At 56.0% G+C, this 104,870-nt stretch carries 92 protein-coding genes, 2 tRNA genes and 2 pseudogenes; 51 read left to right on the top strand and 45 right to left on the bottom strand.

The genetic code is table 11. The annotated features are described in order from the left end of the window. Both AC2FJZ_RS15275 and uvrA read left to right on the top strand, forming a co-directional pair. Positions 1-77 (top strand) — tRNA-Asp (locus AC2FJZ_RS15275). A 177-nt stretch (positions 78-254) separates the two neighbouring features. Beyond that, entirely contained in the window at positions 255-3,113 is a 2,859-nt protein-coding gene (gene uvrA, locus AC2FJZ_RS15280; RefSeq protein ID WP_496778689.1) for an excinuclease ABC subunit UvrA, read from the top strand. A gap of 16 nt (positions 3,114-3,129) precedes the next feature. On the opposite strand, the gene AC2FJZ_RS15285 is transcribed toward uvrA, so the two are convergent. The 5 genes from AC2FJZ_RS15285 to AC2FJZ_RS15305 form a co-directional block, all read right to left on the bottom strand. Beyond that, positions 3,130-3,453, bottom strand: coding sequence for a hypothetical protein (locus AC2FJZ_RS15285; RefSeq protein ID WP_083445230.1), 324 nt, complete (start codon positions 3,451-3,453; stop codon positions 3,130-3,132). Between the two features lie 105 nt (positions 3,454-3,558). Further along, complete coding sequence (mmsB, locus tag AC2FJZ_RS15290) at positions 3,559-4,431, bottom strand: 3-hydroxyisobutyrate dehydrogenase (RefSeq protein ID WP_496671407.1); 873 nt, start codon at positions 4,429-4,431, stop codon at positions 3,559-3,561. A gap of 3 nt (positions 4,432-4,434) precedes the next feature. Beyond that, on the bottom strand, positions 4,435-5,475 hold the full coding sequence (locus AC2FJZ_RS15295; protein ID WP_496778691.1) for an enoyl-CoA hydratase/isomerase family protein: 1,041 nt from the start codon (positions 5,473-5,475) through the stop codon (positions 4,435-4,437). A gap of 7 nt (positions 5,476-5,482) precedes the next feature. Further along, on the bottom strand, positions 5,483-6,625 hold the full coding sequence (locus AC2FJZ_RS15300) for an acyl-CoA dehydrogenase family protein (protein ID WP_496671401.1): 1,143 nt from the start codon (positions 6,623-6,625) through the stop codon (positions 5,483-5,485). Positions 6,626-6,727: 102 nt separating this feature from the next. After that, positions 6,728-7,843 carry a carboxylate-amine ligase gene (locus tag AC2FJZ_RS15305; protein WP_496778693.1) on the bottom strand — a complete coding sequence of 372 codons (1,116 nt, stop codon included), beginning with the start codon at positions 7,841-7,843 and terminating at the stop codon, positions 6,728-6,730. A gap of 137 nt (positions 7,844-7,980) precedes the next feature. On the opposite strand from AC2FJZ_RS15305, the gene AC2FJZ_RS15310 reads away from it, so the two are divergent. Beyond that, positions 7,981-8,832 carry a class I SAM-dependent methyltransferase gene (locus tag AC2FJZ_RS15310; RefSeq protein WP_496778695.1) on the top strand — a complete coding sequence of 284 codons (852 nt, stop codon included), beginning with the start codon at positions 7,981-7,983 and terminating at the stop codon, positions 8,830-8,832. A gap of 71 nt (positions 8,833-8,903) precedes the next feature. Continuing rightward, positions 8,904-9,380, top strand: coding sequence for a fasciclin domain-containing protein (locus AC2FJZ_RS15315; protein WP_496671395.1), 477 nt, complete (start codon positions 8,904-8,906; stop codon positions 9,378-9,380). A 68-nt stretch (positions 9,381-9,448) separates the two neighbouring features. Here AC2FJZ_RS15315 and AC2FJZ_RS15320 read toward each other — a convergent pair whose 3' ends face one another. Both AC2FJZ_RS15320 and AC2FJZ_RS15325 read right to left on the bottom strand, forming a co-directional pair. Beyond that, entirely contained in the window at positions 9,449-10,033 is a 585-nt protein-coding gene (locus AC2FJZ_RS15320) for a L,D-transpeptidase (protein WP_172677875.1), read from the bottom strand. Positions 10,034-10,234: 201 nt separating this feature from the next. After that, positions 10,235-11,734, bottom strand: a complete 1,500-nt coding sequence (locus AC2FJZ_RS15325) for a CoA-acylating methylmalonate-semialdehyde dehydrogenase (protein ID WP_496778697.1) — start codon at positions 11,732-11,734, stop codon at positions 10,235-10,237. Positions 11,735-11,837: 103 nt separating this feature from the next. Here AC2FJZ_RS15325 and AC2FJZ_RS15330 point away from each other — a divergent pair, with 103 nt between their 5' ends. The 3 genes from AC2FJZ_RS15330 (at position 11,838) to coaD (ending at position 13,816) form a co-directional block, all read left to right on the top strand. Continuing rightward, a complete protein-coding gene (locus AC2FJZ_RS15330) occupies positions 11,838-12,740 on the top strand; it encodes a LysR family transcriptional regulator (protein ID WP_496778699.1) in 903 nt (300 codons plus the stop codon). A 61-nt stretch (positions 12,741-12,801) separates the two neighbouring features. Continuing rightward, positions 12,802-13,239, top strand: a complete 438-nt coding sequence (locus AC2FJZ_RS15335; protein WP_050603482.1) for a CBS domain-containing protein — start codon at positions 12,802-12,804, stop codon at positions 13,237-13,239. A gap of 85 nt (positions 13,240-13,324) precedes the next feature. Further along, complete coding sequence (gene coaD / locus AC2FJZ_RS15340; protein WP_496778701.1) at positions 13,325-13,816, top strand: pantetheine-phosphate adenylyltransferase; 492 nt, start codon at positions 13,325-13,327, stop codon at positions 13,814-13,816. Here the strand turns inward: coaD and gap (AC2FJZ_RS15345) are convergent. From gap (AC2FJZ_RS15345) to gap (AC2FJZ_RS15355), 3 genes are all read right to left on the bottom strand, one after another. Beyond that, positions 13,808-14,812 (bottom strand): type I glyceraldehyde-3-phosphate dehydrogenase, encoded by a 1,005-nt coding sequence (gene gap, locus AC2FJZ_RS15345; RefSeq protein ID WP_496778703.1) that lies wholly within the window; start codon positions 14,810-14,812, stop codon positions 13,808-13,810. The genes coaD and gap (AC2FJZ_RS15345) overlap by 9 nt on opposite strands. An 82-nt stretch (positions 14,813-14,894) precedes the next feature. Then, positions 14,895-15,038: a hypothetical protein gene (locus AC2FJZ_RS15350; RefSeq protein ID WP_496778705.1), complete on the bottom strand. Its 144-nt coding sequence runs from the start codon at positions 15,036-15,038 to the stop codon at positions 14,895-14,897. 71 nt (positions 15,039-15,109) lie between these two features. Then, positions 15,110-16,111 carry a type I glyceraldehyde-3-phosphate dehydrogenase gene (gap, locus tag AC2FJZ_RS15355; RefSeq protein WP_496671383.1) on the bottom strand — a complete coding sequence of 334 codons (1,002 nt, stop codon included), beginning with the start codon at positions 16,109-16,111 and terminating at the stop codon, positions 15,110-15,112. Positions 16,112-16,292: 181 nt separating this feature from the next. Between gap (AC2FJZ_RS15355) and AC2FJZ_RS15360 the strand changes: the two genes are divergently transcribed. Further along, positions 16,293-17,255 (top strand): DUF808 domain-containing protein, encoded by a 963-nt coding sequence (locus AC2FJZ_RS15360; RefSeq protein WP_496778707.1) that lies wholly within the window; start codon positions 16,293-16,295, stop codon positions 17,253-17,255. A 56-nt stretch (positions 17,256-17,311) separates the two neighbouring features. Here AC2FJZ_RS15360 and tkt read toward each other — a convergent pair whose 3' ends face one another. Next, complete coding sequence (gene tkt, locus AC2FJZ_RS15365; RefSeq protein ID WP_496778709.1) at positions 17,312-19,336, bottom strand: transketolase; 2,025 nt, start codon at positions 19,334-19,336, stop codon at positions 17,312-17,314. A 236-nt stretch (positions 19,337-19,572) separates the two neighbouring features. Between tkt and AC2FJZ_RS15370 the strand changes: the two genes are divergently transcribed. From AC2FJZ_RS15370 to AC2FJZ_RS15380, 3 genes are read left to right on the top strand one after another with little or no spacing between them, the layout of a single operon-like run. After that, positions 19,573-20,427, top strand: a complete 855-nt coding sequence (locus tag AC2FJZ_RS15370) for a hypothetical protein (RefSeq protein WP_496778711.1) — start codon at positions 19,573-19,575, stop codon at positions 20,425-20,427. Next, positions 20,427-20,819 carry a cell division protein ZapA gene (locus tag AC2FJZ_RS15375; RefSeq protein ID WP_496778713.1) on the top strand — a complete coding sequence of 131 codons (393 nt, stop codon included), beginning with the start codon at positions 20,427-20,429 and terminating at the stop codon, positions 20,817-20,819. Before AC2FJZ_RS15370 ends, AC2FJZ_RS15375 begins: the two co-directional genes overlap by 1 nt. Positions 20,820-20,824: 5 nt before the next feature. Beyond that, positions 20,825-21,166: an MliC family protein gene (locus AC2FJZ_RS15380; protein ID WP_496778715.1), complete on the top strand. Its 342-nt coding sequence runs from the start codon at positions 20,825-20,827 to the stop codon at positions 21,164-21,166. Positions 21,167-21,172: 6 nt separating this feature from the next. On the opposite strand, the gene grxD is transcribed toward AC2FJZ_RS15380, so the two are convergent. The 6 genes from grxD to AC2FJZ_RS15410 form a co-directional block, all read right to left on the bottom strand. Continuing rightward, positions 21,173-21,535, bottom strand: coding sequence for a Grx4 family monothiol glutaredoxin (gene grxD, locus AC2FJZ_RS15385; protein WP_050603474.1), 363 nt, complete (start codon positions 21,533-21,535; stop codon positions 21,173-21,175). After that, entirely contained in the window at positions 21,522-21,815 is a 294-nt protein-coding gene (locus AC2FJZ_RS15390; RefSeq protein ID WP_050603473.1) for a hypothetical protein, read from the bottom strand. Before AC2FJZ_RS15390 ends, grxD begins: the two co-directional genes overlap by 14 nt. 235 nt (positions 21,816-22,050) lie before the next feature. Next, entirely contained in the window at positions 22,051-22,287 is a 237-nt protein-coding gene (locus AC2FJZ_RS15395) for a BolA/IbaG family iron-sulfur metabolism protein (protein WP_050603471.1), read from the bottom strand. Positions 22,288-22,422: 135 nt separating this feature from the next. Further along, complete coding sequence (gene purL / locus AC2FJZ_RS15400) at positions 22,423-24,582, bottom strand: phosphoribosylformylglycinamidine synthase subunit PurL (protein WP_496778717.1); 2,160 nt, start codon at positions 24,580-24,582, stop codon at positions 22,423-22,425. A 180-nt stretch (positions 24,583-24,762) separates the two neighbouring features. Further along, positions 24,763-27,009: a mechanosensitive ion channel domain-containing protein gene (locus tag AC2FJZ_RS15405; protein ID WP_496778719.1), complete on the bottom strand. Its 2,247-nt coding sequence runs from the start codon at positions 27,007-27,009 to the stop codon at positions 24,763-24,765. A 270-nt stretch (positions 27,010-27,279) separates the two neighbouring features. Further along, the gene (locus tag AC2FJZ_RS15410; protein WP_496778721.1) at positions 27,280-28,188 is read right to left on the bottom strand and encodes a LysR family transcriptional regulator; all 909 of its coding nucleotides are present in this window, start codon (positions 28,186-28,188) and stop codon (positions 27,280-27,282) included. 169 nt (positions 28,189-28,357) lie between these two features. Here AC2FJZ_RS15410 and AC2FJZ_RS15415 point away from each other — a divergent pair, with 169 nt between their 5' ends. From AC2FJZ_RS15415 to AC2FJZ_RS15460, 10 genes are all read left to right on the top strand, one after another. Next, entirely contained in the window at positions 28,358-31,777 is a 3,420-nt protein-coding gene (locus AC2FJZ_RS15415) for an indolepyruvate ferredoxin oxidoreductase family protein (protein ID WP_496778723.1), read from the top strand. A 78-nt stretch (positions 31,778-31,855) separates the two neighbouring features. Beyond that, a complete protein-coding gene (locus AC2FJZ_RS15420; protein WP_496671358.1) occupies positions 31,856-32,734 on the top strand; it encodes a lysophospholipid acyltransferase family protein in 879 nt (292 codons plus the stop codon). Between the two features lie 8 nt (positions 32,735-32,742). After that, the gene (locus AC2FJZ_RS15425) at positions 32,743-33,552 is read left to right on the top strand and encodes a glutamate racemase (RefSeq protein WP_496671355.1); all 810 of its coding nucleotides are present in this window, start codon (positions 32,743-32,745) and stop codon (positions 33,550-33,552) included. A gap of 94 nt (positions 33,553-33,646) precedes the next feature. Then, positions 33,647-34,675 (top strand): N-acetyl-gamma-glutamyl-phosphate reductase, encoded by a 1,029-nt coding sequence (gene argC / locus AC2FJZ_RS15430; protein ID WP_050603465.1) that lies wholly within the window; start codon positions 33,647-33,649, stop codon positions 34,673-34,675. 7 nt (positions 34,676-34,682) lie between these two features. Then, a complete protein-coding gene (gene ccmE / locus AC2FJZ_RS15435) occupies positions 34,683-35,129 on the top strand; it encodes a cytochrome c maturation protein CcmE (protein WP_050603464.1) in 447 nt (148 codons plus the stop codon). A gap of 150 nt (positions 35,130-35,279) precedes the next feature. After that, entirely contained in the window at positions 35,280-35,891 is a 612-nt protein-coding gene (locus tag AC2FJZ_RS15440; protein ID WP_496778726.1) for a holin-associated N-acetylmuramidase, read from the top strand. After that, complete coding sequence (locus AC2FJZ_RS15445; protein ID WP_496778728.1) at positions 35,882-36,460, top strand: holin family protein; 579 nt, start codon at positions 35,882-35,884, stop codon at positions 36,458-36,460. Before AC2FJZ_RS15440 ends, AC2FJZ_RS15445 begins: the two co-directional genes overlap by 10 nt. Before the next feature lie 75 nt (positions 36,461-36,535). After that, entirely contained in the window at positions 36,536-38,500 is a 1,965-nt protein-coding gene (locus AC2FJZ_RS15450; protein WP_496778730.1) for a heme lyase CcmF/NrfE family subunit, read from the top strand. Continuing rightward, the gene (locus AC2FJZ_RS15455) at positions 38,497-38,952 is read left to right on the top strand and encodes a cytochrome c-type biogenesis protein (RefSeq protein WP_496778732.1); all 456 of its coding nucleotides are present in this window, start codon (positions 38,497-38,499) and stop codon (positions 38,950-38,952) included. Before AC2FJZ_RS15450 ends, AC2FJZ_RS15455 begins: the two co-directional genes overlap by 4 nt. Before the next feature lie 75 nt (positions 38,953-39,027). Then, positions 39,028-39,804, top strand: a complete 777-nt coding sequence (locus tag AC2FJZ_RS15460; protein ID WP_496778734.1) for an enoyl-CoA hydratase-related protein — start codon at positions 39,028-39,030, stop codon at positions 39,802-39,804. Positions 39,805-39,815: 11 nt separating this feature from the next. Here AC2FJZ_RS15460 and bmt read toward each other — a convergent pair whose 3' ends face one another. Both bmt and AC2FJZ_RS15470 read right to left on the bottom strand, forming a co-directional pair. Further along, complete coding sequence (bmt, locus tag AC2FJZ_RS15465; RefSeq protein WP_496778736.1) at positions 39,816-40,829, bottom strand: betaine--homocysteine S-methyltransferase; 1,014 nt, start codon at positions 40,827-40,829, stop codon at positions 39,816-39,818. A gap of 121 nt (positions 40,830-40,950) precedes the next feature. Next, positions 40,951-41,268, bottom strand: a complete 318-nt coding sequence (locus AC2FJZ_RS15470; RefSeq protein WP_050603457.1) for a DUF1476 domain-containing protein — start codon at positions 41,266-41,268, stop codon at positions 40,951-40,953. 188 nt (positions 41,269-41,456) lie between these two features. On the opposite strand from AC2FJZ_RS15470, the gene purC reads away from it, so the two are divergent. The 8 genes from purC (at position 41,457) to AC2FJZ_RS15510 (ending at position 51,686) form a co-directional block, all read left to right on the top strand. After that, on the top strand, positions 41,457-42,212 hold the full coding sequence (gene purC, locus AC2FJZ_RS15475) for a phosphoribosylaminoimidazolesuccinocarboxamide synthase (RefSeq protein ID WP_496671334.1): 756 nt from the start codon (positions 41,457-41,459) through the stop codon (positions 42,210-42,212). 142 nt (positions 42,213-42,354) lie between these two features. Then, positions 42,355-43,020 carry a MarC family protein gene (locus AC2FJZ_RS15480; RefSeq protein WP_496671331.1) on the top strand — a complete coding sequence of 222 codons (666 nt, stop codon included), beginning with the start codon at positions 42,355-42,357 and terminating at the stop codon, positions 43,018-43,020. A 113-nt stretch (positions 43,021-43,133) separates the two neighbouring features. Beyond that, entirely contained in the window at positions 43,134-43,364 is a 231-nt protein-coding gene (purS, locus tag AC2FJZ_RS15485; RefSeq protein ID WP_050603662.1) for a phosphoribosylformylglycinamidine synthase subunit PurS, read from the top strand. 3 nt (positions 43,365-43,367) lie between these two features. Beyond that, entirely contained in the window at positions 43,368-44,411 is a 1,044-nt protein-coding gene (locus tag AC2FJZ_RS15490; RefSeq protein WP_496778738.1) for a zinc-dependent alcohol dehydrogenase family protein, read from the top strand. Between the two features lie 11 nt (positions 44,412-44,422). Continuing rightward, complete coding sequence (purQ, locus tag AC2FJZ_RS15495) at positions 44,423-45,091, top strand: phosphoribosylformylglycinamidine synthase subunit PurQ (protein WP_496778740.1); 669 nt, start codon at positions 44,423-44,425, stop codon at positions 45,089-45,091. Positions 45,092-45,160: 69 nt separating this feature from the next. Further along, positions 45,161-46,906, top strand: coding sequence for a sensor histidine kinase (locus AC2FJZ_RS15500; RefSeq protein WP_050603661.1), 1,746 nt, complete (start codon positions 45,161-45,163; stop codon positions 46,904-46,906). Positions 46,907-46,918: 12 nt separating this feature from the next. Beyond that, positions 46,919-48,253, top strand: coding sequence for a sigma-54-dependent transcriptional regulator (locus AC2FJZ_RS15505; protein WP_050603452.1), 1,335 nt, complete (start codon positions 46,919-46,921; stop codon positions 48,251-48,253). A gap of 505 nt (positions 48,254-48,758) precedes the next feature. Further along, a complete protein-coding gene (locus AC2FJZ_RS15510; RefSeq protein WP_496778742.1) occupies positions 48,759-51,686 on the top strand; it encodes an Rne/Rng family ribonuclease in 2,928 nt (975 codons plus the stop codon). A gap of 48 nt (positions 51,687-51,734) precedes the next feature. On the opposite strand, the gene AC2FJZ_RS15515 is transcribed toward AC2FJZ_RS15510, so the two are convergent. Continuing rightward, positions 51,735-51,968: a sulfurtransferase TusA family protein gene (locus AC2FJZ_RS15515; protein ID WP_496778744.1), complete on the bottom strand. Its 234-nt coding sequence runs from the start codon at positions 51,966-51,968 to the stop codon at positions 51,735-51,737. Between the two features lie 106 nt (positions 51,969-52,074). Here AC2FJZ_RS15515 and AC2FJZ_RS15520 point away from each other — a divergent pair, with 106 nt between their 5' ends. From AC2FJZ_RS15520 to AC2FJZ_RS15535, 4 genes are all read left to right on the top strand, one after another. Next, complete coding sequence (locus tag AC2FJZ_RS15520; RefSeq protein WP_496778746.1) at positions 52,075-52,827, top strand: cytochrome c biogenesis CcdA family protein; 753 nt, start codon at positions 52,075-52,077, stop codon at positions 52,825-52,827. A 62-nt stretch (positions 52,828-52,889) separates the two neighbouring features. Next, positions 52,890-54,104: a hypothetical protein gene (locus AC2FJZ_RS15525; RefSeq protein ID WP_496778748.1), complete on the top strand. Its 1,215-nt coding sequence runs from the start codon at positions 52,890-52,892 to the stop codon at positions 54,102-54,104. After that, complete coding sequence (locus AC2FJZ_RS15530; RefSeq protein ID WP_496778750.1) at positions 54,101-55,450, top strand: cytochrome P450; 1,350 nt, start codon at positions 54,101-54,103, stop codon at positions 55,448-55,450. The genes AC2FJZ_RS15525 and AC2FJZ_RS15530 overlap by 4 nt, the downstream gene beginning before the upstream one ends. A 73-nt stretch (positions 55,451-55,523) precedes the next feature. Further along, a complete protein-coding gene (locus AC2FJZ_RS15535) occupies positions 55,524-56,405 on the top strand; it encodes a fructose bisphosphate aldolase (protein ID WP_496778752.1) in 882 nt (293 codons plus the stop codon). Between the two features lie 176 nt (positions 56,406-56,581). Here AC2FJZ_RS15535 and AC2FJZ_RS15540 read toward each other — a convergent pair whose 3' ends face one another. Next, on the bottom strand, positions 56,582-56,929 hold the full coding sequence (locus AC2FJZ_RS15540) for a hypothetical protein (protein ID WP_496778754.1): 348 nt from the start codon (positions 56,927-56,929) through the stop codon (positions 56,582-56,584). 394 nt (positions 56,930-57,323) lie between these two features. On the opposite strand from AC2FJZ_RS15540, the gene AC2FJZ_RS15545 reads away from it, so the two are divergent. From AC2FJZ_RS15545 to AC2FJZ_RS15555, 3 genes are all read left to right on the top strand, one after another. Beyond that, positions 57,324-58,292 (top strand): TAXI family TRAP transporter solute-binding subunit, encoded by a 969-nt coding sequence (locus AC2FJZ_RS15545; RefSeq protein WP_050603444.1) that lies wholly within the window; start codon positions 57,324-57,326, stop codon positions 58,290-58,292. 98 nt (positions 58,293-58,390) lie between these two features. Then, entirely contained in the window at positions 58,391-61,000 is a 2,610-nt protein-coding gene (locus tag AC2FJZ_RS15550; protein ID WP_496778756.1) for a TRAP transporter permease, read from the top strand. Further along, positions 60,997-61,428, top strand: coding sequence for a universal stress protein (locus AC2FJZ_RS15555; protein ID WP_050603442.1), 432 nt, complete (start codon positions 60,997-60,999; stop codon positions 61,426-61,428). Before AC2FJZ_RS15550 ends, AC2FJZ_RS15555 begins: the two co-directional genes overlap by 4 nt. On the opposite strand, the gene AC2FJZ_RS15560 is transcribed toward AC2FJZ_RS15555, so the two are convergent. Genes AC2FJZ_RS15560 through AC2FJZ_RS15575 form a run of 4 tightly spaced genes read right to left on the bottom strand, consistent with a single transcriptional unit; the run spans position 61,429 to position 65,961 of the window. After that, on the bottom strand, positions 61,429-61,869 hold the full coding sequence (locus AC2FJZ_RS15560) for a sugar phosphate isomerase/epimerase family protein (protein WP_496778758.1): 441 nt from the start codon (positions 61,867-61,869) through the stop codon (positions 61,429-61,431). 3 nt (positions 61,870-61,872) lie between these two features. Further along, positions 61,873-62,913, bottom strand: coding sequence for a lipocalin-like domain-containing protein (locus AC2FJZ_RS15565; protein WP_496778760.1), 1,041 nt, complete (start codon positions 62,911-62,913; stop codon positions 61,873-61,875). After that, the gene (locus AC2FJZ_RS15570; protein ID WP_496778762.1) at positions 62,903-65,317 is read right to left on the bottom strand and encodes an FtsX-like permease family protein; all 2,415 of its coding nucleotides are present in this window, start codon (positions 65,315-65,317) and stop codon (positions 62,903-62,905) included. The genes AC2FJZ_RS15565 and AC2FJZ_RS15570 overlap by 11 nt, the downstream gene beginning before the upstream one ends. Then, entirely contained in the window at positions 65,314-65,961 is a 648-nt protein-coding gene (locus AC2FJZ_RS15575) for an ABC transporter ATP-binding protein (RefSeq protein ID WP_496778764.1), read from the bottom strand. Before AC2FJZ_RS15575 ends, AC2FJZ_RS15570 begins: the two co-directional genes overlap by 4 nt. A gap of 172 nt (positions 65,962-66,133) precedes the next feature. Between AC2FJZ_RS15575 and AC2FJZ_RS15580 the strand changes: the two genes are divergently transcribed. Beyond that, positions 66,134-66,568 (top strand): ion channel, encoded by a 435-nt coding sequence (locus tag AC2FJZ_RS15580; protein WP_050603436.1) that lies wholly within the window; start codon positions 66,134-66,136, stop codon positions 66,566-66,568. Here AC2FJZ_RS15580 and cls read toward each other — a convergent pair. From cls to AC2FJZ_RS15595, 3 genes are all read right to left on the bottom strand, one after another. After that, the gene (gene cls, locus AC2FJZ_RS15585; protein WP_496778766.1) at positions 66,565-67,977 is read right to left on the bottom strand and encodes a cardiolipin synthase; all 1,413 of its coding nucleotides are present in this window, start codon (positions 67,975-67,977) and stop codon (positions 66,565-66,567) included. The genes AC2FJZ_RS15580 and cls overlap by 4 nt on opposite strands. 24 nt (positions 67,978-68,001) lie before the next feature. Further along, entirely contained in the window at positions 68,002-68,991 is a 990-nt protein-coding gene (locus AC2FJZ_RS15590; protein WP_496778768.1) for an HAD family hydrolase, read from the bottom strand. A 99-nt stretch (positions 68,992-69,090) separates the two neighbouring features. Next, the gene (locus tag AC2FJZ_RS15595) at positions 69,091-70,692 is read right to left on the bottom strand and encodes an arylsulfatase (protein WP_496778769.1); all 1,602 of its coding nucleotides are present in this window, start codon (positions 70,690-70,692) and stop codon (positions 69,091-69,093) included. Positions 70,693-70,900: 208 nt separating this feature from the next. Between AC2FJZ_RS15595 and AC2FJZ_RS15600 the strand changes: the two genes are divergently transcribed. Next, positions 70,901-71,569, top strand: coding sequence for a Crp/Fnr family transcriptional regulator (locus AC2FJZ_RS15600; RefSeq protein ID WP_496671281.1), 669 nt, complete (start codon positions 70,901-70,903; stop codon positions 71,567-71,569). A gap of 13 nt (positions 71,570-71,582) precedes the next feature. On the opposite strand, the gene AC2FJZ_RS15605 is transcribed toward AC2FJZ_RS15600, so the two are convergent. Further along, positions 71,583-72,692 (bottom strand): acetoin utilization protein AcuC, encoded by a 1,110-nt coding sequence (locus AC2FJZ_RS15605; RefSeq protein ID WP_496778771.1) that lies wholly within the window; start codon positions 72,690-72,692, stop codon positions 71,583-71,585. Between the two features lie 3 nt (positions 72,693-72,695). Beyond that, complete coding sequence (locus tag AC2FJZ_RS15610; RefSeq protein WP_496778773.1) at positions 72,696-73,781, bottom strand: AI-2E family transporter; 1,086 nt, start codon at positions 73,779-73,781, stop codon at positions 72,696-72,698. Positions 73,782-73,950: 169 nt separating this feature from the next. Between AC2FJZ_RS15610 and AC2FJZ_RS15615 the strand changes: the two genes are divergently transcribed. The 3 genes from AC2FJZ_RS15615 to AC2FJZ_RS15625 all read left to right on the top strand — a co-directional run bounded on the left by AC2FJZ_RS15615 (position 73,951) and on the right by AC2FJZ_RS15625 (position 76,987). Then, positions 73,951-74,817 carry a YihY/virulence factor BrkB family protein gene (locus tag AC2FJZ_RS15615; RefSeq protein WP_496778775.1) on the top strand — a complete coding sequence of 289 codons (867 nt, stop codon included), beginning with the start codon at positions 73,951-73,953 and terminating at the stop codon, positions 74,815-74,817. After that, positions 74,814-76,709, top strand: coding sequence for a cytochrome c3 family protein (locus AC2FJZ_RS15620; protein ID WP_496778777.1), 1,896 nt, complete (start codon positions 74,814-74,816; stop codon positions 76,707-76,709). Before AC2FJZ_RS15615 ends, AC2FJZ_RS15620 begins: the two co-directional genes overlap by 4 nt. Positions 76,710-76,795: 86 nt before the next feature. After that, complete coding sequence (locus AC2FJZ_RS15625) at positions 76,796-76,987, top strand: hypothetical protein (protein WP_496778779.1); 192 nt, start codon at positions 76,796-76,798, stop codon at positions 76,985-76,987. Here AC2FJZ_RS15625 and AC2FJZ_RS15630 read toward each other — a convergent pair. Together AC2FJZ_RS15630 and AC2FJZ_RS15635 are read right to left on the bottom strand one after the other, a co-directional pair. Continuing rightward, the gene (locus tag AC2FJZ_RS15630) at positions 76,984-77,706 is read right to left on the bottom strand and encodes an RlmE family RNA methyltransferase (RefSeq protein ID WP_050603426.1); all 723 of its coding nucleotides are present in this window, start codon (positions 77,704-77,706) and stop codon (positions 76,984-76,986) included. The two genes, AC2FJZ_RS15625 and AC2FJZ_RS15630, sit on opposite strands and share 4 nt — an antisense overlap. Continuing rightward, entirely contained in the window at positions 77,706-78,818 is a 1,113-nt protein-coding gene (locus tag AC2FJZ_RS15635; protein ID WP_496778781.1) for a Ppx/GppA phosphatase family protein, read from the bottom strand. Before AC2FJZ_RS15635 ends, AC2FJZ_RS15630 begins: the two co-directional genes overlap by 1 nt. A 180-nt stretch (positions 78,819-78,998) precedes the next feature. On the opposite strand from AC2FJZ_RS15635, the gene AC2FJZ_RS15640 reads away from it, so the two are divergent. The 6 genes from AC2FJZ_RS15640 to AC2FJZ_RS15665 all read left to right on the top strand — a co-directional run bounded on the left by AC2FJZ_RS15640 (position 78,999) and on the right by AC2FJZ_RS15665 (position 84,544). Next, entirely contained in the window at positions 78,999-80,885 is a 1,887-nt protein-coding gene (locus AC2FJZ_RS15640; protein WP_496778783.1) for a PhoX family protein, read from the top strand. 247 nt (positions 80,886-81,132) lie between these two features. Beyond that, a complete protein-coding gene (locus AC2FJZ_RS15645; RefSeq protein ID WP_050603423.1) occupies positions 81,133-81,429 on the top strand; it encodes a virulence factor in 297 nt (98 codons plus the stop codon). A 25-nt stretch (positions 81,430-81,454) separates the two neighbouring features. Then, positions 81,455-82,381, top strand: coding sequence for a methylenetetrahydrofolate reductase (locus AC2FJZ_RS15650; protein WP_496671261.1), 927 nt, complete (start codon positions 81,455-81,457; stop codon positions 82,379-82,381). Between the two features lie 9 nt (positions 82,382-82,390). Continuing rightward, positions 82,391-83,443 (top strand): methyltetrahydrofolate cobalamin methyltransferase, encoded by a 1,053-nt coding sequence (locus AC2FJZ_RS15655; protein WP_496778785.1) that lies wholly within the window; start codon positions 82,391-82,393, stop codon positions 83,441-83,443. A 93-nt stretch (positions 83,444-83,536) separates the two neighbouring features. Beyond that, entirely contained in the window at positions 83,537-84,400 is an 864-nt protein-coding gene (locus AC2FJZ_RS15660; RefSeq protein WP_496778786.1) for a polyphosphate kinase 2 family protein, read from the top strand. Between the two features lie 70 nt (positions 84,401-84,470). Further along, positions 84,471-84,544: transfer RNA gene (locus AC2FJZ_RS15665), tRNA-Gly, on the top strand. 228 nt (positions 84,545-84,772) lie between these two features. Here AC2FJZ_RS15665 and AC2FJZ_RS15670 read toward each other — a convergent pair. Continuing rightward, on the bottom strand, positions 84,773-85,084 hold the full coding sequence (locus AC2FJZ_RS15670) for a helix-turn-helix domain-containing protein (protein ID WP_496671258.1): 312 nt from the start codon (positions 85,082-85,084) through the stop codon (positions 84,773-84,775). A 579-nt stretch (positions 85,085-85,663) separates the two neighbouring features. Here AC2FJZ_RS15670 and AC2FJZ_RS15675 point away from each other — a divergent pair. Continuing rightward, positions 85,664-86,518, top strand: a pseudogene (locus AC2FJZ_RS15675) (terminase small subunit). Between the two features lie 392 nt (positions 86,519-86,910). On the opposite strand, the gene AC2FJZ_RS15680 reads toward AC2FJZ_RS15675, so the two are convergent. Then, a complete protein-coding gene (locus AC2FJZ_RS15680) occupies positions 86,911-88,536 on the bottom strand; it encodes a hypothetical protein (RefSeq protein ID WP_496778788.1) in 1,626 nt (541 codons plus the stop codon). A gap of 321 nt (positions 88,537-88,857) precedes the next feature. Between AC2FJZ_RS15680 and AC2FJZ_RS15685 the strand changes: the two are divergent. After that, positions 88,858-88,947: pseudogene (locus AC2FJZ_RS15685) on the top strand (helix-turn-helix domain-containing protein); the annotation flags it as partial. A 198-nt stretch (positions 88,948-89,145) separates the two neighbouring features. Here the strand turns inward: AC2FJZ_RS15685 and AC2FJZ_RS15690 are convergent. From AC2FJZ_RS15690 to AC2FJZ_RS15720, 7 genes are all read right to left on the bottom strand, one after another. After that, the gene (locus tag AC2FJZ_RS15690; protein WP_496778790.1) at positions 89,146-89,700 is read right to left on the bottom strand and encodes a hypothetical protein; all 555 of its coding nucleotides are present in this window, start codon (positions 89,698-89,700) and stop codon (positions 89,146-89,148) included. Between the two features lie 68 nt (positions 89,701-89,768). Next, the gene (locus AC2FJZ_RS15695; protein WP_496778792.1) at positions 89,769-90,479 is read right to left on the bottom strand and encodes a helix-turn-helix domain-containing protein; all 711 of its coding nucleotides are present in this window, start codon (positions 90,477-90,479) and stop codon (positions 89,769-89,771) included. A 1,075-nt stretch (positions 90,480-91,554) separates the two neighbouring features. Beyond that, entirely contained in the window at positions 91,555-92,712 is a 1,158-nt protein-coding gene (locus AC2FJZ_RS15700; protein ID WP_496778794.1) for a HupE/UreJ family protein, read from the bottom strand. 19 nt (positions 92,713-92,731) lie between these two features. Further along, positions 92,732-93,895: a membrane dipeptidase gene (locus AC2FJZ_RS15705; protein ID WP_050605735.1), complete on the bottom strand. Its 1,164-nt coding sequence runs from the start codon at positions 93,893-93,895 to the stop codon at positions 92,732-92,734. A 94-nt stretch (positions 93,896-93,989) separates the two neighbouring features. Then, complete coding sequence (locus AC2FJZ_RS15710) at positions 93,990-94,388, bottom strand: hypothetical protein (protein WP_496778796.1); 399 nt, start codon at positions 94,386-94,388, stop codon at positions 93,990-93,992. Between the two features lie 68 nt (positions 94,389-94,456). Continuing rightward, complete coding sequence (locus AC2FJZ_RS15715; protein ID WP_496778798.1) at positions 94,457-95,809, bottom strand: metal-dependent hydrolase family protein; 1,353 nt, start codon at positions 95,807-95,809, stop codon at positions 94,457-94,459. Between the two features lie 62 nt (positions 95,810-95,871). Then, positions 95,872-97,245, bottom strand: a complete 1,374-nt coding sequence (locus tag AC2FJZ_RS15720) for a metal-dependent hydrolase family protein (RefSeq protein ID WP_496778800.1) — start codon at positions 97,243-97,245, stop codon at positions 95,872-95,874. Between the two features lie 119 nt (positions 97,246-97,364). Here AC2FJZ_RS15720 and AC2FJZ_RS15725 point away from each other — a divergent pair, with 119 nt between their 5' ends. Next, positions 97,365-98,360: a helix-turn-helix domain-containing protein gene (locus tag AC2FJZ_RS15725; RefSeq protein ID WP_496778802.1), complete on the top strand. Its 996-nt coding sequence runs from the start codon at positions 97,365-97,367 to the stop codon at positions 98,358-98,360. A gap of 383 nt (positions 98,361-98,743) precedes the next feature. On the opposite strand, the gene AC2FJZ_RS15730 is transcribed toward AC2FJZ_RS15725, so the two are convergent. The 4 genes from AC2FJZ_RS15730 to AC2FJZ_RS15745 all read right to left on the bottom strand — a co-directional run bounded on the left by AC2FJZ_RS15730 (position 98,744) and on the right by AC2FJZ_RS15745 (position 103,653). Next, on the bottom strand, positions 98,744-99,577 hold the full coding sequence (locus tag AC2FJZ_RS15730; protein ID WP_496778804.1) for a cytochrome C: 834 nt from the start codon (positions 99,575-99,577) through the stop codon (positions 98,744-98,746). A 258-nt stretch (positions 99,578-99,835) separates the two neighbouring features. Next, positions 99,836-100,666 carry a glutathione S-transferase family protein gene (locus AC2FJZ_RS15735; RefSeq protein ID WP_496778806.1) on the bottom strand — a complete coding sequence of 277 codons (831 nt, stop codon included), beginning with the start codon at positions 100,664-100,666 and terminating at the stop codon, positions 99,836-99,838. Positions 100,667-100,833: 167 nt separating this feature from the next. Continuing rightward, entirely contained in the window at positions 100,834-102,597 is a 1,764-nt protein-coding gene (locus AC2FJZ_RS15740) for an adenylate/guanylate cyclase domain-containing protein (RefSeq protein WP_496778808.1), read from the bottom strand. Between the two features lie 276 nt (positions 102,598-102,873). Continuing rightward, positions 102,874-103,653 (bottom strand): HalD/BesD family halogenase, encoded by a 780-nt coding sequence (locus AC2FJZ_RS15745; RefSeq protein WP_496671230.1) that lies wholly within the window; start codon positions 103,651-103,653, stop codon positions 102,874-102,876. A gap of 107 nt (positions 103,654-103,760) precedes the next feature. Here AC2FJZ_RS15745 and AC2FJZ_RS15750 point away from each other — a divergent pair, with 107 nt between their 5' ends. Next, the gene (locus AC2FJZ_RS15750) at positions 103,761-104,675 is read left to right on the top strand and encodes a LysR family transcriptional regulator (protein WP_496671227.1); all 915 of its coding nucleotides are present in this window, start codon (positions 103,761-103,763) and stop codon (positions 104,673-104,675) included. The last annotated feature ends 195 nt before the right edge of the window (positions 104,676-104,870 follow it).

Below are 104,870 nucleotides of genomic sequence, written 5' to 3' on the forward strand. Positions count from 1 at the left end.
GCGGTTGTAGCTCAGATGGTTAGAGTACCGGCCTGTCACGCCGGGGGTCGCGGGTTCGAGCCCCGTCAACCGCGCCATTTTTCTTTTAATTTCCCGATTTGGCCAAAAACGATCTCAACGGAATTGCCTATTGAGCAACCATGGTTTGATTTGGTCGGCGAAAACCTGTACGTTCACTAATTGTTCTAACTTTTCTGTTGGAGACTCAGGCAAGCTCGCCTATCTCTAAACCACTTGTTTGTTGGGGGCCGGAAATGGCTGAGCTGAAGAATATCGAGGTGCGTGGCGCGCGCGAGCATAACCTCAAAGGCATTGATGTCGATATCCCGCGGGATCAGCTGGTGGTGATCACCGGACTGTCCGGTTCGGGCAAGTCCTCGCTGGCGTTTGACACCATTTATGCCGAAGGTCAGCGCCGCTATGTTGAAAGCCTGTCAGCTTATGCGCGGCAGTTCCTCGACATGATGGAAAAACCCGATGTGGATCACATCAGCGGTCTGAGCCCGGCGATTTCCATCGAACAGAAAACGACGTCCAAAAACCCGCGTTCGACAGTTGGTACGGTTACAGAGATTTACGACTATTTGCGCCTGCTGTTCGCGCGCGCCGGAACCCCCTACAGCCCCGCCACCGGACAACCGATCGAAGCCCAACAGGTGCAGGATATGGTTGACCGGATCATGACGATGGAAGACGGCACGCGGGGTTATCTGTTGGCCCCCATCGTGCGCGACCGCAAAGGTGAATACAAAAAAGATTTCCTGGAGCTGCGCAAGCAGGGGTTCCAGCGGGTCAAGGTGGACGGCGCATTCTATGAGTTGGATGAACCACCGACACTGGACAAGAAATTCCGCCACGATATCGATGTGGTGGTTGATCGCCTGGTTGTCCGAGAGGGCTTGGAGACCCGCCTGGCCGACAGTCTGCGCACCGCATTGGATCTGGCGGACGGCATTGCAATTCTGGAAACTGCACCGCGTGAGGGCGATCCGGAGCGTATCACCTTCAGCGAGAATTTTGCCTGCCCGGTCAGCGGGTTTACCATCCCCGAGATTGAACCGCGCCTGTTTTCCTTCAATGCGCCATTTGGGGCTTGCCCGGATTGTGATGGGTTGGGGGTCGAGTTGTTCTTTGATGAGCGTCTCGTTGTGCCGGATCAGACGCTGAAGCTTTATGACGGGGCCTTGGCGCCTTGGCGCAAGGGCAAGTCGCCGTATTTCCTTCAGACCATCGAAGCCATCGCAAGGCACTTTGAGTTCGATAAGAACACGCCTTGGAAAGACTTGCCCAAGAACGTGCAGCAGGTGTTCCTGCGTGGCTCAGGCGATGAAGAAATTCAGTTCCGCTATGATGAAGGCGGGCGGGTGTATCAAGTGACTCGCAGTTTCGAAGGCGTGATCCCGAATATGGAACGTCGTTACCGCGAAACTGACAGCGCGTGGATTCGAGAAGAGTTCGAACGGTATCAGAACAATCGCTCATGCGGCACATGCGAGGGGTATCGTCTGCGGCCCGAGGCGCTTGCGGTCAAGATTGCCGGTCTGCATGTCGGGCAAGTGGTGCGGATGTCGATCCGTGAAGCTTTGGCCTGGATCGAAGATGCACCGAACCACCTGAGTGCGCAGAAAAATGAAATCGCGCGCGCCATTCTGAAAGAGATTCGCGAACGCCTTGGTTTCCTGAATAATGTTGGATTGGAGTACCTTACGCTGTCCCGTTCAAGTGGAACGCTGTCCGGCGGTGAAAGTCAGCGCATTCGTCTGGCCAGCCAGATCGGATCGGGTCTGACGGGGGTTCTTTATGTGTTGGACGAGCCCTCAATCGGCTTGCATCAGCGCGATAATGACCGGTTGCTTGACACGCTTAAGAACCTGCGGGATCAGGGCAACACCGTGATTGTTGTCGAACATGACGAGGAAGCGATCCGCGAAGCCGATTATGTGTTCGACATTGGCCCCGGTGCCGGCGTGCATGGGGGACAGGTTGTCAGTCATGGTACGCCTGCCGACATCACGGCGGATGCGGCCTCGATCACCGGGCAATATTTGGCGGGAACGCGTGAAATCGCGGTTCCGGCAGAGCGGCGCAAGGGCAAGAAACAGAAAGTGACCGTGGTGAAGGCCACCGGGAACAATCTGAAAAATGTCACAGCCGAATTTCCCTTAGGCAAATTCGTTTGTGTGACAGGGGTGTCTGGTGGCGGCAAATCCACACTGACCATTGAGACGCTGTTCAAAACCGCTTCGATGCGTTTGAACGGTGCCCGTCAAACTCCGGCGCCTTGTGAGACGATCAAGGGATTGGAGCATTTGGATAAGGTCATCGACATCGATCAACGCCCGATCGGGCGGACTCCGCGTTCGAATCCAGCAACTTACACCGGGGCTTTCACTCCGATTCGGGACTGGTTTGCCGGACTACCTGAGGCGAAGGCACGAGGGTACAAACCAGGGCGGTTCAGCTTTAACGTCAAGGGCGGCCGGTGCGAAGCATGTCAGGGTGACGGTGTCATCAAGATTGAAATGCACTTTCTGCCCGATGTCTATGTTACCTGCGAGACCTGCAAAGGCGCGCGCTACAACCGCGAGACGCTTGAGATCAAGTTCAAGGGCAAATCCATCGCCGATGTGCTTGATATGACTGTGGAAGATGCCCAAGAGTTCTTCAAGGCCGTGCCGTCGATCCGGGACAAGATGGATGCTTTGGCCCGCGTTGGGCTGGGTTACATCAAGGTTGGTCAGCAGGCTACCACGCTTTCTGGCGGCGAAGCACAACGTGTGAAGCTGTCCAAGGAATTGTCGAAACGTTCAACGGGACGGACGCTCTACATCCTGGACGAGCCAACCACGGGTCTGCATTTTGAAGACGTGCGCAAACTGTTGGAAGTGCTGCATGAACTGGTCGATCAGGGGAACACGGTTGTTGTGATCGAGCACAATCTGGACGTGGTGAAAACTGCGGATCATATTATCGACATTGGTCCCGAGGGCGGCGATGGCGGCGGTGAGATTGTGGCCACGGGGACGCCCGAAGATGTTGCCACCGCCGAGCGCAGCCATACCGGTCGTTATCTGAAATCGATGTTGGAAAACGCGCGCGTCGCGGCAGAATAACTGCTGCGACGCCAGTTCAGTTCAGAATATCGGCAACCGCACCAATCAGATTCAGGACTTTGCGTGTGTCAGGGTCAACCCGGTATACGTAGTCACCCGCGCGGATGTAGGAATAGTTCCGGTTCAGCCCATAGTGATACGGGTTGTCGACCCAGCGATAATCGTTGCGGATGAAATCACCATTCCGATAGATCTTTTTCGCTTGTCCCGGTGGCACGCAAGGAATGGACTTTTTGGCCAAACCCGGTGGGCAATGCCCGTTTTTGTTCTTGGCTACGGCTGAAACAGGTGCAATCGCCATGGCCGCAAGCATTGCAGTGGTCACCAGGTATTTTGTCATGCCGCTTTCCTTTGCGAAAAGGCTAAAGACGCCTCGGAACATGACGGTTAGATGGCCCCTTACCGATCGTCTGTCAAACGACTGGGCAAAAGGCTGCCGAATTGCCTATTCACGCCCGCGTTTTTCGAAGCGTGGCAGCATCGCGCTAAAGTCACGGCCCAATCCGTCTTCTTTTTCAACAAATTGCTCATACAGAGAAGTCGCGACCTGACCCATCGGTGTATCCGCATCAGCGCTGTCTGCAGCTTGCTGGCTGAGACGCAGGTCCTTTAGCATAAGCTCAGCAGCAAACCCGGGCGTGTAGTCATTGTCGGCAGGGCTTTGCGGGCCAACGCCGGGGGCAGGGCAATAGGCGTTCATCGTCCAGCTATAGCCTGACGATGTGCTGACGACGTCGAACATCTTTTGACGGTCCAGTCCCAGCTTGTCCGCCAGTGCAAAAGCTTCACAGGTGGCAATCATCGTGACGCCGAGGATCATGTTGTTGCAGATTTTGGCGGCTTGGCCAGCTCCGGCCTCGCCACAATGAACCGCTTTTTGCCCCATGATATCGAACAGGGGTGCGGCTTTGGCGAATGCGTCTTCTGATCCGCCAGCCATGAACGTTAGCGTGCCTGCCGACGCACCGCCGATACCGCCTGAAACAGGCGCGTCCACAGACAGGAGCCCGGAACCGATGGCCTGTTCGGCCACAGCGCGCGCGCTGTCCACGTCAACTGTCGAGCAGTCGATCAGCACAGCCCCTTTCGACATGGCAGGAATGACCTGATCTGCAACGGCCATCAAGATAGCGCCGTTTGGCAGCATAGTTATGACCGCATCAGCACCCGCGACGGCGTCAGTTGCCGTTTCGACCTGTGTTACACCCTCCACGGTGACGCCTGCCGTATCAAATCCCAGAACCTGATGCCCGGCCTTTGCCAGGTTGGCCGCCATGGGCGCGCCCATATTTCCCAGCCCTATGAAACCGATCTGCATCTCTTAGTCCTCCTTGAAAGTCAGGGTATCCGCGTCCAGCGGCTGAAGCATTTTCGATACGGCCGCCAACGGGACGTCCATATCGGGAAACTGCCAGTTTGGGCTGCGGTCTTTATCGATAATCTGTGCGCGAATGCCTTCCAGAAAATCACCGTGTTCCATCGCCCGATGGGTGAAACGGTATTCCAATTCCAGGGCACGCCGTATGGTCAATGCGGGGCCGCGCAGACGGTGCAACATCTCAACCGTACAGGTCGTGGAAAGGGGGGCGTTCTTTCCCAGCGTCGCCAGGGCTTTCTTCGAAAACTCCTGGTCACTGTTGCGCAGGCTTGTCGCGATGTCGCCCAGCGTCTCGCCTGAGAAATGCCGATCGATGTCGGCCTGCAACCCGGCCAATTCTCCGACGGGTGGGGTTTCAGCGTGCTGGGAAATCAGGTCCGCGTTGCCGGAGGCTTCAAGCATCTCGATCAGATCAGACCAGTGCGATTGCGGGATGTAATGGTCTGCAAACCCTGCCAGAATCGCATCTGCAGGACCCATTCGGAACCCGGTCGTTCCCAGAAACTCACCCAACCGACCGGGGGCGAGCGCCAGCATCAGTGAGCCGCCCACATCCGGCACCAGACCGATCGAGCACTCGGGCATGGCGATTTTGGAGCTTTCCCCGACCACGCGGTGGCTGCCGTGGCACCCGATGCCGACACCGCCGCCCATGGTAAAGCCCTGAAGGAAACTGATGACTGGTTTGGGGTACTCGAAGATCATCGCATTCAGGCGGTATTCGTCGCGCCAGAATGTCTGTCCGTAGGCATAGTCGCCCTTGGTGCCGGTTTCATAGAGTTCGGCGATATCACCGCCTGCGCAGAAGGCTTTTTCCCCTTCGGCGTCCAGAATGATCAGGTCAACGGCATCGTCTTCGCGCCAGTTGCGCATCACCGTGTCGATAGCCATGCACATCTCGTAACTCATTGCGTTCAGAGCATGTGGGCGGGTCAGGGTGATGCGTCCGGCATGACCCGTGGTGCGGATTTCGATGTCTGACATGGGGCCCTCAGCGGTTGGCAAGCATCTGGCGCGCTACGATCACGCGCATAATCTCATTCGTGCCTTCTAATATCTGATGTACCCGAAGATCGCGCACAAGCTTTTCGATGCCGTAATCCGCAAGATAACCATACCCCCCATGCAGCTGCAGGCACTGATCCACCACTTTCGAACCAGTTTCGGTCACGAATTTTTTTGCCATGGCGCAAAACTTCGTGGCATCGGGTGCGCCCTGATCCAGTTTCCACGCCGCCTGACGCAGGAAGGTGCGCGCGGCCTGCAATTCGATTTCCATGTCTGCCAGACGGAACTGCAGGGCTTGAAACTGATCAATGGATTGGCCAAATGCCTTGCGCTCGGACATGTATTGCAATGTCATATCTAGCCCGGCCTGAGCAGCCCCGAGCGAACAGGCCGAAATGTTGAGCCGCCCGCCGTCCAGCCCCATCATCGCATATTTAAACCCGTCGCCTTCGGTGCCGACAAGATTGCCCGCCGGAATTTTGCAGTCATCGAACTGCACCTGCGCGGTGGGCTGACTTTTCCAGCCCATTTTCTGTTCCAGCGCTCCAAAGCTCAGACCCGGGGTGCCGTCCTCGACATAAACGGTTGAGATGCCCTTGGGGCCATCCTGACCGGTGCGCACCATGCAGACATAAGCGTCGGAATACCCGCCACCCGAGATGAATGCCTTGGTGCCGTTCAGCGTGTAGCCTTCATTCGTGCGTTCGGCGCGTGTCTTCAAAGCCGCTGCGTCAGAGCCGGAACCGGGCTCGGTCAGGCAATAGCTCAGAACCGTGTTCAGGCTCAGAACATCGGGCATGATGCGCGCTTTGAGGTCGTCATCCGCGAAATTGTCTAACATTTTGGCGCACATGTTGTGGATCGACAGGAACGCGGCAACCGAAGGGCAGGCCATCGAAAGGGCCTCAAAAACCAGAGTGGCGTCGAGGCGGGTCAGGTTCGAACCGCCGCTGTCCTCGGATACATACAAAGCTCCAAAACCAAGCTCGCCGATCTGTGGCCATAAGGTTTTGGGAATGGTGCCATCGGTTTCCCACTGCCGTGCAAAGGGTGCAATGTTTTCCTGCCCAAATGCATGCGCCATGTCGAAAATGGCTGTTTGTTCCTCGCTGAGTGCGAAATCCATGGCGCTCCCTCCCGTCGGCAATGAATTGAACGGTTGTTTATTTCTGAATTCTTACAGAAATTTTGCAGGCTCAACAATGGGTCGCAAAACGGGTGGCTCAGTCTAAAGATCCGCGTGAAATTCTTCAATCAAGTGGCGCACGACTGCTTGCCCCGGATCATCGCCTCGCGCGACGGCCTCGGCGTGGACACGGCGCTGACGCGTGGCTGAGGTGCCGTTCTCGGCGATCTGCCGCAACCGTGCAAGTTCAGTCATCGTGCCGAGCGCCTCGGTGTCTTCCGCCAATAACCCCATAAGGTCGCCAATCAGCTCGGACATGGGTTTAACCGAGCGGTCGCCGAAATCAATCAGGCCTTCGCCTACGCCATAGCGCTGCGCACGCCAACGGTTTTCTCCGATGAGGAAACGATCATATTGCCTCCAACGAAGGTTGCGGTCTTTCAGCCGGCACAGCATGCGGGTCAGCGCCTGAACGAGGGCAGCCAGGGACAATGTGTGCTCTAGCCGAGGCTGTACGTCCATGATCCGTGTTTCAAGCGTGGGAAAGCGATGCGACGGGCGCAGGTCCCACCAGATTTTGGTCGTGTCCTCGATCACGCCCAGTTCGACAAGAATACCGGTGGTGCGTTCATATTCAGCCCAACTGCCGAAAACGGGAGGAAGGCCGGTGCGTGGCAGGTTGTCGAACACTGTCAGGCGATAAGAGGACAGGCCAGTATCTTCGCCGCTCCAAAAGGGTGAGGATGTGGACAGCGCCAGCAGATGGGGCAAGAAGTAAGACAGCTGTGGCATCAGATCGGCGCGCAGGGCAGGATCCTCGACCCCCACGTGCACATGCATGCCGCAGATCAACATCCGTCTCGCCACGCCCCCCAAGGCGTGTTGCAACGCGTCATACCGTTCCTTGCGGGTGTAGTGTTGATCCTTCCAGTTGGCAAAGGGATGGCAGGAGACAGCGATTGGGGACAGGTTGTATTCGGCAGCCCGTTTTGACACGCAGGATCGCAGGCGTTTCAGGTCTTCCCGCGCCGAGGCGATGGTTGTGTGCGGGCGTGTGCCGACTTCAATCTGACATTGCAGAAACTCGGGGCTGACCTGACCTTCGAAATCACTCTGACAGGCGGTCATCAGCGCTTCAGGCGCTTCGGATAATTGCAGGCTGTTGCGATCTACCAGAAGATATTCTTCTTCAATGCCCAGTGTGAATTCCTGCTGCATAGCGCCCTCTTTGTCTGACGTGGGCCTCAGTGAATACGGAAATTTTCATTTTGCCAAGGGTTTGCCGGGCTTGTCCTTGCACTGGTGCGGGGCGCAATTGTAAGGAACGGGACAGCACAGAACGTGGAGCCAACGCCGTGAAACCCAGAAAATTCCCGAAGATCAACGCTGCTCTGGATGAGTTGGGTGTGAAACTGGTCGATACGGTCACGGAACAGGATGAGCGCGCGCGGCTTGAGGCGTTTGAGGCCTCAGGGGGCCTGACGCGCCCCGTTTATGCTTTGTCGCCGGGGATGGAGGGGTTCGATATCTCGCAACTGGTGGCGGAATATGATCGTCTCAAAGGGGATTTGCAGGCGTTGAAAGACCCCGGGCGCAATCAGACCGGCTATTGCTCAGGCAACGGCTATTATGACAGCCCGGACGCGGATGCTTTGTATCTGATGATCCGCCGCTTTCAGCCCAAGCGCGTGATCGAGGTGGGGTGCGGGAACTCAACCCGTGTAACGCGGCAAGCGATTATTGACGGTGGGTTGGACACAACGATTACCGCCATTGATCCATACCCCCGCGCGGATATTGCTCATGTTGTAGATCGCTTCGAACAAAAACGTCTTGAAGAGGCCGACCCATCGCTCTTTGCTGAGCTTGAAGCCGGAGACGTTCTGTTCATCGATTCAAGCCATGTCGTACGGATGAGTAACGACGTCGCCCATCTGTTCTGCCGCATCATTCCGGCGTTGAGACCCGGCGTGGTCATCCATGTGCACGATGTTTTTCTACCCTACGAATATCCCAAGCGGTTCTTCTATGACTGCCCGGGCTGGGGCGAGCAGTACATGCTGCATGCATTGCTGCAATCTGGCGCGTATTCAATGCTTTTGCCGGGATACTACCTGCAACAGGACCGCCCGGATGCAGTAAAGGCTTTGCCGTTTCTCGCCGACGGGCGCGCGCAAAGCATCTGGGTTCAGCTCAAAGAAAATTGATCTCAGAATGATCCGGTCCAGCCGAAGTCCCGTACTCCTTTCCATAACAAGCTGGAGAGGAGAAGACAGCCATGTTCCGTCGTACATTTATGGGTGCCGCCGCCGCAATTGCGTTTGCCATACCACTCAAGGCACAGGCCGCAGATATTGTTGACACTGCAGTCGCAGCGGGTTCATTCAACACTTTGGTCGCCGCCGTTCAGGCCGCAGGTCTGGTTGACACCCTTAAAGGAGATGGGCCTTTCACTGTATTTGCTCCTACCGATGAAGCTTTTGCTGCATTGCCCGAGGGCACGGTGGAATCTCTTTTGAAGCCCGAAAACAAGGATCAACTGGTATCGATCCTTACCTATCACGTGGTCCCGGCCAAGGTGATGTCCGGTGATATTGCCGGCAAGCGCGCAAAGGTTCTGACCGTTCAGGGCGACCGGTTGAGCGTCAACGCCAAGAACGGCGTCAAGGTGAACGACGCAAAAGTCGTACAAGCAGATATTGAAGCCAGCAATGGCGTGATCCACGTGGTCGACGCGGTTATCCTGCCGGAATAAAACTGTATCTCTGAAATCAACAAAGCCCCGAGGATTAACCGGGGCTTTTTTGATTCAGAGCTGGTTGATCAGACCAGTCGCACCTGTGTGCCGACCTGGACCAGCGGATACAGTTCTTCGACATGTTGGTTGTACAGGCCGATGCACCCGGACGAACTCTGACGACCGATCTTACGCGTGTCCTGTGTACCGTGGACCAGATAAGCTGGCCAACCCAGGTACATAGCGCGTGTTCCCAGCGGGTTGCCCGGATCACCGCCCTCCATCCGGAGTGGCAGCGAAGGATCCCGTTCGCGCATCGATGCCGTTGGCGTCCAGCTTGGGAATTCAGTTTTACGCACGACTTTCGTGTAACCGCGTTTCGTGAGCTCTTCGCTCATTGGAACTGAGCTTGGGTACAGTTTGTAAGTGCCGTCGGGGGCCCAAAAGTGCACGGCACGGCTGGTGATATCGGCCAACAGACAACCGACACCCAGTTCGTCAAAATGATCCTGCCAGTTTTGTTGCGAGAATGACGATACATTGCGCCGTACCGGCAGCTGCGTGCTGATTGCGTCTTCCGTTTCCGGGAAGGCATCCACGCTTTGAGCCCGAACAAGGGCAGGAGTCGTCATCAAGGATGCAACGCCCAGCAGGGCGGAACGGCGGGTCATACGGGATTGGGACAAGACTGCCTCCGGTAAATTGAATGCTCGATACGTACTTTAGGGCAAAAATATTGGCGATGATCCCATTTTTCCAGAGTGCCCGATCTGAATTTCTTGTGAACAGAGGCTTTGTCAGTGAAATCGGCGGAAAAGCGCATAAACCCGGCCCAATTAGAGGCCGGGTTTCGATACTAGGGGCTTAAAAGATCAGTCCATGGCTTTGAAGTTGAACTCGCCACCTTCTTTGATGCCCGACGGCCAGCGCGAAGTCACGGTCTTGGTGCGGGTATAGAACTTGAAGCTGTCCGGACCGTGCTGGTTCAGATCGCCGAACATCGATTTCTTCCAGCCGCCAAATGTGTGATAGGCCAGCGGAACCGGGATCGGAACGTTGATGCCAACCATGCCGATATTGATCCGGCTGGCAAAGTCACGGGCGGTGTCACCGTCACGGGTGAAGATCGCGGTGCCGTTGCCATATTCATGATCCATCGCCAGCTTCAGCGCTTCTTCGTACGAACCCGCGCGGACCGTTGACAGGACCGGGCCGAAGATTTCCTGTTTGTAGATATCCATATCCGGGGTCACGTTGTCGAACAGGTGCGGGCCGACAAAGAAGCCGTCTTCGTAGCCTTGCAAGCTGAAATCACGGTTATCAACGACCAGCTTGGCGCCTTGTTCGACGCCCGAGTTGATCAGACCCAAGATACGTTCTTTCGCGGCGGCGGTCACAACCGGGCCCATATCGACATCGTCGCCCGCAGTGTAGGGGCCAACTTTCAGCTTTTCGACACGTGGGATCAGCTTTTCTATCAGCTTGTCTGCTGTTTCTTCACCAACAGGAACCGCGACAGAGATAGCCATGCAACGTTCGCCTGCCGCTCCGAAACCGGCACCAACCAGAGCGTCAGCCGCCTGATCCAGGTCAGCGTCGGGCATGACGATCATGTGGTTCTTGGCACCACCGAAACACTGTGCTCGCTTACCATTCGCGGTTGCGCGGCTATAGATGTATTGCGCGATCGGGGTAGACCCCACAAAGCTGACGCCCTGAATGATCTCGCTGTCGAGAATGGTGTCGACTGCTTCCTTGTCGCCGTTCACAACCTGAAACACGCCCTTGGGAAGGCCGGCTTCGACAAACAGTTCGGCCAGCATCAGCGGCACCGAGGGGTCACGTTCGGACGGCTTCAGGATCACGGCGTTGCCGCAGGCCAACGCCGGGCCAACGTGCCACAGTGGCATCATGGCGGGGAAGTTGAACGGCATGATCGAACCGACAACGCCCAGAGGCTGACGCATCGAGTACATATCGATACCCGGGCCTGCGCTGTCGGTGAACTCACCTTTCAGCATCTGTGGCGCACCAATGCAGTACTCGATCACTTCCAGACCACGCTGCAGGTCACCTTTGGCGTCGGGGATGGTTTTGCCGTGCTCGCGGCTCAGCGCCTCGGCCAGCTTGTCCATGTCGCGGTTCATCAGGCCGACCATGGCCATCATGACGCGCGCGCGCTTTTGAGGGTTGGTCGCGCCCCATGCAGGCTGGGCCGCGGCCGCGGCTTCAATGGCGGCTGTGGTTTCTGCTGCGCTGGCCATCGGGCATTTGTACTGAACTTCGCCCGTTGCCGGGTTGTAAATGTCGTCGAAACGACCGGATGTACCGGCGACCATTTCGCCGTTCAGGAAATGGGTCAGGTTTTGCATCAATAGTTCCTCCGATAGATTTGCCCGCAGAATAGGCTTGCAGAAATCCCACGAACAGAGGCAATGTCTCAAAGGAGCTTTGCAAAAATGCAAAAGGAAAGAAATGACCCCAAACTGGGACGATATGCGAATCTTTCTGGCCGTCGCGCGGGAAGAAAGCCTGTCTTCTGCCGGTCGTGTCCTGAAAATCGATCCCGCCACTGTTGGGCGTCGCGTGGCCCGGCTGGAATCCACTTTGGATTCGATTCTGTTCACCAAATCGCAGCAGGGCTATGTTTTGACTCCAGCGGGGCAACGGCTTTTGGAACATGGGCTTCACGCCGAAGAGGCGATACGCGCCGCTGCCGGGGCCGTGGCCGGGTCGACAAGATCGCTGAGTGGGCAAATCAGGATCGGCGCACCGGATGGCAGCGCCAATTACCTTTTGCCGCAGGTCTGTGCGAAAATCAGCGATGCGAACCCTGATCTGGACATTCAGATTCTTGCGTTGCCTCGGGTGATCAACCTGTCCCGGCGTGAGGCGGATATGGCGTTGACGGTCAGTGCGCCGACAGCAGGGCGACTGCTGGTCAAGAAAGTCAGCGATTACAAATTGCACATGGTTGCAACCGAAGACTATCTGAGATGGCATGGACCGATCCAATCTGTCACAGACCTGAAGGGGCACAGGTGGATCGGCTACATCCCAGACATGATCTTCGACCGAGAACTGGATTACCTGAACGACATTGGTATTGACCGTGTCGCGCTTGCATCGAACTCGGTCTCGGTTCAATTGCGCCAGGTTACGCTGGGAACGGGCGTTTGTGTCGCCCATGATTTCACGTTGCCGTTTCATCCGGGGCTTCAGAAAATCCTGACGGATCAAGTGAGTTTGACGCGTAGTTTCTATCTTGTTCGGCATGAGGGAGATCAGCGCAACGAACGGTTGAACCGCTTCGCAGATGCCCTGACACGCGGCATTCGCGAGGAAGTGCTTCGTTTGGAAGCAGGGACCGACGCTTGACAGGTCGCAGCAATCGCGCAACGCTTTGGAATAAGTGTCATTATTTCCGGAGGTATTCTTCATGCTTGTACAGGCCATCCTGAAGTCCAAAGCGACAGACGGTGTTGTGACGGTTGCGCCAACGGCGACGGTCTCGGAGGTATCGAAGATTCTTGCGGAGAAGCGGATCGGAACAGTCGTGATTTCCGAAGACGGTGGGGAAACAGCATCGGGCATCCTGTCCGAGCGTGACATTGTCCGCGAACTGGCGGGCAGTGGCAGTGGCTGCCTGAACCAGCCAGTTAAGTCTTACATGACGCAGGAACTTGTCACGACGACCCGTCAGGCGACGGTCGAAGACATCATGTCCCGGATGACCGAAGGGCGGTTTCGCCATATGCCGGTGGTGGAAGACGGTAAGCTTGTCGGCATTGTCACACTTGGCGATGTCGTGAAGGCACAGTTGGCCGAACTGGCCATGGAAAAAGATGCTTTGGAAGGCATGATAATGGGGCACTAACGGCAAGGGTTGCCGCAGCAATCACTTGCACCTGCAGCAAAGTTATGTTTGCTTGCGCAGAAATTTTGTTGCGCAGGAGGGCGCGATGAGGGTTGGTTTGTATCCTGGAACCTTTGATCCCATCACAATGGGACATATCGATATCATCCGTCGAGCGGCAGCTTTGGTGGATAAATTGATCATTGGCGTCGCCATCAACCGGGACAAGGGCCCTCTGTTTTCGTTGGAAGAGCGCGTGGCCATGATCGAAGCCGAATGCGCCCAACTTTCGGAGCAGACTGGAACCGAGATCATCGCGCATCCCTTTGAAAACCTGCTGATTGATTGTGCACGCGACGTTGGGGCGCAGATCATTGTGCGTGGTTTGCGTGCGGTCGCTGATTTCGAATACGAATTTCAGATGGTCGGCATGAACCGTGCTTTGGACGATTCGATTGAAACCGTCTTTTTGATGGCGGAAGCCCGGCATCAGGCGATTGCCTCGAAGCTGGTCAAGGAAATTGCCCGATTGAACGGGGACGTGTCGAAATTCGTCACGCCCCGCGTCAACACCGCATTGAAAGAACGGCTAGGCTAGGCCGCCCATTGCGGCGGCTGTGTCCAGCATCCGGTTCGAGAAGCCCCATTCATTGTCATACCAGGCCAGCACGCGTACCAGCGTGCCATCGGTGACTTTAGTTTCGGCCAGCGACACAGTCGAACTGTGCGGGTCGTGGTTGAAATCTATGGACACCAACGGGCGGCTTTCTGCGGCCAACACGCCGGGGATTTTGGCAGCGGCATCGATGAACAACTGGTTTACTTCTTCTTCGGTGGTGGGGCGCGAAACTTCGGCCACCAAATCGACGACCGAGACATTCGGGGTAGGGACCCGGATCGCCTGACCCGTCAGCTTGCCCTGCAGTTGCGGCAGAACCAGACCGACGGCTGCGGCCGCGCCGGTTGTGGTGGGGATCATCGACAACGCAGCAGCGCGCGACAGGTAAGGGTCTTTTCCGACCAGATCCTGTACCGGCTGGCTGGCGGTATAGGCGTGAACTGTGGTCATGTTGCCGTGCTTGATGCCAAGCCCAGCATCCAGGGCGGCCGCGACCGGTGAAAGGCAGTTGGTGGTGCAGGATGCGTTCGATACAACCAGATCTTCGGCGGTCAGTTCATGATCGTTTACGCCAAACACGACGGTTTTCACGTTACCGTCGCCGCGGGCCGGGGCCGAGATCAGAACCTTTTTTGATCCGTTCTTGAAGTGACGCTCAGCGGCTTCACGGGTGCGGAACACACCGGTGCATTCCAGAACGACATCAATATCCGACCAGGGCAGATCCTCGGGGTTACGTTCACTGGTCAGTCGGATCGGTCCGCGGCCCACATCCAGACCTGCATCGCTGAGTGTTACCGGGTTGGGATAACGGCCATGCACGCTGTCGAACTCGAACAGATGTGCGTTCATGTCCGGCTTGCCCAGATCGTTGATGGCCACGATCTCTACGTCCGTGCGGCCACTTTCCATCACAGCGCGCAGAACCCCGCGCCCAATCCGTCCAAATCCGTTGATCGCGAGTTTCAAGGTCATGGTCTGCTCCGTCGAAATATCTCTATAAGATGAGTTAGCGCTAACAACTCCAGATCAACAAAAGAGTCAAGAAAAACCTCAATCAGCGCCAGAAGGCGAGCCAGTCCAAAAATTCGTAAAGCTTCTTGGCAAGGAACAGCAGGTGATCGCCATTATACAGGGTCATGTCCAGCATCACGCCCCCAAGCAGAAGGATGCCGAGCCAGATGGCGATTTGATTGGTCATGATCGTTCCGAACAAAAATGCCCGCCCAGATAACCTGAGCGGGCATTAAGGTACAAGCGAAGTCCGAAGGGTCAGTTAAGACGGCCCATCGCAACAGCAACGTCAGCCATGCGGACCGAGAAGCCCCATTCATTGTCGTACCAGGCCAGAACGCGGACCATGCGGTCGTCGACCACGCGGGTCTGATCCGGTGCGAATATCGAGCTTTCTTCGGTATGATTAAAGTCGGTCGACACCAGCGGCGCGGGCTCATATCCCAGAACGCGCTGCATCGGGCCCTTGGCGGCCTCTTCAACGATGGCGTTAATTTCTGCTGTCGACGTGTCACGCGAGGCGCGGAAGGTCAGATCCACAGCCGAGACATTCGGGGTAGGGACGCGGATTGCGGAACCGTCCAGACGGCCCTTCAGATTCGGCAGAACCTCACCCAGTGCTTTGGCCGCACCGGTCGAGGTCGGGATCATCGACATCGCTGCAGCGCGTGCGCGGTAAAGGTCGCTGTGGCGACGATCCAGCGTGGGCTGATCTCCGGTATAGGCGTGGATGGTAGTCATGATGCCGTGTTCGATACCGACACCTTCGTCCAGCACCTTGGCCAGCGGGGCCAGGCAGTTGGTGGTGCAAGAGCCGTTCGACACCATGTTGTTATTGGCAGTCAGAGTGTTGTGGTTCACGCCGAAGACGATGGTCTTGTCGACATTCTTACCAGGGGCCGACAGCAAAACCTTGCCTGCGCCGCGCTCAAGATGGGTTTTCGCCTTGGTCCCGTCATTGAATTTACCAGTGCATTCCAGAACGACGTCGCAGCCTTCCCAGTCCAGCTCGGTCATGTCGTAGGTTGAGAACATCTGCATCGGGCCACGGCCCAGATCCATGGTGTTGCCATCAACGGAAACTTCGCGAGGGAAACGCCCGTGAACACTGTCATACTTCAACAGGTGCGCCGAGGTTTCCAATGGGCCGGTGGCGTTGACTTTGATCACTTCGATGTCGTTGCGCCCCGAAGCGGCGATGTGCGACAAGGTGCAGCGGCCAATGCGGCCAAAACCATTGATACCGACCTTGATGGTCATTTGATGTCTCCTGATGCGCTTGCGTTGAGGGCCATATAGCGGCGAAACGAGAATCTCAAAAGGGCAAAAGAGGTATATTTTTAAGGTGTTAGCGCAAACCTCACGCGATTGCGCTAACGCTTGCGCTAGCTGAGAGATCAGGTAGGGTCCGGGTGCGACAGGTGACGGGAAAGGACACGCGATGAGCGGACTGTTGGCCCTATTGGACGATGTGGCTGGGATCGCAAAGGTGGCGGCAGCCTCGGTCGACGATGTGGTTGCGGCGGCGGGCAAGGCCGGGGCGAAAACAGCGGGTGTTATCATTGATGACGCAGCGGTCACTCCGAAATACGTTCAGGGATTTGCGCCCGCGCGCGAATTGCCGATCATTTGGCGCATCGCGCGAGGGTCGGTGTTCAACAAGATCGTGTTGCTGCTGCCGGTGGCTCTGTTGCTGGCCAATTTCGCGCCATGGCTGATCACCCCTTTGCTGATGCTTGGTGGGTCATATCTTTGCTTTGAGGGGGCTGAGAAGATATTTCATGTCTTATTCCCGCACGGCAGTCACGCCATTGAACAAGACATGGACGTCCGGGACCCCGGACACCTCGAGGAACAAAAGGTCAAGGGCGCGATCAAAACGGACTTTATTCTATCGGCAGAGATCATGACGATTGCCTTAGCCGCGATTGAGGCCCCCAATTTGTGGATGCAGGCCGCGACGCTGGCTGTCGTCGGAATCGGGGTTACGGTGGCCGTTTATGGTTCGGTTGCACTGATCGTGAAAATGGATGACGTGGGGCTGTATCTTGCACAGAACGCGCCAACACCGATTGGTCGCGGCCTTGGCCGTGGTCTGGTCAAGGCGATGCCCGGCGTAATGAAAACGCTGTCAATTGTCGGAACCGCAGCGATGCTGTGGGTGGGTGGATCGATCATCATCCACGGATTGGAAGTGCTGGGCTTTGGATGGCTGGGCCATCATATCTACGACTGGGCTAACGCAATTGGGCATTCGGTGTCCGAGCAGTGGGCCGGGGCGGTTAAATGGATGTCCAAGGCCACCATGGATGGCGTGTTTGGTCTGGCTTGGGGGCTGGTGTTGATCCCGGTGGCGACCAAGGTGATCGGGCCTTTGATTTCAAAGGAATCGAAAACACATTGAAGCCCAAATGAAAAGGGCGGCCATGGCCGCCCTTTGCTCGATCAACTGGGTCTGTATTACAGAGCCAGCAGGTCTTTTACCTTGGCAACGGTTGCCTCGGCGGTAATGCCGAAATGCTTGTAAAGCTCGCCTGCCGGGGCAGAAGCGCCAAAGCTTGACATGCCGATAAACCCAGCCTTGGCCTCACGCCCGCGTTCGCCCAGCAACCAGCGATCCCAGCCTCCGGCTCGGACAGCGGCTTCGATACCAACGCGGACGGGACCGGCGGGTAGAACGCGCTTACGATAAGCTTCATCCTGTTGCGCGAACAGTTCCATGCAGGGCATGGAAACGACGCGGGTGCCGATGCCTTCCGCCTCAAGCGTTGCTTTGGCTTCCATGGCCAAAGACACCTCGGACCCGGTGGCGATCAGGATGGCCTGACGCTTGCCTTCAGCTTCGGCCAGAACATACGCACCCTGAGCGACAAGGTTCTTGGTTTTGTGCTGGGTCCGTACGGTCGGCACGCCCTGACGGGTCAGCGACAGGACCGATGGGCTGTCTTTGAAGGTCAAAGCCAGTTCCCACGCTTCGGCGGTTTCAATCGTGTCGGCGGGGCGGAACACAAAGGTGTTCGGCGTCGCGCGTGAAATTGCCAGGTGTTCGACCGGCTGGTGGGTCGGGCCGTCTTCGCCCAGACCGATGGAGTCATGGGTCATCACAAAGACAGAAGGCACTTTCATCAGCGCCGCCAGACGCATCGACGGGCGGGCATAGTCGGTGAAGGCCATGAATGTACCGCCATAGGGGCGGATGCCGCCATGCAGCGCCATGCCGTTCATCGCAGCGGCCATACCGTGTTCGCGGATCCCATAGTGGATGTAACGGCCCTTGCGGTTTTCCGGCAGAAACACGCCCATATCGGCTGATTTGGTGTTGTTCGATCCGGTCAGGTCAGCAGAACCGCCGACGGTTTCGGTCATGATCGGGTTGACGACGTTCAGAACCTTTTCAGACGAGGCGCGGGTGGCCAGCTTCGGCTGGTCTTCCGACATCTGCTTTTTGAACGCGCGAATGGCACCGGCCAGATTCTTGGGGGCCTCAAACGCATAAGCGCGGTTGAACTCGGCCTGCTTGCGTTCAGACAATTGTGCGAAACGCTCTTCCCAGGCGGCACGCTCGGCAGCACCGCGGGCGCCGATGGCTTCCCAAGCGGATTTCACGCTGGCAGGCACTTCGAACGCGTCATGAGGCCAGTCATAGGCTTCTTTTGCCGCCTTCAGTTGATCCTGATCTGTCAGCGCGCCATGGCCCTTCGACGTATCTTGCGCTGCGTGACCCAGTGCAATGTGGCTTTCACACGCGATCATGGTCGGCTTGCTGGATTTCTTCGCGTCGATAATGGCCGCGTCAATGGCTTTTGGATCGTGGCCGTCAACCTCAATCACATGCCAGCCCGAGGCCGCAAAACGGCGGACCTGATCGGTGCGGTCTGCAATATCAACGGTGCCGTCGATGGTGATATTGTTGTTGTCCCAAAAGACGATCAGTTTGCTCAACTCGTGACGACCGGCAAGCGTGATCGCCTCTTGGCTGACGCCTTCCATCAGGCAACCGTCGCCTGCGATGACGTAGGTATAGTGATCGACAACTTTCTTGCCGTAATGCGCGCGTTGGATTTCCTCGGCCATGGCAAAGCCCACAGCGTTCGAGATACCTTGGCCAAGCGGGCCGGTGGTGGTTTCAACACCGTTGATCAGGAAGTTTTCCGGGTGACCCGCAGTTTTTGCGCCCAACTGACGGAAATTCTTGATCTCGTTCAGGGTCACGTCAGCGTGGCCGGTGAGATACAGCAGCGAATAGACCAACATCGAGCCGTGACCAGCGGACAGGATGAAGCGATCGCGGTCGGGCCAGCTTGGGTTCGAGGAGTCGAATTTCAGGTGTTTTTCGAACAGCACAGTCGCGACATCGGCCATGCCCATCGGCATACCGGAATGGCCGGAATTTGCCGCCGCGACGGCATCAAGGGTCAGGGTGCGGATGGCCGCAGCTTTGTCCCAGTGTTCGGGGTTGGCTTTGCGCAGCGCAGTCAGGTCCACGGGCGTTGTTCCTTTGGGTTTGAAGCAGATTGCGGGCTCAATACCATCCAACACCCAAAGTGCAAGTAGAACTGGGGTGAATCGGGCCGCAATGCATGAAGAGCGGGGCTCAAGTGGTTGAAAGCAAACAGTGGGTATTTTCTGTCGCATTCCGTTAAACTGTCTGCAGGCGGGATTCGGTTTTGATTCGGATCGCATCGAAACAGAATGAACCTTGATAAAGAGGTGACAGGGGCATGAGCCAGATAGAAGAGTTACAGCACCGTATTATTTCCGCGATGGACCGCATTGGCGTGGGAGTCGAGGCATTGGGTGCTGAACCCGGGGACACCGGGCCGGATGAGGGGCTTCAGACTGCGCTTGAGGATGAACGCGTCGCCAACGCACAGCTTCAGGAACGGCTGAAATCCCTGAAACAGCAGCACGAACAGCAGATGGATGGCTTGCGTGCTGATCTTGAAGAGTTGCGAGCGGCTCCGTCTGACACCGAAGAAACTGATGCGCTACGCATCGAGCTAGAGGAAGCCCGTGTCAAGATCGCTTCGGTGGAAGCTGCACGTGCCGAGCTGGCCGAAGCCAAGGCGGCGTTGGACAACAGCACCGAGCTTGAAACTTTGAAGGCCGAAAACGAAAAGATGCGGGCGGACTTTGACGCGCTTGAAGATCCCGAACCCTTAAAGGCCGAACTGGAACAATTGCGCGGGATGCTGGATCAGGCGAAGGCCGTAGAAGCGGAAAACAACCGGCTCAAGGCCGAGTTGGAAGACACCGTGCGGGTCGACGACCTGAGCGCCGAGCTGGAGATGCTGCGGGCCGAACGCGCCAGCCATGGCGCTGCGATGTCGCGTCTGGATGACGATCTGCAACGTATGCGCAAGGCAAACGAACAGTTGCGTAATGCGGTTGACGAATTACGGGCGGCGGCAACTGACGGGGTGACAGATGCGGAACTTCTGAACCGGGCCACAGTCGCCGAGCTTGAGGCCACACGGGCCGCGCAAGCCTCGGACGCGGCCGAAGCGCAGGCCGTTCTTGCGCGCCTTGAGCCGCTGCTGTCGCAAGCGAAACTTGTAGAAGGTGAGGTGGAGTAATGCCCGAAGTGACCATTAATATCGGCGGTCGCGGCTTTGACGTCTCGTGTCAGGACGGTGAGGAGCCTTTTCTGAATTCCGCAGCCAAAATGCTGGACGATGAAGCCCAGGTGTTGTCCGATCAGATCGGTCGGATGCCTGAATCCCGTATGCTTTTGATGGCCGGCCTCATGCTGGCCGACAGGACGGCGGCAACGGAAGACAAAGTGAAATCGCTGGAGGCGAAGTTGGCCGAGGTTGAGGCGACACTACAGAGCCTTAGGAACGCTCCGACACCGGAACCTGAACGGGTCGAAGTTGCGGTGGTGCCGCCCTCTGTCACAGATACATTGGCGGAACTGGCGGCGCGGGCAGAAGCCCTGGCCGCAGTTGTCGAAGAAAAGAAGGCATAACAACGATGGTGCGAAAGATCTTGTTTGCGGCCGCGCTGGCATTGCCTGCATCGTCCGCCTTGGCAGAGATCGACATATTGTCGGTCACGTTCACCTGTGAAAACGGAGTTCCATTGCCTGTGAGCTATTTCAATGCAACCGATGGCTCAGGCGCGGCGGCGACAATGGTGGACAACACTCTGGTCGCCATGCGCCAGGTGGAAAGCGGATCAGGTATCCGCTATGAATCCACCGGCGGTGAGGGAACGTATATCCTACGTTCAAAAGGCTGGAACGCGTCGATCAGCTACTCGGCGGCAGGTGCCGCCAATGAGCAGGTGATCTATCAGAACTGTTCCAGCCGATAGGTTGGCTTAGGCGTTTGCTTCACGGATTTTGTCGGCTGCGTCTTTATTGTAGCCGACACCGTTCTCGTCAAACAGAGTGTCCAGTTCACCCGACAGAGTCATCTCGGTGATGATGTCGCAACCACCGACGAACTCTCCTTTGACATAAAGCTGCGGCACGGTTGGCCAGTCAGAATAATCCTTGATGCCCTGACGGATGTCTTCGTCAGCGAGAACGTTCACATCGGCATATTCGACGCCCATGTAGTTCAGCACGCCGGCCACGCGCGACGAGAACCCGCACTGCGGCATCTCTTTGGTGCCTTTCATGTACAGTACCACGTCGTTGGCTTTGACGGTTTCGTCGATCTGAGTTTTAACGTCGCTCATCTTGCTTTTCCTCTTCACCCGCATTCGGGGCGGTCGTTTCGTTCCTTGATGGGTCGGGCACCCATCCTTCTTCTTCTTCCAGCCGCCGGTGCTCAGCCTGCGCCAAGGCCAGCGGATCAAGTCCATAGCGTTCGATACCGCCGACTTTGCTGAGTTTGTCTGGGTCGGGACGCATGTCGGCGAGTTTACGACTTCTGTTGCGCTTCACATAGGCTTCGATCAGAGCGGCGGCAACTATCAATGTTGCTATTCCGCCTACCCAGATGAGCCAGTTGTTCATGTCTTCGAAGCCATTGCTTTGGCGTATTCTTGTGGGTCTCGCGTGACCCTCGAAACGGTTACATGGCCGCCTCCGCCACCAAGCACAGTTCCATGATCTACTAACTGATCGCCCTGACCGGGTTTCACACTGCGTATTTTGTCAGTGTGTCTTGGATTCATAGCGGACTTAATTTTGGCGAAGCAGCCAATCAGGGTTATCAACCCGCAAGTGCCATATATCCAGAAAGTTGCGTTCATTCAGGCACTTTTGTCGTTAACGCCAGTGCGTGCAACTCTCCATCCGGGCCATCCATCTTGCCCTTTAACGCTGCATAAACCGCGCGTTGCTGTTGCACCCGGTTTTTGCCGCGAAAGCTCTCGTCCACCACCATGGCAGACATATGAACACCGTCCTGACCACCGACCTGAATCTCAGCATCAGGAAAGGCTTCGCGCAGCAGGTGTTCGATTTCGTGGGTGCTCATCGGCATGTATGTAACTCCAGAAGGTCTTTCCCAAGATGTAGAGCGCATGAACCGGGCGCGCAAGAGCACGAGCACATTCAAAAACAACGAAACCCGCGTCGGAACAAGACGCGGGTTTCGATTGGCTTTTGTGTCGCGTAGTTAGGCGACGGCCTCGGCAAAGCTGCTGCGGAAAACCGCCGTCAGCTCATCCAGCGAAGCTTCCGAGCCGCCGATTTTCACCGCATCACCGGTGAAGCGACCAACCGAAAACAGCGGCACACCGGTCTGACCGGCGGCAATCATAAGTGCCTCTGCCTGATCAAAGTTGCAGGCGACCAGATAACGCGCCTGATCTTCGCCAAACAGGAATTCGGTCGGCGCCTCGTCGAGATGAACGCCAACGCCAGCCGCTTCGGCCAATTCAAAGGCGGCCAATGCAAGACCACCATCGCCAAGGTCGGTGCAGGCTTTGATCATCTCGCGATTGGCGCGAATGAAGTCGCCGTTGCGCTGTTCCGCGCTCAGATCGACATGCGGCGCATCACCGTCTTCGCGGTTGAACACTTCGGCCAATAGGGCGGATTGACCCAGATGGCCCTTGGTTTCGCCGATGACCAGAGCCACGTGGCCCTCGCGGACTTCATTTCCGATAATCTCGTCCGAATGGTTCAGCAGGCCGACCGCGCCGATGGTCGGCGTGGGCAGGATCGCCTGACCATCCGTTTCATTATAAAGCGAGACGTTGCCCGATACGATGGGCATATCCAACGCGCCGACCGCCGCGCCGATGCCTTGAACGGCACCAACGAACTGGCCCATGATTTCGGGCTTTTCGGGGTTGCCGAAATTCAGGTTGTCAGTGGTGGCCAGCGGCTTGGCCCCAACAGCGGTCAGGTTGCGATAGGCTTCGGCCACGGCTTGTTTACCACCTTCGACCGGGTTGGCGCGCACATAGCGTGGTGTCACGTCTGACGTGAAAGCCAGCACCTTGTCGGTGCCGTGGACGCGCACCATGCCAGCGCCCAGACCGGGCGTGCGGGCGCTGTCGGCCATCACCATGGTATCATACTGCTCGTACACCCACTGCTTGCCTGCGTAGTTGGGAGAAGAGAGCAGGGCGCGCAGCCCGTCGATCGGGTCGATTTGAGGCACTTCGGACAGCTCTTCCGCCGCGGGCGTCGGTTCCCACGGGCGGTCATATTCCGGCGCGGTTGAGGAGAGCTTGGACAGGACGAGGTCCGCTTTCACCTCTCCATTGTGCATGATCAGAAAGCGGTCTTCGGCAATCGTCTCACCAACGATGGCAAAGTCCAGATCCCATTTTTCAAAAACAGCGCGGGCCTTGGTTTCAAGTTCGGGCTTGAGGACCATCAGCATCCGTTCCTGAGATTCCGACAGCATCATCTCATAGGCTGTCATGTTTTCTTCGCGCTGAGGCACGTTTTCCAGATCGAGGCGCACGCCCAGACCACCCTTGTCGCCCATTTCTACGGCAGAACAGGTCAGGCCCGCCGCGCCCATGTCCTGGATCGAGATCACGGCGCCGGTCTGCATAAGCTCCAGCGTTGCTTCCATCAGTCGTTTTTCAGTGAAGGGGTCGCCAACCTGAACGGTTGGGCGCTTTTCTTCGATGGTGTCGTCGAACTCGGCAGACGCCATGGTTGCGCCGCCCACGCCGTCACGGCCGGTTTTGGCGCCCAGATAGACCACGGGCATCCCGACGCCGGACGCTGCCGAATAGAAAATCTTGTCACTGTCAGCCAGACCCGCTGCAAAAGCATTCACCAGGCAGTTGCCGTTATAGGCCGGATGGAACCGGACTTCGCCGCCAACGCACGGCACGCCAAAGCAGTTGCCGTAACCGCCGATGCCTTCGACCACACCGTTCACCAGCTGGCGGGTTTTGTGGTGACCGGGTTCACCGAAAGACAGCGCGTTCATGGACGCGATTGGGCGTGCGCCCATGGTGAAAACATCGCGAAGGATGCCGCCTACGCCGGTCGCCGCACCCTGATAAGGTTCGATGTAAGATGGGTGGTTGTGGCTTTCCATTTTGAAAACAACCGCTTGCCCGTCGCCAATGTCAACAACGCCTGCGTTTTCGCCGGGGCCACAAATCACCTGAGGGCCGGATGTTGGCAGAGTGCGCAGCCATTTCTTGGACGACTTGTACGAGCAATGCTCGTTCCACATGGCCGAGAAGATGCCCAGTTCAGTGAAGGTCGGTTCACGCCCGATGATCTCGAGGATCATGTCGTATTCCGCGGGCTTGAGCCCATGTGCAGCAATCAGATCGGGTGTGATGGCGGGCTCTTGCATCTTCTGTCCTGTGTCCAAGTGGGCCGAGATTGCGCGCGTTGTAGGGCAAGGGCGCGCCCGTGGAAAGGGTCAAGACGGCGCAGGTTGCTTCTTTCAAAGAAAAACGGAACCGGCATCACTGCCGGTTCCGAAGGAATGCACCGCAGTACTGGCGCAAATTGAAGGCGTAAACCGCGTAGGTTACGCTGACCCCTGGTCTTTGTTGAGTTGAGCTGCGGCTGCGGCACCTACAGCGGCCTTCTGTTCCGGGCTCAGGTTTTCGGCTTCTTCCTGCCCCGGCATCGCAACACGCACCTCACGGCGGGCAAAGTCGATGCCGTTTTCCTTGAAGGCTGCCTTGACCCGGTTGAAGATTTCCTTGCGCAGTGTGAATTGCTTTCCGGGCTTGGCCATGAACTTGCCGCGGATGATCATGCCGACATCGTCGAAGTCGAACACGCCCTGCGATTTGAAGGGTTGCAGAAAGCCATCCTTGTGGGTCTCGTCGGCCATCATCTCGGCACCGATCTTCTTGAAGATCTTCTTGACCTTGTTAGGGTCGGTATCAAACGGCACGGTGAATTTCAGCTTCATGATAACCCAGTCACGGCTGAAGTTTGTCAGCTTCTGAATCTCACCATACGGGATCGTATGCACAGCACCTCGATGGTGACGCAGCTGCATCGAGCGAACCGAGATCTTCTCGACCGTTCCCATTGTGCCGCCGACGTCGACATATTCTCCAACGCGGAAGGCATCGTCGATCAGGAAGAATACCCCGCCCACGATATCAGCGACCAGCTTCTGCGCGCCAAAGCCGATAGCCAGACCCAGAACACCGGCACCGGCCAGCAGCGGCGTGATGTTGATGCCTAATGCACCCAGTGCCAGCAGGCCAAAAATCACGGCAATTGTGATCTGGGCCGTTATCCGCATCAGGGGCAAAACAGTCGCCAGACGAGACCCACCGGCACCGCCGCCTTCACCGCCTGCTTCTTCGTCCAGCTCCTCGGCCGCAGTTTGTTCCCTTGCCAATCGACGGTTGATCCACAACGAGACGACCTCGTTCAGGATATAGCCAACGGCGATGATCAGCAGGAATTCGATGACAGCACCGCCAACTTCGGCACTGACACCAGCCGAAGCAACGTTGCGCAGATCAAGTTGCCAGGTGCGCGCGATCATGAACACCACGATCAGACCCGCGATAACGCGGCCAATCCGGATGTAACTGCGTTTCGCAGAACGGTAGGCGCGTTCAGCCAGAGGGCCTTCGCCAGACATAGGGGGCTGCAAATGGCGCACCAATCCACGGATCAGTGTGTCGAGCGCGGGGGCTATCAACAACCAGAACATGGTTGTGAAATGCGCACCACTTGTTAGCAACCTCAATGTCGATGGATCGCGCTGTGCAACCAGAAACTCGACCAGAAGCCAGATTGCCACCGAAACGCCGATGGCAAAATAGGGGTAATAGTGCGCGACTTCCTTGTCGAACATCGTATGATCCGGGTCCGTACCCAGCATCATCTGAGACAGCCCTTCGCGGGCGGTCCATGCGATAACCGCGATGTAGATGTGGATTGCTGCGTTCAGCCAGAAGCCAATGCGGGTATCATCACCCGTGACACCATTGAGCGCGTTGAAGCGAACGACAAACAGCGTGAAGCCGATCAGTATCAACAGACCGATGAGGTTGCGGTACAGGTATTTCGCCCAATGGTCGTCAATGTTGACCAACCGGAGTTGCGGTTTCTCCGGTGCCAAAACAAAGCGTGACGCTGCAGCTCCCAGGCGCGGAATCCAGATCAGGTAGAACACAAACGGAGCGGCATAGGTGATTTGTTCAGGCGTCAGCAAACCACGGCCAACTGCCCTTATGACAACATAGAACACGATCAACCCGGCGATTTCGCGGCAAAACCGGCGGAATAGATAACTGACTGCGCCCCAAAGGTCGCCCTCATCCGAGACTTCCGTCGCTTCATGCCAACGACGGGTCAGGAATATGAACAGCTTTTCAGCTATGAAACCCACAATCAGCACCGAGAGGATAAGCCCGAACAGTGTAAATACGCCGGTCGTTCCGAACGTGTCACTAAAGTTGCTGAACGCGGTAATCTGCGCTGTGACGATGTTGGGAAGCGTGGTCAGAACATGTGTCCAGGACGAGACCATCTCGGCCCAGATCTCGCTTATTTCGGTCAGTGGGTCTTCCACGTCCGCTTTTTCGGCAGCTTGTTTTTCTGCAACTGCATCCAGCCGTTCCAAAAGAATCGCGCGCACCTGGTCATCGGACATGCGCGCAACCAGATCGTCGACCTGTTCGGGTGACAGGTCTTCTGGAATGGTCACTGTAGACGTTGTGCCGGTGTCTTGCGCATATAGCGGTACCGCTAAAAATAAAGCGGAGACAATCGCCAACACGAGGCGGAGTGGTTGGAGCATGGATTTTCCCTCGAACACGAAATTGTTTCGTTTTTTTGGGATCATATGCTTATGCGTGTATTTTTCCCAGAACTTTCGCTGACTTAATGCGGAGCCTTGGGCAAAAAAAAGGCCGAGCAATAAGCTCGGCCGTAGTCCAACAGGGAGGTATGAAGATGATGAGCGTTTCGGCATCATCGCCTTCGATTGCTCATTTAGGGGGCGGTTTGTGTACGTTCAAGGAATTTAACGCTGCTAAGACCTCATGCCCGATATGCTATGCGTGCATAGCTAAAGTTTTTCCATTTTTTTCAATTGTTTACGTTGGGCAATGATCTCGTCCTGAACGAAGTCACGGAAGGCGCCAACGCGTTTTGAATGTCGCAGCTCTTCGGGATAAGCCAAATAGACCGGTACGTCTGCGGTTTCGATGTCTGAAAGTATGGGTACGAGGTGCGGAAAGTCTTGTGTGACGTAATCCGGCAAAACCCCAATGCCCAGATTGTGCAGGACGCCTTGGAGCACACCAAAATAGTTGTTCACTGTCAGCAGTGACCCGGGATTGTAAGTCATCAAATGACGTACCATGGCCGCACTGGCACCAACCTGTGGGGCGGCGGGGGTTTGGCAGATCAGGCGGTGGTCTTTAATCTCGTCCAAAGATTGCAGCATTCCGCCATGCGTTTCGATGTAATCCTGTGTCGCATACAGCATCATATGAACAGTCATCAGACGTTTGCGCACCAGATCCGCTTGGCTGGGTTCTTTCATCCGAATGGCGACATCGGCTTCGCGCATCGGAAGGTCCAGAACACGCTCTTCGAGCATCAGGTCGATGTTCAGATCGGGGTATTGCTCGTACAGTTTAGGCAGGCGCGGGGCCAGCCAAAGCGTGCCGAAGCCAAATGTCGTCGTAACCCGCAGGACGCCAAAGACCTCTTCTTCGCTGTCGCGAATGCGCGCGGCTGCGGCGTCCAGTCTTTTCGACATGGCGGATGTGGCGTCGAACAGCAGTTCACCCTGTTCGGTGAGAATCAGCCCCCGCGCATGACGGTGAAAAAGGGTGGCATCCAGCGATTCTTCCAACGCTCGGATCTGTCGACTCACGGCGGATTGAGACAAGTTGAGCTTGTCCCCGGCGTGTGTGAGGCTGCCTGCATCGGCCACTGCGTGAAATATTCTAAGCTTGTCCCAATCCATCGCCGCAACTTTCGTTATCCATTTGAACGCCTATATGAAAGAGGTGACAAGTTCTACATTCAAAGGGTGAAATCGTTACTTATCAGTGGATAAATCCTATACAGGTCAGAAATTATGACCTAAAATGAATTGAGATGAAGCACACTGATCTGACGAGGGGAGACGTCTGATGAGTCAGGCACAGATAACGCTAAACGACCGGTTCGATCTTGAGAAAAGCCCCGTTCTTTTGAACGGAACTCAGGCGCTGGTCCGGTTAATGCTGATGCAAAAGGCCAGAGACCGACAGGCGGGCCTGAACACAGCAGGCCTTGTTACCGGGTATCGGGGATCACCCCTTGGGGCTGTTGACCAGCAGATGATGCGGGCCCAAAAGCCACTTGCCGAAAACGATGTCACGTTTCAGTTCGGATTGAACGAAGATCTGGCTGCCACTGCGCTTTGGGGCAGTCAGCAGGCAGGTTTGCGCGGGGATGGCAAGTTCGACGGGGTTTTCGGGCTTTGGTACGGTAAAGGTCCAGGGGTTGACCGGTCCGGCGACGTCATGCGCCACGCGAACATGGCGGGTACGGCCCAGCATGGCGGCGTTCTTATGGCAATGGGCGATGACCATACTGGCGAAAGCTCTACCGTTCTGCATCAATCCGAATGGTCGCTGGTCGACATGTATATGCCTATCGTCAGCCCTGCTGGCGTTCAGGAAATCCTCGACTATGGAATTTATGGATTTGCACTCAGCCGTTTCGCGGGTGTCTGGGTCGGCCTGAAGACGATGAAGGACACGATCGAGGTTACTTCGGTCGTGGATGGCAGCCCGGACCGGATGCGCGTTGTTGTGCCTGAATTTGATATGCCGGAAGGCGGATTGAACATTCGTTTAGGCGATACACCACATCTGCAAGAAACGCGCGTCATCGACTACAAACGGTTCGCGGCTGAGATGTTTTCACATGCCAATAAGCTCGACAAACGGATGTGGGGTAAATCCGGTGCCAAGATCGGCTTTGTCGCAGCAGGCAAGAACTGGCTGGATCTGACACATGGTCTGTCCCTTCTGAACATCGATGAATCCGAGGCCGAACGGCTGGGGATCACCACATACAAGGTAGGGCAGACTTTCCCCTTGGATATGGCGGGGTTCCACGACTGGGCCGAGGGGCTGGACCTGATCGTGATCGTCGAGGAAAAGCGCAAGTTGATCGAGGTTCAGGTTAAGGAGGCAATCTTTGACGACCGGCGCGGCCGTCGGGTCTATGGTTGGTACAAGGGTGGGGCCGGGACTTTGCACAGGGAAGAACTGTTCCCGACGCGCGGCGCGCTGGATCCGATCATGATCGCCGAAAAGCTCGGCGAGATCCTGATTGAAGAGGGGCGCGAAACCGAAGGTATTCGGGCCGGGCTGGTATCATTGTCCGAGGCACGCAGGGCCGACAACGCACAGGAAATCGCAACGCGACTTCCGTATTTCTGCTCGGGCTGTCCACATAACAGCTCGACCAAGGTGCCGGAAGGCAGCCGCGCCTATGCCGGTATCGGCTGTCACTACATGGTTCAATGGATGGATCGCGAGACAACCGGCTTCACTCAAATGGGTGGTGAAGGCGCGAACTGGATCGGTGAGGCTCCGTTTTCGACCACCAAGCACGTGTTCCAAAACCTGGGCGATGGCACCTATAACCATTCGGGCGTTCAGGCGATCCGGGCTGCCTTGTCCGCAGGGACAAATATTACCTTCAAAATCCTGTTCAACGACGCGGTCGCCATGACCGGCGGGCAGGATAACGAAGGCGACCTGACTGCCGAACGGATCGTTGCCGAGGTGAAGGCGATGGGTGTTCCTGAGGTCGCACTGGTCTATGACGAAAAGGAAGACGTAAATTTCAAGGCACTGCCTGCAAGCGTTCAGACATATGAACGGGCAGATCTCATGCAGGTGCAGGAGAAATTCCGCGAGATTGAGGGCGTTTCGGTCATCGTCTATGTTCAAACCTGCGCAGCCGAAAAGCGTCGTCGGCGCAAGCGGGGCACATTCCCGGACCCGGACAAGCGCGTGTTCATCAACACTGATGTCTGCGAAGGCTGTGGCGATTGCGGTGTGCAGTCCAACTGTGTGTCGATCGTGCCGAAACAAACCGAGCTGGGCCGTAAGCGGGCCATCGATCAGTCAAGCTGCAACAAGGATTTTTCGTGCCTGAACGGCTTTTGCCCTTCTTTTGTAACCCTTGAGGGCGCGAAAATCCGTAAAGAGGCGACGACCGAAATCGACCTGCCTGATCTGCCAATGCCCGATCTGCCCGAGATCCGTGGAACCCATAACGTCGTGATTACGGGTGTCGGTGGAACGGGTGTTGTAACCCTGGGTGCAATCCTTGCGCAGGCCGCCCAGATTGACGGCAAAGGCGCGGGTATGATGGAAATGGCGGGCTTGGCGCAGAAGGGTGGAGCAGTGCATATCCACTGCCGTCTGGCCAACAGCCCCGATGATATCAGTGCCATCCGTGTTGCGACTGGCGAAGCCCATGCGCTGATCGGCGGTGATCTGGTGGTTTCAGCCGGAGCCAAAACCTTGGGTTTGACGCGCAGCGGACGTACCGGCGCCGTCGTGAACAGCCATGAAACGGTCACCGGTGATTTCACGCGTGATACCGAATTCCGCATTCCTGCGGATCAGTTGGAGCTGGCCTTGCAAGCGCGAATGAAAGAAGGCGTATCTTTGTTCGATGCCACCGATCTGGCGCGCGCTGTGATGGGGGATTCGATCTATTCCAACATGATGATCTTTGGCGCGACGTGGCAGCGCGGGTTATTGCCCGTCAGCTATCAGGCGATCTTTGATGCCATCGATTTGAACGGCACCGCTGTCGAACGAAACAAGCGTGCGTTTGATATCGGTCGGTGGGCGATACTGAATCCGGATGAAGTACAGTCAATTCTGTCTCCAACCGTGGCAGAGATGCCCAAAACGCTGGACCAGATTATCGATTTCCGTGCTCAACATCTGACCGAATACCAAAGCGCCCGGCTGGCTAAGCGCTATCGCAAACTGGTGGACAGTATAGAGGATGCAGAGGTGCGCGAAGCGGTGGCAAAGGGCTATCACAAGCTGTTGTCCTACAAGGATGAATACGAAGTTGCGCGCCTTCTGCTGACAAGTCGGGAAAAGGCGGCTGCCGAGTTTGATGGCAACTTCAAGATGACCTTCCACCTTGCCCCGCCGGTTTTCGGAGGATCGGCCAGTAACGGCAGGCCCCAAAAGCGCGCGTTTGGCGAATCCGTCTTGGGCCCGTTGAAACTGCTGACCAAATTGAAGGCGCTTCGTGGCACCCCGCTGGACATCTTCGGGTATTCATCTGAACGCAGGATGGAGCGTGCTTTGATCCGGCAGTATGAAAAGGACATGCGCGACGTGTTGCCCATGGTGTCGCAGGACACACGTGACGCGATTTCGGCCTTGGCCCGTTTGCCGCTGGACATCCGCGGATTTGGCCCTGTTTTGCAGGAAAACGAAGCCAAAGCTGCGAAAAGGCGCGAAGAATTGCTGGCGACGATCCGTAGTGGCGGGCCTGAAATGCAGGCCGCGGCAGAGTAAATCGTCACAATGGTGTCACGATAGCTAGGCAAAATTGTTACTTACACCTATTTTGCAGGCAGAAAACCGGAGACCCAAATGCCTTCTCGCCGTCATGTCGTTCGTGACATCTCGTATGCTCATTCCGCCGAAACCAAAAGCGGGCGGATGGTCATCAAGTTGATGGAGAATACCACAGGCCGCATGCGCCTGATCAAACGCGCTGATGGGTACGAAAGAGAAGTCGCCAATGGGCGAGACTTTTGGACCGTTATGGTCGAACGCTACGGGCTGACGCTGGATGTGGTGGGAGGATCGCTGTCGAACATCCCGAAAGACGGTCCCTTGATCCTGATTGCCAACCATCCTTACGGGATTCTGGATGGCATGATGATGGGTCACATGCTGTCGCAGACCCGGGGCGATTTCCGCATTCTGGCGCATCGGGTGTTCCGCAAGGCTGAGGAGTTGAACCGGATCATCTTGCCCATTTCGTTTGATGAGACGAAAGAGGCGATGAAACTGAACCTTGAGACGCGCAAAACCGCGTTGAACTACCTCGACAACGGTGGTTCGATCGGGATTTTTCCGGGAGGAACAGTCAGCACCGCCGTCAAGCCGTTTTCGCATCCAATGGACCCAGGCTGGCGCGGCTTTACCGCCCGGATGGTGGCCAAGTCAAATGCCACGGTCGTGCCGGTTTTCTTCGACGGGCACACTTCGCGCCTGTTCCAGATCGCAAGCCATCTGCATAATACGCTGCGTATGGGCCTGCTGATTAAAGAGTTCAAGAAACGGGTGGATACGACTGTCAAAGTGGTGATTGGCGAGCCGATCGGCCGCGACATTCTGGACCCTTTGGGCAAGGATACGCGCAAGATGATGGATTTCTTGCGCAAAGCCACGTATGAGCTGTCTCCGACACCGCTGAAGTCTTATGACTACGGCTATGAATTTGAGGAACGGCATCGCGCCTGAAGGGGCAAATGGCAGTAGGCATCTTTGATTCCGGTTTGGGCGGTCTGACCGTCCTCAACGCCGCGCAGCAACGGCTGCCCGACGTGGATTTCCTGTATTATGCGGACAGTACACATGCACCTTACGGTGTGCGCGATGCCGAGGATATCTATCAGCTGACCCGCAATGCGGTGCACGATCTTTGGGGCCGGGGCTGCAATCTGGTGATTCTGGCCTGCAATACAGCCAGCGCTGCCGCGTTGCGGCGGATGCAGGAAGAAGGCGTGCCCGAGGGCAAGCGGGTGCTGGGCGTCTTTGTTCCCTTGATCGAAGCACTGACTGAGCGGCAGTGGGGCGATAATTCGCCGCCGCGCGAAGTGGCCGTCAAGCATGTGGCCTTGTTCGCGACACCTGCCACCGTGTCCAGCCGGGCGTTTCAGCGGGAACTGGCATTCCGGGCAATCGGCGTGGATGTCGAGGCTCAGGCCTGTGGCGGTGTGGTCGATGCCATTGAAGATGGTGACATGATCCTGGCCGAGGCGCTGGTGCGCAGCCATGTGGATGCTTTGAAACGCAAAATGCCAGAACCCCAGGCGGCTATTCTGGGCTGCACGCATTACCCGTTGATGGCAGAGGCCTTTCAGGCGGCGTTGGGACCGGATGTTCAGGTTTTCAGCCAGGGCGATCTGGTTGCTGAAAGCCTTGCTGATTATCTACAGCGTCATCCGAACATGCAGGGCGAAGGCGCGGGTGGGCACCTGACCACGGGCAAGCCGGGTTTTGTCAGCGATCGGGCAACGCAGTTCCTCCGACGACAGATTTCGTTCGAGGCGGCCTGATTTAGGTCAAGGACGCACCCCTTCCGATTTTCTAATTCAAAGACCGTCACATCGGCGGTCGTGATATGTGACACACGTAAAGAAGAGGTCTGACATGACCCATAATATCGCAATTCTGGGCGCTTCCGGCTATACCGGCGCGGAACTGGTGCGGCTGATCGCCGAGCACCCGAATATGGACATCGTTGCTTTGGCTGCCGAGCGGAAGGCCGGCATGAGCATGGCACAGGTCTTCCCGCATCTGCGCCACATGAACTTGCCGGATCTGTGCAAGATTTCAGAGATCGACTTTTCCAATGTTGATTTGTGTTTCTGTGCTTTGCCGCACAAGACCAGTCAGGAAGTCATTCGGGCGCTGCCAAAAGATCTGAAAATTATCGACCTGTCAGCGGATTTCCGGCTGCAGGACGCGGATGAATACGAGAAGTGGTATGGAAACCCACATAGCGCGCTGGAGCAGCAGGACGAAGCCGTCTATGGCCTGACTGAATTTTATCGTGACGAGATCCGCTCGGCGCGCCTTGTGGCGGGGACTGGATGTAACGCAGCAACCGGGCAATATGTTCTGCGGCCGTTGATCTCGGCGGGGGTCATCGATCTGGACGATATTATTCTGGACTTGAAATGCGCAGTGTCCGGGGCCGGGCGGTCGCTCAAGGAAAATCTGCTGCACGCTGAACTGAGTGAAGGATACAACGCCTACGCGGTCGGCGGCACGCACCGGCATCTGGGAGAGTTCGATCAGGAGTTTTCGAAGCTGGCTGGTCGGACAGTACATGTGCAATTCACACCGCATCTGATCCCTGCGAACCGCGGCATTTTGGCGACCACCTATGTGAAAGGCGACCCGCAGAGCGTCTATGAAACACTGGCAAAAGCCTATGTGGACGAGCCTTTCATACAGATGCTGCCGATGGGTGAAGCGCCTTCGACACATCATGTGCGGGGGTCGAACTTCTGCCATATCGGCGTGGTCGCAGACCGGATCGAGCGGCGCGTGATTGTGGTTGCTGCGCTGGATAACCTGACAAAAGGTAGCAGTGGCCAAGCCTTGCAGAACGCCAACTTGATGTTAGGTGAGGATGAAACCCGGGGTCTGATGATGGCCCCACTTTTCCCGTGAGGACGGTATGAAAACGCTCAAGAAACGTCGTCGAGTACAAGTCATTCTGGTAGCGGCCGTTGCCTTGGTGGCATCGACGGCTTTGATTGGGTGGGCCTTGCAGGATGGCATCAACTTCTTCCGCTCGCCCAGTGAAGTGATTGCAGAGCCGCCGAAACCGACCGAGGTGTTCCGCATTGGTGGACTGGTTGAAGAAGGCTCGATCATTCGCGGCCAGGGTGAAACTGTGCATTTTGTGGTCACGGATGGGGGCGAGAGTGTTCCGGTATCATTCACGGGTGTTCTGCCAGATTTGTTTACCGAGAACCAAGGTATGGTTGGCACTGGAAGTTACGTGAACGGCGTGTTTGAAGCCACGGAAATCCTTGCAAAACATGACGAGACGTACATGCCGAAAGAGGTCGTTGACGCACTCAAGGAGCAAGGCGTTTACCAAGAAGCAGAGGGAAGCTGAACGCAGCTGCGCTGCGTGCCTCTGGCAGAGGTATTTTTGAGCATAAGAAGTGGGGCGTTGCGCGTGTAAGGCGGGCAGCGCCCGTTGTTTTTTGCTAACTTTAATGAATTTGCAGGACCGTTTCCCCGATCGGTGAATTAGGGGGACGTCATGCAGTCGGTTCAACAGATCGCAGAAGAAATCGTGGCGCGGGAGGGCGGGTTCGTGGATGATCCGGATGATCCCGGTGGCGCTACAAAACATGGCGTGACCATTCACACCCTGCGACGCCTGGGGTTGGACCTCAACGGTGATGGCGTGGTCGATGTAAGCGATGTAAGGGATTTATCCCGGCGGCAAGCAGTCGATATTTTTTTGCGTCACTACTATGAGAAACCGGGGATTGCGCGCCTGCCCGATGTCCTGCAGGCGTCGGTCTTTGACATGCACGTCAATGCCGGGACGCAGGCGGTCAAAATTTTGCAGCGGCTTTTGAATCAAATGGGATTCGATGTGGTGGCAGACAGTGTGATCGGCCCGAAGACGGCGGCGGCTTGCGCAAGCGCTGCGCAACCGGATCCGACCTCTTTGCGAGATGCCTATGGGGTTGCGCGGCGAAACTATTACTTCCGCCTTGCAGATCTGCGGCCTGCCTCCAGAAAATACGCGCGTTCCCGGTCTGGTGGCAAAGGCGGCTGGATCAAACGCGCCGAAGAATTTCTGTCACAGCGGTACCATCTGACGGACGCAGAGTTTCAAAGAAGGGTTGCGGCATGGGGTTGATCTCGGGTGTTTTGGCGCTGTTGTTTGGGAATGGGCGGAATGCGGTGCAGGAAACCGTCGAGCTATATCGCGAAAATACGGAGGCGCGGGCGCGACGAAGCACTGAGCTGCAAACCCAGGCCATGGCGCAATTTGGCGGGGAATTTCAAATCCCCCAAAAGGGGGCGTTCGATCGCTTCATGGATGGTGTGAATCGATTGCCCCGCCCGGCTTTGGCGTTGGGAACGCTCGGGCTGTTCGTTGCGGCCATGGTAGACCCGCTGTGGTTTGCCGCACGGATGCAAGGAATCGCTTTGGTTCCTGAGCCTTTGTGGTGGTTGTTAGGTGTGGTCGTATCCTTCTATTTTGGTGCGCGACATCAGATGAAAATGCAGGAATTTCAGCGCGATATCGGCGCGACACTGCTGCGCTTGCCGACAGTTCTGAACAACATCGATCAAGTGCGCGCGATGCGAGGTGACAGCCCGGGTGGTGCGGATCCCGGTCCGGATTCTGCTTTGTTTCTGGATGTCACACACCCGGATTCCAACCCGGCGCTTGAGGATTGGCGCAAGCGTCGCGGGACCTGACCCGCGACACTATGTGCCCCCGGATCGGGCGAAAGTTATTGGCCCCCGGTTTAGCCTCGGAGTATATTCCGGGGTATGATTACAGAACTCGGCCACTTCGCCCTTATCCTCGCCTTCTTTGTCGCCATCGTACAAAGTGTAGTGCCCCTGATCGGGGCTTCGAAACGCTGGGCCGGATGGATGGCGTTTGCGGAACCTTCGGCCATCGTTCAGTTTCTGCTGACGGCTTTTTCCTTCGGTGCTTTGATCTGGGCTTTCGTCGTATCCGACTTTTCCCTGAGGATCGTGGTTGAGAACAGCCATTCTGCCAAGCCGATGATCTACAAGATCAGTGGAACATGGGGCAACCACGAAGGATCCATGTTGCTTTGGGTGTTGATCGTCACCTTGTTTGGCGCATTGGCTGCGTTCTTTGGCGGCGGGTTGCCGCCGTCGCTCAAGGCGCGTGTGCTGGCTGTGCAGTCGGCAATTGCTGTCGCGTTCTTCGCCTTCATTTTGTTCACCTCGAACCCGTTCGACCGGCTTGCAATTGCACCGTTTGACGGGCGCGATCTGAACCCGTTGCTGCAAGACCCCGGGTTGGCCTTTCATCCGCCATTTCTGTATCTCGGTTACGTGGGGTTGAGCATGGCGTTCAGCTTTGCCATCGCGGCCCTGATCGAAGGGCGCGTTGATGCGGCCTGGGGGCGCTGGGTGCGCCCCTGGACATTGGCGGCCTGGATCTTTCTGACCATAGGTATCGCGCTGGGGTCGTGGTGGGCCTATTACGAATTGGGTTGGGGTGGATTCTGGTTCTGGGATCCGGTCGAGAATGCATCGTTCATGCCCTGGCTTCTGGCGGCAGCCCTTTTGCACTCTGCCATTGTTGTGGAAAAGCGCGAGGCGCTAAAAAGCTGGACCATTCTACTAGCGATCATCGCATTCGGATTTTCACTGATCGGCACGTTCATTGTGCGGTCTGGCCTTCTGACGTCGGTTCATGCCTTTGCAACCGATCCTGAACGGGGCGTGTTTATTCTGCTGATCTTGGTGTTCTTTATCGGTGGTGCGCTGACCCTGTTTGCCGCGCGTGCGCAAACGATGGAGGCAAAGGGCGTCTTTGGCATGGTCAGCCGGGAAAGCGCTTTGATTGTAAACAACGTCCTGCTGGCGGTCAGCTGTTTCGTCGTATTCGTTGGAACCATGTGGCCGATGGTGGCCGAGATGATGTTCGACCGAAAGCTCTCGGTCGGGGCTCCGTTTTTCAATGCAGCGTTTTCTCCGTTCATGGTGCTGCTTGGGCTGGTCCTGCCGATTGGGGCGATGTTACCCTGGAAGCGGGGACGGATTGGCAAGACGGCGTGGTCGTTGCGCTATGCCTTTGGGCTTGCGTTGGCGATTGCCCTGCTGGTCTGGGCGATGCAAACCGGGCGCAGCGCGCTGGGTCCGGTGGGTCTTTTCCTTGGGGCCTGGATCACCTTTGGGGCGGCTATCGATTTGTGGAACCGCACGGGCCGCAATGGTAGTCTGAAACGCCTTTTCCGCCTGCCGGGTGCGGATTGGGGGAAGGCGGTTGCCCATACGGGTCTGGGTGTCACCATTTTCGCCGTCGCTGGCCTGACTGCGTGGGAGGACGAGGATATCCGCGTGGCGCAACCCAACCAACCGTTCGAAGTGGGGCAGTTCACGCTGACGCTGAAAGACGTGCGACAGGTCGAGGGGCCGAACTATTTCTCGACCACGGCAGATGTTCTGGTTGAAAAGAATGGGCACCTGATGGGAACATTGCACCCTGAAAAACGCGACTATCCGGTGGCGCGTATGCCCACGACTGAGGCTGCGATAGATTATCGTTTCCTGGGTGACCTTTACGTCGTGATCGGTGATCAGCAGGCAGATGGGGGGTGGGTCATGCGCACCTATATCAAGCCGCTCGCAAACTGGATCTGGGGCGGCTGCATTCTGATGGCGCTTGGCGGTATCCTAAGCCTGTGCGACAGGCGGTTCCGTGTCGCCGCAGGGGCCAGAAAAACCCCGGTTGGTGGAGTGCCGGCAGAATGAAACGTCTTGTACTGATCCTGATGCTGCTGGCGTCGCCCGTGTTTTCGGTGCAGCCGGATGAGGTGCTGGATGATCCGGTGCTTGAACAAAGGGCCCGCGATCTCAGCACCGGGTTGCGTTGCCTTGTTTGCCGGAACGAGAGCATCGACGAAAGCAACGCTGATCTGGCGCGAGACTTGCGTCTACTGCTGCGTGAGCGTCTGGTGGCAGGTGACAGCGATGAAGAGGCGATTGCCTTTATCGTGGATCGTTATGGCGAATATGTTCTTCTGAAGCCGACCACCAGCGGTTCAAACCTGTTTCTTTGGCTCGCCGGGCCGATCATGTTGTTGATTGCGGCGGGCGTTGGCCTCAATTTCCTACGCAATCGCTCGAAAGCCCATGCATCGGTTGAGGACACTTCGCTGAGTGAGGATGAAAAAGAACGTCTGCGCCGAATTCTTGAAGACTGACGTATGGTTCTGCTTTTCCCATCTCGCTTGGGCCAGTAAGTGTGCAAAAAAGCGAGGCGCGACGGGAGGGTTTTCATGAAGTACGAAACGGTTGTTCTGGACATTACGGGCGGTCTGGCGGTTCTGACATTGAACAGACCAGACAAGATGAACGCTCTGACAACTCAGATGCGCGCTGAAATCACCCATGCAATGAAAGATGCGGCAACCAGAGCCCGGTGCATCGTGATCACCGGTGCTGGTCCTGCCTTTTGTTCCGGTCAGGATCTGGGCGATGCATCGTCAACCGGCAAGATTGATCTGGAGCGGTCGCTGCGGGACGAATATGAACCGATGCTGGAGATGATCCACAGCTGTCCGGTGCCGACCATTGCAGCCGTAAATGGACCCGCGGCCGGGGCAGGGGCCAACCTTGCCCTTTGCGCGGACGTGGTGATTGCAGCTGAAAGTGCCTACTTCCTGCAAGCCTTTGCGCGGATCGGGTTGTTGCCCGATGCCGGAGGAACCTGGTTCATGCCGCGTCAGATGGGGCTGGCCAAGGCGATGGGCGCCGCTCTGTTTGCCGATAAGATCACCGCGCGGCAAGCGGATGAATGGGGCATGATCTGGGAAGCCGTACCCGATGAAGACTTCGCTGCGCATTGGCGTAAACGGGCGGAATATCTGGCCAATGGTCCTACGGCAGCTTATGGCGCGATCAAGCAGGCCATTCGTGGAACATACGAAAACACCCTGCCACAACAGCTAGCAAAAGAGGCGCATCTGCAAGGCGAATGTGGTCGTTCGCGCGATTTCGCCGAAGGTGTGGTGGCTTTCATGGAAAAACGCCCCCCGAAATTCGAAGGGCGCTGATTGAGGCTGTTTTAGGCGCGGCGACGGCGGCGCGTGCGGCGCTCGGGTGTGGCATCGTCGCCTGTTCCGTCAGAGGCCGACGTGAACGGCCCCAACGCATCGGTGATCTGGTCCAGGGTCGGACGTTCGCCACGCGACGTGGTATCCAGCGCTTCGCGCATACTGCGCAGGTGATCGGGCATGGTACCGCAGCACCCGCCAATGATTGTGGCACCGGCATCGCGTGCCATCGCCGCATATTGGCCCATCAACGCGGGTGTGCCGTCATAATGGATGTGACCATCCACATATTTAGGAATGCCCGCATTGCCCTTTGAAATCAAAGGGCGCTCAGTGCCCTGCGCGGCAAAGCCCAGAACAGTGCGCAGAATATCCGACGCGCCGGTTCCGCAGTTTGCGCCAAAGGCGATGGGCGGGTTGGCCAGTGTCTCAACCAGTTGCGCCAGATCGGCCGAGGTCACGCCCATCATCGTGCGCCCAGCGGTGTCAAAGCTCATTGTGCCACACCAGGGCATGTCAACCAGGGCAAAGGCTTCGGCTGCTGCGCGGAATTCTTCGGGTGCGCTTATGGTCTCAACCCAGAGAACATCCACACCGCCTTCTTTCAGTGCGGCAGCTTGTTCGTGGAACATTTCCACGGCCTCGGAATGTGACAGGCTTCCCACAGGTTTCATGATCTCGCCGGTCGGGCCAACGGATCCAGCGACCACAACGGGGCGCCCGGCCTTGTCGGCGACTTCGCGCCCCAGTTCTGCACCGATGCGGTTCAGTTCGCCCACACGGTTTTGGGCGTCATGCAGCTTGAGCCGCGCCGACGTGCCGCCAAACGTGTTGGTCAGGAACAGGTCGCTGCCCGCATCTACCGAACCTTGATACAGGGCTTTGATCTTTTCGGGTGCGTCAACGTTCCAAAGTTCGGGGGCGTCGCCAGATTGCAGGCCCATGTTAAACAGGTTGGTCCCGGTCGCACCATCCGCCAGAATTGCGTCATTGGTGTCCAGAAGTTTGCTCAGAGCATTTGTCATTGGGTCAATCCAGGAAAAGGTGCAAGTCGCCGTTAAAAATAGAGGCGCCCCATCTCACATGACCGGGGCGTCAAATCAAATTCATAAAACTCATGAAGATCATGAGTCGTCTAGGAGTGCTTTAGTCGGATTCACTCATGACCTGAGCTTTGGCTTCAGGCAGAATCTCAGCCATCTTGGCGCGAATTTCTTCGGCCGATGACAGATTACCCAGATCACCGGCGACCTTGCGTATTACGTCTTCGTGCCCGGCTTCTTCGAAATCAGCGACTACAACGGTTTTGGCGTATTCTTCGGCTTCTTGACCTGATTTGCCCAGCTTTTCTGCGGCCCACAAGCCCAGCAGTTTGTTGCAGCGGGCCTGCGCCTTGAACTGCATTTCTTCATCATGGGCAAATTTGGCTTCAAATGCGTTTTCGCGTTCGTCGAACGTGGTCATTGGGTGAGGACCTCTTGGGTTACATCTTCTTTCCTGATGATATGACCATACGATGTCCGGTGCGCAAGGTATTTGCGCTGCGTCAAACCCTCTCGGGCACATGAACTTGCGGGAAAAGGGGGCTTGCACTATGAGGACGCCTAACGAGAGGGGACTCAATCCCTCTGCTCTGATCGGAAAGGTCGCTTATGGCGCGTCGCAAGAAAATCTACGAAGGCAAAGCCAAGATTTTGTATGAAGGCCCAGAACCGGGCACCATCGTGCAGTATTTCAAGGATGACGCAACCGCGTTTAACGCGGAAAAGAAGGATGTGATTGACGGCAAGGGCGTGCTGAACAATCGCCTGTCCGAGTTCTTCATGACCGGCCTGACCCAGATTGGCATCCCGAACCACTTCATCCGCCGCTTGAACATGCGTGAGCAACTTGTTCGCAACTGTGAAATCGTGCCACTGGAAGTGATCGTGCGCAACTATGCCGCCGGATCGATGTCGAAACGTCTGGGTATTGCCGAAGGTACCCAACTGCCACGTCCGATTGTCGAGTATTGCTACAAAGACGACTCTCTGGGTGATCCGCTTGTCACGGAAGAGCACATCGCTGCTTTTGGCTGGGCCAGCCAGCAGGACATGGAAGATATTCTCAGCCTGGCGCTGCGTGTGAACGATTTCATGAGCGGTGTCATGCTGGCGGTGGGTATCCGACTGGTTGACTTCAAGATTGAGATCGGACGCGTGTTCGAAGGTGATTATCAGCGCCTGATCGTTGCTGATGAAATCAGCCCCGACAGCTGCCGTTTGTGGGATATCGAAACTGGCCAGAAACTGGACAAAGACGTGTTCCGTCGTGATCTGGGCAGCCTGACCGATGCGTATTCCGAGGTCGCGCGGCGACTGGGTGTTCTGCCCAGTAACAACGTGACCAAACCGACTTTAATCAACTGATCAAGTTTGCCTCTGAGTTTAAAAAAGGCGCCGCTCATTCAGTAGCGGCGCTTTTTCGTTCTTGTTGAATTTGACAGCTCCTCGTTTCCTGAGCATGTTTGCCTCGTGCAGCCGTGAAGGGCGCGATAAGGATGGTTTTCGAATGGCTGAACTGTTTGATCAGACGATATTTCTGAAGTTTCTGGCAGCCGTGCTTGCGATCTTCAATCCGCTCTACAACATCCCGATCTTTCTGAGCATGACCAAGAACTGTTCGGCGGCTGAACGCCGCCACGTTGCGATCGTCGTGATGATTTCGGTTACCGTTATCGCCTTGATTGCCGTTGTGATCGGCGAAGAAGTGCTTGGGATTTTCGGCATAGACGTCTCGTCCTTTCGAATAGCCGGCGGCATCATCATTTTCGGAATTGGCATGTCTATGTTGAATGCCGAAGACCGCCCTCCGGGTGATCAGGCCGCGGTGGCGGACGGACATGAACGCAAACTGAATTTCGCAGTTGTTCCCTTGGCCATTCCTCTGACCATCGGGCCGGGCACGATTGCCGTCACCGTTGTCTTTTCCCACCAGCTGTCGGACGGGGCAGAAATCGTGACACTGGGTTCAGCGATCCTGATTGCCTGCGCAATCGTGGGGGTGGGGCTTTTGTTTGCAGATCAGATCTCGCGCTTTTTGGGCGAGACAATGATCAACGTACTGACCCGGATCATGGCGATTCTGTTGGTTGCCGTCGCTGTCGAGATGGTTTTGACCGGAACATTCGATGCAATAGATGCGCATTACCCGGGATTATCCAAGGAGGCAGGGTAGGCCGCACACTGCGTCAAACTGCGTAGCAAACAGGGTTGTCCAAAAGCATTTGGCACGTTATCCCCCGCGCAACGAAAATGGCCCGGATGTGGCCCTCAGGTGGAGTTGCCAAGATGAAAGCACGGGTTCACGTGATGCTCAAAAACGGGGTGCTGGACCCGCAGGGCGAAGCAGTTCGGCACGCATTGGGCGCAATGGGATTTGATCAGGTCGAAGGTGTCCGTCAGGGCAAAGTGATCGACCTTGAGCTGGCCGACGGTGCGACCGAAGCGGATGTCACGAAGATGTGCGAAAAGCTGTTGGCCAACACAGTCATCGAACGCTACGAGATCGAACTGGTCTAATTGATGCGGGCCGCGCGTCTGATCACCTATCGTCAACCGCTTGAAGTTATGACGGTACCGGATCCCGAACCCGCCGAAGACGGTGTTGTGGTGCGGGTATTGGCCTGTGGTGTGTGTCGGTCCGACTGGCACGCGTGGGGGGGCGCAGACCCGGACGTTGTTTTGCCGATCACACCCGGCCACGAATATTGTGGCGAAGTTGTCTCGGTTGGCGCCCGCGTCACGCGTTGGCGTGTTGGCGACAAGGTGATCGCACCCTTCATTCTGGCCTGCGGACATTGCACGGACTGTTCCCAGGGTCATCAGACAATCTGCAGCGACCAGATTGTGCCCGGGTTCACCTGTGATGGCGCTTTTGCGGAATACATTGCTGTTTCCCATGCGGACGCAAACCTTACATCGTTGCCCGAAAGCATCGCGCCCGAAGTGGCAGCCGCCCTGGGGTGCCGAGTTACGACGGCCTGGCAAGCTTTGGTCGGACGGGCGCACGTTCAGGGTGGTGAATGGATCGCCGTCTTTGGCGGCGGCGGTGTTGGGATCTCGACCCTGTTGTTGGGCAAGGCGCTTGGCGCGCGGGTTGTTGTTGTCGATGTTGTGGAAGACAAACTGCGCTATGCCACGTCTTTGGGGGCGGATGCGGTGGTCAACGCGGCCACCTGTGATGCTCCGCAGACAGTGAAAGACATCACCGGCGGCGGCGCGCATGTGGCGATTGAAGCCCTGGGTATCGAAGTGACGACCGCGTCCGCGATGCGGTCTCTGCGCAAAATGGGGCGCATGGTACAAATCGGGATGCCTGCTGGGGATCACACCCAGATGGCGTTGCCGATGGATGTGCTGTATTCCGGTCAACTTTCCGTCTTTGGAACGCGCGGGATGCCAAGCTGGCGCTATCCTTCACTCTTGTCGTTGATCGCGGGGGGCGGGATCGACCTGACGCCGCTGGTCACACGAAAAATATCTCTCAACCAGGTGAGCGAAGAGCTTGCCGCCTTTGATCATCCAACCCCTCCGGGTGTTGCGGTGGTCACTGATTTTGTCTCGTAGGAGGGCCCGCCATGCGCGCAGCCGTAATCGTATTCCCCGGATCCAACTGTGACCGAGACCTCGCCGTCGCTTTCGAGCAGGCCGGTTTCAATGTCGATATGGTCTGGCACAAAGACGCGGCACTGCCCGAAGGTGTTGATATCGTGGGCGTTCCGGGTGGTTTTTCTTATGGTGACTATCTGCGCTGCGGCGCAATTGCCGCGCAATCGCCGATCTGCAAGGCGGTCGTCGAGCATACCGAACGCGGTGGATATGCGGTGGGCATTTGCAACGGGTTTCAGGTTTTGACCGAAACCGGCATCCTGCCGGGCGCGCTGTTGCGCAATGCAGGGCTAAAATACATCTGCAAAACCGTGGGCCTGAAGGTCGAAACCAGCGATAGCGTGTTTACTGGGGGCTATAATGCGGGTGACGTGATCGGTATCCCGATTGCGCATCACGATGGCAACTTCTTTGCGGATGACGAAACGCTGTCGGCGCTGAAAGATCAGGACCGGATCGCATTCACCTATGCCGAGAATCCGAACGGTTCGGTCGGTGACATTGCAGGTATTCTGTCGGAAAACCGTCGTGTGTTGGGGATGATGCCTCACCCCGAGCGGGCCGCTGACGAAGGTCATGGCGGCACCGACGGGGTGGCGCTGTTCCGCGCATTGTCAGGTGTGTTTGAAGTCGCGTGACTTGAGGTCATGCGCGCCCGCGCGTAACGTTTGGACATGAACTCGGACGTGCGATCAGCCTGGTCAGATATGTTGAAACCGCTTCGCGGCGCCCCGCTGGGCTGGCGTTTGCGTTTTGCTGTGCTTGTTCTGCTTGTCGCGACTATCGCGACAGTCTGGATCACCAACCGTCTGCTAACCGACAGATTCACGGAATCCACCCGAAATCGAGCCGAGCTGCGACTGGCCCTGTATTCCGGCAACCTGCTGAGTGAGCTGCGTCGAAACTCGATCGTGCCGCAGTTGCTGGCGCGGGACCCGACCCTCATATCAGCGCTGCAATCCAGTGATTATACACTGTCGACGCAGCGCCTGATTTCCTTCGTTGAAGAAATTGGCGCGGCGTCACTGATGCTCTTGGACAGTGATGGGCGAACCGTCGCTGCAACAGATCGCAACAAGCTGGGCGAAGGGCATAGAAATACGGCTTATTTTGTGGATGCGATCCGGTCCAATGCGACGATCTTTTCGGTCATTCCCAAGGAATCCGGCGGATACAGCTTTGTTTATTCCCGGCGACTGGAAAGTGGATCGGAAATTCTGGGCGTCATCGTTGTTGAGGTCGATCTGCAGAAATTCGAACGCGCCTGGGCTGGTATCTCGGACGCGGTGATGGTCACGGACAGCACCGGAACGATCATCCTGTCCACCGAGCCCCGTTGGCGTGGGTTGGAAGAAAGCACGGCGATGCTGCGCCAGCCGCCGCAGGGCGCGATTCAGCGCGCTATAAGGGCCACAACCGATTGGACCGCTTTGCCGCCGGATGCCTACCTGCAGGGCGAGGCGGTCATGCGGTTGGAAACGCGTATTCCGTTCCGGGGTTGGCAAATGACGTCGTTCACCACCTTTGCCTCGATCCGCGAAAAGGTGAACAGCGTTCTAGCGCTGGAAATCATGGGCTTTGCGATTCTTCTGGCGCTGACGTTTTATGCGCTCAGTCGCCGGGCCACCTTGCGCATGGCGCTGTTTCAGCGCGAGTCGGCAGAGCTTCGCGCATTGAACGCGCGGCTACAGCGAGAAATTGCTGAGCGGGAACGGGTTGAAAAGACGCTGGATTTGGCGGAACAGACCCTCGCGCAAAGCTCGAAACTTGCCGCCTTGGGCGAGATGTCCGCAGCAGTCAGTCACGAGCTTAATCAACCTCTGGCTGCAATGAAAACCTATCTCGCCGGGGCGCGTCTGTTGTTGCGGCGTAACCGTCCGGAAGAGGCACTTGCCAGCTTTGGACGCATCGATGGTCTCATCGAACGGATGGGGGCGATCACGCGTCAGCTCAAGTCTTATGCACGCAAGGGGGCGGATGCGCTTTCGCCAGTAAACCTTGGCGAAGCGCTGGCCTCGGCCTTGTCGATGATGGAACCGCAGCTGCGTCAACGCCATGTGAAGATCACTCAAATACTTCCCGAAGAACCCGTGATGGCCATGGGGGACCGGATGCGGATCGAGCAAGTGATGGTCAACCTCTTGCGGAATGCGTTGGATGCCACCAAATCAGTGGCAGAGCCGGATGTGGAAATCATCCTGGCGGCGGGCGATATGGCGGTTCTGACCGTACGTGACAACGGTCACGGTATCGAGGATATCGAGAACCTGTTCGAACCGTTTTATACCACCAAACAACCCGGTGACGGGGTCGGTCTGGGGCTTGCTATCTCGTCGGGGATCGTGAACGACCATGGGGGACGGCTGACTGCGCGCAACGGCCAATACGGTGGCGCGGTGTTTGAAATGCAGTTGCCAGCACTGGGAAGCGACGGCCTTGAGGCCGCGGAATAACGAGGAATGACTATGGCACAGGCCATGAAAATTGCCATTGTGGATGACGAACAGGACATGCGCCAGTCTATCAGCCAATGGCTAGCTTTGTCCGGATATGACACCGAGACCTTTGCCAGCGCGGAAGATGCGCTCAAGGTTCTGGGGCCGGATTATCCAGGGATCGTGATCTCGGACATCAAAATGCCGGGGATGGATGGCATTCAGCTTTTGAAAAAGCTGATGGGGGCTGACAGCACCTTGCCTGTGATCATGATCACCGGTCACGGCGATGTTCCTATGGCGGTCGAGGCGATGCGCGTTGGTGCGTTTGATTTCCTTGAAAAACCTTTCAATCCAGACCGCATGTCCGAATTGGCCAAACGCGCCAGCAATGCACGCCGCCTGACTTTGGACAACCGTGCGCTTAGGCGCGAACTGTCCGGCGGGACGCAGATCATGAACAAGCTGATCGGTGCCAGCCCGGTGATGGAGCGGCTGCGCGAAGATATTCTGGATCTTGGGCAAGCTGATGGCCATGTGCTGATCGACGGTGAAACCGGAACCGGTAAAACCCTGGTGGCTCATGCGCTGCACGCGGTGGGCAGCCGTGCCGGCAAGAAGTTTGTCCTTGTTTCCTGTGCGGCACTTGAAGAAGACGCCTTGGCCAAGCGTCTGTTTGGTCCGATGATGCCAGAAGATGCGCAACTGCCCGCCATCGAAGAAGCGCGCGGTGGCACGCTGGTGCTGGAAGACGTCGAGGCACTGAGCGATACGTTGCAGGCCAAGCTGTTGAGCGTGATGAACGAGCAGGGCACCCCTGCGGAAACGCGGATTGTTGCGATTTCGAACCTGCAGGAAGCGGGCAAAACATCCGAGGATGTTCTGCGCCCGGATCTGTTTTATCGATTGGCCGCGTTGCGTATTACCATGCCGCCTCTGCGCCAGCGCGGGGAGGATATCCTGACCCTGTTCACCCGTCTCAGCGAGCAATTTGCCGAGGAATACGGGTGTGACGCGCCTCAGGTCAGTGCGCAGGAGGCAGCGCAATTGTTGCAAGCCCCGTGGCCGGGCAACGTACGTCAACTGATCAATATTGCCGAGCGTGCCGTGCTGCAGTCGCGCCGCGGGTCGGGCACAATTGCGTCGCTGTTGATGTCAGATCATGAAGAAATGCAGCCGGTGATGACCACCGAGGGTAAGCCGTTAAAAGAATATGTCGAGGCGTTCGAACGGATGCTGATCGACAACACGATGCGGCGTCACAAGGGCTCGATTGCATCCGTTATGGATGAGCTGTGCCTGCCGCGCCGGACGCTGAATGAAAAAATGGCCAAATATGGCCTCCAGCGTTCGGACTATCTGTAAGCTTTGCGGTTGGGGGCTCTGCCCCCATTGCCAATGGCGACTCCCCCGAGATATTTTTGGCCAGATGAAGGGGATCCGTCGCGCGGGAAGACTGACGGAATGCAGTTTGCCCATTGTCTTTTCCACAGGGTTGCTTTTATTGTATCCGGACGGGCCGGGCGAATTCGACGCCCATAAGCCCCGAATCTTTGAGTTTCGCTGCTGATCCGTTGATGAGGATCAACCCCTCACGGTTCAGCAGACCGATTGTGCCCCGATAGGGGCAGTAGAATACCTGAGCCCAGGAGATCTGGGTGAAAGGAATAAATGGGCAGGCAGCGACCCGCGCCTGTCGGAGAAGAACCGCGATGACGCGCGCGCAACGATTGAGAGAACGGGCAGGGGGCCACAGCGCCAGACCCTGCCGCGCGCCGTCTGATATCGCCCTGACAAGACACCTCCCCAAAAGCGCCTGTCCGCCTGGACAGGTAAGGACAACGCGTTTGGCGCGGTGCACCAAGGAAACATGGCTAAGAAAATGCTTATCGATGCCACCCACGCGGAGGAAACTCGCGTTGTGGTGGTTGACGGAAATAAGGTCGAGGAGTTCGACTTTGAATCCGAAAACAAACGCCAGCTTGCTGGCAACATCTATCTTGCAAAAGTAACACGGGTTGAGCCGTCGCTTCAGGCGGCATTTGTCGACTACGGTGGGAACCGTCACGGTTTCCTCGCGTTTTCGGAAATTCATCCGGATTATTATCAGATCCCCGTCGCCGACCGTGAGGCGCTGATGGAAGAAGAGCGCGCCTATGCCGAGGCTATGAAGGCGCGTGACGAAGCTGAAGAAGCCAAGCCCAAAAAGCGGCGGTCCCGGACGCGATCCAAGGCCGCTGATGTGAAGTCGGACGATCCGGTTGAAACGATGGAGGTTTCAGCCGAGCCGACCGGTATGGAAACCATCGATCTGGCCGACGGCGAAGAAACAGATGCAGAGGTGCCTGAGGGGACCTCACCCATGGAGATTGTGGCTGATACGCCGGTGGAAGAGCCGGAAGCCAATGATGCAACCCTATCGGAAGCTGGTTCTGAAGACGCTGAGCAGGCGACTGTTGTCGAGGGCGATGACGCGCCTGATGCGGTCGAAGCAACCAGCGACGATGCGCGTGAAGCTGTTGAAGATGCCGGTGAAACCTCTGATGAGGCATCTGAAAACGTTGCAGATGCACTCAGCGAACCTTCGGACGAGGCGAATGTGGTAGAGGCTGAAAAGTCTGCCGCTGGCGACGCCGACGCCTTGGACGAAAACCCTTCGGAGTCCGAGGTCGACCAGGACGCGAATGGTGAAGGTGCTGAAAGCAAGGGGGCCGATGCGTCTTCGAAGGACGATTCGATTGAATCGGTGGCCGACGAGGATGACAGCGAAGACATCCGTCCGCCTCGCAAACCACGCCCGCGTCGCTACAAGATCCAGGAAGTCATCAAAGTACGTCAGGTTCTGCTGGTGCAGGTCGTCAAGGAAGAACGCGGCAACAAGGGTGCTGCACTGACAACCTATCTGTCGCTTGCGGGTCGGTATTGCGTATTGATGCCGAACACCGCACGTGGCGGCGGCATCAGCCGCAAGATTACCAATGCACCCGACCGCAAGAAACTGAAAGAAATTGCCTCGGACATTGATGTGCCGACCGGGGCGGGTTTGATCATCCGAACGGCAGGGGCCAAGCGAACAAAATCCGAAATCAAGCGCGATTATGAATATCTGCAACGGTTGTGGGAACAGATCCGCGCGCTGACGCTGGAGTCGATTGCGCCTGCAAAGATCTATGAGGAAGGCGACCTGATCAAACGGTCGATCCGGGATCTTTATAACCGCGAAATCGACGAAGTTCTGGTCGAAGGTGAGGGCGGCTATCGCATCGCCAAAGACTTCATGAAAATGATCATGCCGTCCCACGCCAAGAACGTGAAACGGTATGAAGATGCGCTGCCTCTGTTTGCGCGCTATCAGGTGGAAAGCTATCTGGCGGGCATGTTCAACCCGACAGTTCAGCTGAGATCCGGCGGTTATATCGTGATCGGTGTCACTGAGGCTCTGGTGGCGATCGACGTGAACTCAGGTCGAGCAACCAAGGAAGGCTCGATCGAGGAAACCGCGCTGAAAACCAACCTGGAGGCCGCCGAAGAAGTGGCGCGTCAGTTGCGTCTGCGGGATTTGGCTGGTCTGATTGTTATCGATTTCATCGATATGGACGAGCGCAAGAACAATGCGGCAGTCGAAAAACGTCTGAAGGACAAGCTGAAAACCGACCGTGCGCGCATTCAAGTGGGCCGGATTTCGGGCTTTGGTCTGTTGGAGATGAGCCGTCAGCGTCTGCGCCCCGGTATGATCGAGGCCACCACGCAGCCATGCCCGGCCTGTCATGGAACCGGTCTGATCCGCTCGGACGACAATATGGCCCTGTCGATTCTGCGTCAGATCGAAGAGGAAGGCACCCGCCGTCGCTCGCGTGAGGTTCTGGTGCGCTGCCCGGTCAGCATCGCCAACTTCCTTATGAACCAGAAGCGGGAGCACATTGCGCAGATAGAAGCGCGCTATGGTCTGTCAGTGCGGATCGAAGGCGATATTCATTTGGTCAGCCCTGATTTCTCGATGGAGAAATTCAAGACCGCCAGCCGAATCGTACCTGAAGCCACAGCACCTGTTGTATCCGTCGATGCCTCATTGATGGATTTGGTGGATTCGTCCGACGAGGAAGAGGTCGAAGACGAAATTGCTCAGACCGAGGAAGAAACTAAACCCAAGCGCAAACGCCGCCGGCGTCGGCGCAAGAAGGGCGGGGTCAATGGTGACGCGACAGAGCAATCCAGCGATGGTACTGACGCCGAGACGCAGGAAAGCACGTCGATAGACAAAGCCGATGAAGAGGGTGGGGCTGAGGTTGTCGATGAAGAAGTTACCGAAGAAGAAGTTGCTGACGAAGAAAAACCCGCCAAGCCCAAGCGCAAACGCGCGCCGCGTCGTCGGAAAAAAGACGTAGTCGCGGAAGAAACGGCCGAACAGGTTGAAACGGCAGTTGCCGAAGCTGAGGTCGTTATGGATACGCCTGCGGCAGATGAGGTTGTTGAGAGCCCACAGGTCGAAACACCAGAAGTTGCTGAAGACCTTGGCGAGGGTTTTAAAGCGGAAGCTGTGACCGTTGAAACCACGCCTGAGGCACCCGCGATTGCCGAAGAGGCCACCGTTGAGGATTCACCAGCCGAAGAAACTTCTGCTGTTGTGGAAGAACTTGCAACGGAAGCGGCGGAAGACTCCAGCTCAGATGATGTCGAGCCTGCCGCAGAAGCCCCTGAGGAAAAGACGCCCGAACCCGTTTTGGAAACTGTGGCGGAAGAACCGGAACCTGGCCCTGCCAAGCCGAAGCGACGCGGGTGGTGGTCGCTGGGCAACTAAAGAAAAGGCGGGCCGATGGGCCCGCCTTTTTCGTAAGCGCAGGTTTATTCAGACAGATTTTTGGATCAGATACACCTGATGTGCCCCATCAATATCTTGTGACAACAGCGTATGCCCGACCTCAGCGCAAAAATGCGGAACATCGACGATAGCGGCCGGATCATCGGCCAGCACGCGCAGGACGGCCCCTGCGGGCATGGATTTCAGCCGTTTACGGGCTTTGAGAACGGGCAGAGGGCACAACAGCCCCAGAGCGTCCAGCGTTTCTGTAATCTCGGTCATGCAAATCGGGATAGGGCCAAGTTGAAATATTGTCCAGATTCCAACCACGAGGATGTGACCGAATGGCCCCGTGACGGATCGCCAATCATCACTTATGTGCAGAGACATGTTCGGAATTGAAATCATAGACGCGGGACTGCTGCCCGCCATGTTCGTCGCCCTCTTGGGTGGTTTGATCAGCTTTCTGTCGCCTTGCGTGCTGCCCATCGTGCCACCCTATTTGGCGTATATGAGCGGTGTCACAATTAACGAGATGCAGGACGAGGCCCGCGCGCGGCGCAAGGCAACCCTGTCGGCTTTGTTCTTTGTGATGGGACTGTCGACTGTCTTTCTGCTTTTGGGCTTCACCGCGTCGGCCTTTGGGGTGTTTGTTCTGCAAAATCAGGTGCTTTTCGCCAAGCTTTCCGGCGCTGTGGTGATCGTGTTTGGCCTGCATTTCCTGAACGTTTTCCGCATCCCTTTTCTGGACCGTGAGGCGCGGATCGACACCGGCGAATCCGGCGGTTCTGTCTTTGGTGCGTATATCCTGGGTTTGGCGTTTGCTTTCGGCTGGACGCCCTGCATCGGCCCTCAACTGGGCGCGATCCTCTCGCTGGCGGCGAATGAGGCGTCTGTTGCGCGGGGAACAGTATTGCTGGGTGTCTATGCGGCAGGGCTTGGCATTCCATTCCTGCTGGCCGCAATGTTCCTGAACCGCTCGATGACCGTGATGAACCGCATCAAGCCCTTTATGGGTACAATCGAAAAGGTTATGGGCGGCTTGCTGTTGTTTGTGGGGATCATGCTGATCACCGGCCTCTTTACCCGGTTCAGCTGGTGGTTGCTGGAAACCTTCCCGGCTTTGGCAAACTTCGGATAAACCGCTGACCCCCTTACCTTGACCTCAAGCCTGCGTTAACCTGCACGGAAGAAGGTAAGGGCATGAGCAGTCAGATAAATAAGCCTCGGGTGCGCAAACGCAGGGTGTTCTATATACCCGGCTATGATCCGTTTCCTCCCAGACGATACCGCGAGTTGTATCGGTCCGAAGCACAGGTCCAGGCCGCGATTTCCGGCTACGAGATTTCTGTGTCAGCCAAGCCTCGGTCCGAGGTCTTTGGCTGGCACGTCACGTCGGTTCAAGATGATGACCGGGTACACACGGAGATCGACGTACTGGTCTGGTCGGATATCGTGCGCGACAGCATGACAGGGTCGATCTTGTCGACCTATCTGCAACTGGTTCGAACCGCTTGGATTTACATCTCGACAGGAACACTGCGCCGGTTGACGGGGCTGCGTAAAGGGCCGGTAATTGCCGCGCTGTATCCGGTTGGGATGCTATTGTTGCAATTGCTGGTCGCGGTTCTGGTTGCCTGGGCGATGACGAAACTGTTGAACCCGATGGTGGGGCTGTGGGCTTTGGTTCCGGCAGGTGTCCTGGCCTATTTCGTGCTTCATTGGTTTCGCACAATCGACAACCGCTTGTTCGCGTATTACCTCATGTATGACTACGCATACTCTGCGCAATTGAATGGGGAAACACCGCCGCAGTTGCAGGCAAGACTGAACACGTTCCAAGACCTGATCAAACAGGCTTTGACCGAAGACGTGGATGAGGTTCTGGTGATCGGCCACAGCTCGGGCGCACATCTGGGTGTGTCGGTGTTGGCTGATCTGATCCGCAACCAAGGAGGGCACGACGGTGGCCCGGTATTGTCGTTTCTGACTTTGGGGCAGGTGGTTCCGATGGTGTCTTTCCTACCAAGCGCATACCGTTTGCGCGCGGATTTGCAGTTTTTGTCCACGCAACCCAATGTGGCATGGGTCGACGTTACCGCCCCCGGCGACGGCTGTGCTTTTGCGCTGTGCGACCCGGTTGCGGTCAGCGGAGTGGGCAGCCCTGACAAGAAGTGGCCATTGGTCCTGTCAGCAGCGTTCACTCAAACTCTGTCGCCTGAGCGCTGGAAGGCGGAGCGTTGGCGTTTCTTCAAACTGCATTTTCAGTATCTCTGTGCTTTTGACCGTCCGGGTGCATACGATTATTTTCGCATCACGGCGGGCCCGCAAACACTGGCCTCGCGATTTGCCGGACGCGCGCCTTCGCCGACATGTATTGATCGTCCCGTGTCAAAATACACCACGGTCCACACATGATCCCGCCAAAGCCAACCCCGCGTCCTGACAAGGTATCGCTTTGGCAGTATCTTAGGCTGTTTCGAAAGGATCTGCTTTCAGCACAACCGCAACGGCTCTATCGCGCCTGGATGGCCGAGTTTCGAACGCCATTCTTTAGATCCTACATGATAAATCAGCCGGAACTTGTTGATCTTGTTTTAAAAAAAAGACCCGACGACTTCCCGAAATCCAACAGGATCAGTGAAGGTTTGCGACCTCTTCTGGGGGAATCGGTGTTTTTGACCAATGGCGAGGCTTGGAAACGGCAACGTCGCATCATTGATCCGGCATTCGAAGGCGGGCGGTTGAAGGACACGTTTCCAGCTATGCTTACTGCCTCGCAGGCCTGCGCAAGTCGGCTGCGTGCCAGAGTTGGGGATGAGATCGAAGTAGAAGAAGTCACCAGCCATGTCGCTGCGGATGTCATTTTCAGGACGCTGTTCTCGGTGCCTATCGAACATGAAATCGCGGCGGAAGTGTTCCAGAAGTTTCGCGCCTATCAGCGGCAGCAACCGCTTTTGAACCTTGCTGCCTTTGTACCTCTTCCGCGTTGGGCCCCCCGGTTTCATTCTGATAACGCATGGAATAGTGCAAGCGATATCAAGAAGTTGATCGAACAACTTACAGTGAAACGTGCGGCGGACATAGCCGAAGGGCGGGCACCTGACGATCTGGCGACCAAGATCATGACAACACCAGATCCGGAAACCGGGACGTGTTTTGAGACCAACGAGATGATCGACCAAGTGGCGATATTCTTTCTGGCTGGACATGAGACCAGCGCGTCTGCTCTGGCCTGGGCACTTTACCTTTTGGCGCTTCACCCCGACTGGCAGGATAAAGTCGCGCATGAGGCTCAGGCACTGCGCGATCCGTCCTTTTCGACCATGTCCAGACTAAAGATCAGCCGGGATGTGTTTCGCGAAGCTTTGCGGCTTTATCCACCTGTGCCGATGATGGTGCGCGAATCCCAGTGTCCTGAACGGTTCCGGGACAGGGACATTTCCAAAGGAGCACAAATCGTCATCAGCCCGTGGCACCTGCATCGACAGGAACGGTTATGGGACAATCCGGATGGGTTCGATCCCTCGCGTTGGAGTACCGCGAACGGCAAGGCGTGCCAGCGCAATGCCTACATTCCGTTCTCTGCCGGACCAAGGGTCTGTACCGGGGCCGGGTTTGCGATGGTTGAGGGGCCTTTGATCCTGTCGATGCTGTTGCGCCATTTCAAATTCGAAACAATCCCAAACAAAACGCCGGTTCCAGTGGCGCATCTGACCGTTCGATCCAAAGATGGGATATGGTTAAGGTTGGTTGAGCGCTAACAAACTACCATCGTCCATCACCGTGCTGTATGCGAGGGATGAAATCGGAATCATTCTTGAACGGGAAAGCATTATGTCCAAAGCAGAACAGCGCGCGCAGATGTCCAACGGAGCAGGCTTTATTGCTGCACTGGATCAAAGCGGCGGATCGACCCCCAAGGCGCTGGCGCTGTATGGGGTGGACGCGTCGGATTACGCCTCGGAAGAAGAGATGTTTGGCGAAATCCAGAACATGCGTGCGCGGATTATTCTGGCGGACGACTTCACCAAGGACAAAGTCATCGGCGCAATACTGTTCGAACGCACGCTGAGCGAACAAGTCGAAGGCCGCAAAGTCGCGGATTACCTTTGGTCGGTCAAAGGTATCGTTCCCTTCCTTAAAATCGATAAAGGTCTGGAAGAGACAGCCAATGGCGTTCAGATGATGAAACCGATTCCGGGTCTGGCAGAAACGCTTGCAAAGGCAGAGGGTGTGTTCGGCACCAAAGAGCGTTCGGTGATCCACGAAGCCAACGCAGAGGGCATTGCCGCCGTTGTGGCGCAGCAATTCGACGTCGCGCGCGAAGTTGTTGCCGCAGGGATGGTTCCGATTGTCGAGCCCGAGGTGAATATCAACTCGGAAACCAAAGCTGAAGCGGAAGAGATCCTGAAGGCTGAAATCCTGAAAAACCTCGACCAGCTGGGCGAGGGGCAGGATATCATGCTGAAACTGACGATCCCAAGCGCGGCAAACCTTTATGACGACTTGGCCAATCACCCCCGTGTGGCGCGTGTGGTCGCTTTGTCAGGTGGATATTCAACGGAACAAGCGTGTGATCTGCTGGCCCGGAACGGCAAGATGATCGCATCTTTTTCGCGCGCGCTGACCGAAGGTCTGTCGAAACAGCAATCGGATGCCGAGTTCAATGCAGCCCTGGGCGGAAACATCGACAAGATTTTCAAAGCGTCAGTTTGAGCTTTGAAACAAAATTAAAAAGCGGCGCAGTTGCGCCGCTTTTTTTGTTCTAACCGCGGGCCTGAAATCTACCGATTAAATTCCTTTAGACGTCAAAACAGCGCGTGAAGGATGAACACACTTGTGCAGCATCATGTCTTTCTCAACTCGGTGCAGATGTTATCCTTGTGCGGTTCTCAGGATGCGGGGCAGGTGCCTCGATCAAACTTCTGGACCGCGCCTTTGACCATCATATCGTATTTCAAGCTGTCGTAGTTCACCACAAACGTGACGACCTGTTCGTCTTGCATCAGCAGAACCGTCATTGATTCTCCGACAGGATAAATTGTGGCCTCGCCCTCCAGATCACCTGTGGCAAGATAGCCTTTGTCCGAACCGTCCGACCGCTTCACAGTAACGTTGCTGCCATCGACATCCGACACACATTCAACTGTAAAATCATCTTGTTGTAAAACGTTCTTAGCCAAAACCGGGGTGGCCGCCGTCGTTGCAACAGCCAGCACGAAGAGGTATTTTTTTACCATTTTGAGTTCCAAGGTTGGGAGTTTTCTGTTCGCTGGGTCCGGCGAAATGGGCAATCATTCCGCCCAAACCTGGCGAGCAGGTGCCTGCCATTTGCGCCAGGAATGAGGCGTATGTTTGAACTTTAAATGTCGCTCGAAAAATGGGATGGCCTCTGGCGTTCTGAAGGGGAAACTTCGGGAATTCAGGTCATATATGCGGTTTGGCGGGATCAATCTTGGCGCTGACCTTGACAATCAGTGTCTCTGAATGAAACCTCTTAAGGGTTGGGAGACACTGGAAAATTCAAATGGTTAGACCTGTTGCAGGACGGGCCGATTTTCAGTATCGGCACGCTTCCCTGAGCAGAGAGACCCATTTGGTTCCAACTGCCAGAAAATAATTGGGAGTTAACACATGAAAAACAGTAGCAAACTGAGCCTTGGCGCGTTTGTGACGGCTGCCATGATGGCGCCTGCCGCATATGCCGAAGAATTCATCACTATCGGCACTGGTGGCGTGACCGGCGTGTACTATCCGACAGGGGGCGCGATCTGCCGTCTGGTGAACAAAGGCCGTAAAGAACATGGCGTGCGCTGTTCGGTCGAATCGACCGGTGGTTCGGTCTACAACATCAACACCATTCGCGAAGGCGAGCTGGAATTTGGTGTGGCGCAGTCCGACTGGCAGTACCATGCGTATAATGGCAGCTCGAAATTCGAAGAGGCTGGCCCGTTTGAAAATCTGCGTGCGGTTTTCTCGGTACACCCCGAGCCCTTCACCGTTGTGGCGCGTGCCGATTCCGGCATCACCAACTTTGAGGACCTGAAAGGCAAGCGCGTCAACATCGGTAACCCCGGTTCCGGTCAGCGCGGCACCATGGAGGTTCTGCTGGGTGAAATGGGCTGGACCACCGGTGATTTCGAACTGGCGACCGAGCTGAAAGCGGCTGAGCAATCGGCGGCTCTGTGTGACAACCAGATTGACGCGATGGTCTACACCGTGGGCCACCCCTCGGGTTCGATCCAGGAAGCCACCACCGCGTGTGATTCAGTTTTGGTAAATGTCAGCGGCGACGCTGTGGACAAGCTGGTGGGCGACAACTCGTTCTACCGCACCGCAACCATCCCAGGTGGCATGTACCGTGGGTCCGATGGCGACACCGCGACTTTCGGTGTGGGCGCAACTTTTGTGACCTCGGCGGACGTGTCGGATGACGCGGTTTACGCGGTTGTCAGCTCGGTGTTTGAGAACTTCGATGACTTCAAGAAGCTGCACCCTGCATTTGCCAACCTGAAGCCGGAAGAGATGATCGCGGATGGCCTGTCGGCACCGCTGCATCCGGGCGCCGAGAAGTACTACAAAGAAAAAGGCTGGATTCAATAAACCAGACCTGACGCAGGGCGCCCACGGGCGCCTTGCACACAACCCGTGTGAAACGGGGTTCCAAAAGGCCAGAAAAGGCCGTGACGGGGAGACATTGCATGAGTTCCGACACACAATCCAATCGCCCGCTATCCGAAGAAGAACTTCAGGATCTGGTCGCATCTTCCGACGCCGGAGGGCGTAACCCGGTCGGGAACGTAGGGATTTTTCTGGCCATAGTGGCCGCGATCTGGTCGATTTTTCAGGTTGTTCTGGCCTCACCAATCTCGAACTATGTTCTGCCCGGAAGCGTTGTGAACAACGCGCGGCAGTTCCATCTGGCCTTTGCGATGTTCCTGGCGTTTGCGGCTTATCCGGCGCTGAAATCCAGCCCGCGCGGCTATATCCCGATCCAGGATTGGATCATGGGACTATTGGGCGCGTTTGTCGCGCTGTACGGTTATTTCTTCTATGACAAGATCGTCAATGCGGGCGGTCTGGCCGATAACACGGATAAGTGGATCGCTTTGGGCGGTCTGCTGTTGCTGTTCGAGGCCGCGCGCCGTGCGCTTGGCCCGGCCATGGCAATCATCGCAACGATTTTTCTGGCTTATGTTTTCTTTGGCTCATCTGAATACGTTCCCGAAGTTATCCGCTGGAAGGGTGCGAGCCTGAAAAAGGCAATGAGCCATATGTGGATCACGTCCGAAGGCGTCTTTGGTATCGCGTTGGGTGTTTCCACGAAATTCGTGTTCCTCTTCGTTCTGTTCGGGGCCTTGTTGGATAAGGCCGGGGCAGGGAACTATTTCATCAAAATGGCCTTCGGGGCGCTTGGCCACCTGCGTGGCGGTCCCGCCAAGGCGGCTGTGGTGGGCTCTGCTGCGACCGGGCTGATCTCGGGCTCGTCGATTGCAAATGTTGTAACCACCGGGACCTTCACCATACCGCTGATGAAACGCGTGGGCTTTTCCAGCGAACAGGCGGGTTCGGTTGAGGTTGCAAGCTCGGTCAACGGGCAGATCATGCCGCCCGTGATGGGCGCTGCGGCCTTCTTGATGGTGGAATATGTTGGCATCTCATATGTTGAGGTCATCACTCACGCATTTTTGCCCGCCGCGATTTCTTACATCGCGCTGGTCTACATCGTGCATCTTGAAGCGGTGAAGCGGAACATGCCGACCTTGGGCGACCGGGAAGTGCATCTGGCGAGAACCGTTGTCGGAATGTTGTCGTTCTTCCTTGTGTTTGCCGGCCTGTGCTACAGTTCACAATTCCCAGTGGAGGCGGTGACACGCTGGGCACCTTCTGCCGCAGGATTGATCCTTAGCCTGATTGTCTGCGCGATCTATGTCGTGCTGCTCTATCTGGCTTCTAAAGTGCCGGATCTTGAGCCCGACGATCCAAACGCCAAAGAGGTCACGCTGCCGGTCATCGCCGACATCTACAAGGCCGGTTTGCATTACCTTCTGCCGATCATCGTGCTGGTCTACTTCCTGATGATCGAACAGAAATCGCCCGGCCTTTCGGCCTTCTGGGCCACCGCATTGCTTTTCGTGATCTTGCTGACCCAGAAACCGCTTAAGGCGGTCTTCCGGGGTGAAAACGATGTCTATAACCGCTTTATCGACGGCATTGCCGACCTGTGGCAGGGCCTGATCGACGGCGCGCGCAACATGATCGGGATCGCTCTGGCTACGGCCACGGCGGGCGTAATCGTCGGCACAGTAACCCTGACCGGTGTAGGGCAGGTGATGGCCGATCTGGTCGAGTTCCTTTCGGGCGGCAACCTGATCCTGATGCTGATCATGGTTGGTATCCTCAGCCTGATCCTGGGCATGGGTCTGCCGACCACGGCGAACTATATCGTTGTCAGCTCGTTGATGGCCGGTGTGGTTGTCGAACTGGGTGCACAGAGCGGCCTGATCGTGCCGCTGATCGCCGTACATCTGTTCGTGTTCTACTTCGGGATCATGGCGGACGTCACACCTCCAGTCGGTCTGGCCAGCTTCGCTGCGGCCGCTGTTTCTGGTGGTGACGCGATCAAGACCGGCTTCACGGCGTTTTTCTACAGCTTGCGCACTGTAGCGTTGCCCTTCGTTTTCATCTTCAACACAGACTTGCTGTTGATCGATGTGACTTGGGTCGAAGGTATCATAGTCGCCATATTTGCGACCATAGCCATTCTGGTCTTCACAGCTGGCACCATGGGGTACTTCCTGACCCACAGCCGTATCTATGAAAGCATTGCCCTGATATTTGTGGCCTTTGCCCTGTTCAGGCCGGACTTTTTCATGGATCGCATTTCGCCCCCGTTCCAGTTGGTTGAGCCTGCTGCATTCGAAGAGACAATCGGTCAGGCACTTCCGGGTTCAGAAGTTCGGCTGGTAGTGTCCGGACCCGATTTCGACACGCTTGAAATGGTGGATACAACTGTTGTCGTCACCGTGGGCGAAGAAGAAGGCGGCGCCGCACGGGTCGAGGCAATGGGCCTGCTGCTGATCCCCGAAGACGGACTGGTTAAGTTGGAAGAGCCCTTATTCGGCACACCAGTAGCCGATGATCTTGGCAACTTCGACTATTATGGGGATGAGGCCGTGCGTCTGACCTCGGTCAGCCTGCCGTCCAGCCAGCCACCGAAGCAGCTGATTTATATTCCTGCGATGATCCTTCTGGGTTTCATCGCCTTCCTGCAACGCGGCCGGGCCGCCAGAGAAGAGGTGCTCGCATGACTGGTTCGGTACTGTGCGCCATTGATATCAGCAATGGCGAAATTGATGCGCCCGTCCTGCAAAAGGCGGCCGCTCTGGCGGATTTGGAAGGGGCGCAGTTGGATGTGGTGACCGTGCTGCCGGATTTCGGTGAAAGCTGGGTGTCCGGTTTCTTTGAATCCGATTTCCACGAAAAAGCGCTGGAGGAGGCTCAGGCCAAACTAACGGCGCTGTGCGTTTCGGCTTTGGGGGCAGAGCGTAATGAAAGCATCCGCCATGTTGTTGCGACGGGAACAGCCTATCAGGAGATTCTGAAAACCGCAGAAGGGGCCGGATCCGATCTGATCGTGATCGGCGCGCATAAGCCGGATCTCAAGGATTATCTGCTTGGCCCGAATGCCGCGCGCGTGGTGCGGCATTCTACTGTTTCGGTCTACGTGGTCCGCTGATTATTCGGCCAGCCCCAACGCGCAGAGGTGTTGAAATCCGGGCGGCACATCGCTGCTGTTGCGTAGCTCCAATACCAAACGCGCGTCCGGGGCGCTTTCTGTCAGTGCTTCAAAGACGGCCGGCCAATTGACTGTCCCCTTGCCGGGCGCCCAGTGGCGGTCGGCATATCCGTCGGCGTACTGCAGATGCACATGGGCCAACCGCGTGCCCGCCGTCCGCACATAATAATCTACCGGAGGAGCGCCGGTCGCCCCAAGGGCGGCTGCAGCGTCCAACCCCTGAGGCAAGCGTTTTTGCACAATTGCGCGCACATCAGGGTCGCGGCAATCCAAAGGCAGGTTGTAAAACGGTCCGTGGATACCCAACCGCCCGGTATGACCCTGTAACGTTTCCTTGGCCGGGCGTTCATAAGGACCAAGTGTGACAGCGTGGCGACACAAAGATCAGTAACCTGTCATTTCCAGATAACCGATACCATCATGGCTGCCTGTCACGGTGACAGGGCCTTCCCAATACTCAAAGCGGGTGCCCATCCATGCCTCGGGTGTCAGGGCCAAAACTTCGACATCCACATCTCGGTCCGGCAATGCGATGCGCCAATGCGTCGGCACTGCGCGCCCGGCGACCTGATCGGTGCGCAGTGGCGTCATTTGGATGGAACCGTCGGGGATCGTCTCGGTGCTGCCGTCGGCGTTGATCCATGTGGCTGAGGTGAAATCGCCCCGCGCCCCACGCAACCGAAAGGCCATCATCTTGTCTCCGCCCTCGAAACTCAGCGAAAACCAATCCCACCCGCTTTGATCCGCAGCCAGAGGTTGCGATGACCATTCGCGGTCCAGCCAGCCTTGACCGGTTACGCGCATATCTCCGTCCGGCAGGCGCAAAGTGCCTTCAACCGCATAGAACGGTTGAGAGTAATAGTAGCTGGCCTGCCCATCAGCGGATTTGACCGAATAGCCTGCATCGCCGTGAAACACCAATGGCCCCAGAGCGGTCAGCGACAGATCATATCCAAAATCTTCTCCGTTAGCCGAAAGGGTCAGTGTGCCGAAATCCGGCCCGGCCATGCGCCATTCGTCGATCCATGCCTCAAAGGGTTGAGCAGTCACACCCGCCTGACCGATCCCACCGCGCGAAAGACGCTCGGCAAAGAAGTGCGCGTCAGGCGTTGTTGTGGCCGCGTGGCCCATCCAGATTTGCGGGCTTTGCCAGCCTTCCGTTTCAAAAGGTTTCAGTGCAGATCGGAACAGGGTCCATTGAATTCCATAGTCGCGCCCATCCTCACCCTTGAGGTTGGCTGTCAGATACCACCATTCGATCCTATAGGCAGGGTGGGGACCGTGATCTTTGGGGAAATCAAACGCATACCCTGATTGGGGCACGTTAAAGCCTTCGGCTGATCCGCCCAGACCTGCATATCCCTGCGCCCACAGTGGCAGCGGGAAATAGATGAATAGGCAGAGCAATAGGGTCTTAACGTTCATTTGCGAACACTTTCAGCAATTCAGCAGGCGGCAGGCGCAGCATACGAAACGCGGGCACCGTCGCGGCGATCAGAGCGGCCAACAGTGTCAGCAGGAACAACCACAGCCAATCCCATGGGAAGGTGAACATCGGCAGACGCCAACCGAAGGCTTGCACATTGATCACCGCCAGAAGAACCCAAGCCAGAACCAAGCCCAGCGGCAGGGCCAGGCACGCGGTCAGCGCGGCCAGTAACACGCTGCGCAATAGCTCCAGCCGGGCCAATTGCGTGCGGTTCAGACCCAATGCCCAAACGGGGGCGATCTGTGGCAGGCGTTGGGTCCATAAGGTCAACAGGCTGGTCAGGATAGCAAAGCCTGCCACGCCAAGGGTCAGAACGTTGAGTGCCGAGGTCACGACGAAGGTTTTTTCAAAGATCGCAAGCGATTGCGCCTTCATCGCGGCTTGCTGCACGACAGTACCTGGCGACAAGTCAAACTGGTCCCGCACGGTTTGTGCCATGGCGGTCGCGTCTTCAGGCGGCATTCTGACGCCAAACCGCCGCGTTTCGGCCCCCGGTGTGATATGGTCCAACTGTGCCATTGAAACGATCGCTTGCCCGGTTGGGTTGCCGTAATCGGAATAGACGCCAGCGATGGGCAGAATGTGTTCAGATGACAGTTTCAGTTCATCGCCGGGCCAAAGAGATGCGCGTCGCGCCAGTTGTTCGTTGATAAGCACCGCGTCTCCGGCCATCACATCATCCCAAACGGTGGAGGTTGAGGCAATCAATGGCCAGTGTTGCCGATACACGGGATCATCCACCACGCCGTACAGGAACAGCGGGCCGGTTTCATGGGACAGTTCCACATTGCGGATCGGCAGGATGGCATCGACTTGTGGGCGTAACCAGGCGGTGATCGCGTGCGCCTGGTCCTCATCACGCGCGGTCACGTACAGCTCGGAGGTCAATCGTTGATCCAGCCAGCCGACAAAGGTTAACCGGAAGCTGGACACCATTGTGCCCACGCCAATATTTGCCGCCAGTGCCAGCAAAAGCGCCATCAGGGCCAGAGACAATCCAGGCAATTGCGCCCGCATGTCGGCCCAGACCCATTGGGCAACCGGACCACGCGCCGTGCGTGCCAAGGCAGACAGAGCTATAGCCAAAAGGGCAGGTAACAACAGCGCGGCACCTGTCAGCAGCCCGGCCAGCAAAATAAAACCTGCAACCAGCCCTCCGATACTGACATAGGCCAGCGACCCACCGACGATCAGGACCAGACCAGTTGCTCCACCGATGCGGCGTGCGCGGGAATTGCTTTGCCACGCCTGCACGCCGGGCCCTTCCAGCAAAGGCATGTTGGACAAACGCCACAGCGCATGACCGCTGGCCAGTAAGGTTCCGAATACCGCCATGGCGAGCCCAGCCAAAACCCACTGCGGTTGCAACGTCAGCTGTCCGGTTACGGGCGCACCATAGAGGCCACGTAACGTGGCGGCGACGTCAGGCAGCAACGCCCCGGCCAGAAAGAAACCCAGCAGCAATCCAAGACCGCCACCGACTAGCGCCAATACGGTCAGTTCGGTCAGGACCAGCCAAACCAGCCTCTGCATCGACACACCCAACGCACGCAGAGTGCGGATCATGCCGCGCCGTTGGGCAAAGGCCAGACCAACGGTGCCGTTTACAATGAACAGGCCAACGGCAAAGGACAGCAGACCAAAGGCCGACAGGTTCAGGTGAAAGCTGTCGGTCAACCGCGCGGTGTCGACTTGTGAGGACGGGCTCACACGCTCAAGTTCCGGCGCGATTTGAGATAACGGCAGCAGGTCGCGCGGTTGGTTTGGCAGCACAACAAGCCTCGAGATGACGCCCGGTTGATTCAGAAGCCGCTCGGCCACGCCGATGTCAGTCAGGATAACGTCGGTGGGTAGGGCCGAGGTGGTCAAAATAGGGGGCAGGTTGATCTGATCCTGCAGCAGTGGCTCCAATTCCGGAGATGCAAGTAAACGACCCGGAGCGGTCAGCATGTCGGCAGGCTCAGGCGGCGCTGTGCTTTGTTCCGCTTCGGTCACGGCGGGCAATGCCGGGTAGGCAACCATGTCCACGCCCATCAGGCGCAAGGTCCGCCCGCTGACCCGGTAAGGACCTTCCAGAACCGCAGCGACCTGCCAGCCCGCGCGGCGCAGGTCGATATAGCGAGAGATCGGAATCGGGCCCGACGGGTCACGCAGCTCGTCAAATTGCCCAATTGCCAGTTGAGCATTGGCACGTGCATAGCTGGCGCGCGCCTCGGCGTTGATGGCTTGCACAGCCGACCATAATCCGGTGGCCAAAGCGATGCCGATCAGCAGGGTCGCCAGTTGTAATCGATGCGCCCGCCAATGCGACAGAAGCGCCTGAATGACGGCCCGTGTCATTGAATGCGCCCGCCGGTCAGTCTGACCTGGCGGTCCAAACGCGTTGCGATCTGCTGTGAATGCGTCACCAGCAATAACGCCGCCCCGGTATCGGCCACAAGCGTCAACATCAGGTCCAGCACAGTTGCGCTGGCGGTTTCATCCAGATTGCCTGTCGGCTCGTCCGCCAATAATAGCTTGGGGCGTGCGGCCATGGCCCGCCCGATGGCAACCCTTTGTTGTTGACCGCCCGACAGATTCTCGGGGTAGCGATCGCGTAACTCCGACAGGCCCAAACGTTCAGCCAAATGGGTGTTCCACGCAGGATCTTCGACACCGGCAAGACGGGCGTGAAACGACAGGTTCTGCGCGACGGTCAGGGATGGGATCAGGTTGAATTGTTGAAACACCAGCGACACCTGCTTGCGCCTCAACTCGGCCCGTCCTGCATCGTTCAAAGGAGACAAGGCCGTGCCGTCGAGCGTTATCTCTCCACCATCAAAACTGTCCAGGGCTGCAGCGAGGTTCAGCAGGGTGCTCTTCCCGCTGCCGCTTTCCCCGGTCAGCGCCAGTGTTTGCCCGTGATCCAGAACCAGCGATACATCCCGCAGAACAGGCCGTCCGCCGGGGTAGGTTTTCTGAACACGGTCGATGGTCAACAACATGGTCTGCCCTTTTTCTTCACAGGATGTGCGTCAGACTTCCAGACTGTCCAGTGTGGACCAACGCCCGGTTCCATTCGCCGCAGGTTAAATCGCATCGGGCCGGGCTTGTGCCTTCCTGTCCAAGCCGTCATTCTGCGCCGATGATCCACTGCCGTAAATCAGGACGAAAAACATGACGTTGCTGCATCAGATCATTTGGGGCAGTACCTTTTTGGGTATCTGCTTTGTGATCGAGATCCTTCTACTAACCTGGTGTACCGTCACGATCATAAAATGGGATAAAAAATGGTCCAATAAAGGGGTGTTTTTCGCAACCGCCGCACCCATTGCCGTGTCTTTGGCGTTCATCATTGCGACACATACGATTCAAGTCTGGATATGGGCCATCGTGTGGGTGCTGCTTGAGGTTTTGCCGGATTGGAACACGGCCATCTATTTCTCGCTGGTGACATTCACAACACTGGGCTACGGCGACATTGTTTTGGGTGAAGGCTTGCGCATCTTCGGTTCATTTGCCTCGGTTGCCGGTCTGTTGGCCTTTGGTCTGTCGACCGCATATCTGGTGGCCATGATGACCCGCGTCTTTCAAGAGAAGTTCTTTACCTAGAGAATCGGAGCAAACAACCGCGCCAGTGGGGCACCAAACCGGATATGCGCCGGTTGTTGTGCCAACCTGCGGGTCAGCTCATAGCTGGCTTCGAAATCCTTTCTTAGCATTTGATCGACGGCCAAAGTGGCGCGCGCATCGAAGAACAAGGCCATGGCTTCGAAATTCAGGCGGAAGGATCGGTTGTCCAGATTGGTGGTGCCAACGGCCGCCAAAGTGTCGTCCACGACAAACACCTTTTGATGCATGAACCCGTCGGTGTACCGATACACCCGCACGCCGCAATCGCGGATTTCGTCGAAATAGGCAAAAGCGGCCAGCCAGGGCAGGCGGTGGTCGATGACATCCGGGACAAGAATACGCACATCCACGCCCCGCATCGCCGCGTGCTGCAGGGCTGTCATGATGTCGATGTCTGGCACAAAATAGGGGGAGGCGATCCAAAGCCGCTCTTTCGCCTCGGCGATGGCTGAAAAGAACAACATCGCGCCGGTTTCGGTGTCATCTCCGGGTCCGGTTGCGACCAGCAACGCGTTCATGTTCTGCTCTGACTCGCTCCCGGCCCAGTCGAGATCGTCGATCAGATCCTCGTCGCGGGCCCAGTGCCAATCTTCCGTGAAGATAAGCTGCAATTGCCGGACAATGTGTCCGGTCATCTTGATATGCGTGTCCCGCCAATGGCCGAAATGCGGGTCTTGCCCCAGATACTCGACTCCGATGTTGTGACCACCGATGAAACCGGTTTCCCCGTCGATGATCACGGTCTTGCGGTGGTTGCGGTAGTTCAGTTGAAACCGGAAGTTCGGCCCGCGCTGCTGTCGCGGGTCCGCCACGTCAATTCCCGCATCCCGCATCGAGTCCAGATACGCACTGGCCAAACCATAACTGCCCACGGCGTCGGTCATGAAACGGACGTGAACACCCCGTTTGGCTGCCTCCATAAGTTTGGACTGAAGCTCTTGGCCCAGAGTGTCGTCGCGGACGATGTAGAACTGAATGAGAATATAATTCTGGGCGCTGTCGATAGCCTGAAAAATCGCATCGAATGTGGCCTGACCGTCGACCAGAAGCTGAGCGCCGTTACCGCTGGAGACCGGTAGATGGGCCAAATACTCAAATGGACGCGGATTAAGCGACATGGTGTCCGGATCAGGTCGCGAGTAGTCGGCAAAGGTTTTGATCCCCTCGACAACCCGCTCGCTTTGCTGGCGCGCAATGCGATAGCCGCGAAACCTGTGATGTCCCAGAAACAGATACAATGGAACCGCAACAAACGGGGCAGAGATCAGAAAGACAACCCATCCAACTGCACCTTGTGGTGTGCGCGCGGTTTGTGCCGCGCGGACTGAAAACACAAAAGCAGTGACGTAAAGCGCAAAAACAAAGACGGAAACAAGCACTGTCCACATGAGGTCTTAAGCCTTTCTGGCCGTTCAGTTTCCTCCAGTGTAGACCCGTGACCAGTCATTCGCCATATCGACTATGACCCAGCCTTTGTTTGGCCCCTGATCCAGACCGTCAACCAGTTTTCCAATCGGGCTTTCGCGGTCATAGGCCCATTCACGCTTGTCGTCTGTGTGGTGGATCAGGATGCCCAGACGTGGCCCATCACCCGAGGTGGTCCAGTCAAGCATCGCGAAATCCCCGTCCGAGTTGCCTCCGGCCAGAATGGGGCGCTTGCCGATGGTGCGTTCGATGTTGATCGGTTTGCCGTCCTTGTCATCGATAAAAGCAATGCCCGGGGCTTTGATCACAGTCGGGACACCATCGACATTTTCGAAAGTCGAATTTCCGTAGGTGCCCAGAATCTGCTCTGGCGGAATGCCATAAGCCTGTTCAGCGAAGACTCGCATGAAATGAATGCCGCCGCCTGAGACAATGTAGGTTTTGAACTCTTCATCCCGTAGATAGCGCAACAGTTCGACCATGGGTTGATAGGTCATCTGGTCATAAGGCAAACCGGTGTCCGGGTGTCGGGTCGATGCCAGCCATTCGGCGACTTGCGTCTGAAATTCCTCGACGCTGGTTCCGGAATGGGATGCGTTGACGACTTCGATCAACGCATCGTGACCGCCTTGAAGAACGGTCGCAAGATCACCTTCGGCAGCGGCTTTCAAAGCAGGTGTGGACAGGATCGAAGGATCCTGTTCCGCCAACTCAGACAGCCTATCCATGGCAAAAACGAACTGGAAATACACCGGCTGTTCAGCCCAGAGTGTTCCGTCATTGTCGAATACTGCGATCCGGGCTGCCGGGGTTACATAGCTTGCGTTTTCAGGGTCCGTCACCGCCTCGACAAATTCAACGATACGGTCCCGCGTTTCCGAGTTCGCCCATGAGGGCAGCGGATCTGCGAATGCCGTGACGCTTGCAAATCCACTCAGTACGGCTGCAACAGCCAAAGCTAGGGGCGCTCTTGTCATGGCTTGTTTCCTTTGACGCATGTTTTGGCAAAAAATACGGTGGTTAAAACAAGAAACCCGCAGCGCCGTTCAGGTGCTGCGGGTTCAGGTGTCGCGAATTTACTTGGAGCCGACCTGACTGAAGATCTTGTCCTTGGCGTCGCCAATCGTGAAGCTGCCCGGCTTCTGACGCGGCGGGAACTCTTCGAAGGTTTCCAGGAACTGGCCCACATATTCTGCCGCAGGCAGCAGCAGATAAACACGGTCTATGTACCAATCCCAATACGTGTTGGAAGTGATATTGGCCCGCTCGTACGGATCGCGGCGAAGGTTGAAGAGCAACGGAATACGCAGTTCGGTCCAGGGCTCAGCCCAAGCGCGCAAAGTCTGCGGATAGCGGTGCTCTAGAAACACTGCTTTCCAGTCATCATAACGCAACGCAGTCAGGTCACCATCGTCAGAGAAGTAGAAAATCTCGTGACGTGGGCCTTCATCTGTTTCACCGGTCAAGTACGGCAGGAAGTTGTATCCATCCAAATGCACTTTGTAGTCTCGTCCGCCGCCAACTTCGGCCACGGTGATTCCTTCAAGCAGCTGTTCCTTGATGTCTGGATTTCCCGCAACCGCCAAATAGGTCGGCAACCAGTCCATGTGATGCATGATCTCGTTGCTGACTGTGCCGGCGTCGATTTTGCCGGGCCAGCGTACCATTGACGGCACACGCCAACCGCCTTCGTAGTTGGTGTTCTTTTCACCACGGAACGGTGTCATTGCCGCATCCGGCCAAGTGTTCATGTGCGGGCCGTTGTCGGTGGAATAATGTACGATCGTGTTGTCCGCGATCCCCAGTTCATCCAGCAGGGCAAGGAACTGGCCGATATGCATGTCATGCTCGATCATCCCTGCTTGGTACTCATCCATATGCTTGCCGGCGATTTCGTCGGCTTTTGCGCGCATCTCGTCTTTGACATGAGTGCGGAAGTGCATTCTGGTGCCGGACCACCAAACGAACCACGGAACACCTTCTTCCGTCTTGCGCGTAATGAACTCGAGCGCGGCCGCAACCGTTTCGTCATCCACCGTTTCCATGCGCTTTTTGGTCAATGGGCCGGTGTCTTCGATCATTCCGTCAGCACTGGATTTTATGACCCCGCGCGGACCGAACCGTTCGCGGAATTCGGGGTTTTGGGGGTAGTCTTCGTTTTCAGGCTCTTCCTCGGCGTTCAGGTGGTAGAGATTTCCGAAAAACTCATCAAACCCATGATTGGTCGGCAACATCTCGTCCCGATCGCCCAAGTGGTTCTTACCAAACTGACCAGTTGCATAGCCTTGAGCTTTTAGTAGGCCGGCAATCGTTGGATCTGCGACCTGCATGCCCTCTTTCGCGCCCGGCAAGCCAACTTTGGACAGTCCGGTACGGAACACAGACTGGCCCATAATGAACGAGGACCTGCCAGCCGTACAGGATTGTTCGCCGTAGTAGTCGGTGAAGATCATGCCTTCCTTTGCAACCCTGTCGATATTGGGTGTCTGATATCCCATCAGACCCATGGTATAGGCAGAGATGTTGGATTGACCGATATCATCACCCCAGATCACCAGGATGTTGGGTTTCTGATCCTGCGCCCACGCGGGCAGAGCCAGCGCCAGCGCAACGGATGCCACGGCAAACCGGCGCAACCTGATGCGCCACGTATCGGTTAAGGAACGGGGTGGTGACATGATGTGCTCCTGATCTGAGCGAGCCACGAGGCTCGGAGTGCGAAAAAAAAGCCAACCTTCAAAATACTTGAAGAACGCGGCTGTAAATTATTGATTCCCAACTGAAATAATCTGAATACGACAGGAATCAAACATGCTTAGTCTAAGTCAGTTCTGATGCTATAAACTCATCATATGATTATATTGCGAAATACTTATGTGAGGATGAATGGAGATTCTGAAGCAGTTGCAAGACACAGGGTGGTTCCGCGAGCGTTCGGCTGTTTTTCAGACCGATTTGGCGGCGTGCGGGATAGCAAAATCCGTCGAAGCATTTGAAACCCTTTATCATTTTGGCGATCCGGCAAACGGTGTCTATGCGATCCTCAGCGGTGGTGTTCAGATCACCGCCCCGGCAGATGACGGCCATGAATTTGTGCTGCATCGCGAAGGCGCGGGGTTCTGGATTGGCGACTTGGCTCTGTTTGCAGGTGCATTAAGACTGGTCAGTGTGATCACCACGCAGGCGACGCAGGCGGTGTTCTTTCCAAACGCGCGCATCATGCGGATGGTGCAGAAAAACCCCGAATATATCCGCGATTTCTATGCGCTGACCCATGACAACATGCAAACCGCCTTACGGATCATGGCCAACCTTGCAGTCACAGGCACCGAGAAACGGTTGGTTCTGCGCTTGCTGCATCTGGATGAGGGGACCGCGAAGCACGAGGATTGGATTGTCGTGTCGCAAGACGAACTGGCAGCCATGATTGCTGTGTCGCAACCGACTTTGCACAGAAACCTGCACCGGCTGGTGGATCTGGGCCTGATCGAGCTAGGCTATGGCCGTGTACGACTGCTGGACCGGCGCGCGTTGATCGCCAGTTGTCAGACCTGATTTCCGGGGTCCTTTACGAAATTCGCTTCGACAAATAGGTCAGATCGCTTTTCAACTCAGGTCTGATTTCACCCCAATTCGGGCTGTCTTTGAGTGTTTCGATCCAATGGCGCGGAGGGTTTTTTCCGGCAGAACGCGACCACGTCAGAGATTCAAGAATGGTCTGTGCCTCTGCGCTCAAAACTTCTGGAACGTCATATCCGTTCAGTGTTGCCCAGACGCCGGACCACAAGCGCGCAACAGACCAGGGGTTGTAACCGCCGCCGCCCAAAACCAGAAAGCGGGGTGCCATGTCTCGCAAACTGGCAACGGCGTGCCAATGCGCGTTGTTCGACAGGGACAACCGTGACAGAGGGTCCTCGGCCACCGCATCCGCGCCGCATTGCAGGACGATGGCTTCGGGCTTGAACACTTCGGTGGCGGGAAGGATCAACTGTTCCAGGATCATGCGGAATTCGTCGTCGTTCAAATTCCGATCAACTGGCAGATTGAATGCGGCCCCGCCTGCGTCATCGTCGAGAGTTCCGGTAAAGGGCCATCGCCGCGCTTCGTGCAGGGAAATCATGCGCAGTTTCGTTGAGCCGTGAAAGGCGGCTTCGACTCCGTCACAGTGATGGGCATCGATGTCGATATAGACCACGCGATCCAGCCCCGCATTCAACAGCGTTTGGATCGCGAGCACCGGATCGTTGAGATAGCAGAACCCGTTGGCCCGACCTGCCAGACCATGATGCGTGCCGCCAGCCGGGTTGAAAGCGATACCGCCGTCGCGGATCAGTTCCGCCGCCAGCATCGAACCGCCAGCCGCGGTGGCCGGGCGTCGGTACATTTCAGCAAACACCGGGTTAGACAACGTCCCCAGACCGTATTGCTCCCGAGTTTTGTCCGTAACGTACTGCTCCTGTTCCGCCTTTTGCAGCGCGGCGATGTAGTCCGGAGTATGAAACGTCTCTAACGCGCTGGGTTTCGCGCAGGGGCTGACCCGGTAGTTCTGGGGCGTCACCCAGCCCAGCGCGCGGCAGAGGTCAATTGCGGTTGAAACCCTTGGAATGGCCAGCGGGTGTTTCGAGCCGTAGGTGGAGTTGCGGTAGATTTCCGATCCGATGAACAGGGGCTTCTGCATGGTTCAGCGGGCAGGGGCCTGACGGTTGTCTTCGCCCAACTTGCCATCCAGCGACATCAGTATCGCAACCGGGCGCAACGCGGGAATGTGACTGAATACGATGAGAATACACACGGTCAGAGGGACACTCAGGAAAGCTCCGATCAGGCCCCAGACAGTGGTCCAGAACGTCAAGGCCAGAATAACCAGAAAGGTCGACATGTTCAGCGACCGGCCCAGCATTGCCGGATCAAGGAAGTTGCCGATCAGAAACTGCAATGTTCCGCAGCCGAAGATGATGATCAGAAACGGGGCAATCGAGTCGAACTGAACCAGCGAAATCATGGCTGGAAAGAACACGGCGATGATTGATCCGATGGACGGGATGAAGTTCAGCGCAAAGGTAAGAACGGCCCAGGTTTCCGCATACTCCAGCCCCAGAGTGCGAAATACAGTATAGCTGATGGCTGCGGTAATCAGGCTGATCAGTGTTTTGACACCGACATAGCGCTGAAGGCTGACCGAGATTGCGTCCAACATCGTTGAAAACTCGGCTCCGGTTTTGGGGTCTCCGGCGGCCAGTTGTATCTTATTGCGAAAGGCCAAGCGCTCGGCCATCAGGAAGGCGACATAGAGGCTGATCAGAAAGAACTGGTTCAGCAGCGACGTGGCGCTGCCCAGAAGCAGGCGACCGACAAAGTTCATGTCGATATTGACCAGATTGTCCCGAATGAACCTAGTCACGTCATTGCCAACCAGGCCGGTAACGCGTTCAACCGCTCCGTCGAACTGGTTTTCATAGGTGCTGATCGACCGCGCAAACTGCGTGGCCTGACTGCCCAGCACGTACATGATCATAAACAAACCCACCAGAACCACTGTGACACCGGCGATATTGGCCAGCCAGACCGGTGCACGGGTCAGGGCCACGACACGGTCGCTCAGCGCGATGATCAGGACATTGATCAAAAGCGCCATGGCCAGCGGGATCAAAAAGGCCGCCCCGGCATAAAGGCCCAGCACAATCAGTGTTGCGATGATGCACGTGTCGCGAACAACGGACAATCGCAGCCTGGGTCGAACATCGGTGTCACTCTGATCCGGGGTCATTTGCCCTCCTGTGTGTTCGACGAGGCTTGGGCCGCTACGGCCCTGAGTTGCCCAATCCTGCACGTGCGGCTGGTTGGATGCAATGTGTTCGCCGCCCCGTCGGCCGCTTTTGTCACTTTGGTACCGATGACGGGTTCTGTGTTTTATTTCGGCGGGTTAGGGTTGCAGGATGACCGAAATTGCGAATCCCCTGTTTGGCCGACTTGTTCAGGCCCTGTTGCTGGCTCTGCGCCGGTTCGGCAGAAAGAACGGAGCCGTCATGAGCAGCCATGTCGCCATGTCCCTGATGATGGCGTTGTTTCCTTTTGTGCTGTTCACTGTCGCGTTGGCCGGCGCACTATCGCAGGGCTATATGACCGATGAGTTGATCGAGTTGCTTTTTGGCGCTTGGCCCAAAGATGTCGCCGATCCCATTGTGGCTGAATTGCGCGCGGTTCTGGCTGGATCGGGCACGGGGGTCATCACTTTGGGTGGTCTGCTCGCGATCTATTTTGCCTCAAACGGAGTGGCGGCAGTGCGTGCTGCCATGAACCAAGCGTATCACGACCAGGATAGCTGGCCGTTTTGGAAAACGCGGCTGCTGTGTCTGGTGCTGGTTATCCTAGGGGGTGCCGCCATCCTAATCATCGCCACGGTAGAGGTGATCTTGCCGGTCTACACCAATCTTGTGGCAGAGCATACGGACGTGGCCGTAACACAATGGCTGTCGGTGGATCGCCTGCGCTGGACATTTACCGTGGCTGTTCCGGTGGGTACGGTCCTGCTGGCGCATCTGATTCTGCCGACGCGTCGGCACAGCCTGCCGCAAATTCTGCCAGGGGTGATACTCACCTTGACTTTGTGGGCGGCAGGAGGATGGGCGTTTTCGATCTATATCAGCCAATTTGCCACCTATAGCGCCACGTATGCAGGACTGGCTGGTGCTATGGCGGCGCTGATCTTTCTATATCTGTGTTCGGCGATGCTGATCCTCGGGGCGGAATACAATGGCGCGTTGATCGACCTGAAAAACGCAGCAGACGGGAGCAAGTCATGAGAAATGTAGCTCTTTCTTTCTGCCTGATGCTGGCAGGCGGGGCGCAGGCTCAAAATTATGTCGGTTCGGAACAATGCACTGACTGCCATCAGGAAGAAGCCGAGGCCTGGGCCACCTCACACCACGCGCTGGCCTGGACGGATGTAGATGACGGCGCGCTGGTCGCAGATTTTGACGGCACCCAGTTTTCGCTTGAGGGGATGAAAGTTGAGTTCGGCGAAGACGCAGGTAAATACACGGCACGTGTCACCGAACTGGACGGTGTGACAACAGACTACGATGTGCATTCCGTCGTCGGGATTGAACCATTGCAGCAATACCTTTTCGAAACCGACCCGGGGCGTCTGCAAAGCTTTGACGTGGTCTGGGATACCGAGCGCAAGCAATGGTATCATCTCTATCCCGATCAGGACTTGCCACCGGATGACGGGTTGCATTGGACGGGTCCTTACAAGAATTGGAACAGCCGCTGCGCCGAATGCCATGCCACAGGGTTTGAAAAGAGCTATTTGCCTCAATCCAGAACCTATTCGTCGCAACAGGTTGAGATCGGCGTCGGGTGCGAAGCCTGTCACGGTCCGGGCTCCGCGCATATCGATTGGGTAAACGGGCAGGGCACTTCTGAAAATCTTGGACCGGCAGGTTTTCTGATGAACTGGGGCAAAGGCCAGACCGAGGCAGAAATTCAGCAATGTGCCGGGTGCCATTCCCGACGTGAGGCGCATGGCGACGGAAACCCGGTGCCCGGCACCCCGTATCACGACGCTTACAACCTGGCTCTGTTGCGCCCTGGATCCTACCACCCGGACGGGCAGATATTGGATGAGGTGTATGTCTATGGCTCGTTCCTGCAATCCAAGATGTATGCGCAGGGCGTCGGGTGCATGAACTGTCATGAGCCGCACAGCGCCGGGTTGAAGGCGGAAGGGAACGGTGTTTGCACTCAGTGTCATTCCCCGGCAGGGAACCCGGACTTTCCGACGCTTACAGCCAAGGAATACGACACATCCGCGCATCACCAACATTCAGAGGGCAGTGACGGCGCGCAGTGCAAAAGCTGCCACATGATCGAGCGCGTCTATATGGGCGTCGATGGGCGTCGCGATCATAGCTTCCGCATCCCAAGGCCCGATCTGGGGTTAGGTGTCGATGCTTGCACCGATTGTCATGAAGATCAGGATCAGGACTGGGCAGCAAATCAGATCGAAGGGTGGTTCCCGGACGCCTCACACCGAGACCCGCATTTTGGTACGGTCTTCAAAGCCGCGTTTGAGGGCAGGCTGGACACGCCCGAAGGTTTGCTTGCCGTTGCGATGGACACGTCACATGCGGGGATTGTGCGGGCAACGGCCGTCTATTTGCTGCAACCCTTCGCTTCTCCGGACTTGGCTCAAGCGACCGCCTCATTGTTGCAAGATGATGATCCCCTGATCCGCGCCAATGCAGCGGCCTTGCAGCGTCAGGCCAGCCCTTCCGAACAGGTGCAGCGATTGGAACCATTGTTGTCCGACCCGCTGCGCAATGTGCGCATCGCTGCCGCGAAAGAATTCCTGACGATACCACCGCAAGCTCTTTCACCCCAGCAACAAACGCTGGCCGGACAGGGCATGTCAGAGTGGCAGCAGGCGATTGCGAACAGATTGGATTTCCCGGAAACCCATCTTGTTTTGGGGGGCATGGCTTTGACGCTACGCAATGCGCCTGCTGCAGAGCAGGCCTTTCGAGAAGTCGTAACTTTAGACCCGCAAAGGGGCGAAGCGTGGCCCATGTTGGTGCAACTGGCGCAAATAAATCGCGGTCCTGATGCTGCGCGTATGGTGCTGAGTGAGGCTTTGAATCTGTTACCAAATGACCCGAACCTGCTGCAGTTATCGCAACAGCTTGGCCCCTGACCCGGCACATCGCCGCCCGAATTGCTCCATCTTCACGGCAGAATTTCACGCTACAGACATTACAAATGTGTGTTCAGAGGTGAATTATGTCCAAAGATACCAAGCAACAGAGGATGCAGGGTTTAAGTTCGGTTTCGCTTGCCCAGCGGATTGAAGAGCTACGTGGGCGGGCGGCACTTTACGTGTCTCATGGCGATACGCTGATGTTGCAGGGTATGGCTGCAGCGTCTTTACGCGAGCAATGCCTGACCCAGGATCGCATTACGCTCGAAGATTAACTTCGCCCTCGAAATCCTGTTGCTACAACAAATTTTTCCGAACTGTCTGAGCGCGATGCAGGCGGTTTGACATGAGCGACCTTCTGGAACTTCTGCTTAAGGAGTTTTTGAAGATCACCTTCCGCACCTCCGGCCAGAACCTTGGCGACGAACGTGCCGCCTTCTTCCAGCACGTCAAAAGCGAAATAGGCGGCGGTTTCGCACAGCGCCATGATTCGCATGTGATCTGTCTGTTTGTGCCCCGATGATGCGGCAGCCATGTCCGACATAACCACATCCGCCTTATCGCCCAACCAATCCTTGACCTTCTGGTCGGCGTCATCCTCCATGAAGTCCAACACATGGATATCAGCCCCGGCGACCGGTTCAACTTCTTGCAGGTCAATGCCCAGCACAGTACCGATCCGCTTGCCCGACTTCTCGCCCAGCGCGTTCACGCGTTTGACGGCCACCTGACACCAGCCACCGGGTGCACAGCCCAGATCAACCACGCGCGCACCGGGTACGAGAAAACGGAATTTGTCGTCCAGCTCCAGAATCTTATACGCAGCACGCCCACGATAGCCCTCGGATTGGGCACGCTTGACATAAGGATCGTTCAACTGCCGTTCGAGCCAACGGGTCGAGCTGAGCTTGCGCCCGCGCGCCGTCTTGACTTTGACCTTCAGGTCGCGCTGCCCGCGGCCCGAGTTGTTTTTTCCAGTCGGTGTCTTCGCCATCAGAACGGTCCGTCTTCCAATACCCCGTCCGCGCTCATCTGCGCATAAAGCAGGCCTTCGCGCAGCCCACGATCCGCCACGGAAAGGCGGTCGGTGGGCCAGCAGCGTAGCAATGCCTGCAAAATGGCCGAGCCGGACATGATCAGGGCCTGCCGGTCATCCCCAATCCGAGGGTCCCGGCGCCGCCCATGAGGGCCGAGTTCTAAATACCCGCGTATGACTTTGTCAATCTGATCGCTGGTCATCCGCAGGCCGTCCACTTTTGTCCGGTCGTACCGCTTTAACCCCAGATGCGAGGCCGCAACCGTCGTGACCGTGCCGCTGGTGCCGACGATCTGAAACCCCTCGCGGGTTTGTTCGTCTTTGTAGGGTGCAAAATCGGCCAGGTTTTCTTCAAAAAACCAGCTCATCAGGGCGAAGCGGGCCGCATCATCTTCGACGTCGTGGAATTGATCGCGCAAGGTGGCGACACCCAGGGGAACGCTGATCCAGTCCACGACCTTCGCCGCCGGAAATGGGCTGTCGGCTGTGTGAAACCCATTGTGCAAGCGCATGATTGCTGCTGGACGGTCACGTCGCGCAATAGACGAGATGTCGATCCAAACCAACTCGGTCGAGCCGCCACCGATATCCACGACCAACAATTGCTCGGTCTTGGTCGAGACCAGCGGAGCACAGGAAATCACCGCCAAACGCGCTTCTTCCTCGGGCTGGATGATTTCAAGCGTCAGTCCGGTTTCCCGCTTCACCTGTCGGATGAATTCGCGCGAGTTCTTGGCTCGACGGCAGGCTTCGGTTGCGATCAAACGCATCCGTTTGACCTTGTTCCGCTTAAGCTTTTGCTGGCAGATTCGTAGCGCCTGAATGGTGCGCACCATCGATGACCGCGACAAACGTCCGGTCCGTTCAAGCCCGGCACCCAGTTGCACGGACTTGGAAAAACTGTCTACCACATGGAACCCGCTGCCCTTGGGCTGGGCTATCAACATGCGGCAGCTATTTGTCCCCAGATCCAGCGCCGCATACAACGCATCTGGATCGGGTCTTGCCGGCGCGGGGCTTTCGACCGCTTTCGGGAACGCGCCCGCACCTTTGGGACGCTTGGGCGCCATTATCACGCCCTCCGATTTTCGAGTTAGTTTGACCCTAGGCGGGGGATCGCCGAGGCGCAAGCAAATTCAATTTTGAAATTAACGTGAGTGTCACAAGCCGTTCATACTGAGGTGCGATGGGCATCCAAAGAACCCTCTGCAGGATTCTTTAAAAACTTACAGCCAGATACGGAGGTTACCATGAAAGACGATCGCACCCTTTCCTTTGATGAGTACGATGAAGTTGTAAATCCACGCCCTGAAGAATGCGAATTTGACCGCGTCGTCGAGCGTGCTTTGACGCGTCGCGGCTTTATGGGTGGCGTCTTGGCGATGGGCAGTTTCGCTGCCGTTGGTGGCTCGATTCTGCCGACAAGTGCGCGCGCTGCAGCAGACCGTTTCTCGTTCGAAGCGATTCCGGTTTCGACGGCCGACGAAGTGATTGTGCCTTCGGGCTATAAAGCCGAGGTCATGGTACGCTGGGGTGATCCGCTGTGGTCGGATGTGCCTGAATTCGATCATGCCACCCGAGGCACCGCGGCCAGTCAGGAACGCGCCTTTGGCGACAACACGGATGGTCAGGATGTATTCTTCCATGACGGTCATGTTCTGTTGGTTGTGAACAATGAATACACCAACCGCGACATCCTTTGGGGCAACAATCCTGATGCCAAGGCGGCATCTGACGACGACGTTGCCAAAGGCATGATGGCGCATGGTGTTACGGTTGTTGAAATCGCCAACGCGGATGGCGGGTGGGGCATCGTGAAGGACAGTCAGTATAACCGCCGCGTTACACCTCAGACCGACATGACGATCACTGGCCCGGCAGCAGGTCACGACCTTATGAAAACAACCGCCGATCCGTCGGGCACAGCTTGCAAAGGGACCTGGAACAATTGCGGCAACGGCAAGACGCCGTGGGGCACCTATCTGGCCTGTGAAGAGAATTTCAACGGCTACTTCTCGGCTGAGGACGAAAACCACGAAGTGAGCCCGGAACTGAAGCGCTATGGCGTATCAGCCAGCGATTGGGGCTATGGCTGGGCCAAAATTGACGACCGTTTCGACGTTGCTAAAGACCCCAATGAGCCAAACCGCGCTGGTTATGTCGTCGAGATTGATCCGACCGATCCGAATTCGACCCCGCGCAAGCTGACCGCGCTGGGTCGCTTCAAGCATGAGAACGCGGATACTGTGGTCAACAACGACGGTCGCGTTGTGGTGTATATGGGTGATGACGAGCGTGGTGAATTCCTGTACCGCTTCGTTTCCGATGGCGTTTACGCAGCCGGAGTGGACACGAATGCGCTGTTTGAGAATGGCACGCTTTCGGTGGCCAAGTTCAACGATGATGGCACAGGTGAGTGGTTGGCGCTGACGCCCGAAACCACCGGCCTTGCGTCACAGGCCGAGGTTTGCATCCACACGCGTCAAGGCGCCTCGGCGGTTGGTGCCACAACCATGGACCGTCCGGAGTGGGTTGCGTCAAACCCGAACGCGCCAGAAGTCTATTGCTGCCTGACCAACAACAAGAACCGAGGAGTCAAACCAAACGCCGGGGGTGATGACACTTCGGCCAATGGTCCGAACCCGCGGGACAAGAACAACTACGGTCAGATCGTTCGTTGGCGTCCGGATGGCGGCGACCATACTGCCGTTGGCTTTGGCTGGGATTTGTATGTGCTTGCGGGCAATCCCACTGTGCATGAAGATGCCTATGCCGGGTCCCAGAACGTGAACGCCGACAACATGTTTAACTCGCCCGACGGGTTGAAATTTGACAGCAATGGCCTGCTGTGGATCCAAACCGACGGCAACTATGGCAACGAAGGTGACTTCGCCGGTCAAGGCAACAACCAGATGCTGGCGGGTGATCCAGTCACCGGTGAAATCCGCCGCTTCCTCGTCGGTCCGAACGAATGTGAGATCACCGGCCTAAGCTGGTCGCCGGATCGCCGTACAATGTTTGTCGGCGTTCAGCACCCGGGCGAAGATGGCAACAGCCACTGGCCCGAGGGTGGCGACTCGGTCCCGCGTTCGGCGATCATCGCCATTACCCGCGAAGATGGCGGTTTGGTTGGTTGAAGCGATCTGACCCCTGAAATCTTGCCTCGGACGGAACTTTCCGTCCGGGGTTTTTCGTTTTTATGCAGCACTTTCATAGAGACGATGAAAAATATGATATGCGCGTTTGCCTGGAAACTGGTTAAAAGCCCGGTACACCACCTTGGGCAAAAACGTCGCTGGAAATGCGCCGTGTGTCGAAAATCGACCGACCCAAGCCTACATTGAAGTTTAGAACCGGCCCATTGGGTTAGGAGGAATCACAACAATGCCTGACGTCACCATCGTGTACTGGCGCGACATTCCCGCTCAGGTCATCGTCGGCAAAGGCCGTCGTGGCGCAAAGCGGCAGTTGGAAGAACGGTTCGAGCAAGCCATCGACCGTGCCGCAATGAAGGTGAACGCCAAGGACAGTGATGCCTATCTGGCCGAATGGCGCAAGGCCGCACCTTTTGCAGTCGACGGCGACCCGTCCGAGATTGCCGAAGCCGAAGCCGTGCGTCTGGAAACGGAATACGATCAGGACCGCATCAAAGCTCTGATCGCCAACGACGGTTGGGCGTGAGCCCAGACTTTTATGGGAGGCCGAAATGGCTTTGCTGAACTTCAAGAAACGTGATGCGGTCGAAACGGGCCCTGTGAACCCGACCGTCGAAGCCTTTTTGCAAGGCTATTCGATCGAGGTGATGCCGCGAACCGCTGAAAAGGTCGACGATTTCCGCGCTCTGCTGCCTGAGGGCACTCGCGTCTACATCGCCCATATCGAGGGCACGCCCATCGAGGATATGGTCAAGACCGCCAAACGTATTGCGGCAGAAGGCTACCCTGTCATGCCGCACTTCCCGGCGCGGATCATCAAGGATGCCGCGACGCTGGAAAACTGGATCTCGATGTATCAGGGTGAAGCGGGCGTTGATCAGGCACTGCTGCTGGCCGGCGGCGTCGCAAAACCGCACGGCGATTTCGACAGCTCGATGCAACTGTTGGAAACAGGTCTGTTTGACAAGGCGGGCTTCAAGCGTTTGCATGTTGCAGGCCACCCCGAGGGCAACAAGGACATCGACCCCGACGGTTCGACAAAGAACGTAGACGACGCGCTGCGTTGGAAGCAAAAGTTCAGCGAAACCACCGATGCCGAAATGGCGTTGGCAACCCAGTTTGCCTTTGACGCCAAGCCGATCATCGCTTGGGCCGACAGCCTGAAAGAGGCGGGGATCGATCTGCCGATCCATATCGGTATCGCAGGTCCGGCCAAGCTGCAGACGCTGATCAAGTTCGCTATCGCTTGTGGCGTCGGTCCGTCGCTGAAGGTTCTGCAAAAGCGCGCCATGGACGTCTCCAAGCTGCTGCTGCCCTATGAGCCGACCGACGTTGTGACTGAACTGGCCGAGCACAAGGCGGCCAACCCGGATTTCAATATCACCAACGTACACTTCTTTCCGCTGGGCGGGATCAAGACCAACGCCAACTGGGCGATCAATAACGGCGGCGCTTCGGCAAAGCCTGTAAACTCCTAAGGAACGGACATGACCCGTACAGTCGTAGAATCAAAAACAAAAACTGCCGTTCTGGGCTTTGACGAACCGTTCTGCGTGATCGGCGAGCGGATCAACCCGACCGGCCGCAAGAAACTGGCGGCCGAGCTGGAAGCGGGCGATTTCTCGACCGTCGAGAAAGACGCGCTGGCGCAGGTGATGGCAGGCGCAACCGTTCTGGATATCAACGCAGGCGTTGTCTACAACTCGAACCCCAACCCGAACGAGACCGAGCCGCCGCTGATGCGCAAGATCGTCGAGATGGTGCAGGGTCTGGTCGAAGTGCCGCTGTGCATCGACTCGTCGGTTCCCGGTGCCCTGGAGGCTGGTCTTGAAGCCGCTGAAGGCCGTCCGCTGCTGAACTCGGTCACAGGCGAAGAAGAGCGTCTGGAACTGGTTCTGCCGCTGGTCAAGAAGTACAACGTGCCTGTTGTGGCGATCTCGAACGATGACACTGGTATCTCGGAAGATCCCAATGTGCGTTTCGAAGTGGCCAAGAAGATTGTCGAGCGCGCTGCTGATTTCGGCATCCCCGCGCATGACATCGTGGTCGATCCGCTGGTCATGCCCATCGGTGCAATGGCAACTGCGGGTCAGCAGGTGTTCGCTCTGGTCCGTCGCTTGCGCGAAGAGCTGGGCGTAAACACCACCTGTGGTGCGTCCAACGTGTCGTTTGGTCTGCCGAACCGTCATGGCATCAACAACGCTTTCCTTCCGATGGCGATGGGCGCCGGGATGACTTCGGCCATCATGAACCCTGTTGCACTGCCAACAGGGCCCAAGAAAATTGCCGAGAAGAGGGCCGAGATCGAAGCCAAAGGCGTAATTCTGCCTGCGGACATGGATGATGAAACTTTCTGCCAGCTGTTCGGGCTGGGTTCGACGAAGCCGCGCGCCGGTAAGGAAATGGAGGCCATCCGCGCCGCCAACCTGCTGACCAACAATGACCCCCATGGCGGTGAGTGGATCCGGTTCAACAAAGCGCCCGACGAGGCCGGTGCCGCCAGTGGCCGTCGCGGTGGTGGTCGTCGCCGCCGCGCCTGATCTGATCCAAACTAATTCCAAAGGCCGGGCCCAGCGCCCGGCCTTTTGTTGTTTTTGACCCTGATCAATGTCGATTGCGCAGAAGGTTTCACAATGGCCCGATCAATCGAACAAGGATCAGGTGGCACCATGAGCAAACATCATCCCTCGAAACTCTCGGAGGCGGACCTGAGCAAGCGTCTGAACAAGAGAGATTATTTCGACCAGTTGATTGATTTGCAGGCCAAGCTTGCCAGAATTCAACAAGCCTATCTGTTTCACGGGCTCAAGGGTGTTTTGGTGTTTGAAGGCTGGGATGCAGCAGGCAAAGGGGGAACCATTCGCCGGGTCAGCCAGGCTCTGGACCCGCGCAGTTTCAAAGTCTGGCCCATCGGAGCCCCCCGAAACTACTATCTCAACCGGCATTATCTGCTGCGGTTCTGGGAACGTCTGCCACCCTCGGGTGCGATCTCTGCCTTCGATCGCAGCTGGTACGGTCGGGTTCTGGTCGAGCGGATCGAAAAGCTGGCGCCCGAAGAACGCTGGCGCGCGGCTTATCAGGAAATCAACGATTTTGAACGGATGCTGGTCGATGACGGCACGCGGATCGTGAAACTGTTCTTCCATATTTCGCAAGAGGAACAGATGCGCCGTTTCACGGAGAGGCTGACAAACCCGTTGAAACGCTGGAAGCTGACCTACGAAGATTTCAGAAACCGTGAGAAATGGGACATTGCCGAAGTTGCGGTTGATGAAATGTTGGCGCGCACGTCGACCAAAGTGGCTCCGTGGCATGTCATTCCAGCGAACAACAAGAAATTCGCCCGGATCAATGCGATGCAAGCCATTGTTGATGCGTTCGCTGATGGTGTTGACCTAAACCCGCAACACTTGGACCAGCGGACAATAGAGGCTGCCGGCGAAGCCCTCGACGTCGACCAGTCGCTGATCGACAGCCTGCGCGCGCGGACGGAATGACAAATTGCGTATGATCTACCCATAGTCGGGTTGAACCTGTCTTCCCACTGATGATATCTCAAGGGAAGCGGCGGGTATGATGTAATGGTAGCCTGTCAGCTTCCCAAGCTGAACGCGCGGGTTCGATTCCCGCTACCCGCTCCATAAAAACCCGATAAGCGCTAATAAAATAAAGAAATAAAAAAGGGGGAAGCTGAAGCTGCCCCACATCTGAGTTTTTTTACCCGCCGATTATGCGGCCTTTCCTTCGATCAGGTTTTCCAGATCTTCGACCTTCACCATCTTGCAGCCCGTGCCCCGGTGAATCTTCAATTTACGGTTTTTCTCGGTGCAAAAGATCGGTTGATCCGATTGGCATGGTGTATAGAGATTTCACTCTTTTTCCAGGGCGGACCCCTTAGCTACTTTTGCCCATTCGAGCCAAGCTTTTCGCTGTTCGGGGGAAAGGGCACGGAACGCCTCGAGAAGAAGCGCCTCGTCGTCTTTGTCAGGTGCGCTGAAATCTACAAGCTCAGTTGGCTCCACATCAAGGGCTGCGGCAATAATAGCTTGCTTCCTGGTGGTGAGTGGACGTTTTCCCTTTTCTAATTGCGCCAAATAAGATCGAGATAAATCAACCTTCACTGAAAGTTCGTCCTGAGTAAGCCCTTTGGCTTGCCGGATTTCTTTAATGCGTATCTTCATGATCGATCTTTGGAGTCATTGTGGGGCCCGCATTGGCGGTTTCTATGGGGTTTGCTGTGCGGTGAACCGCATCTGCCTCGGAGTCTATCAATTGGGCTTTGTGGGAGGTTGCGTCGTATCGGTTGAGAACTGCAGGTTCGACGAACTTTGTTGGGGGATGATCCGTTTGATGAGTGCCATTTCCACTCTTTGTTGCATTGGTGGATCACAAGCTCAGGGTTAGGCACTTTCTCGACCCATGATCTTTTCCATGCGAGTTCTCCTTGGTCTCTTTTATAAAGTAAACATGTTGCATTAAGCAACAACAAAGTGAACATGTTGACAAGAAACCGGCGCAACCCAAAAGGTCAGGCGCAAGGTCAATATAAGGTCAGATATATTATAGATTTAAAACAATAAAATAGAGTACGGAAGTCAAGATAAGGTCAGGTTCGAGGTCGGCGAAAGGTCACTAAAGTAACAAGTAAACAAATACATTGATGCTGATGATAGGGTTTTCGCCTTTACAGTTTGTTGCTTAATGCAGAGTTCGCGCCTATCCTGCGGTCGATCTTGAGGCGAAAGAGGCACCGCCCCGGAATGAGCAGCACAACCGACAATCCAGCCTTGGCAGACACAACCCGGCTCGATCAATTCGACCTGAACCCGCGTCAGCGGGCCTTTGTGCTTGCCTACCTTGCTGATCCGAACGCGAAAAAGGCCGCAATCGACGCCGGATATGCAGAAGGATCAGCATAGGCCCAAGGTTCGCGATTGTTAAGCAATGTTAAGGTTGCCCGCGCCATCGCTGAGGGTCGCAAACAGGTCGAGAGCAAGACCATGCTGGATGCAGAGGGCATTGTGAACCTCTGGACGCAAATCGCCCTGTCAGACCCAAACGAACTGACACAGCACATCCACGCGCCTTGTCGCTACTGCTACGGCATCGACCATCAGTACCGGTGGAAGACAGAGCGGGAGTTCACCGAGCGCAAGGCTGAAAAGGTGTTCTTCCTGTTCCACGACGACAATGAGCGCGACGGCGCAATGTCAGGTGCAATCGTAGACCCGCGTATCCCAGACGACGCAAGCGGCTACGGTTATCGCCTCACAGACCCGCCAAACCCGGCCTGTCCTGAGTGTTCCGGCATGGGGATCGAAATCACCCGCATGGCAGACACCCGCAAACTCAGCCCCACCGCGCGCCTCGTGTTCGATGGTGTGAAGGAAACCAAGCAGGGTGTCGAAATCAAGGTGCAGGACCGGACCAAGACCCTTGAGAACATAGCCAAAGACTTGGACATGTTCGCGGGCAAGGTCGATGCAGAAGAGGCCAGCTCGCTCGACCACCTTGTTCAGCGCATGATGGGCGCGGGCAACGCAGTGCCCGTCAATCCGGGCAACGAAAGTGACTACTTGGTTGGTGCGCCCTCCATCGCAGGCCGTTGCTGGTGATATGGATGGTACCGCTGAGAACCTTGCGGTCGTGGAGTCCAGCAACGCCGCGTGGTTTCGAGAAGATGTTCTTGATGCGGTTGAGACCCTCGTGGTCGAGCCAGAACAGATGCGATATGGATAATCCTCCTGTCGCCCTTGAATTACGATAACGCAGTTGACGGAATCTACCGAGTAATGACCGCTCAGCATGAGAACCCGTCATCCGATTGAAACCGTCTTATGACGGCAGAGAACCCAAATCGACCTTAAAAAATGGCGCAACCTATCGCCCGCGGTGAATGTAGATAGCGCGCTTTAGGTTGGGTCGCGATAGAATATCGAAAGCCGAGAATGTCTTACATGTAATCCATTCGATTACCAGCCTATGCTCTAGTAACCCATCTAGGCCTCTATGCTTGGATCGGATCACCTGGCAACCCTATCGCCTCTCTAATGTGGTCAGGCAGATGAAGATTTTGTGCGAGGATATCCGCCTTTTCTGACAGCGCTCCCGCACGTTCTGCAGCAGTCTCCGCTTTGGAGAGCATTCCCGACTTCCTGAGTATCCACGACTTCACTAACCAGAAGTGTCTGCAGTAGGGACGCATTTCAGTCGCATCTGAAATTGCTTCGATCGCGAGTTGGTTATCACCCGCCATCATGTGTGCAATCGAAAGGGGATAAAGCCGGTACGGCAAAAACGGATCCTCGGTGGAACGACTCACGGCCTTCGCTAAACTCTTCCGAGCAGCTTCCCAGTTGCCGGCAATGACTTCGGTGTAACCACTTGCCTCCATACCCAAAACGTAGCTGGGATTCAGTCGGAAAATCCTATCAATGTCCTTCCGGGCGCCATGCAGATCACCCGCGAGGCGCGCGCGTACCTGCGCCCGCGTATACCAGCAGTAGTCAGAGCGAGGCGCAGCTTGAACGGCCTTGTTCGAAGATTCAATGATCCGCACACGCAAATCAGGATCAGCCTCGCGATAGCTTGCTTCTAGGGGGTAGAGTTTGGCTTCACACCACATTGCAAGCCCGGACACGTTCTCGGGATCAAGTCCAAGCGCTCGCTCCAGTAATTTACCCGCATGACTATAGTCCTCGACGGTGGCACGGTAAAACAGCATTGCCGCTCGGGATCTCAACTCACTAGGGCTCAATTGATCGTCTGGAATATCATTAAGCCGGTCACCGTCAAATGCATTGATTTGCAGACGTAATTCGTCTGACAGCTGTTCTGCAGCCCGGTCGCTTAATTCAAACAAATCTTCAGACTCTCCGTTTAAGAAGCGCGACCAGGTTACCTGTCCATCTCCCAACCGGGTAAGGCTAGACGATATCCTTGCTTCGCGCTCCCGGCAGCGCAACCTGCACCTCAGGCTGTAAGTTGCGTCGGTCTCGTATTTTGAATCTGTTGCAATTACACGCACACCAGTGCGGCGCGAAAGACTGTGAACCAACTGCTCCTGCAGGTCAGCACAAACCTCAAGCGCCTCTCTCGTTTCGGGAGCACTTGTGACCGGCTCGACTGCAATGGAAGGCAATTCGGTGAGTTCAATTTCACGCTGTGTGGCGGGCCGCCATTGAAACCCATTCACAGGATTGGCAAGGTTCTTTAAATCGAATCTACCCGCATCGCTGAAGTCCGCTGAAAGCTTTTCGTCCAACTGCCGCTTAAGGTCTTCGGAGATCATCACACCACCGGGTGTAGCCTCAGTTTGCAAGCGTGCGGTGATGTTTATACCGGCACCATAAATGTCGGCCTCGTCTTGAACAATTTCCCCGAGATGCGCAGCCATCCTAAGCCTGATTTTCTCATGGTCGACCAAGGCCAACTGCACAAACTGAGCGGTTTCGATTGCCGCTGATACTGAAGGAAAGGCAATTATCCATCCATCACCCAAGCGCTTCAGTATCTCGCCGCCTCTTTGTACCGCCTCTGGTTCCAGTAGTTTATCCCGAAGTTCGCGGACCAGCCCGATTGCGAGCGACTGATCCGCCTCCATCGCGGACGTATAGCCGACCAGGTCAGCCATCAAGATCACAGCAAGGCGAGCTCTCATAAAGCAAGGTTAAAACAACGTTCAGGTATTGTCATCTTTTGAAGCGGGCGAAGTGACCGCTGGGTATCATCAAAGCAATGCAGTGAATGGCGGCTTCGTCAGCGCAGCGGTCGTTGGGATGGGTCGCAGCGAATTAGCGGTTTGAGCCCAAAATATCGGATGATGCAAGTCGCACAAATGGCCGTAAATCAACCTGTGCGGCAAGCCATTTGGCTAGGATGCCGATTAGTATCACGGTTGGACGAATGACCTCGGGACTGCTTTTGAAGTACTTGACGGAGTTTGGTCTGGTCATCACGCGGTCTTGTGGCCAAGCAATCGCTGAGGTCTATAGCGCGCAGTCTTCACCGAGCGCCCTCAACCATCAGTCGTAAGCAGCGACGGCCGCAAGCCCAATCGCAAAGCCCTCCAATCGCAGCAGGGGATTAACTGGTACATGGGGGGAAGTTTCGGGTTTGTGGTTTCGGTTTGCACTGGATCAGTTCTCTTTTAGTTTGGCGCAGAAATGTGCGCAGCGTGAAACCCAGGAAACACACAATTTGTCTTCCGTCCTTCGCTTCAGCTGCGCATGCATGTTCTGGTCTATGGAAGGTTTGTAGAAAGGCTGGCGCAGTCCACGTCTGTCTTGCGAGAACCAAACATATCCGCCAACAGGTTTCGGCCTGGGTTGATAACAAATCCGGTGTCCGCCGAAAGGCCTTTCGCAAGAAACAAGTCCGCCCCCTGATCCGTGGCATCGGATGAAGCGCGCACCATGTCGCTGATCAGATCCCGCCCTGCCAGCAGTTCGCGCATCACATTGGGGTTCGTGATGACAATTCGGATCGATCCCGTTCGACCCACATCGATATGTTCACCAGTAAAGTCACCTGCCACAAAACGGACAGGCATCGTGCGACAAGCACTGTTGATGCGAAACGAGGCGGTGCCTTTGCCGACAATCCCGCGCAGCATCAAAAGATTCCCTTCCTTTGGGTGCGGAATATTGATGACGGCGATGTCGCTTTCCGGCTTGGTGATCGCTTCGGCGTTTGCAACATCGGTTGTTGCGACGGAGATCAAAATCAGGCTGACCGCCAATCCAATGGCCGCCAGATAACCTTTTGGCGTTCTGAGTTTCATGACAATTCCTTTCATGGTTGCTGTCCCAAGCTTGTGGGTTGTGCAAACAAGAAAGTTGAAAGGTGCGAAACCCGCGCCCGGATCTACGTTTCCGAACGTTTGAAATCGCGATTGCGAACGTATTTGTCGCCGCTCCCCTGGCGTTTATAGGCAGAAGGAGTTTGGCCGGTCAGGTGACGAAACTCCGTGTTGAAGCTGGACTTGCTTTGGAATCCGGCCTCTAACATGATGTCTGTCACGAGCAGATCAGTGGTTGTTAGCAGCATTGCTGCATGGCGCACGCGAAAGCCGTTGATATAGCGAGAAATATTCTCTCCGTGAACGCGATTGACCGCTTTTGATACGCTTCGTGCGGGGCAGTGAAGCCGCCGACCCAACCGCGCGAGCGTCAGATCCGGGTCCTTGAAGATATGCTGTTCTGCCATTAGCTGATCTAGCTTGCGCAACAGGTCCTGATCTTCTTCCAGAAGAGGCTCTGCCGCGGGAGCGCCTGAAGCGTGCCGCGTCTGGCCCCCAAGGACAATTGGCACACCGACAAGCGCACAGAGCAAGACGGCCGTAACAATCACACCTGATATGCCTGTCAGCAGCTGGATGACCCCTGCATTGCCTGCAGAAAGCACCGCAACAAAGATCATATCAGCCGCAACGATCAGGGCGATGAAGAGGAGTGCAAAGAGCAACGCAAGCCTGGTCATGCGAAATTTGTTGGGGGCGACCTGAACAAATGCTTCCGGCGGCTGGCGCAACATTCTCGCCAGCAAAATGGCACAGATGGCATTGGTGCCGATCACGACCAAATCAGCGGACCAGGCCGTTGGTAGAAAAAGCGCAAGTTGCCCAATCACAATACCAATGGCGGCCATCAGAAGCCTCTCTCGGGTTGGGAACCCGGTCGTTGACGCAAGTGATTGAAAACCAAGCCATAGCGTGGGAGCTATCAGTATCGCAATATGAGGCTGTATCCGGCTCAGCCCATCAATCCCATATTCCGATCTCAATCCCACAAAGATGGTGACCACTGCAACAAGGCCAAGTGCAAGGCTAAAAAGTACGCGCGCAGCAACGGGCAGCGGCGGTCTGCTGACAACTGCTACTGCGACGAAAACCGCGAGAATCGAAATGAGCCAAGAAGTGGGAACCGTGCTCACGGTGGTATTCCTCAAATCAGGTTCTCAAGTGCAATGGCTTAGATGCCCAAAGCATTTCAGGCGCTGTTTATCCGAGCTGTTTGACACGCAAGACTACAATGTCATCGAATTTAACACCACATGCATTGGAGCTTGCTAGTAGTCTCCGGTACAAGATCGCGTTTTAGAACTTTGTTCAGGTCAAACGGCGGCATAGGGCATTCGTGATGTTTCGTGGATGCTGCAAGCGGCTCACTCTCAATGGAGTGAAAGACCTCTGACCATCGGTAGCAGACATCGCTCCACCGGCCACGGACAACGGCTTTGTCCCACAACTAGGAAGTAGTTCCCGTTCAAACCAACGACCGGTTCCAGCTCAAGCGGTCAGTGGCGCTCCAAAGCAGACGTTGTCGCGGAGCCGACCGGTATTGAGAGTCCGGTTTCAATCGCTTTGTGGACATCCGACAAAAATGCTCAGATGACCGCATCGAGCCCATACTTGCCGTTACCCCGGTAAGCCGAATCCGACGCGATGGGCAGAAAGCAGCCGTCCGCCGCGTGCTGCACCGATGTCAGCTTCTGTGATTTCGGCTTGTTGTCTTTTGGGTGCTACGGATATTCCCAGTGGCGATTTCGACACGTGTGAACGCGATTTGGGCACTCGAACGCATAGGCTCTTCAATTGCATTAGGCCGCGAACAGCCCAAAGCGGGCTGTCAAAGAACTTGATGCCCAGGCCTTATGTCAACGCTGCAAGAGCCCGCTCGACAGTCCAGAAGGCGCCCACCAAAGCGATGACAAAACTCGCCGGTACCACGATGAGCGATCTGTACCACGGTTCCTTGCGCCAAAGTCCAACAGCCAGAAAGGCTGCCGCTATGACAACCAACTGGCCAATTTCAACGCCTACATTGAAGCCAATTAGCCGGGTCAACCAATGGCCGCCTGATGGGCTAATCTCCTCTAGAACTGACGCAAAACCGAACCCATGGAGCAGACCAAAGAAGAAAATTAGAGTGAAGCGGGCACCGCCTGGTTTGTTGCGCAATATGTTTTCAACAGCGGCATATACAATGGACAAGGCAATTAAAGGTTCAAAGAACCCTGTTGGCAAATCAACAAAGCCTAGCCAGCCGAGGGTCAGTGTCACCGAATGCGCGACGGTAAAAGCCGTGACCTGCCAGATCAGGTCGCGGACCGTTTGCGCAAATAGGAACAGGCAGAGTACGAACAAGATGTGATCCAGCCCGTAAGGGACGATGTGAATGATCCCCTGCCATGTGAAATACAAGAAGTCGGCCACTGCTGAGCTCAGTGTTGTTTCTTGGGACCCAATAAGGTTCAGTGTCTGGCTGGTTCGTCCAGCCTGCAGCAGCGTGACACTTGGGACCGACACTTCAAGCCGCATATCCCCAAGTAAAGGCGACATTTTGATACTTACTGTGCTGGCACCTTGCGGAGCGTCGCCATAACCGACGAAAACCAAGCGGTATTCAGTGCTGTCCGGTGGTCTGTCGAGAACAGCACGGATATCGCGCGGAGATGGAAAGGACAATGCCCGCAATTCGGCCGTATTGCCGTCGAACCGTATGAGCGTCTCTTCGGAGACTTCTGCACGTATTTCTGACAGCGTGGTTTCGATTGTGCCGAGATCCAGCCCGCGCACCTGCTCAACAAGAAATCGATCTGATCCGTTCAAGTCTAAGTGGCGCTCGAAAGCCTCGATCAAGTCGGCGCTTACGGCAATCTGATAGCTGTCGCCTTCAATGGACAACTGTGCATCGCCCAACTCGAACTTATGTGCGAGAGCGGACTGCGCAAAGAGCACAAGCAAAAACGCAAAAGCCAGTCGGGTGAGTAATAACCCGACCAGCCTTATCAAGCGATGGGAAGTCATGTCTCGCTTTTCTTGTCGACTACCCCCAAACCTGCTCGAAGATGCGCGTGAAGTTGCCTCCCATTACTTTCTTGACGTCCTCGTCAGAGTACCCGCGCAACCACATTTCATCGATAATGGCCGCATAGATTTTCGCGGCTTCCCCGATGCCAGTTGTGGCCAATTTGTTTACCGCTGCACTGAGTCCGCCGTCGTCGAATTGTTCTGGATTTGACTTCCCAAACTCATAAATCTTAGACCAGTCAAAACCGTCGTCGGAGCTGAGTCCAACGTTGTCGATGCTTGTCAAATCCCGCATGTAGTCAATTCGGTCGACTACGTCCTGAGGACGAGTGAGCTCTGTCTGCGGGCTGATCATTATGAAAGGCAACATACAAAGGCTAACCACACCTCCGGTATCTGCAACCGCTTGAATCCGCTCATCGGAACTTGTCCGCAGGCGGATTTCTCCCTCAGGATAGCCAGAGTAGAGAGCGTGCACGGAAGAGTGCGTTTCGATTACAGGTAAGTCGGGACGCATTTGTTTTGCATATTCGATGGTACTAAGTGCGGTGGGTTCGCTGGCATGTGACGTGTCGACGAGCACTCCATGCCTTTGCATCGCGTCGACGACTGTCTTGCCATAGGCCGAGATTGGCCCTGGGTTCAGGACAAAATTCCCATCACCCGCACGCTGACGCTCGTTGTAGGCCAAGCCCATTGTGCCAAGTCCCATCGACTTTGCCACGGGCATGTAGATGTCCGGCTGGTTGTTGAGAATCTCCGCTGATTGCGAGTTCCAGAAGAAGCCATATTTTCCTTCTTCATGGGCCCGCCGGATATCACCTGCCTTACGCACCACCATAAACCGATCGTCCGCATCGATTTTGCGGAGGTTGTAGCTGGTTTCACGAGCGAATGTGTCGAAGTCGTTGATGCCTTGCGCGGTTGTAACACCCGTCGCCGTGATACCCGCTTCGAGGGCTCTGGTGTAATACTCGTCCCACATCTCGGGTCGTGTGGCGGTTTGCTCAAAGTTCGCGTTCAGCGAGTCTATGGCAACAATATCCTTTAGGAATTGAGCCGCCTTGTCGCTGGACTCCCAAACCGGGCTGTATTCGCTGGCCCATGTCATTTTTCCGCAGGTAGCTGACAGGGCAGCCGCGGCACCTGCTGTTTTAAGAAATGCGCGTCTGTTTTGCATGGTGAAGCTCTCCCTTTTAGATTATCTAGTATTGTTCATTCGAATTTACTTTGACCCGAAGCCCACAATTCACGGTTCCTCTCTATGGCCAATACTACTCGGCCGGTGTCGAAAACTCCGGCACCCGTTTCAGCGCCTCGACCATGTCTGCGCTCGTCATCAACTCGATGAAGGTGTAGTTTTTTAGGACGCCCTGGCTTAGGCGGGCTGCGTACATTGCCTGCACCATGGCAGGATCATCTGGCAGCCGCACGGTAACGTAGTTTCGACCGTCGGCCATGCCCCAGAAGTAGCTAATCATCTCGCCACCCATTGCTTCGAGCGCGGCCCCCATGCCCTTTCCCCGGTCGGTGGGATTCTCGATCATGATCTGCCAGGCTTCAGGAGACGGTTCTCCGATTCCCAGGTAGTATCGGCTGCGAGTTTCTTCGGCGCTCACGGCGGTCGTGAAAATCAACGCATATGCAAGTGCGGACAAGAGTAGTCGTTTCATTGGCTCATTCTTTTTTTTGGGCTACAGGGGTGCGCGGGATGCCGAGGTACATTCACCCCGCGCGACACTCAATCGAGTGTATTTTTGTAGATCACGCCGTCTTTCATGATCAGATCGAAATTGTTCTCGTAATCCGTCATGATCAGGGCATCCTCGACCGGGTTGCCATCGATCAGTAGAATGTCGGCATACGCACCTTCTGCAATCACACCGAGCGGGCCTTCGGGATAGGGGTTGAGTTTACCTGACAGGGCCAACAATTCACCGGCTTTTGAAGTTGCTTGCATTAGAACTTCGTAGGATGACCATTGTTCGAGACGGTACTTGAACTCATCGTTCTGTTTGGTGAGAGCCACAGGATCCCCAATAATGTCGGTTGAAAAGGCGACTTTTTCGATCCCGAATTCTTTCAGCAACCGCATCTGGTTTCTCGCTCCGCCCTGAACCTCAAGGAACTTGGGCGCTGCCAACGGGCCAAGCGCCTTGGAGACTGTTTCGGCATCCAGCCCCAGAAGCGAGAAGAATGGCACAACCCAAACATCTGCGTCCTTGATCGCCTGCGCCGACACCTCGGTCATCAATTGTGCATGATCGATGCTCTGCACACCTGCCTCGATGGACCGCAGAATGCTCTCGTCGTTGTAGACGTGCACCAGAACGTAGGTATCCCAATCTGCCGCAGCTTTGACAGCAGCTTCCAGTTCTTCCGGTAAGAATTGAACCGTATGTAATGGGTCTACGCTGGAAGACACACCTCCGCCAGCCATGACCTTAATTTGCGATGCGCCCAGACGCAGTGCTTCCCGCGTCGCGCGCAGAACTTCTGGAACACCGTCGGCAAGAAACTCAACGTGCTGATTAAAAAACGACGGCGACGCCCCTTCGAAGTTTGGGTGCGGTTCTGTGTAGTGCCGATGTTCACCATGCCCGGACGTCTGTGAGATCACTGGCCCGGACGGGTAAATACGGGGGCCAATTGCTTTACCCCGGTCGATGGCTTTTTGAAGCCCCATCGCCGGCCCACCCGCATCACGGACGGAAGTAAAGCCGCGCAACAGCATCTTTTCTGCTTCGATCGTGGAAACGGCCCCCCAGTACATCCAATCAAAATTGTCCCTGAGATCCGCAACCGGCTCCGTGATCGCCATGTGCACATGCGCATCAATCAACCCCGGCATCAATGTGCGACCACCTCCATCCACAACCGTCGCGCCCGGCGCGTCGATTGCCTCGGTGGACACTTCTTTGATCAAGTTGCCTTCAACCAGAACGCTGGCGTTCTCGATCCGCGCCTCATTTACTCCGTCAAAGACATGGACGTTGGTGAACAGGGTTTGCGGTAGGGTATCCTGTGCAAATGCGGCAGTGGCCGTGCAAAAAATCAGGCTCGCGACGGCAGCCGCCTTTGTCGAAATACTCATGTCCTTCTCTCCCTTAAAATTTAGTGCGCGGGGTGCCGAGGTAAGTTCACCCCACGCGACACTCAGTCGAGTGTGTTCTTGTAGATCACGCCATCTTTCATGATCAGATCGATGTTATTTGTGTAGTCGACCAGTAGTCCGGCATCTTCAACTGGATTACCTTCAACCAGAAGCACGTCTGCATAAGCACCGGCTTCGATCACGCCAAGCGGTCCGTCCTTGTAAGGATTTCGAGGACCTGACATGGCCACCAGTTTTGCAGTGTTTGATGTGGCCTGAACCAAGATCTCATGCGACGTGAACCACTGCTTTCTAAGTTCAAATTCGTCGTTCTGCCGGCCCAACGCTTCGGGCGAGCCGAAGACGTCCGTTCCGAAGGTGATCGTCACACCGCTTTCTTTTGCCAGACGCATGGACCTGTCGAGCCCTTCGACGACGGGGCGTGATTTCTCAACGGTTTCGGGTGGAAGTGAGGCCACGCTTTCGGGAGTCGGCGTGAAGGCGACGGCTTGAGGGTTGTAGATCACACCCGCGTCGCGCATCGCGATCATAGTATCTAGTTCCGAGATCAACGTCCCATGGTCGATACTGCGAACGCCCGCCTCCACAGCGCGCAAAACGGAGCGGTCCGTATAGGCATGCGCCAGAACGTAGGTGTTCCAGTCCTCGGCCGCATCGACGGCGGCCCTGATTTCATCGAGCGTGAATTGCGCCGTGTCTAGCGGATCAAAGGCGGAGGCGACCCCGCCGCCTACGCTGATCTTGATCTGTGTTGCCCCCCGGCGCAACGTTTCACGGGTGTAGGCGAGAACTTCGCTCCGACCATCCGCCATGAAACCAAACTCACTTTCAAAGGCATTGCGGCTGCTTCTGTCACGCGTATGGCTTTCGTTGAACGAGCGGAAATCCGTGTGGCCGGAAGTCTGACTGATGAAGTGACCGCTGGGATAGATCCGCGGGCCCGGCAGAATACCCTCGTCAATTGCTCTGGCGATGCCGTAGGCTGGACCCCCTGTATCTCGCAGCGTGGTGAAACCGCGCAGGAGCATTTTCTCCGCCTCGCGGCCCACGACAGCACTGAGATATCCCCAGTGCCAGCCGTTCACCGCCTGATTAGGGGCCGCTGGCATCATGATATGGTTGTGGCCATCGATCAGTCCGGGCATCAGTGTGCGCCCACCGCCGTCGATGATTTGCGCATTGGCGACGGCATGCGGCTCAGTCGAGACCTCCGCGATCAGGTTGTCGACGACCAATACGTTAGCATTTTCGATCCGCTCTTCATTGACGCCGTCAAAGACGTGGACGTTGGTGAAAAGGATCGGAAAGCCCTTTTCTTGTGCGGCGCTTGGCGACGCTGTCAGTCCCGCAATGACAAGCGCCGAGGTGACCGCCAATGATCTGAGCAGTGCGGATGGGTGAAATTGCAAACTCATCAATGCATGTCCCTGATTTGTAAATTCTGAACTTGGATGTAGGTTAGCAAGAAGTAGAGAATTTGCGTGTTGTCTTCTCTGGACAATTTCAAATTTCTCAGTCCAGTAGGGATAACTCATTGAACCAATCCAAGACCGCATTAATGACGCTTCCCACAATGCAGTCGAAGTTCTTGGCCGAGGTTTCTGACCGAGCCTGCAAGTTGGGTGCGGACCGCAATCAGATATTGAAGGGGTGTTTACTGCGACCCGAAGTGCTCGATGAACCCAGCCAACCCATTCCTAGCGCCTGCGTTTATCTGGCATCGACACAAGCCGCTGTTTTGTCTGGCAACCCTTACCTTTGCGCAGAAATCGCATGCGAGTATGAATGGAGCGCCGGCTTCGTACCTCCAGTCACAATGAGCGAAAAACCGAGTTTGGGTGATCTGCTGGTCGCTTGGTTGCATTTTGTGGAAACTGTTCAGTTCTCTATGCACTACCAACTGAGTGTTGAAGCAGACCGCGCTTGTTTAGTCGGCAGGCGCTTTCTCAAGGCGTCGCAACCACCCGGACAAGCTGACGCATGGGACGTGGTTTCTTGGTCTGAAATGTTGAAGGCGAGATTAGGAACATTGTGGGATCAAAACGAAATTGAGATTTATGTCTTTGATCCTGGCGCAATTCCATCCGAATTGGTACCGCCGTCCAATGTGAAAAAAGGTGACGCTTGGGGTCTAAGCATGACACTCCCGTCCGCTTGGCTCATGCAACAATCCCCACTTCAGAGAAACACCGCACCGGAAAATGCGATCACGCGGCAACAGCCGCTGGACTTGGTCGCCTTGTTTCGTGTGTTCGATTATTCAGAATGGCCCGGTTTGGATGGGTTGGCTGCCTTTGTGGGAGCGCATCCAAAAGCACTGCAGAGAGAACTTGGCGGTCATGGAACGAACGGTGCGGAACTCATTGACCGCGCGAAGATGCATCTCGCTGATCTATGGCTTGGAGAAGATACGCGCTACATCACACAAATCGGACGTGACCTAGGGTACAAGAATCCCAGCGCATTCACCCGCGCTTGCCATCGTTGGTTTGAAGCCTCTCCAGACAGATTGAGACGGCGATACACTTAAGACTAAAGCGACTGGTATCTAACGTTTCCAAGAGACTATTTGGGCCCGGAGCCCCAATTCCTGCAATTTGCGCCAACGTCAGCTTGGGGCCGAAATCGGAACTCGCCACACTTCGGCTGAACGGCGGTTTTGTCCGCAAGTCTGCCGTTCAGAAGATCTCAGCGAACGTCCGCTGCCGTTCAACGCAGAACTTCAGGCGAAACTTCTCGAAATGACCACCAGCAATGACCGCCATCCGTTTCAGAGCCGTCATCTGACGAAAAGACTCAGATGACCGTATCGAGCCCAAAGCGGAAACGAATATAACTCGCTCAGTGGCCCCACAAGCCGAACGCAAAGCTGAGTTCGGGTGTGCTAGTCCTAGCGATTTTCCATAAGAAAAGTTAAGGATCAGGTAGAGGTGGAATGGTGCGTAGATACATCACGATAGCCTCAAGGTCTTCGGGCGCCATTGTCGCATAGTAGGCGTAACCCATCGGCGGTTGCATTTGTGTCCCGTCTGGGCGTTCACCCGAAACGATCATGGTTTTCAGCTCTTCTTCCGTATATCCGACCAACCCATCTTCGTGGCTCGTGATATTGGGAGCGACGGATACCCCCCACGGTCCATGGAACTCGAACCCACCTGCGCCAAGATGAGTTTCGAACATAGGACCCTTGGGGCCGAATGTCGTATGGCATTCCGTGCAATGCGCGACTGGCCCTGCGAGATATGCGCCATATTCGACAGTTGCGCCTTGCGGTGGCGATGAAACGGTATCAATCGGCGGACCGTAGTCCGGAGGAAGTGGAAAGCCATACGTTGAACTGGGCGTCTCATTGCCACTCGCAGGCATTGTTCTGAGAAACATAACCATCGACATGACGTCGTCGTCACTCAGACCGCGATATAAGCCGATCGGCATAGGCGGCCCTATGACCGTACCATCTGGACGAATACCTTCGCGTATCGCTCGGGCAAGCTCTTCGTCACTCCAATCCGCAACCCGGCTACCGGGTGTTATGTTGACAGCCCAGGCCTCCATCAAGTCGTTCTTTTCAACCATCATACCGCCCAACTCGTTGGACATATCAGGCCCATTTGGTCCTTGAGGTGTATGGCAGTTTCCGCACGCCGCAGGACCACGGACGAGGTATTCACCACGTTCCAAACTCGGTTCGGCCATCGCCGCAAACGGAAAAGAAATAGCTGAAATAGCTATGATTAGTTTATGCATGTTTTGTCCCCCCAACGTTGGGTGTGAACCGGTCAACTATAAAATACTCGTTTAAAGTCCCAACAATTTGAGATCATACATTACTTTGAGAAAATCCAAAAAAACTTTGCCGCTCCACGTTCGCTTCATTAACGAAACTTCCGTTTGATCTGCAGGCAAAAAGTGATTTGTAGAGTTCTTCCCAACCTCCTCAAGCCGATTGCATGGGCGAGCGTTCACCCATGAAGAATGCTATCAGGAGGTTGGATTTAGGTAAGCCTAATTTGTGGGGGCTGGTCCTAGTCCCGCATTGGCGACAACCAAACCAAGTTCTTCGTCTGAAACCGATCCAGAGTACTTGTCCCGCGGAGGCATAGGTCTGGTTTTCCAATGTGGTTCAAACGTGAAGCTGGACATATTTCGACCGTCCACCAAGGCACCGTTCCCAGCGCCCAGTGCGTAATCATAATAAAGTTTGAGAATCTCTTCTTCCGTCACCTGTTCAGTCGCTGCATGTTTCAAACAGGCAGCCCTCCATTTTTTGACACGGGCATATTCGTCGCCAATCGGCAATTCGAAATCCTCATAGTAGTCAAGAAACCAAAAACGCTTGAATACCGGCGTAAAAACCGCCTCTGCTAATCCGAAATCATCAAACAAGAATACGCCGTCCGGATTGTGGGCAAGCAGGAAGTCGTTTAGATCGCGGTACAGTGCAAGCAGCTTTTCGTTGTGCACATCTTTCTGCCCTTGGTCTTGGTTCATGACATAGACATAGCCTGCCATTGTGAATGGACCCTCCTTGGCAATCAACATAGACTCCACTGCGTGTTCGCCAGGGTTAGAGCGCCGCAGTTTTGGCCCCTCAAGTACTTCGTCAAGGTAACGAAGAATAACCAGACTTTCCTTTACAATCTGACCTTCCACGGTTTCGAGAACTGGAAGCGCCGTTGTTCCTCGTGTTTTCCTTAGAAGCTCTGGGTCGCGAGGCTTCGTGATGTCCACGACGCGGAATTCAACTGCATCTTGCAGACCTCGAAGTGCCAACAGAATCTCAAGGCGCTGAGAAAAGGGGCATACAGGGATATGATAGACGGTATGCTTTGCCATATTGCTTAATCCAGTGGAGAGCCGATGAAAGTCATATCGTGTTGCTGCTACATTAGTCTAAGGATTGGTTGCCACAAGGGAAAAGTCTGCAATGTCTTCAAAGTGGAAATCTTACACGATTTGGAAAATGACCGCATCGAGCCTCGAGCGGGCTTCTTTACGTCTCATTAGTCCGGCAATCCTGCGGCTTTCAGGCCCGCCACAATCTTTAGTCTGTGCTCTTCCTTTGCGTAGGGCAATTGGGAATTCAGTGTGGATACCGTAGCTACAGGGATCAATTTGAGAAGCCTCGAACCGGCTTCCTCTGCTTCTTGTAATTTGCCCTGCGCCGTTTTCACCGCCGACAAAAATATATAGTTCATAGGAAACTGAGGCGCGTTTCGTATTGCTGCCTGCAAGTATTCGATAGCTTCTTCATAGCGGTCAAGCTGCAACATTAAGTGACCATAATTCAGAAGGTAAATGGGCGGAGTATGTGGTTCTAGCCGCATAGCCCGGTCCATTGGCGCAATTGCCAACTCCGGTGTTCCCGCGTAGATAAGTGAAGAAGCCTGCCACAGATGTCCATCAGAGGAATTAGGGTCCAGTGATAAGGCTGTTTCATGCTCAGAAAGAGCTCTTTTGAACCCATCGCCCCACATATGCATCCAACCCAGAAACGCGTGAGCGGCAGCAAGGTTAGGGTCTATCTTGGCGGCACGTTCGGCCTCAGCCAATGCTTCGTCGAACGCGTTGTGGTGGCTGTTCCACTTGAAGAACCAAGCATGGAATTTTAAGTAGCTTCTAACTGCCATAGCATAGGCGAAGTTTGGGTCAGCTTCTAACGCTTTGGTGAATATTACCTGCGCTTCGGCGTTGGCTTGCGGACCCGGTTCACGATAGCGCAGTCGGCCTTTAAGAAACCAGTCACGCGCTTCAGTATTCTCTGTGTATTTACTGCCAAGACGATTTTCCTCACCTTCCCGCAACTGTATAGACAGCGCGTCGACAACTTCTCTTGTAATCTCGTCTTGCAGGTCAAAAACGTCTTCCAGCGTTCCGTCTCTGCGATTGGCCCAGACGTGACTTCCATTCGCGGTTTCAATTAGCTGAGCGTTCATGCGAACCCGGTTGCCTGCCTTGCGGATACTGCCCTCAAGAACATAGTGCACCCCCAACTCCTTGCCGACGCGTCGCAGATCTACTGCCTTGCCTTTGTAAACAAAGGAAGAGTTGCGACCGATGACTAACAAGCCAGACAATTTTGAGAGGTCGGTGATCAAGTCCTCTGTCATGCCGTCTGCGAAGTACTCTTGCTCTGCATCACCTGACATATTGTCGAACGGCAAAACCGCTATAGACGGAATTTCTGGCAAACTCGGGGTTGAAATCAACCCTGAAGCTGGGGTGGACTTTTTAGTATTTGCGTCATCATTTGCCGAGTTCGTCCATTTCCAGATGCGGATTGGCTCTACAATGTTTTTTACCTGCTGAGCTCCCGCGTCTTGAAAAGGCACATCCAAGCGGTGCTTGATCTGTTCATGGACCGAGGCCGAAATGCAAATTCCGCCAGGATCGGACAGCGTCTCCAATCTTGAAGCCACATTTACCCCATCGCCATGAATGTCGTCACCTTCCACCACAACGTCGCCGATATTTATGCCGACACGAAAAGTAATCTCGTGATCGCCTGGTGCTTCTCCGTTGCGTGAATGGATAGATTTTTGAATATCATAGGCGCATGAAACTGCGTCGACGGCGCTGGCGAACTCCGTCAATACTCCGTCTCCCATCCATTTGACTACTCGACCTTCGTGTTTTGCAACGGAGGGCTCTACAACATTTTCCCGAAGTTCACGCAATTTAAGCAATGTTCGTTCTTCATTGGTGCGGACAAGGCGCGAGTAACCAACGACATCTGCCGCAAGTATTGCGGCCAGTCTTCGTTTCATAAACACACCCTCCTAAAGTTGGGAGACTAAACTCACGCAAAACTGAAATCCAGTTTTGAATTACATCTAGCGCTCAACAAGACTGGGGTGGTGAAAGGGGCACGTAAGCTGGTTTCACGGTGGCTGCTTTGTCCGCATTGCGGTCGCTCGCAATATTTGGGCGCACGTCTGCACCGAGCCCAAACTACTTGATGCTGCGCGTCGCAGCAATGTCAGCTTTCAGGTTGCTCTCGTATTATCTACATTGCGGGGCGAGGCGATCGCGGTGAGCTACTTTTAGCTCAATCGACCATAAAAGGTCATTCGGGCGGCTTCAGAAAGTTCGACACCGGGTTCGGCATTATAAGCAAGCACTGCGAGAATGCGCGTTAGATCGCCTTCATTCGGTGCCACCCGGTGAATCGAGTTGCGGCCCCGGAAGAAGACCAGTGTACCGGCATCGGCCTCGACAATTTCCACTGGCGCCTTTCCGTCCAAAATTTCATTAACTTTCTCAAATCCCATTTCGCCTAAATCTGCATCGCGAACGGCGTTAACGTATTCGAACTGCCCACCCTTTTCAGGCGCTTGCACCATCAAGGTGATGGCAAAGGACGAGTTGTCAAAATGCCAGCCAAGCTCCTCGCCCTTTTCAGCAAAATGCAGGTTGATGGAAGATAGTGGGTCTGCGTATTGGTGCATCGCGTCTTCGCCAAGGACATCGCACAAGAAGCTCCGGAAAACCGGGGCGTCGTAGAGTTGGCGCAATGGTGAACCCTGCGGCATCAAATCATCGGTAATGCATCCTTTGGATGAGGTGACGAGGCGATTGCGTGCATGGTCGTCAGCAAACCTTTCGTCTTTTGGGGTCAGGTAGACGTTGTGTTGCTTTGTTGACTTAAAGACCTTGTCTTTGTTGGCGATGCCCTCGTCACGGATTGTATCAATCGCTCCCTTTTGAACAAATCCCGGCATCACGAAGACACCCGTTTCGTTAAACTCGTTCTTACAAGCTGCGCGGAAATCCGCATTGCCGATCGGAAAGGCTTTTAAGTCGATAATGTCTTTCAGCTCCATTGGTCTCTCCTGCCGTCAAGTTGCGTTGTTGACGTGATACAGAGGCACAAAGAACAAATAAAATTGTTTTTTGTTGCCTTTAAAGTGGAAAAAGTTATCCAAGTGTCATGGTCGAAATAACACTCAAACAATGCCGCTACTTCCGAGCAGTGGCGCAGACTGGTGGGATCGCATCAGCAGCGCAGCTCGTTAGCATCTCGCAGCCCGCCGTTGCCCAAGCTATCGCCAAACTGGAAACTCAAACGGGACTTGTGTTGTTTCGACGCTTGCACGCGCGCGGAATGGAGCTGACGGCACAAGGTGTCGAGTTCCTTCGATATGCTGAACAAATGCTGGTTTACGCCGAAAAAATGGACGTCGCAGTGGCAGATATTGCTGCTCACAGAATGGGAACATTACGCCTAGGCTGCTTTCAGTCGATTGCGCCGTTCTACCTGTCGCACATCCTCAGCGTCTTCCCGAGACACATGCCTGGTGTAGTTTTGGATGTCGACGAACTTCTGCAAGAAGACCTGATCGTAGCCCTGGGCCGAAACGAAATCGACCTAGCGATCCTTTATGATCTGGGCATTGATGACACCTTGTTCCGCATACGTCCTCTTGCAACGGCAGACCTCTATCTGATCGTCCCACCAAACCACAGGCTTTCAAAAAGGGCGTCCGTGTCAATTCGTGAGATCGACGGAGAGGAGTTCGTGCTTTTCGATGCGCCTCAAAGCCGGGACTATTTTCTTAGCATTTTTTCCGAGTTCGATATTGCACCGAAGATCACGTTTCGATCGTCGTCGATTGAATCGGTTCGCTGTAACGTGGCAAACGGGCTGGGTGTTTCGCTTCTCTCGATGAAACCTGCCGACAACAAAACCTACGACGGCGGTCGGGTTGTCCCGATCAAACTCTCCGATGCAATACCGCCGATGCGAATTGTCATCGCGTCACATATGGCAGCCCCAGAGAATCTGCTGGCTGACAGGTTTACCGGCATTTGTCGGAGCCTGTTCCAGGACCGGAAAATGCCATAGGACGTTGCGAGGCCGGAAGCTAAATAACGTGGAGAGCGGTCATTTATTGGACGCAGGGAAACGCCTGCTTTGTCCCGCATGGCAGACATTCATCGCAGATACAGCGAAGGTCCACTTTGAGCCGATATTGTTGAAAAACAACGTGTTGCTGGCGCAGAGAGAGGCGTACCGAACTGAGCGCGAGTGCCTTTCTTG

It is taken from the genome of Ruegeria sp. CDSA079 (genome assembly GCF_059612245.1).

Bases quoted from the DNA above. Each gene is read 5' to 3' on its own strand.
- AC2FJZ_RS15730 (WP_496778804.1), bottom strand. From the start codon at position 99,577: ATGCATAAACTAATCATAGCTATTTCAGCTATTTCTTTTCCGTTTGCG.
- AC2FJZ_RS15390 (WP_050603473.1), bottom strand. From the start codon at position 21,815: ATGAACAACTGGCTCATCTGGGTAGGCGGAATAGCAACATTGATAGTT.
- ccmE (WP_050603464.1), top strand. From the start codon at position 34,683: ATGAAAACGCTCAAGAAACGTCGTCGAGTACAAGTCATTCTGGTAGCG.
- AC2FJZ_RS15565 (WP_496778760.1), bottom strand. From the start codon at position 62,913: ATGAACGTTAAGACCCTATTGCTCTGCCTATTCATCTATTTCCCGCTG.
- AC2FJZ_RS15460 (WP_496778734.1), top strand. From the start codon at position 39,028: ATGAAGTACGAAACGGTTGTTCTGGACATTACGGGCGGTCTGGCGGTT.
- AC2FJZ_RS15575 (WP_496778764.1), bottom strand. From the start codon at position 65,961: ATGTTGTTGACCATCGACCGTGTTCAGAAAACCTACCCCGGCGGACGG.
- AC2FJZ_RS15660 (WP_496778786.1), top strand. From the start codon at position 83,537: ATGGCCCGATCAATCGAACAAGGATCAGGTGGCACCATGAGCAAACAT.
- AC2FJZ_RS15580 (WP_050603436.1), top strand. From the start codon at position 66,134: ATGACGTTGCTGCATCAGATCATTTGGGGCAGTACCTTTTTGGGTATC.
- bmt (WP_496778736.1), bottom strand. From the start codon at position 40,829: ATGACAAATGCTCTGAGCAAACTTCTGGACACCAATGACGCAATTCTG.
- AC2FJZ_RS15515 (WP_496778744.1), bottom strand. From the start codon at position 51,968: ATGACCGAGATTACAGAAACGCTGGACGCTCTGGGGCTGTTGTGCCCT.
- AC2FJZ_RS15525 (WP_496778748.1), top strand. From the start codon at position 52,890: ATGAGCAGTCAGATAAATAAGCCTCGGGTGCGCAAACGCAGGGTGTTC.
- grxD (WP_050603474.1), bottom strand. From the start codon at position 21,535: ATGAGCGACGTTAAAACTCAGATCGACGAAACCGTCAAAGCCAACGAC.
- AC2FJZ_RS15425 (WP_496671355.1), top strand. From the start codon at position 32,743: ATGGCAGTAGGCATCTTTGATTCCGGTTTGGGCGGTCTGACCGTCCTC.
- AC2FJZ_RS15305 (WP_496778693.1), bottom strand. From the start codon at position 7,843: ATGCAGCAGGAATTCACACTGGGCATTGAAGAAGAATATCTTCTGGTA.
- AC2FJZ_RS15605 (WP_496778771.1), bottom strand. From the start codon at position 72,692: ATGCAGAAGCCCCTGTTCATCGGATCGGAAATCTACCGCAACTCCACC.
- AC2FJZ_RS15350 (WP_496778705.1), bottom strand. From the start codon at position 15,038: ATGACCAATCAAATCGCCATCTGGCTCGGCATCCTTCTGCTTGGGGGC.
- AC2FJZ_RS15405 (WP_496778719.1), bottom strand. From the start codon at position 27,009: ATGCTCCAACCACTCCGCCTCGTGTTGGCGATTGTCTCCGCTTTATTT.
- AC2FJZ_RS15325 (WP_496778697.1), bottom strand. From the start codon at position 11,734: ATGCAAAACCTGACCCATTTCCTGAACGGCGAAATGGTCGCCGGTACA.
- AC2FJZ_RS15620 (WP_496778777.1), top strand. From the start codon at position 74,814: ATGAGAAATGTAGCTCTTTCTTTCTGCCTGATGCTGGCAGGCGGGGCG.
- coaD (WP_496778701.1), top strand. From the start codon at position 13,325: ATGAGGGTTGGTTTGTATCCTGGAACCTTTGATCCCATCACAATGGGA.
- AC2FJZ_RS15750 (WP_496671227.1), top strand. From the start codon at position 103,761: ATGGTCGAAATAACACTCAAACAATGCCGCTACTTCCGAGCAGTGGCG.
- AC2FJZ_RS15690 (WP_496778790.1), bottom strand. From the start codon at position 89,700: ATGAAAGGAATTGTCATGAAACTCAGAACGCCAAAAGGTTATCTGGCG.
- AC2FJZ_RS15635 (WP_496778781.1), bottom strand. From the start codon at position 78,818: ATGGCGCCCAAGCGTCCCAAAGGTGCGGGCGCGTTCCCGAAAGCGGTC.
- AC2FJZ_RS15645 (WP_050603423.1), top strand. From the start codon at position 81,133: ATGCCTGACGTCACCATCGTGTACTGGCGCGACATTCCCGCTCAGGTC.
- AC2FJZ_RS15745 (WP_496671230.1), bottom strand. From the start codon at position 103,653: ATGGAGCTGAAAGACATTATCGACTTAAAAGCCTTTCCGATCGGCAAT.
- AC2FJZ_RS15530 (WP_496778750.1), top strand. From the start codon at position 54,101: ATGATCCCGCCAAAGCCAACCCCGCGTCCTGACAAGGTATCGCTTTGG.
- purC (WP_496671334.1), top strand. From the start codon at position 41,457: ATGGCGCGTCGCAAGAAAATCTACGAAGGCAAAGCCAAGATTTTGTAT.
- AC2FJZ_RS15445 (WP_496778728.1), top strand. From the start codon at position 35,882: ATGGGGTTGATCTCGGGTGTTTTGGCGCTGTTGTTTGGGAATGGGCGG.
- AC2FJZ_RS15415 (WP_496778723.1), top strand. From the start codon at position 28,358: ATGAGTCAGGCACAGATAACGCTAAACGACCGGTTCGATCTTGAGAAA.
- gap (WP_496671383.1), bottom strand. From the start codon at position 16,111: ATGACCATCAAGGTCGGTATCAATGGTTTTGGCCGCATTGGCCGCTGC.
- AC2FJZ_RS15715 (WP_496778798.1), bottom strand. From the start codon at position 95,809: ATGAGTATTTCGACAAAGGCGGCTGCCGTCGCGAGCCTGATTTTTTGC.
- AC2FJZ_RS15555 (WP_050603442.1), top strand. From the start codon at position 60,997: ATGACTGGTTCGGTACTGTGCGCCATTGATATCAGCAATGGCGAAATT.
- AC2FJZ_RS15680 (WP_496778788.1), bottom strand. From the start codon at position 88,536: ATGGCTGACCTGGTCGGCTATACGTCCGCGATGGAGGCGGATCAGTCG.
- AC2FJZ_RS15505 (WP_050603452.1), top strand. From the start codon at position 46,919: ATGGCACAGGCCATGAAAATTGCCATTGTGGATGACGAACAGGACATG.
- purQ (WP_496778740.1), top strand. From the start codon at position 44,423: ATGCGCGCAGCCGTAATCGTATTCCCCGGATCCAACTGTGACCGAGAC.
- AC2FJZ_RS15705 (WP_050605735.1), bottom strand. From the start codon at position 93,895: ATGCAAAACAGACGCGCATTTCTTAAAACAGCAGGTGCCGCGGCTGCC.
- AC2FJZ_RS15410 (WP_496778721.1), bottom strand. From the start codon at position 28,188: ATGGATTGGGACAAGCTTAGAATATTTCACGCAGTGGCCGATGCAGGC.
- purL (WP_496778717.1), bottom strand. From the start codon at position 24,582: ATGCAAGAGCCCGCCATCACACCCGATCTGATTGCTGCACATGGGCTC.
- AC2FJZ_RS15710 (WP_496778796.1), bottom strand. From the start codon at position 94,388: ATGAAACGACTACTCTTGTCCGCACTTGCATATGCGTTGATTTTCACG.
- purS (WP_050603662.1), top strand. From the start codon at position 43,134: ATGAAAGCACGGGTTCACGTGATGCTCAAAAACGGGGTGCTGGACCCG.
- AC2FJZ_RS15600 (WP_496671281.1), top strand. From the start codon at position 70,901: ATGGAGATTCTGAAGCAGTTGCAAGACACAGGGTGGTTCCGCGAGCGT.
- AC2FJZ_RS15375 (WP_496778713.1), top strand. From the start codon at position 20,427: ATGCCCGAAGTGACCATTAATATCGGCGGTCGCGGCTTTGACGTCTCG.
- AC2FJZ_RS15300 (WP_496671401.1), bottom strand. From the start codon at position 6,625: ATGGATTTCGCACTCAGCGAGGAACAAACAGCCATTTTCGACATGGCG.
- AC2FJZ_RS15550 (WP_496778756.1), top strand. From the start codon at position 58,391: ATGAGTTCCGACACACAATCCAATCGCCCGCTATCCGAAGAAGAACTT.
- AC2FJZ_RS15615 (WP_496778775.1), top strand. From the start codon at position 73,951: ATGACCGAAATTGCGAATCCCCTGTTTGGCCGACTTGTTCAGGCCCTG.
- AC2FJZ_RS15625 (WP_496778779.1), top strand. From the start codon at position 76,796: ATGTCCAAAGATACCAAGCAACAGAGGATGCAGGGTTTAAGTTCGGTT.
- argC (WP_050603465.1), top strand. From the start codon at position 33,647: ATGACCCATAATATCGCAATTCTGGGCGCTTCCGGCTATACCGGCGCG.
- cls (WP_496778766.1), bottom strand. From the start codon at position 67,977: ATGTGGACAGTGCTTGTTTCCGTCTTTGTTTTTGCGCTTTACGTCACT.
- AC2FJZ_RS15740 (WP_496778808.1), bottom strand. From the start codon at position 102,597: ATGAAACGAAGACTGGCCGCAATACTTGCGGCAGATGTCGTTGGTTAC.
- AC2FJZ_RS15535 (WP_496778752.1), top strand. From the start codon at position 55,524: ATGTCCAAAGCAGAACAGCGCGCGCAGATGTCCAACGGAGCAGGCTTT.
- AC2FJZ_RS15510 (WP_496778742.1), top strand. From the start codon at position 48,759: ATGGCTAAGAAAATGCTTATCGATGCCACCCACGCGGAGGAAACTCGC.
- AC2FJZ_RS15640 (WP_496778783.1), top strand. From the start codon at position 78,999: ATGAAAGACGATCGCACCCTTTCCTTTGATGAGTACGATGAAGTTGTA.
- AC2FJZ_RS15285 (WP_083445230.1), bottom strand. From the start codon at position 3,453: ATGACAAAATACCTGGTGACCACTGCAATGCTTGCGGCCATGGCGATT.
- AC2FJZ_RS15540 (WP_496778754.1), bottom strand. From the start codon at position 56,929: ATGGTAAAAAAATACCTCTTCGTGCTGGCTGTTGCAACGACGGCGGCC.
- AC2FJZ_RS15370 (WP_496778711.1), top strand. From the start codon at position 19,573: ATGAGCCAGATAGAAGAGTTACAGCACCGTATTATTTCCGCGATGGAC.
- AC2FJZ_RS15590 (WP_496778768.1), bottom strand. From the start codon at position 68,991: ATGACAAGAGCGCCCCTAGCTTTGGCTGTTGCAGCCGTACTGAGTGGA.
- AC2FJZ_RS15650 (WP_496671261.1), top strand. From the start codon at position 81,455: ATGGCTTTGCTGAACTTCAAGAAACGTGATGCGGTCGAAACGGGCCCT.
- AC2FJZ_RS15595 (WP_496778769.1), bottom strand. From the start codon at position 70,692: ATGTCACCACCCCGTTCCTTAACCGATACGTGGCGCATCAGGTTGCGC.
- AC2FJZ_RS15735 (WP_496778806.1), bottom strand. From the start codon at position 100,666: ATGGCAAAGCATACCGTCTATCATATCCCTGTATGCCCCTTTTCTCAG.
- AC2FJZ_RS15500 (WP_050603661.1), top strand. From the start codon at position 45,161: ATGTTGAAACCGCTTCGCGGCGCCCCGCTGGGCTGGCGTTTGCGTTTT.
- AC2FJZ_RS15320 (WP_172677875.1), bottom strand. From the start codon at position 10,033: ATGACCCGCCGTTCCGCCCTGCTGGGCGTTGCATCCTTGATGACGACT.
- AC2FJZ_RS15295 (WP_496778691.1), bottom strand. From the start codon at position 5,475: ATGTCAGACATCGAAATCCGCACCACGGGTCATGCCGGACGCATCACC.
- AC2FJZ_RS15315 (WP_496671395.1), top strand. From the start codon at position 8,904: ATGTTCCGTCGTACATTTATGGGTGCCGCCGCCGCAATTGCGTTTGCC.
- AC2FJZ_RS15455 (WP_496778732.1), top strand. From the start codon at position 38,497: ATGAAACGTCTTGTACTGATCCTGATGCTGCTGGCGTCGCCCGTGTTT.
- uvrA (WP_496778689.1), top strand. From the start codon at position 255: ATGGCTGAGCTGAAGAATATCGAGGTGCGTGGCGCGCGCGAGCATAAC.
- mmsB (WP_496671407.1), bottom strand. From the start codon at position 4,431: ATGCAGATCGGTTTCATAGGGCTGGGAAATATGGGCGCGCCCATGGCG.
- AC2FJZ_RS15395 (WP_050603471.1), bottom strand. From the start codon at position 22,287: ATGCCGATGAGCACCCACGAAATCGAACACCTGCTGCGCGAAGCCTTT.
- gap (WP_496778703.1), bottom strand. From the start codon at position 14,812: ATGACCTTGAAACTCGCGATCAACGGATTTGGACGGATTGGGCGCGGG.
- AC2FJZ_RS15670 (WP_496671258.1), bottom strand. From the start codon at position 85,084: ATGAAGATACGCATTAAAGAAATCCGGCAAGCCAAAGGGCTTACTCAG.
- AC2FJZ_RS15490 (WP_496778738.1), top strand. From the start codon at position 43,368: ATGCGGGCCGCGCGTCTGATCACCTATCGTCAACCGCTTGAAGTTATG.
- AC2FJZ_RS15420 (WP_496671358.1), top strand. From the start codon at position 31,856: ATGCCTTCTCGCCGTCATGTCGTTCGTGACATCTCGTATGCTCATTCC.
- AC2FJZ_RS15700 (WP_496778794.1), bottom strand. From the start codon at position 92,712: ATGACTTCCCATCGCTTGATAAGGCTGGTCGGGTTATTACTCACCCGA.
- AC2FJZ_RS15610 (WP_496778773.1), bottom strand. From the start codon at position 73,781: ATGACCCCGGATCAGAGTGACACCGATGTTCGACCCAGGCTGCGATTG.
- AC2FJZ_RS15335 (WP_050603482.1), top strand. From the start codon at position 12,802: ATGCTTGTACAGGCCATCCTGAAGTCCAAAGCGACAGACGGTGTTGTG.
- AC2FJZ_RS15545 (WP_050603444.1), top strand. From the start codon at position 57,324: ATGAAAAACAGTAGCAAACTGAGCCTTGGCGCGTTTGTGACGGCTGCC.
- AC2FJZ_RS15655 (WP_496778785.1), top strand. From the start codon at position 82,391: ATGACCCGTACAGTCGTAGAATCAAAAACAAAAACTGCCGTTCTGGGC.
- AC2FJZ_RS15630 (WP_050603426.1), bottom strand. From the start codon at position 77,706: ATGGCGAAGACACCGACTGGAAAAAACAACTCGGGCCGCGGGCAGCGC.
- AC2FJZ_RS15480 (WP_496671331.1), top strand. From the start codon at position 42,355: ATGGCTGAACTGTTTGATCAGACGATATTTCTGAAGTTTCTGGCAGCC.
- AC2FJZ_RS15470 (WP_050603457.1), bottom strand. From the start codon at position 41,268: ATGACCACGTTCGACGAACGCGAAAACGCATTTGAAGCCAAATTTGCC.
- AC2FJZ_RS15570 (WP_496778762.1), bottom strand. From the start codon at position 65,317: ATGACACGGGCCGTCATTCAGGCGCTTCTGTCGCATTGGCGGGCGCAT.
- AC2FJZ_RS15380 (WP_496778715.1), top strand. From the start codon at position 20,825: ATGGTGCGAAAGATCTTGTTTGCGGCCGCGCTGGCATTGCCTGCATCG.
- AC2FJZ_RS15450 (WP_496778730.1), top strand. From the start codon at position 36,536: ATGATTACAGAACTCGGCCACTTCGCCCTTATCCTCGCCTTCTTTGTC.
- AC2FJZ_RS15520 (WP_496778746.1), top strand. From the start codon at position 52,075: ATGTTCGGAATTGAAATCATAGACGCGGGACTGCTGCCCGCCATGTTC.
- AC2FJZ_RS15330 (WP_496778699.1), top strand. From the start codon at position 11,838: ATGACCCCAAACTGGGACGATATGCGAATCTTTCTGGCCGTCGCGCGG.
- AC2FJZ_RS15440 (WP_496778726.1), top strand. From the start codon at position 35,280: ATGCAGTCGGTTCAACAGATCGCAGAAGAAATCGTGGCGCGGGAGGGC.
- AC2FJZ_RS15360 (WP_496778707.1), top strand. From the start codon at position 16,293: ATGAGCGGACTGTTGGCCCTATTGGACGATGTGGCTGGGATCGCAAAG.
- AC2FJZ_RS15720 (WP_496778800.1), bottom strand. From the start codon at position 97,245: ATGAGTTTGCAATTTCACCCATCCGCACTGCTCAGATCATTGGCGGTC.